Raw genomic sequence first — 97,490 nt, 5'->3', positions numbered from 1 at the left:
TATTCGCCCTACCCCCCAATTGCCGTAGGGCGAACAACGCCGCCGGCGTTATCCGCCGATACAGCGCGCGATACCGGCAAGCATTCAGCGCGCCCCGGCGAGCGAGCGGCAGAGTTTCTCGGTCGCCGCCAGCATGGCGAAGCTCGGCCGCTCGAGGTTCTTGTCTTCGATCCGGTACAGCTGTCCGCGCCGCGTCGCCGCCAGCGCCGGCCATTGCCGCCAGAGTTCGAGCTGGGCGTGACTGCCGGCGACGATGACCGCCGGATCGCGCGCCAGAACCGCCTCGACGCTGACCTGCGGCGCCGGCTGCGGCAGGTCGCCGAATAGGTTCTCGGCGCCGCAGACGCGCAGCGCATCGCTGATCACCTGGCGTCCGCCAATGGTGTACAGCGGCCGGTCCCAGACCTGGTAGAACACTTTCAGCGGCTTGTCCCGCCGGTAGCGCTCGGCCAGGCGCCGCATGCCTTCGCGGAACCTGGCCGACAACCGCTGGCCGGCCTCGGCCTCGCCCAATGCCTCGCCCAGCGCAGCCAGTTGCAGGGCCAGTTCGTCGAGGCTGTGCGGTTCGGCGATGAAGAGGGCGATGCCGAAGTCCCGCAGGCGCTGCAACTGCGCCTCGGGCACGCTGCCGGGCCAGACCAGGATCAGGTCGGGCTGCAGTTCCAGCAGGCGTTCGAGATTGACCTGGCCGTAGCGGCCGACGGAAGGCAGGTCGCCAATCGCCGCCGGACGCTCGCCGCCATCCAGCACGCCGACCAGGCGGCGCGCTGCGCCGAGTTCGAGGACGCTGTCGGTCAGCGAAGGCGCCAGGCTGACCACCCGCTGCGCCGCCCCGGCGGAAAGGCTGAGGAGCAGGCAGGCGAGCAGCCAGAACGAGCGCATCAACCGAGTTGACGCGGAATACGGTAGAGCCAGAACAGCACCAGGCTGGTGACCCCGAGCAGGATCAGCGCAACGCCGTTGAGCCCGGCGAACACACCCGGCACGCCGATCCAGGCCGGCAGGCTGGCGCCGAACAGGGCCTTGCGGCGCACCTGCGCCAGACGGGCCCAGGCGGCGGCTTCCTCCGCCGTATCCAGCGCTTTCTGGGTGGCGATGAGACCACGCTTGTAGGCACCGAACAGCGGCAGGTTGACGAACATCGACAGCAGCGCGGCGATGAACAGCGGCATCGCCAGGCCATGGGGAAGGGGTTGCAGTTCGCCGAGGAAGAACTCGACCAGGATCAGCGGCAACAGCGCCAACGCCAGTTGCAACCACCAGGCACGTCCCAGCGCGCCGCGGGCTTGCTGGCGACTCACGTGGTTTCCGCCTCGCCCTGGTGCAGGCTGCCGAGCATGTGCCCGAGCTTGCCGGCCTTGGTCGCCAGGTAGCGCCTGTTGTGCTTGTTCAGGCCCTTTTGCAGCGGCACGCGCTCCGCCACGGTGATGGCGTAGCTTTCCAGCGCCTTGACCTTGCGCGGATTGTTGGTCATCAGGCGCAGGGAGGAGACGCCCAGGTGCGCGAGCATCGGCTGGCACATGGCGTAGTCGCGCTGGTCGGCGCCAAAACCCAGTTGCAGGTTCGCCTCGACGGTGTCGGCACCGCCATCCTGCAATTCATAGGCACGGATCTTGTTCAGCAGGCCGATGCCGCGACCTTCCTGGCGCAGGTAGAGGAGCACGCCGCGGCCCTCCTCGGCGATGGCGGCAAGCGCGCCTTCCAGCTGGAAACCGCAATCGCAGCGCAGGCTGAACAGCGCGTCGCCGGTCAGGCATTCGGAATGCAGGCGACCAAGCACCGGCGCGCCATCGGCGATGTCGCCCATGCTCAGGGCTACATGTTCCTTGCCGCTCTCCTCGTCGAGGAAACCATGCATGGTGAATTCGCCGAAGGGAGTCGGCAGTTTGGAGGCGGCGACGAACACGACGGACACCGGGGAACTCCTAGGGAAACGGAAGTCCGCCATTGTACCAGCAGCGTCCGGCGCCCGGTCAGCTCGAAATGCCGCAAATACCTATCGAGATGGACGATGAATAGAACCCCGGGTTATGAGCGAGCGACATTCAATGCTTGGCCTCGATAAGCAGCATTCCCTGTTCCTCGCGCCAACGCACCCGGTTGAGGAAACTCATGCCGAGCAGGGCTTCGGTCGGATAGCCACCCTCGATCACCGCCGCCTCGACACCCAGCAACTCGATACCGCCGATCTTCACCCGGTCCAGGGTCACCCGCCAGCCGCGCGAGGTTCCGCTGGCAGTGGAGGCGACCATCGGCTTGCCGTCCACCCGGTAATCGATACCCAGGCGGCGCGCCTCGTTCTCGTTCATGGCGATGCTGGTGGCGCCGGTATCCACCAGGAACTGCATGTTCTGCCCGTTCACCGAGCCAGCCACCCAATAGTGCCCGCCCGTACCGCGGGCGATGCTGAAGCTTTGCCGCTGCGGCGCCGAATAGCCTGCCTCGTTGTATTCGCGGCTCAGTTCGTAGGTGCGCTCGACGCCGTCGATCCGCAGCACCGCCTTGCGGCTGTCGGCGCTGACCACCTGGACGCCCTGCGGGCCGGTCTGGCCGACCCTGACCAGCTTGCGCTGGCCATCGACGTTGAGTACCGCCGCGCCGGGGAACAGGCCGACCACGAACACCTGGGGCGCGGCCAGCGAGGACAACGCGAGAACGCTGGAAAACAGGGCGACGCACAGCCGCAGCATGATCACTCCTTGGGTGGCAGGATTGCCTTCAACGGCGCATAGGGCCAGTTCCAGCGGGCGAAGATCCGCTCCAGCTCGCCGCTGGCATGCAACTGCCGCATGCGCCGGTCGAACAGCGCCAGCAGCTCACGGCCCCTGGGGGAATCGGAGAAGCCAAGATACAGCGGCAACCGAGTGACGTCGGTGATGCGGTACTCAGCCGCCAGCGCTCCGGCCCCTGCGAGCATTTCCTCGAGTTCCGGACGCGAATCGATGAAATAGTCGACCCGGTGGTTGAGCAGCATCGGCAGCGCCGAGGTGCGGCGCTGCAACTCGCTGTGCGGGGTCAGGGTAGGGAAATAGCGGGCGAAGGCGTAGCCACGCATCCATGACAGGCGGAACCGGCTCAGGCCCTCCAGTGGCGGCGGCGGATTGTCTTTCAGGGAAAGCACGGCGATCGGATCGACGTCATAGGGCCAGCGAGGATAAAGCGCTTCGTCGATTTCCCCGCGGTAGGCGCCGACCCAGGCGTCGGCCTCGCCGCGCAGGACCAGGCCGACCGCCCGGGTATAGGGCTCGTTGGCGATCCGCAGGCGTACCCCGGCCGGCTCGTAGACGGCCCGCAACAGGTCCCAGGCCACCCCGCGACCGTCCTCCTGGGTGTAGCGCGTCCAGGTTTCGCTGACCACGCGGATCTCGCCCACGGCGGGGGCGGCGGAAGCGACGCCGGGCAGCAGCCACAGGCAGCAGAACAGGACGAGCAGACGCATGGGAGGCCTCAGACCAGCCAGTGTACCCATCCCCAGACTAGACCCTGCATGACCAGCCAGGCGAATACCCCGGCCAGGACGTCGTCGAGCATGATCCCGACGCCGCCGTGCACGTTGCGGTCCACCCAACTGATCGGCCAGGGCTTGAGAATATCCACGATGCGGAACACGACGAAGCCGATCAGCAGCCACCACCAGCCCTCCGGCACCAGCCAGAGGGTTATCCACATGCCGACCATCTCGTCCCAGACGATGCCTTCGTGGTCGTGCACGCGCAGGTCGTCGGCGACCTTGCCGCACAGCCAGAAGCCGAACAGCATGGTCACTCCCAGCATCAGCCAGTAGCCCCAGTCCGGCAGCATCTGCCACAGCGGGATGAACGGGATGGCCACCAGCGACCCCCAGGTGCCCGGCGCCTTGGGCAGGGTGCCGGAGCCGAAGCCGAAGGCGAGGAAATGCCAGGGATTGCGCCAGACCGACGGCGGCACCGGCTGCGCCGGCGCCTGATCAGGATGCTCAGTCACGTTGGGTTCCGAAATGTTGGTAACCGGCCGCGGCCGGTATGAGTTCCTTTCCGTCGGCGTCGAGCAGGTGCACCCCCTGTCCCGCCTCGACCCGGCCGATGACGGCCGTGGCCGGCCACGCGGCGCGAATCTCGCCAAGGTACTCAGGCGGCAGGGTGAAAACCAGCACGTAGTCGTCGCCGGCGGCCAGTTGCTGGCGCAAGGCTTCCTCGCCGGCGAGCAGGCCGCTCAACGCGGCGCTTGCCTGCAAGCGCTGGCATTCGACCAACAGGGCAACGCCGGAAGCGCGGGCGATATGCCCGCAGTCGGCGAGCAGCCCGTCGGAGATGTCCAGGGCGGCGCTGGCCTTGCCGCGCAGGGCGAGGCCCAGACCGAATTGCGGGGCCGGCGTCCAGTAGCGCGCCAGCAGCGGTTCGGCCACCTCGGCGGGCGCCGATCTTCGCTCCAGCACCAGTTCCAGCGCCGCTCCAGCCTCGCCGAGCGGGCCCCCGACGCAGAGCAGGTCGCCCGGGCGCGCACCGGCGCGGGTCAGCGCCTGGCCGGCCGGCACCCTGCCGAATACGGTCAGGGTCATGCTCAGCGGGCCGCGCGTGGTGTCGCCGCCGACCAGGGCCAGGCCGCACTGCCGGGCCATGGCGTCGAGGCCGCGGGCGAAGCCCTGCAACCACTCGGCGTCGGCCTGCGGCAAGGTCAGGGCCAGGGTGAAGGCCAGGGGCGCGGCGCCCATCGCCGCCAGGTCGCTGGCGGAGACCGCCAGGGCGCGCTGGGCAAGAAGGAAAGGGTCGCAACCGGCGGGAAAATGCACGCCTTCCACCAGGGTATCGGTGGAGACCGCCAGTTGTTCGCCGGCTGGCGGCGCCAGCAGGGCGCAGTCGTCGCCGATGCCGAGGGCCACGTCCGCCGCCGGCGCCGCGCAGGCGGCCGCGGCGAAGAAGCGGCGGATCAGCTCGAACTCACCCATGACGCCGCCGGCGCGGGATCAGCGCTTGCCGCCGCGCAGCTCGGCGGCGCGCAGGCGCGGCGCCAGCTTGTCGAGCACGCCGTTGACGAACTTGTGGCCGTCGGTGGCGCCGAAGGTCTTGGCCAGCTCGATGCCCTCGTTGATCACTACCTTGTAGGGCACGTCGATGCGGTTGCGCAGCTCGTAGGTGGACAGCCGCAGGATGGCCAGCTCGACCGGGTCGATCTCGGCCAGCGGGCGGTCCAGGCAGGGCTCGAAGGTGGAGTCCAGCTCGCTCTTCTGTCGCGGCACGCCGTGCAGGATCTCGTGGAAGTAGGCGCCGTCGACCTCGGAGAAGTCGTTGTCGGTGCGGAACTGCGCCTCGATCTCGTGCAGGGGCTGGCCGGCGATCTGCCAGGAGTACAGGGCCTGGACGGCCAGGCTGCGGGCCTTGCGGCGAGCGGCGGTCTTGCCTTTCGGCGGCTTGGCTGCCGGGTTGCCGCTGTCTTGATTGCTCACTTGGCCTCCAACTGCGCCAGCAGGCTGACCATTTCCAGGGCCGACAACGCGGCTTCGGCGCCCTTGTTGCCGGCCTTGGTGCCGGAGCGCTCGATGGCCTGCTCGATGGAGTCGACGGTGAGGACGCCGAAGGCGACCGGGATGCCGAACTGCAGGGACACCTGGGCCAGGCCCTTGGTGCACTCGCCAGCCACGTATTCGAAGTGCGGGGTGCCGCCACGGATCACCGCGCCGAGGGCGATGATGGCGTCGAAGCCGCCTTGCTGGGCGACCTTCTGGGTCACCAGCGGGATCTCGAAGGCACCCGGGGCGCGGATGATGGTGATCTCGCTTTCAGCCACGCCGTGGCGGACCAGGGCGTCGACGGCGCCGCTGACCAGGCTTTCCACGACGAAGCTGTTGAAGCGGCCGACCACCAGGGCGTAGCGGCCTTTGGGGGCAATGAAGGTACCTTCGATGGTCTTCAGGGTCATGAGCAGGTCTCATCTGTTAAAGAGCCGGGACGCCGTTGCGCCCCGAGCGAAAAGGGTCGAAAGGTCCGTCCAGCATAGCGCCCACCGCGATCTTGCACGCGGCGGGCGGGACAGGCCTTATTCGGCGGGCAGGTATTCTACAACTTCCAGGTCGAAACCGGATATCGCATTGAAGCGCATCGGCGCACTCAGCAGGCGCATCTTGCGCACGCCGAGGTCGCGCAGGATCTGCGAACCGGCACCGACGGTGCTGTAGGTGGTGGTGGCCTTGGGCGCCGGAGCCGGCGCCGAAGCGATCTCGCGGACATGGGCGAGCAGGTCGTCGCCGCCGATCTGGTGACCGAGCAGCAGCACCACGCCGCTGCCCGCCTCGGCGACCTTGGTCATCGCCGCGCGCAGGCTCCAGCGGCCCGGCTGGTTGACCTGCAGCAGGTCGCGCAGCGGGTCCATGTTGTGCACGCGGACCAGGGTCGGCTCTTCCGCGCAGACCTTGCCGAGGGTCAGCGCCAGGTGCACGTCGCCCTCCACCGAGTCGCGGTAGGTGATCAGGTTGAAGTGGCCCAGTTCGCTGTCCAGCGGCTGCTCGGCGATGCGCTCGACGGTGCGCTCGTGGATCAGCCGGTAGTGGATCAGGTCGGCGATGGTGCCGATCTTGATCCCGTGCTCGGCGGCGAACGCCTCCAGTTCGGGCCGGCGAGCCATGCTGCCGTCGTCGTTCATCACCTCGCAGATCACCCCGGACGGCTCGAACCCGGCCATCCGCGCCAGGTCGCAGGCCGCCTCGGTGTGCCCGGCGCGAGCCAGGGTACCGCCCGGCTGGGCCATCAGCGGGAAGATGTGGCCGGGGCTGACGATGTCGGCGGCCACGGCGTTCTTCGCCGCCGCAGCCTGCACGGTGCGGGCGCGGTCCGCGGCGGAGATGCCGGTGGTGACGCCCTCGGCGGCCTCGATGGAGACAGTGAACTTGGTGCCGAAGCCGGAGCCGTTGCGCTGCACCATCAGCGGCAGGCCGAGGCGCTCGCAACGCTCGCGGGTCATCGGCATGCAGACCAGGCCGCGGGCATGCTTGACCATGAAGTTGATGTCTTCGGTGCGGACGCATTCGGCGGCCATGATCAGGTCGCCTTCGTTCTCGCGGTCCTCGTCATCCATCAGGATGACCATCTTGCCTTGGCGGATGTCTTCGATCAGTTCGTCGATCGTGTTGAGTGCCATGGGCACCCCCTTATGCAATTCGTGGGTTACTTGAGAAAACCGTTCTCGGCGAGAAACGCTTCGCTGATGCCGGAGGCGCTGGGCTCGGCGGCCTTGTCGCCAAGCAGCAGGCGCTCCAGGTAACGGGCCAGCAGGTCGACCTCGAGGTTGACCCGGCGTCCGGGCTGGTACTCGGCCATGATGGTTTCGCTGAGCGTATGCGGGACGATGGTCAGCTCGAACTCCGCGCCGTTCACCGCGTTCACCGTGAGGCTGGTGCCGTCGACGGTGATCGAGCCCTTGTGCGCGATGTACCTGGCCAGTTCGCGCGGGGCACGCACGGTGAACTGGATGGCGCGGGCGTTCTCCTCGCGCTTGAGCACCTCGCCGACGCCGTCGACGTGGCCGCTCACCAGGTGTCCGCCGAGGCGGGTGGTCGGCGTCAGGGCCTTTTCCAGGTTCACCCGGCTACCCACCTTCAGGTGCTGGAAGGCGGTGCGCGCCAGGCTCTCGCGGCTGACGTCGGCCCAGAAGCCATCGCCGGGCAGTTCCACCGCGGTCAGGCAGACGCCGTTGACCGCGATGCTGTCGCCGAGCTTGACGTCGCCCAGGTCGAGCTTGCCGGTGGCGATGTAGACCCGCAGGTCGCCGCCCTTGGGCGTCATTGCGCGGACGCTGCCGATCGACTCGATTATGCCGGTGAACATGCGACCTCCCGTTTTTCCGCCGCACAGGCGCACAGCATGGCCGGCGCGACGCCGAGCGGCCTGCGTGCCATAGCGCGGGTATTCCAAGATGAAGACATATGACGAACTCCTGTTTCGTGAAAAACAGGGCTTTTTGGATCGAAGGGGATCTTGCGGGCGCACAGGGTACGCCCAGGCAGGCAATCCCGTTCTCTCTTTATCCGGACTATGACCGTCGGCCCCGGAATCGCACCGGGTCTGCTGACCTTGTCGTCCGGCGGTGGCCGGTCCGGCAAGCGCTCGCGGGCTAGGCGCCTTGCGCGCCATTACCGCCGGTGGGGACTTTCACCCCGCCCTGAGAACGTTACGGCCACCGAGATGGCCGTGTGGCGTTTTACCACAGTTGCGCCGCTTGTGCATCGTCCGCCGCGTCGCCGCGCAGCGAAGTTCAGGCGTCCCGCGGATGGGGCCGCGCGGTGACCAGCCAGTCGTCGCCCACCGCGCGGATGTCGTCGATCCGCAACTGCGCCGCATCGGCCATCCGCGCCAGCGGCCAGTCGAGCAAAGGACGGGCGCTGGAGCCGAGGAACTTCGGCGCGACGAACAGCCGGTACTCATCCACCAGCCCCAGCCGGGCGAAGGCGCCGGCCAGACGCGGGCCGGCCTCCACCAGCACTTCGTTGGCGCCGCGCGCCGCCAGTTCCAGGAGCAGCTTGTGCAAATCGACGTGGCCCTCGGCGGAGGGCAGCGCCAGCAGTTCGTGGCCGGCGTCCTGGAAGCGTTCGCGCGCCGAGGCGGCGGCGCAGGTCGCCACCAGCGCCGGACCGGCCTGGTAGAACGCCGACTCCAGCGGCACCCGCAGGCGCCCGTCGACCAGCACCCGCAACGGCTGGCGAGCCGCGGCGAGCGCGGTAAGCTCGGCGTTCAGGCCCAGTTCGTCGGGGCGTACGTTGAGCCGCGCATCGTCCGCCAGCAGCGTATCGGCGCCGGACAACACCACGCTGGAGCGAGCGCGCAAGCGCTGCACCGCCGAACGCGCGGAGGGCCCGGTGATCCACTGGCTTTCCCCGCTGGCCATGGCGGTGCGCCCGTCCAGGCTCATCGCCAGCTTGACCCGGACGAACGGCAGGCCATGTTCCATGCGCTTGATGAAACCGATGTTGAGTTCCCGCGCCTCGGCCTCGAGGACGCCGCTCTGCACCGCGATGCCGGCCTGCATCAGACGCAGCAGGCCGCGACCGGCGACCTCGGGGTTGGGATCCTGCATCGCCGCGACCACCCGCGCCACCCCGGCGCCCACCAGCGCATCGGCGCACGGCGGGGTGCGGCCGAAGTGGCTGCAGGGCTCGAGGGTCACGTAGGCGGTGGCGCCGCGTGCATTCTCGCCGGCCTGGCGCAGGGCATGGACCTCGGCGTGCGGCTCGCCGGCGCGGACGTGCCAGCCCTCGCCAACCACCTGGCCGTCCTTGACCAGCACGCAGCCGACGCGCGGATTCGGATGGGTGGAGTACAGCCCCTGGCGCGCCAGTTCCAGGGCGCGGGCCATGTACAGCGGGTCGGCGGCGTTCATTCCTTGGCCGGCTCGCGGGCGAGGCGTTCGATCTCCTCGCGGAATTCGTTGAGGTCCTGGAAGCGCCGGTAGACCGAGGCGAAACGGATGTAGGCGACTTCGTCGAGCTTCTGCAGCTCGGCCATCACCAGTTCGCCCAGCACCCGCGACTTGATCTCGCGCTCGCCGGTGGCGCGCAACTGGTGCTTGATGTGGCCGATGGCCGCTTCCAGGCGCTCGACGCTGACCGGACGCTTCTCCAGGGCGCGCTGCATGCCGGCGCGCAGCTTGTCCTCGTCGAACGGCTGGCGGCTGCCGTCCTGCTTGATCAGGCGCGGCATGACCAGCTCGGCGGTCTCGAAGGTGGTGAAGCGTTCGCCGCAGGCCAGGCACTCGCGGCGCCGGCGCACCTGATCGCCCTCGGCGACCAGTCGCGAGTCAATCACTTTGGTGTCATGGGCACCGCAGAAGGGACAATGCATGGTGCTGATACAGGCGTAGCTGAAGGAAGCCGCATGGTAGCGCATCCGCGCCCGACCGAGCACCCGCAGAATCGACCGGCGCCGGCACGCTGGGAAAGGCGAGAGGAATCGGACGTTGCGGACTACGCGAAGCGCGACAAGAATCACACTTTGCGCTATACAAGCGCCGCCCGGATTCCACCGCTATGGAGCAGCCCATGACCCTGCGCCCGATCGCCCTGCTGGCCGTCCTTCTCCTCGCCGCTTGTTCCAGCGACAAGCCGAAGCCTGCGCCAACGCCGCAAGCTTCGCGCAGCGTGACCATGGTCGAGCCGGTGCTACCGGCCCACCTGCGCGAGCTGAGCGGAACGCTGAGCAGCATCCAGGGCAGCCTGCCACGCGGCAGCGAGGTGCAGATGGCACTGCTGGTGATCGACGAGCGCGACCGCCCACAGCGGCTGCTGGCCAGCGAGACGGTGCTGGCCACCGGCGAACTCATGCCCTTCCGCCTGCCGTTCAACCCCGAATCCTTCCCGCCGGCCGGTGGCGCGCTGCGCGTCGAACTGCACGCGCGGGTGATCCAGTCCGGCCAGTTGGCCTGGCGCCTGCATCCGTTGCGGATCGCCCAGCCGACCACCCAGCCCCTCGGCGAACTGCGCCTGGTACGCGCGCCGTGACGGCACCGCAAGCCCTGACCCAGGCGCTAGGCGAGCTGCTCGGCGACGCCCGGCTCAGCGCCACCGCGCTGCCCGGCACCGACCTGCGCCTGTGGCTGATCGACGCGCAGAACATGGACCGCCAGTTCAGCCCGGAGGAGACCCGCCGCATCCTCGAGGAGCCGCCGTACTGGTGCTTCTGCTGGGCCAGCGGGCTGGTCCTGGCGCGCTGGCTGGCGGCGCGCCCGCAGTGGGTCCGCGGCAAGCGCGTGCTGGACTTCGGCAGCGGCTCCGGGGTGGCGGCGATCGCCGCGGCCCGCGCCGGCGCCGCCGAGGTGGTGGCTTGCGACCTGGATCCCCTGGCGCTGGCAGCGAGCCGGGCGAACGCCGAACTGAACGGAGTGGAGCTGAGCTATTCGGCGGACTTCTTCGCCGAGGACGATCGCTTCGACCTGATCCTGGTGGCCGACGTGCTCTACGACCGCGCCAACCTGCCGCTGCTCGACCAGTTCCTCAGCCGCGGCCGCCAGGCGCTGGTCGCCGACTCGCGGGTCCGTGACTTCCGTCATCCGCTGTACCGACGCCTGGACGTGCTCGACGCCTGTACCTGGCCGGACCTCGCCGAGCCCGCCGAATTCCGCCTGGTCAGCCTGTATCACGCCGAACGCGGGCAAGCCTGAGGCACGGGCTTGTTTGCGCGCGGCGCGCCCCCACTTATAGTGGTCACCACCTTGCGTTTCCGAGAATCGACATGAGCGATACGCCCTACATCTTCGACGTCACCGGCGCCAACTTCGAGCAGCTGGTCATCGAGAACTCGTTCCACAAGCCGGTCCTGGTGGACTTCTGGGCCGACTGGTGCGCCCCGTGCAAGGCGCTGATGCCACTGCTGGCGCAGATCGCCGAGTCCTACCAGGGCGAATTGCTGCTGGCCAAGGTCAACTGCGACGTCGAGCAGGACATCGTGATGCGCTTCGGCATCCGCAGCCTGCCGACCGTGGTCCTGTTCAAGGATGGCCAGCCGGTCGACGGTTTCGCCGGCGCCCAGCCCGAATCGCAGATCCGCGCCCTGCTCGAACCCCATGTGAAAGCACCGGCGCTGCCCGACGAAGACCCGCTGGAAGTGGCCCAGGCGCTATTCGCCGAAGGCCGCATCGGCGACGCCGAAGCGACCCTGAAAGCCCTGCTGGCGGAGAACAACGAGAACGCCGCGGCGCTGATCCTCTACGCCCGCTGCCTGGCCGAGCGCGGCGAACTGGAAGAGGCGCAGGCCATCCTCGACGCGGTGAAGAGCGACGAGCACAAGCAGGCCCTGGCCGGCGCCCGCGCGCAGCTGACCTTCCTGCGCCAGGCTGCCGACCTGCCCGACAGCGCAGAGCTGAAGAGCCGCCTGGCGGCCGATGCCGGCGACGACGAGGCAGCCTACCAGTTGGCCGTCCAGCAGCTCGCCCGGCAGCAGTACGAGGCGGCCCTGGACGGACTGCTCAAGCTGTTCCTGCGCAACCGCGGCTACCAGGACGACCTGCCGCGCAAGACCCTGGTGCAGGTCTTCGACCTGCTTGGCAACGACCACCCGCTGGTCACCGCCTACCGCCGCAAGCTGTACCAGGCGCTCTACTGAGTCGCCGAGCCCCGTCCGCGGGGCTCAGTCCTCCAGCCAGACGAACACCTGGGTGCCGTCGACCACCTCGACCTTGACCCGGGCGTCGTGCCGCAGGCGCACCAGCAGTTGCTTGGCGGCGCCGGCATTGCCGCTGAACCCCTCCAACTCCGCCAGCAACTGCGGCCCCTCGATCCGCCCGCTGCCGCGCAGCAGGTCCTGGGCGGTCTGCCATAGGCGATCCACCGGCGCTGCCGGCGCCGGCGCCCTGGCCGCCGCGACCTGCGGCTCGCCCAGCGGCGGCGGGGGCACGTGTTGCGCCAGCTGGCGCCAATCCTCGGCGTCCAGTTCCAGGGTCAGGTCCACCGGCCAGTCGCCGATGCTTCCGCGAATCCGCACCATCTCGTTTCTCCACAAGCGAATCGCGCCATGCTCCCACGTCGGCGCGTAGGGGCCAAATCGGCCAGGCTAGGCAGGCGGAAAAATTCGTTATAACGTAACAAACTCTTTTCCTTCCTTGCCGGAGTCCCGTTCATGCGCCCACTGCTGTTAGCCCTCGTCTTGCTGCCGTTCGCCGCCCAGGCCCATGACGACCACGACCATGACCACGCCCATGGCAGCCTGGGCAAGCACGAGCACGGCGTCGCCCAGTTGAACGTGGCGCTGGACGGCAAGACCCTCGAACTGGAGCTGGACAGCCCGGCGATGAACCTGGTCGGTTTCGAACACGCCGCCAGCACCGACGCGGACAAGGCCGCCGTGGCCAAGGCCCGCGCGCAGCTGGAAAAACCGCTGGAGCTGTTCGCCCTGCCAGTCACCGCCGGCTGCTCGGTGGCCAGCCAGGAACTGCGGAGTCCGCTGTTCGGCGACAAGGCGCCGGCCCACGCGCACAAGGAGAAGGCAGGCCACGAACACGAACACGAACACGGTCATGCCGATATCCACGCCCATTACCAGCTCAGTTGCGAGAAGCCCGAGCTGCTCAAGCTGCTGACCCTCGCCGAGTTCTTCAAGCGCTTCCCCGCCACCCAGAAAATTCAGGTACAACTGATCGGTCCCGACGGCCAGAAAGGCGCCGACCTGGCTCCGGCCAGCGCCGAGCTGAAGCTGTAGGATCGTTCCGGAGGCGCCGCGAGGGATTCGGCGCGGCGCCCCTCCATCCATTCTCGAGGCTCCGGCGGAGCGTTCCGCCCCTACCCCCATGAGCGCACTGATCACCCTGACCAACCTCGGCTTCGCCTGGCCCGGCCAGGCGGAGTTGCTGGACATTCCCAGCTTCCATCTCGAACGCGGCGAGAGCCTGTTCCTCAAGGGGCCTTCCGGCAGCGGCAAGACCACCCTGCTCGGCCTCCTCGGCGGCGTGCAGAAGCCCGGCCGCGGCAGCATCCGCCTGCTCGGCGAGGACCTGGAAAAGCTGTCCGCCGCGCGCCGCGACCATTTCCGCGTCGACCACACCGGCTACATCTTCCAGCAGTTCAACCTGCTGCCATTCCTCTCGGTACGCGAGAACGTCGAGCTGCCCTGTCACTTTTCCGCGTTGCGCCGTCAGCGCGCCCGCGAACGCCACGGTAGCCCGGCGCAGGCCGCCAGCCATCTGCTCGGCCAGCTCGGCCTCGGCGGCGAACTGCACGAACGCCGCGCCGACAGCCTGTCCATCGGCCAGCAGCAGCGGGTCGCCGCCGCCCGCGCGCTGATCGGCCAGCCGGAGCTGGTGATCGCCGACGAGCCGACCTCGGCGCTCGACGCCGACAGCCGCGAGGCGTTTCTCCAGTTGCTCTTCGCCGAATGCCGCGAGGCCGGCGCCAGCCTGCTGTTCGTCAGCCACGACCAGAGCCTGGCCGGGCTGTTCGACCGCAGCCTGTCCCTTTCCGATCTCAACCGCGCCGCCCGGCCGGCAGGACTCTGAGCATGTATCTCTTCCGACTGGCACTGGCCAGCCTGGCCAACCGCCGCTTCACCGCCCTGCTGACGATCTTCGCCATCGCCCTCTCCGCCTGCCTGCTGCTGGCGGTGGAGCGGGTCCGCACCGAGGCCAAGGCCAGCTTCGCCAGTACCATCTCCGGAACCGACCTGATCGTCGGCGCGCGCTCCGGCTCGGTGAACCTGCTGCTCTACTCGGTATTCCGCATCGGCAACGCGACCAACAACATCCGCTGGGACAGCTACCGGCACTTCGCCGAAAACCCGCGGGTGAAGTGGGCGATCCCGATCTCCCTCGGCGACTCGCACCGCGGCTACCGGGTAATGGGTACCGATGCCGGCTATTTCGAGCACTACCGCTACGGCCGCGGCCAGGAACTGCAACTGGCCGAGGGCCGCGCCTTCGGCCAGGACCTGTTCGACGTGGTGCTCGGCGCCGAGGTGGCCGAAGCCCTGCACTACAGGCTCGGCGAGAAGATCGTGCTGGCCCATGGGGTGAGCACGGTGAGCCTGGTCAAGCACGACGACAAGCCGTTCACCGTGGTCGGCATCCTCCAGCGCACCGGTACCCCGGTGGACCGCACCCTGCACATATCCCTCGCCGGCATGGAGGCGCTGCACGTCGACTGGCGCAACGGGGTGCCGGCGATGGGCGCCGGGCGCGTCAGTGCCGAACAGGCGCGGCACATGGACCTGCAACCACAGGCGATCACCGCGTTCCTGGTCGGCCTGAAGAGCAAGGTGGCGACCTTCGCCCTGCAACGCGAGGTCAACGACTATCCCGGCGAACCGCTGATGGCGATCCTCCCCGGTGTCGCCCTGCAGGAACTGTGGGGCCTGATGGGCACCGCCGAGAAGGCACTGTTCGTGGTCTCGCTGTTCGTCGTCCTCACCGGCCTGATCGGCATGCTCACGGCGATCCTCACCAGCCTCAACGAGCGCCGCCGGGAGATGGCCATCCTGCGCTCGGTGGGCGCGCGCCCCTGGCACATCTTCGGCCTGCTGCTGGCCGAGGCCTTCAGCCTGGCGCTGGCCGGCGTCGCCCTCGGCCTCGGCCTGCTCTACCTCGGCATCGCCGCCAGCCAGGGCTACGTCCAGGCCAACTACGGCATCTACCTGCCGCTGGCCTGGCCGAGCGACTATGAGTGGAGCCTGCTCGGGGCTATCCTGGCGGCCGCCGTGCTGATCGGCTGCGTGCCGGCCTGGCGCGCCTACCGCCAGTCCCTGGCCGATGGCCTGTCGATCCGCCTATGACCCGGAGATATTCCCCGATGCTGCGCTCCCTGACCGTCCTCCTGCTGGCTTTCGCCCTGCTCCTGGGCAGTGCCGTGGCGCGCGCCACGCCGCGCGAACTGACTTGGTCGCAACTGATCCCGGCCGGCGCCCCGCCCGCCCCGGCGCCGCTGCCGATCCACGACCTCGCCAACGCCCTCAGCGAAGCCGGTCCGGCGGCCAGCCAGCAGAGCCCCAACGCCCCGGTGGTGAAGGCACTGGACGGCATCGAGGCCAAGCTGCCGGGCTACATCGTGCCGCTGGAAATCAGCGAGGCCGGGCTGGTCACCGAGTTCCTCCTGGTCCCCTACTACGGCGCCTGCATCCACGTACCGCCGCCGCCGTCGAACCAGATCGTCTACGTGAAGACCGCCAAGGGCGTGCAGATGGACGAGTTGTATCAGCCATTCTGGGTCGAGGGCACCTTCAAGGTGGAGAACGCCAGCAGCGAGCTTGCGGCGGCCGGCTACCGCATGCAGGCGAGCAAGGTGACGCCCTACGAATACGAAGGTGGCTGAACGACATGCGACAATCCGCCGCGCCATTTACGTTGCGGCGGTCACATTTGCTCCTAGGATTGATTGAGCTGTGTCAAGGAAGGCAACTGTTAGCTGGCTGACCATTAGCAGCACCAACACTTTCTAATACAAGGAATGGAGCTCATCATGCGTAAGTCCTGGCTTACCGCTTCCCTGCTGGCCCTCACCGTCGCCTCCCCGTTCGCCGCTGCGGATATTCAAGGACACAAGGCCGGTGACTTCATCATCCGTGGCGGCTTCGCCACCGTCGATCCCGACGACAGCAGTTCCGACATCAAGCTGGACGGCGCCAAGCAGCGCGGTACCAAGGCGACTGTCGACAGCGACACCCAGCTCGGCCTGACCTTCACCTACATGTTCGCCGACAAGTGGGGCGTGGAACTGGTCGCCGCCACTCCGTTCAACCACCAGGTCGACGTCAAGGGCCTCGGCCCGGGCCTGGACGGCAAGCTGGCCGACATCAAGCAACTGCCGCCGACCCTGCTGCTCCAGTACTACCCCATGGGCGGTACCAACAGCGCCTTCCAGCCCTACGGCGGCCTGGGCGTGAACTACACCACCTTCTTCGACGAAGACCTGGCCAGCAACCGCAAGGCGCAGGGTTTCAGCAGCATGAAGCTGCAGGACTCCTGGGGCCTGGCCGGCGAACTGGGCTTCGACTACATGCTCAACGAGCACGCGCTGTTCAACATGGCCGTCTGGTACATGGACATCGACACCAAGGCCAGCATCAACGGCCCGAGCGCCCTGGGCGTGAACAAGACCAAGGTCGACGTGGACGTCGATCCGTGGGTCTACATGATCGGTTTCGGCTACAAGTTCTGAGTCGTAGACTGTCGCGGGGCTTGCGCCCCCAACGGGAAAAGGCGCCTTCGGGCGCCTTTTTTCATCCTGTGGAAACGGACCCCATGTACCTCTGGCTGAAGACCCTGCACATCACCTTCGCCCTCAGCAGCGCCGCCCTGTTCGTCTGGCGCCTGGCCTGGAACTGGTCGGGGCGCAAGGCCAGCGGCATCCGCCGCTGGGGACCGCACCTGATGGACACCCTGCTGCTGCTCAGCGCGCTCGGCCTGGTGCACCTGGCGATGCCCTGGCCGCTGCCGCTCTGGCTGCTGGCGAAGCTGGGGCTGTTGCTGGGCTACATCGTCTGCGCGGCGTTCGCCCTGCGGATGGCGCGGGGCCCCGGCAAGGGCCTGCTCAGCGTCCTCAGCCTCACCCTGCTGGGCGGGATCTTCTACCTGGCGCTGAACAAGCCCTGGTGGTGATCAGCGGCCGAGCAGGCGCGCCAGGCCCACGCCCATCGGCGTCGGCTGGTCGAAGCGGAAACGCCGCAGCAGGCGCTCGTTGTTCGCCCGCGAATGCCTGATGTCACCGGCTCGCGCGTCGGCGTGGGTCACCGGCGGCAGGCCACCGAGCACCTGGCCGATCTCTGCCAGCAACTGCTTCAGGCTGATGCTGCGATTCAGGCCGACGTTCACCGCCCCGGGTTCCACCGCCGTCGCCTCCAGCGCCTGGACCAGGAAATCGACCAGGTCGGCGACGTAGATGAAGTCGCGGGTCTGCTCGCCGTCGCCGAACACGGTGATCGGCGTCCCCTTCAGGGCGCGCTCGGTGAATATGCTGATCACCCCGGAATAGGGCGAGGACGGGTCCTGGCGTGGCCCGTAGACGTTGAAGAAGCGGAAGATCGCCGGTTCCAGCCCATGCTGGCGGCGATAGAAATCGAGGTAGTACTCGCTGGCCAGCTTGTCCGACGCGTAGGGCGTCAGCGGTGACTTCGGGGTGTCTTCGTCGATCGCCGTGCCTTCGCCGTTCTGCCCGTAGACCGCTGCGCTGGAAGCGAACACCACGCGCTTCACGCCCTGCTCGCGCATCGCTTCGCAGAGGTTCAGGGTGGCGATGAAATTGCTCTGGTGGGTGGCGACCGGGTCGTCCACCGAGGCCTGTACCGAGGCGACCGCGGCCAGGTGGGCGACCGCCGCGCAGCCCTTCAGGGCGGCCGCCAGGGTCGCCGCGTCGGCGGCGTCGCCTTCGAGCAGCTCTACCCGTTCGTCGTCCAGGGGCAGGTTGTCGCGCTTGCCGGTGGACAGGTTGTCCAGCACACGCACGCGGTAGCCGCGCGCCAGCAGCGCGTCGGTCAGGTGGGAGCCGATGAAACCGGCGCCGCCAGTGATCAGGATGGGGCGTTCAAACATGCCTGTAGTACCTGTCCAATAGAGCCGGCAAACCTGCGCGCCAGGCGCGCGGCTTGATGCCGAAGGTGTGGAGGATCTTCTTGCAGACCATCACCGCGTGCTGCGGCTCGTCGAGCGCGTCCGGGCGCGCGGCATGGGCCTCCGCCGAAGGCTCCTGGATCAGGTTGGAGCGATAGGTACGCGCCTCGTTGAGGATCACCTGTCCCAGCGCCAGGGTGGTGGTCGCTTCCAGTCCGCCGTAGTGGTAGGTGCCCCACAGCGGCGCCTGGCAGTCGAGCTGCTTGAGCACCGAGAGCACCACCCGCGCGGCGTCGTCCACCGGCGTCGGGTTGCCGCGCCGGTCGTCGGCGAGGAACAGCGGCTGCGGTTGTTCGGCGCGGCTGAGGAAACGTCCCAGCAAGCCGTTCGGGCTTTCGTCCAGCAGCCAGCCGAAGCGGATCAGCACATGTCGCGGGCAGGCCGCGCGCACGCTCTGCTCCATGCGCCAGAGCGCCTGGCCACGCAGGCCCAGCGGAAGGGTCTCGTCCTTCTCGCTGTAGGCGGTGGCGCGGGCGCCGTCGAAGACCCGGTAGCTGGACGGCTGGACCAGCAGGATCTCGTAGTGCTGGCAGAGCTCCGCGAGGCGCTCGACGGCGCGCTCCTGGGCGCCCAGGCGCTCCGCCTCGACCTGCTCGGCCTGGAACCAGTCGTGGTAGAAGGCGAGGTTGATCACCGCGTCGGGGCGCGTTTCGTCCAGCAGGGTGGTGAGGCTGGCGGCATCCCAGCCCTGCTCGGGTGGTCTGGGCGCGAGGAAACCGATGTCTTCCTCCGCCCCTAGGCGGATCAGCGCCTGTCCAAGGGCATTACCGCCGCCCAAAAGCATCAGGCGCATTCGCATGGTGTAGGGGGGCACTCGAAATCTGATAGTGAATAGCGACGCGGCGCACGCCCCAAGGCAATGACATCCTGCGCCTCGCTGGCGACATGAAAGGTGCGGGCATCGGGTGCTGCTTGTCGCGGCAGGTACCCCGGACAGCGCCGCCGTTATTTTCATGCAACCTGACACGCCGCATTCTTGCTGTGCCTCCGGTGAAGCGTCAAGCATTCACCGGGCCAGCTCCGCCTGCGGCGCGGATCGGCGGGACGAATGGCAGCGCGCGGCGGCGTCAGGCCGGTAGCGCGCCGGCCCGATAGTCCTTGGGCGAAACCTCGAACTGCTTCTTGAACGCCCGGCTGAAATGCGCCGAGTCGCTGAAACCCCACTTGAAGGCGATGGAGGTGATCGATTCGCCGCGCAGCCGTGGGTTGCCGAGGTCGGCGGCGCTGCGGCTGAGGCGCTGGCGGAGAATGTAGCGGCAGACGCTGTCGCCCTGCTCCTCGAACAACCGGTACAACTGGCGCACCGAGATGCGCAGGCGGCCGGCGAGCATGTCCGGACTCAGGCGCGGCTCCTGCAGGGATTGCTCGATCAGACGCTCCGCGTGCCGGCGCAGACTGTAGCCATAGAGCCCGGCCAGCGGTCCCTCCAATTCCTCGCCGGCGTGCTGTAGCGCCGGCCCGAGCAGGGCGATCAGCGCCTCCTGCAACGCCCCGCCCTCGTCCGCCACCGCCCACGGCTGCAGTTCTCCGGCGCACACCTGCTGCACCAGCAGGCTCAGCAGGCGACCGCTGGCGCAGTTCGGCGAGAGTTTGCCGAAGGCCCGCTGGCTGGGTGGCAGGTGCCGGCATACCTGGTCGCGGGAGAGATGGAACGAGGTGTGTTCGATGAGTCCGTGGGGAATGATCTCGCAGCCGCCCGCGGAGTCCATCAGCGCCATTTCCCCTGGCGCCAGCTCTATGCTGTCCCCACCCTGGCGCAGTTGCGCATGGCCGCTGCGCTGGACGACCAGGAAGCAGTGACGGTCGTCGTCATGATCGGCATGGGTGGCCTGGCGGGCGATGCGCCCGGCGTTGGTGCGGATCTGCGCCAGCTCCAGGCCGCCGAGGTCCTGCCGCGAGATATCGCCGATGAACAGCGTCCGGTTCAGCGCGGGCTGCGATTCGAAGCGCCCGCAGACCTGGCGCAACGCCTGGTTCCAGGCTTCGAAGCTGTTGTGTGCGGAAGACAGGGTATGCACCGGGCACCTCCTGACGGCAACGGCCATCGTTATTGTTGTATGGCGCGGCAATTACCGAGCCACGCAGCGCTGCCGACATGATTAACATGTTATCGATATACCCACAAGCTAGCGCAAATGGACCGGCGGATACGCATCCGGGAGAGCCGGCAAGGGCCGTTCAGGCGGGAGAAAGCAGGCGCTGCAATTGGGCGAAGGCGCCCAGCAGGGCCAGGCGCTGCTCGGCGACCAGAGGGATGTAGCGGCGATAGGCGGGGAAGCGGTTGACCACCTCGCACGCCCCCAGGTGTTCCAGGCTCACGGTCCAGCCCCTGTCGTCGCGGCAGAGGCGCAAGCTCCGGAAGTCCAGCGGCATGAGCTGCTCCAGCAAGGCCCGGTCGCCCCCCCTGCAAGGCCTCCCGCAACGGCTCGGGCCCGCTCCCGCGGCGCACCTTGCAAAGGATGCCGCGACGCCGCAAGCAACCGGCGTGACGCAGCTCCAGGCTGGCCGGAGGCCCCCCAGGCGCCGCCACGAACAGGCTGAACTCGGTGCTGACGATATGCATGAACAGGTGCGCCTGGACCCGCTCGCGAACCTCGAGGCTCAGCTCTTTCGTACGCAGCAACAGCCTGCCGTCCTGCGCCTCGCCGTCGCACGCAGCCAGGTTGCGCCGCACCAGGGCCAGGGTGGCTCCGGGGCGATAGGCGGCTGGCCGCCAGTCGCGCCAGTGGCGCTCATACCAGCGCGCCCAGGCGGACATACGCCTTCTCCCGCTGCTGCTGGTCCTCTTCGGCGAATTCCTTCTCCAGCACCTCTTCCACCGCCAGCGGACGGAACGGATTCACCCGCTGTACGCACAGGGTCCAGAACAGGGCGTAGGCGGCCGCCAGGCCGAGCATCAGGGCGAACGGCAGGTAGATGTCGGCGGGGTTCATACCCGGCGGCGTGATGTAGAACATCCCCAGCAGGATTCCGGCGCTGGAGAACAGCTGCGGCAACGGGAACAGCGGCGAGCGGTAGGCGCGCGGCAGGTCCGGGCGACGGATGCGCAGCAGCACCACGGAGAGGGTCACCAGCAGGTAGGCGGTGCCCCAGGCGCAGACCGCCGCCAGGACCAGGTGGATGATCCCTTCGCTGTCGCCGCCCAGCCACCAGGCGTGCAGGCAGGGAATCGCCGCTGCCACGGCGATGCACAGCAACGGTGTCTTGAAGCGCGGGTGCAGGTAGGTGAAGGCCTTCGGCAAGGCGCCATCCAGCGCCATCCCGTAGAGAATCCGCGGCAGGCCGGCCATCAGGGTGTTGATGGTGGCGGCCCCGGCGAACAGCAGGCCCACGCCCAGCCAGATGCGTCCGAACGGTCCCATCACCTGCTCGGCGAATCGCGGGATCGCCATCGGCGTCTCCAGCAGGTGCAGGCCGCCGCCGAGGTCGAGGTTTTCCACCTGCCGGCGCATCGCCGCGCCATAGAGGAACATGCAGCAGGCCACCCCGACCAACCCCAGGGCCATCGCCCGCGGCAGGGTCCGCGAAGCGTGGCGCACCTCCGGCGCCAGCGGCGTGACGAATTCGCAACCGACGAACATGAACATCGCCATGCCCACCAGCGACAGCAGGGTCGGCAGGTCGTCGCCGACCATCGAGGCCCCGAACCAGCCCTGCAACTCCACCGCGGGCAGGCGCAGCAGACCGGCCACGGCGAAGATCATCAGGGTGCTCCACATGCCGAAGGTGAGGATCACTTCGGCGCGACCGAAGGCGGTGATCCCCAGCGCATTCAGCAGGCCGAAGCAGAGCACCATGCCGACGCCCACCAGCCAGGCGCCGCCGCCCGGCTCGGTGAGGGTATTCAGCGACTCGAAGTTGACCAGCGCCATGGTGCCGCTGAGCATGGTCTCGGCGGTGCCGGCGAACACATGGACGATCAGGTAGGCCGACAGCGTGCCGGTGATCGCGAAGAAGCGCCCGAGGCCGCACGACAGGTAGTCGTAGACCGAGCCACGGGTCGGCAGCAGGCAGGCGGCCTCGGCGAAGGTGGTGGACTGCGCCAGCATCAGCAGCAGCGCCACCAGCATCGCCACGGCGAAGGTTCCGCCGCCCAGGCCGAAGCCGGTGGTGGCGGTGAGGATCACCGGGCTGGCCATGATCAACCCGACCGAACTGGCCAGGGCGGTGGGGAAACCAACCCGCCCGCGGAGCAGGTGCTGGGTGAGTCTGGAGTTGGACATCGACGTATCCTCGACGGCAGCGTTGCTGTTGTTGTTCTTGCGTCAGGCCCTGCCAGGGCGCGCCAGGCGCCCTGCGGGACGCGCCGGCGTCCCGTACGCTCCGCCGGCAGGCGAAGCGTGTCGAACAAAAGGCTGCCGCGGAGGGCAGCGAAAGAGCCGAACGAATCGGCTCACCCCGATTTCATCGATATCAGTAGGCGATGCACACCGACTTGTTCTCGGTGTACGCCTCGATCGCCGCATGGCCCATCTCGCGGCCGATGCCGGACTGCTTGAAGCCGCCGAACGGCATCGACGGGTCGAGCAGGTTGTGGGCGTTCACCCATACCGTGCCGGCCTTGATCCTGGGCACCAGGTCCATGACCTGGCGCAGGTCGTTGGACCAGATGCTCGCACCGAGCCCGTAGATGCTGTCGTTGGCCAGACGCACCGCTTCGTCGAGATCGTCGAAGGGCGTCGCCACCAGCACCGGCCCGAAGATTTCCTCGCGCACCACCTGCATCCCCGGGGTGACGTCGGCAAGGATCGTCGGCTGCACGTAGAACCCCGTCTCGCCCTGGCGCGCCCCGCCGCAGACCACGCTGGCGCCCTCAGCCACACCGCTTTCGATCATCCCCAGCACCCGCTCCTGCTGCCTGGCCGAGACCAGCGGGTTGATCTGCGTGGTCGGATCCAGGCCGGGGCCGATGCTCAGGTCGCCGGCGATGGCCGCCAGGCGCTCCAGCACCTGGTCGAAACGCTTGCGCTGCACATAGAGGCGCGAGCCAGCGGTGCAGACCTGCCCCTGGTTGAAGAAGATCGCGCCGGCGGAACCGGCGGCAGCCATGTCCAGGCTGGTGTCATCGAGGATGATCACCGGGGATTTGCCGCCGAGTTCGAGGGAAAAACGCGTCATGTTCTCCACCGCCGCATGCCCGATCAGCTTGCCCACCGGGGTCGAGCCGGTGAACGCCAGCTTGTCGATGCCCGGGTGCGCCGCCAGTGCCGCGCCGGCCTCGGCGCCCGTGCCGGTGACGATGTTCACCACTCCTGGCGGAATCCCCGCCTCCAGGCACAACTGGCCGAGGCGCAGGGCGGTCAGCGGGGTTTCGTCGGCCGGCTTGAGGACCACGGTGCAGCCGCAGGCCAGGGCCGGGACGATCTTCCAGATCGCCATCAGCAAGGGGAAATTCCACGGCACGATGGCTCCGACCACGCCCACCGGCTCCGGCACCGTGTAGGCCCGGTAGCGCGCGCCTGGGACCGCGGCGATCGACAGGTCGAGGCTGCGGCCCTCGATCTTGGTCGCCCAGCCGGTCATGTAGCGGATGAACTCCACCGAGGCGCCGACCTCCAGGGCCCGCGACAGGTTGATCGACTTGCCGTTGTTCAGGGTTTCCAACTGCGCCAGTTGCTCGCCATGCGCCTCGACCCGTTCCGCCAGTCGCAGCAGCAGGCGCTCGCGATCGGCCGGGCGCTGGCCTGCCCAGCTGCCTTCGAACGCGCGCCGCGCGGCAGCGACTGCCCGGTCGACGTCTTCGGCGCCGGCGCGGGCCACGCGAGCCAGCTCGGCGCCGGTCGCCGGGTCGTACAGCGGCATGTCGGCGCCGGAACGCGCCGGCCCGGACTCACCGTCGATCAGCAGGCCATGGGGACTGCGCAAGAAGGCGCTGACGGACGGGTCGATGGCAATACTCATGTGTGCTCCTCGGCTTGGCGACGGCGCTGCGTCGTGCATGCGCCTACTACCCGGGAATACTCTGGACCCGCCGCTCCCCCGCTCGCTTGCTCCAGCCTGCCGGGTTTCTTGCCGCTGCCTGCCAAGCCAGGCAGAGAAAGACAAGACGGCACGCCGGGGCATGGACATTCTGCCCGGCAGGCGGGACAGTGGACGTCCCGCCGCCTCGTCCCACGGGAGCCCCGCGCCATGTCTTCGACCCTGTCGCCCGACCTCGGCCTGCGCTGCATGCAGGCCTTCACCCAGGTGGTGCCGGCCAGCCTGTGCGTGTTCTATCGCATCGACGAGGACTGTCGCGCACACGACTTCCAGCTCCTGCGGATGCCGGCCGGCATGCACCGCGACTACCTGCGCCACTACCGCGACTACGATCCGCTGCAGCCGCGCCACTGCCTGGCCAGCGCTTCGCCGGTAGTGCCGCTGCGCCAGGGCATCGCCCGCCAGCCCGCGAAGGACAGCGCGCTGTACCAGGGCTTCCTGCGACGCCACGGGATCTGCGACGTGGTCGAGGTACTGGCGCATGCGCAGCAGCGTCCGGTGGCGGCCCTGTCGTTACTGCGCGACGCCCGCCTAGGGGCCTTCTCCGACCAGGAGCTGCGACAGTTGCGCGCCCTGCATGGCCTGATGGAGCTGGCGGCGCAGGCATGCGCCACGCCAGCGGCCAGCGCCGAGCGCCTGCAAGGCCTGACGCCGAGGGAACGGGAGATCGCCCTGCTGCTGCGTGACGGCGTCAGCAACAAATGCCTGGCGCAGTGCCTCGGACTCGGCCTGCCGACGGTGAAGACCCACCTGCTCAACCTGTTCCGCAAGACCGGTGCGCGCAGCCGCACCGAGCTGGTGAAGCGACTCTTCCTCTAGCCGCGCGCGGCCTGGGGGTTGCGCGCCTCCAGCCAGAAGAGGAACTGCCGCACCGCCAGCGGCTTGCCGCTCTCGTGCAGGCCGCGCAGGCGCTCGCGGTGGCGCCTGAAGGAAAAACCGGGAAATACCCAGGGCAGGTTCAACAGGTACCAGGCCAGGGCGCCGACATCGGCGAAGTGCAACACCTCCCAACCTTCGCCGCCTGCCACCGGCGGCAACTCCGCGGCCTCCAGCTGGGCCCGGGCGAAACCCAGGTTCCAGTGCGGCGCCTCCGGCGTCGGCGCCGGTTCGCCGAGCAACGCATAGAACTCGCGGTTGAAGTCGCCGGCCACCTGCTGGGTGAGGAAACAGCCGCCGGGCGCCAGCACCCGCCGGACCTCCGATGGCAGATAGGACTCGTGGCGGTTGCCGACCAGGTCGAAGGTGCCATCGGCGAACGGCAACGCCCCGCCGCCATCGCCCTCCCGGCCCTGGCGATGGTTGTCCGGCGCGCCCTCCACCTCGACCACGCGGATGCCCAAGGGCTCCAGACGACCCCGGGCAATCTCCAGGTTGGGCACCCAGCCCTCGGTAGCCACGGTGAGCGGCGGGCGATACGGCAGCCGGCTCAACCATTCGCCGCCGCCGGTGCCCATGTCCAGCAGGCTGGCGGCGGCCCGGCAGCGCTCCAGCATGCGCCCCGGGAAATCCCATGGCGGCGGTTCCAGGCGGATGCGTCCGCCATAGTCGTATTCCCAGCCGCGCATCGGTGTGCGGCCGGCTTCCACCAGCAGCGCGTCGAATTCGTCGCCCGTCGCCATTTCGCCGTTCTCCCAGAGACCGCCCGCTACCATCCCCGAGTCTCCTCGCCAAGGCAAGCCCATGGAGAATGTAAAGCTTGCTTGACAAAGAAGAGCATCCCGGCCAATGTAAAGCCCCCTTTACATGGACGGTTCAACCATGACCCACAAACGTTTCTTCCTCGAACTGCTTCTCGCGCTGGTCGCCTATGCCGCTGCCGTTCTGATCAGCGGCCAGTTGCTGGCGGGCACGGAACCGGGCGCCGGCCGGGTCTTCCTCGCCCTGCTGCCGGTGCCACCGATGGTCGCCCTGGCGCTGGTGGTGATCCGTTACCTGCGGCGCCTCGACGAAATGGCCCGGCGCATCCATCTCGAAGCCCTCGCCCTGGCCTTCGTCGGCACCGCCCTGCTCACCTTCACCTACGGTTTCCTCGAAACCACCGGCTTTCCGAAACTCTCGATGTTCTTCGTCTGGCCCCTGATGGGCGCGTTCTGGGTCATCGGCTGCGCCCTGGGACTGAGGCGCTACGCATGAGGAACCGCGTTCGCGAGTTGCGCGCGGAGCGCGGTTGGTCACAGGCGGAGCTGGCCGGAAAGCTGGAGGTATCGCGGCAGACGGTGAACGCCATCGAAACCGGCCGCTACGATCCAAGCCTGCCCTTGGCCTTCAAGCTCGCCCGGGTGTTCGGACTGGCCATAGAAGCGATCTTCGACGACCGGGAAGGCCAGCTGGACTGAGTCCGGTCCCGCTTCCGAAAATGTCCGGGGCGCCCCTGGCGACCCCGGTGGCAAGCCCCCCTTACCCTGTACCAAATGGCAGTTGCCGCATTTCCCCTCGGGGCTAGCCTTGGACCAGGCCTATCGCCAGCCTTCCCCCTGGTCCCCGCTCGATACGCTGAAAAACCACGGATAACGTCTTTTCCACCGGCAAGACAGGAGTCTCAGCCATGTCGAAAGATTCTGTTCTTGGCTTATTCAGGCAACACGCAGATACCCATCCCGAACGCCCCGCCCTCGTCGATCGCGAGCGCTCGTTCAGCTACCGCGAACTCGACCGGCTCAGCGACCGGCTGGCCGCCCACCTGGCCAGGCGCGGCGTCGCCCGGGGCGAGCTGCTGCCCCTGCTGGCCGAACGCTCGGCCGAACTGGTCATCGCCATCCTGGCGGCCGCCAAGTGCGCAGCGGCCTACGTACCGGTGGACCGTCGGCAACCCGACAGGCGCAAGCAGGAAATCCTCCGCCAGTGCCAGGCCCCCGTGGTTCTCGCCACCCAGGCCGAGGACCTGCCGGGGCAACCGGTGGAGGTCATAGCACAGGCGCTCGCGACGAGTGCGGCGGGTGCCGCGCCGAGACCGGCGCTCGACGGCAGCGAAGCGCTGTATGTGATCTTCACCTCGGGCACCACCGGCGAACCCAAGGGCGTGGTGATCGAGAGTCGCTCCCTGGCCAACCTCGTGAGCTGGCACAACCGGCGCTTCAATATGGATCAACGGAGCCGCACCACCCTGATGGCCGGCGTCGGCTTCGACGTTTCCCAATGGGAAATCTGGTCCACCCTGTGCGCAGGCGCCTGCCTCCACCTGGTGCCCGACGAGGTGCGCCCAGACCCGGCGGCGCTGCTGGCATTCTTCGCCGAGCAGCGGATCAGCCACGCCTTCGCGCCTACCGTGATGGTGCCCGCGCTGGCGGAGCAGCCCGCCCCGCCGTCGCTGGCGCTGCGCTACCTGTTCTGCGCCGGGGAAAAACTGCCGCCGGTCGCAACCGGCGGGCTGCCCTATACCGTGGTGGATTACTACGGCCCGACCGAGGCCACGGTCTTCGCCACCTGCCGCATCGTCGACGCCGAAGCACATCGGCGACCCGCCTCGATCGGCACGCCCATCGACGGCTGCGAGGCATTCATCCTCGACGCCGACGACCGGCCTTGCCATGGCGACCGACCCGGTGAACTGAACCTGGCGGGCGTCTGCCTGGCGCGCGAATACCTGCGCGACCCGGACATGACCGCCAGGCGCTTCCACTACTCGCAGGCACTGCGGCGTCGGCTCTACCGCACCGGCGACAAGGCCCGCTGGTTGGCCGATGGCAGCCTGCAGTTCCTCGGACGGCTGGACGACCAGGTGAAGATCCGCGGCCACCGCGTCGAACTCGGCGACGTCGAGGCCGCGCTGTTGCGCCAGCCGGCTATCCACGGCGCGGTGGTGCTGGCGCATGCCGACCCACGCTCCGGTAGCCAGCAATTGAGCGCCTTCGTGGTCCCCCGCCAGCAGGACGGCGATGCCAGGGCCGTGCTCGCCGCCATCAAGACCGCACTGCGCCAGGAACTGCCCGACTACATGCTGCCCAGCCGCTACCTGTCGCTGGACAGCCTGCCGACCACGGTCAACGGCAAGATCGACCGCCAGGCCCTGCGTCGACACCTGGACGAACAATGCCAGGAACGACTCGACGAGCAACGCTTCGGCACCCCCGGCGAACTGCAAGTGGCCCTGTCCTGGCAGGAAGTGCTGGGGCATACCGACTTCGGCCTGGACGACAGCTTCTTCGAGGTCGGCGGCCATTCCCTGCTGGCCGCCGCCCTGGTGCGCGAATTGAGCCGACGCTTCGGCAACCGTGCCTACATCCACGACATCTACCGCACCCCGAGCGTGCGCCAACTGGCGGCCAGCCTGGCGCGGCGCGCCGGCGAAGCGCCGCCGGCGCTGGACAGCGAACCGGCCCAGGAGCTGCAACGGGACGTGCGCCTGCCCGCCGACGTGGATTTCAGCCGCCCCATGGACACCGCCCAATTGCTGGCGCCACGGCACATCCTGCTCACCGGCGCCAGCGGGCTGATGGGCGCCCACCTGCTCGCCGAGCTGCTGGCCAGCCGCGAGGCCGACCTGCATTGTCCGGTCCGTGCGCAAAACGACGCCCACGCCCTCGAACGCCTGCGCCAGGCCGCCCGGCAGCACCGCATCGAACTCGCCGAGTCGGACTGGCGACGGGTCAGGGCCTACGCCGCCGACCTCGCCGAACCAGGCTTCGGACTACCGGCGGAAACCTATCGCGAGCTGGCCGGCAGCGTCGACCAGGTCTTCCATTCCGCCAGCGCGGTGAACTTCATCCAGCCGTACAGCTACATGAAGCGCGACAACGTCGAGGGGCTCGGCCAGGTCCTGCGCTTCTGCGCCAGCGGCCGCTGCAAGCCGCTGATGCTGCTGTCGAGCATCTCGGTGTACAGCTGGGGCCACCTGCATACCGGCAAGCGCCTGATGCGCGAGGACGACGACATCGACCAGAACCTGCCGGCGGTGGTCACCGACATGGGCTACGTGCGCAGCAAATGGGTGATGGAAAAGATCGCCGACCTCGCCGCTGAACGCGGCCTGCCGCTGATGACCTTCCGCCTCGGCTACGCCACCTGCCACAGCCGTACCGGCGCCTACGCCGACTACCAGTGGTGGAGCCGGCTGGCGCGGACCTGCCTGGAGTACCGGGCCGTGCCGCTCCTGCGCGAGCTGCGCGAGGGCCTGACCACGGTGGACTACATGGTAGAGGCGATCAGCGTCATCGCCCGCCAGCCTTCGGCGCTGGGCAAGAAATTCAACCTGGTGCCGAGCATTCCGCGCTGCCTGACCCTGGACGAGTTCTTCGGCCGTCTCGGGCGACGCGCCGGGCGTCCCCTTCGGCAGATGCCGTTCGACGACTGGGTAAGTCTCTGGGAAGACAATCGCGACGCCCCGCTCTATCCCCTGCTGAGCATGTTCCGCGACAACATGTACGCCGGCCGCAGCACCGTCGAGTTGTACCAGGACACCTATCTCTGGGACTGCACCAACGTCGAGGAACACCTGCGCGGGAGCGCCGTGCGCGAGCCGGAGTTCGACGACCGCCTGCTCGACCTGTACCTCGCCGGCCTGGGCGGCAGCGCCATGCGGTAAGGTCGAGGCCGCCGCGGCCGGTCGCCGCGGCGGTTACCGCAGCGGGACGCGCTTGGGTATCCTGTCCGCTTTATCGCCCGGAGAACCTCATGCACAACGTTCTGATCGTCGGCGCCTCGCGCGGCATCGGCCTGGGACTGGCGGATGCCTTCCTGCAACGTGGCGCACAGGTATTCGCCGTCGCCCGGCGACCGCAAGGCTCTCCCGGGCTGCAGGCACTGGCGGAGCGGGCCGGGGAGCGCTTGCAAGCGGTGACCGGCGACCTCAACCAACACGATTGCGCCGAACGCATCGGCGAGATGCTGGGCGAGCGGCGGATCGATCGCCTGATCGTCAACGCCGGCATCTACGGCCCGCAGCAACAGGATGTGGCGGAAATCGACGCCGAGCAGACCGCCCAGCTATTCCTGACCAACGCCATCGCGCCGCTGCGCCTGGCCAGGGCACTGTCCGGACGGGTTAGCCGGGGTGGCGTGGTGGCGTTCATGAGTTCGCAGATGGCCAGCCTGGCGCTGGGCCTGTCGGCCACGATGCCGCTCTACGGCGCCAGCAAGGCGGCGCTGAACAGCCTGGTACGCAGTTGGGAGGGCGAGTTCGAGGAGTTGCCGTTCAGCCTGTTGCTCCTGCATCCCGGCTGGGTGCGTACCGAAATGGGCGGCGACAGCGCGCCGCTGAGCGTCGAGGAAAGCGCCGCCGGACTGGTCGCGACGGTGGAGGATGCCGCGGGCGTGAATGCCTGTCGCTTCGTCGATTATCGGAACCAGCCGCTGCCCTGGTGAAGCGGGCCGATCCGTCAGGGCATCCGGCAATAGCCCTCCGCCGCATACCTGATGAGGTCGGCATCGCGCTTGATGCCGAGCTTCTTCATGGCACTGACCTTCTGCGTACTGATGGTCTGCACGCTGCGATGCGAGCGCTCGGCGATCTCGGTGATGGTCAGTCCGGAGCCGAACAGACGGACGATTTCCGCCTCCCGGGGCGTCAGCCGTTCGTTGTGCGAGGAAAGCACCTGGTTGACGAAGATGTCCCTGATCGACGGCGAGAAATACTGGTTTCGCGAATAGGCCGCGCTCACCGCCGCCAGCAGGTGACTGGTCGAGTCGGACTTGCTGAGGATGCAATTGATACCCTGCTTGAGAATGGCCCGGATAAGGCCCGGATTGTTCAGCATGGTAAAGACAACCAATTGCAGATGCGGATAACGTCGCCGCAGCAATGACAACAATGCCAGTCCATCGCCATATTTCCCGCCCGGCATCGTATAGTCGACGATAACGACATCGCAGTCGCCTTCGTTGAGCCGACCGATCAACTCGGTAGAATTGGAAACTTGACCGAGCATCTCCAAAGAACCGCACTGACTCAGTTCGTAGGAAATACCCAGCGAAATGGCGGGATGATCATCCGCAACCATTACGCGAATGCGATGTAGGGACATCCTTGCGTCTCCTTAAGCGGTACACGGCAGGCGAAAGCGTTACCAGGAAACCTGTGGTCTCGGTCATGCCTGCCGCAGGCAGGCGGCCGCCGCTCGGCCGGCAAGGAGGAAAGCGCGGTCCGGAATCCGCCGACGCCACTGCCCCGGTTCAAAGTGAACATGTGTATTTTCTAGTGAAACCGACGATATTTAATATAGTAAAACTACTATTTTTTCGCCTCGTAAACTAACAACAAAGACACTTGAAACAGCCCCCGAAAAACGCCTACGCAGACACTTATGAAAAATTATGAAATACGAAACGGACAAGTCAGAGCAGCAAAAAGTTTGAAAAAAGAGTTCCGCCACAACCTGAAACTATCGCCTGGAAAATAGCGTTCGTTTATTTGCGCGAAATCCTACCGAGGAAACTTGCATATCCCTCAGAAAGCCTTCGCCCATACGCAATATCGGTATTCCGCGTGCGGGAATGGCATGTGCGCACGAGACCCAGGACGAGCAGCGGAGCGATATGCAGAGCGCCTTCGGCGATCTGCAACCACTGGAGGTGAGGGGCCGAGCCTTCGCGAGGGCTGGCGCGAAAGCGGCCGACGGCGCTTCCCGAGGCGGGGCGGGAAACGCCGGGGAAAGAGCGGCGGCGCCGCTCAGGGGAAGGTAAACGTGAACTCGGCGGCGCCGTCGGCGACCCCGGCCTTCAATTCGCCCTCCGCGCCGATACGGATGTAGGCGGCACTCAGCGGGAGGTCGGCGCTGTCGCCGACACGCCGCATCGGGTAGGGCGTGCCGTCGAAACGTATCCGCTGCTGGTCCAGGCCGTTCTTCACGACGATGCCGAACCCCGCCGCGCCGCCGCTCTTCAAGCTGAGGATCGTCGGGTCCGCTTGCTGCGCCGAGACATACTTGTCGCGGAAAGCGATTTCCGGCTTGGCCAGCGCCGCACACTCGCTGAGAGAGATATCGAAGGAGCGCTCCGTGGAGGTGTCGTTGACCCGCGGGAAATTCTTCAACGCGACGCTACCCAGTTTGACGTTGATTTCCCGTCCCACCTCGACCTTGCATTTCTTCGGGATCGGCGGCGGCGGGGGACCGCCGCCGATAGCGATGGAGGCCGGGCCGATCAGCGAATAGGGCTTTCGGCAAACCCCGGTGGGGTAGTTGTCCGCAGGCACCGCCAGGACGCTGCCGATGGACGCTTCGCCCTTCAGCCTGTCCACCGCCCAGAGATTCAGGGTGGCGCTGCCGGATACGCTGGTTACCTTCAGGTCGCCGGCAGGCAACTCGCCGGGGTCGACCGTCAGGACCAGTTCCTGTAGGTAGTCGCTGGTCGTGCTTCCGGAAAAGCTCGTGACTCGCTTGTCCAGCGCATGGGGCTGGTTGTCGACCGGAATCACCCGCTTGACGCCGTCCTGGGCATCCACCGAGATCCGATAGCCGATGCCTTTGACGTCGGACGCCACCGTGCCGTAGGGCCCCGGATAGCCCACCCCGGACCAGTTCCCCCCGAGGACCAGCTCATGCGCCTCCTGGGAAGCCTGGGGCTTGTAGCTCAGGAACAGGCTCACCGGCCTGGCGAACAGCACCGTGCCTTTCGCCGTGCCGCTGGTCAGCTCGTTCACCACACGCCAGGGCATGCCCTGGCCATTGCCGAACGAGCAGTTCAGGGCGATGTCGTTCAGGGCCCAGGCCTGGCCGCCGGTCAGGCAGCAGAGACCGAGAACGAGCGCCTGCCGAGCCTGCGCGCCAGGCCGGCGGCGCAGGGAAACGCGGCCAGGAAATAACCTCATGCTCATGGAACTCTCCAAGATTGCGCCTGCGGAAGAGGGCCGCACTCCAGGCGAAAGCGGCCCCTGCCGGCCTTACCAGATGTTGCCGTAGTCGATACCGGCAGGCGGCAGGAGCGCCGCCTCGCCGATCACGTAGTTGCCGCCCAGGACCCCACGGTTCTCGCCGACCTGCGCACCGTAGATCTGGCCGTAATGGGACTGAGGCTTGAAGTCGATCTTGCCGCTGACGCCGGAGTACTCGATCGATCCCAGGTTGACACCGGCCAGCCCGCCCATGGAGACGTAGTAGTCGCCACTGACGGTTCCTTCCGACATGGACGAAACGATGCGTCCCTGGATCTGGTTCTCGCCGACCAGGCCGCCGATGCGGCTGCGCCCGCCGCCGCTGACGGTACTGCTGCTGCGCGCCGACAGGATCGAACCGGCGTTGCTGCCGACCAGGCCGCCAACCGACGCACTCGCAGCGGCGCTGACCCTGCCGCTGGCATCCACGTTGAACAGTTCGCCGCCGTTGTGGCCGACGAGCCCGCCCACCAGGCTGTTGAAGCCGCCGCTCACGTCGCCGCGCGAGATCGCATGGGCGACGGAACCGCCGAGGTTGTGTCCAATCAGCCCGCCGACGCGACTGTTGCTGCCGCCGCTGACCTTGCCCGTCGCCTCGGCGGTCTCGATGGCACCCTGGCTGTTGTTGCCGACCAGCCCGCCCAGATCCGCGCCCCCCTGGTCCATGACGCTGCCGCTGGCTTTCAGGTTTCCGAGCATGCCGTTGCCTTCTGCCTTGCCGATCAACCCTCCGGTCGCCAGGCCGCCCTTGCTGTACACCGACCCGCTCGCCTGCGAGCGGAATATCTCGCCGCCGGAACTCAGGCCGACCAGCCCGCCGGTATACCCCGCGCCGCCGGCCTCCACCTGGCCGCTGGCGCTACTATCGGAGACGTGGCCGAACATGTTGTAGCCGACCAGGCCGCCGACGTTCAGGCCGGGCCGGTAGGTCTCGACCTTCCCCTGGCTGCCGGACGCCCTGATCGTGGCCTTCGCATTCAGTCCGACCAGGCCGCCGACGCCGCCCAGGCTGTTGCGCTCGGTGGACTGTGCAGCCACATGGACGTTGCTGTGGGCGTTCTCGATGACCGCCTCCGGCCCCCAGGCGGTGGTGAAGTTCTCCCCCACCAGACCGCCGACCGCCGTGCTCGCCGCATAAGCGGTGACGCCGCCGCTGACGGATGCGTTCGTGATCTGCCCGTTGATATTGCGCCCGACCAGGCCGCCCAGTGCGTTGGAGCGCAGTCGGCTGCCGACGACCGAGACCCCGCTGGCGCTGACGTTGGCGATACGCCCGCTGTTGATCCCGACCAGGGCGCCGAGCGAAGACGGACCGGAGCCGTAGGTGTTATCGGATACCCGCAGGTTGTTCAGTTTCAGGTTGCTCAGGGTGCCCGAGGAGCGGGCGAACAGCCCGACATTCGGCCCGGTGTTGCTGATCGAGAGATTGCCGATGCTGTTGCCGAGACCGTCCAGGGTGCCGCTGAAGACGCCGGCGGGCCCGCCGATGGACTGCAGTGCCGTGCAGTAATAGCTGCCGCCCAGGATATTGCCGCCGAGCACGTACAGGCCGTCCAGGTTCTTGTTGATCGCCTGCAACTGCGCCAGGTTCTGCACCACCGTGTAGTAATAGCCGCCGGAGACGTAGGTCGCGTTGGCCCCGGCCAGGGAGACCGACGCCGTGCCGTTCACCCGGTGGCCTTCGCCGGCATCCATGGCCAGCGCGCTGCCAGCCCCGCCGAGAACGATCTTGTCATTGATATCGATAGCGCCTTCGGCCTTCAGCTCCAGCCCAGCCTTGGCGCCGCTGGAATTCAGCCTGCCATTCAGCGTCAGGTCGGCCGCGGAGCCCAGCCCCAGCCGGTTGCCCGATGCCCAGCTCACCGAGCCGTCGAGGTCCAGGTCGCCCTTGGTCGAAACCAGTTCGATATTGGTGCTCGCCAGGTTCCGCGACAGGGTGTCGGCATGAACGGTGACGCCATCCGACACCGCCGACGGGCGCACGTCGATCTTGTCGGCGGCAATCTTCCAGGTGCCGTTGAGGCCATTGCTGGCGAGCGTGTTCACCTGGGTGCCCAGGGCCACCTCCACCGCCTGCCCCCGGACCTCGACCGTGCCGCCGTGCCCTGGTCCGTTCAGCGCATTGGCGGACAAGGCGCCTCCCACCATGACCTTGCCGTCCGGGCCGCCATCGAGCACGATCCGCCCGTTCCTGCCGCGCAGCGAACGGGCCTCGATGGCACCCTGGGAGTTCACCACCGTGTTGAGCAGCGCATTGGCGGTCCTGGCCGCCATCAGGACTCGCCCCCCGTCGGCCTTGAGCAGACCGCCGTTGCTTGCCAGCGCATTGGCGACCCCGGCGTCGACGCGGATGTCGAGCAGCTTGTTGCCGTCGAAATTCAGCGTCAGGTCGCTGCCCGCGCCGAGCCCGACACCGCCCATCTGCGCCAGAACCGTCCCGCGGTTGTCGACCTGCGCGCCGAGCAGGGCGATGCTGCCGCCTTCCGCCGCGGTGATGGCGCCTCCCTGGTTGAGGACACCGTTGGTAGAGGGACCCGTGAAACGGTATCTGGAGGAGTTGCCGTTGAACTCGGCATCCGTGATGTCCAGCGTGGAAGCCACCAGGCCGCCGACGTTGACCTGGGCGCCGCGACCGAAGAGCACGCCGTTGGGGTTGACCAGGAAGACCTGGCCGTTGGCATCGATCCGGCCCTGGATATCGCTGGCCTTGGTGCCGATCACCCGATTCAGGGCGATCGAGCTACTGCTCGGCTGGTTGAAGATCACCCGCTCGCCGGCGGCAACGCTGAAGGAGTCCCAGTTGGCGATCAGCTTGTCGACCTTCTGGTTGACCGACAGGCTGTTGCCGCCCGACAGGTGTATCTCCCCGTTCGCGCTCCCGCCGACCACCGTTCCCCCGCTTGGCAGCGCATAGGCCGGAGCCAGGGCCGTGGCGCCCAGCAGGGCCAGGGCGGAGGCGATCGCCGCCTTGGCGCCGGCGGGCTTGCCGCGCCTGCGACTGCCTTCGCTGACGACGTTCCAGCAGCCCTGGGATACGTTCCAGACCAGTGCATAGCATTTGTTCATGTGCTTCCTTCCTCCAGTGAAACCCCGCGACCTATTCGCAGGGCCGTGCTACGGCAGGAGCCCAACTCCCCGGGCCCTGCCGAACTCCTACGGGTATCTCTCTGCCGGCGCGTCGCCGCGCTCGATCTGGCCGTCATCCCCCACCGCATCGAAATGGACCCGCACCGCCTCGCCGGGCACGGCCGGCAGACTCAACGGGGTAACGGCGAAAGGCGGCAAGGTGACGCTGCCGAGGGACATGGCGAGGTCGCCCTCGCCCAGCTCCAGGCGCACCAGGGAAACGTGATAGGGACTGCGGTTGTCCGCCTCCAGCAGCGCCCGCTGCCCCGGCCGTACCGCCGGACGCAGGCGCCAGACGACCTGGCGCGCGGCGGCTCGCGGATCGCCGGCCAGACCCTGCGGACGGAACAGGAGCTTCATCCGCAGGCGGTAGCTCACCAGCAGCAGGTTGCCGCTGCCGTCCTCCCGCCCCGGCACCTCCAGCAGGTTGACCCAGAACAGCGATTCCCGGTCGTCCGGCAGCGGCTCGCCGGTATGGCGAAGCTGGAGCGCCTGGGTCTCCTGCGGGTCCATGCGCAACAGCGGCGGCGACAGGATGAACGGCACCGTGACAGCGCTCGGGTCCGCCGTCTCGTCGCCGCGATCGAGCCAGGCCTGGACCAGGGCCGGGCGCGTCCCGACGTTACCGACGCGAATCGTCAGCGCGGAAACGCCCGCCGGATAGATGAAACGGGTCCCGATCACGGACAGCGAGGCGGAGGCATCGGCCACCAGCGCCACCAGCAGGACACAGGCCGTGCCGCATCGTCCCAGGCCGACGCCGGTCACAGCGTGCGCTCCCGGTCGGCGGCCGACGCCGGGCGACATGCCAGTTGCAGGACGGGAGGCGTCGTCTCGCGCGGGCCCAGCGCATAGTCGACCAGGCACTGCTGCTGCGGCTCGTTGCCCCAGCGCACCCGAACCGAGCCGCGATCCTGCTCGACCCGCAGCACCAGGCGGCTGCCCTGGCCGACGGCGCCCACCGACTGCCCGCTGTGGGCATCGAGCACTTCCGCGGCGAACGGCAGGGGCTCGCCGCTGGGCATCCGGCTATCCACCAGCAAGGGCCTTGCCACCCGCGTCGGATAGTCGAGGCGCACCACCGCTCCGGCGGTGGGCGCCACGTTGCGCGAACTGGACCTCAGTTCGATCTCGTCGGCCATGCCGTTGGGGTCGAGGTCGACGCTGTTCAACTGGTAGGGCAGCAGGTTGGGAATCACCGCATAGCCGTGGCGGTCGATCCGGCTTCCCGAGTAGCCGGCAGCCGCGCCCCTGGCGTTTGGCGCGTGGACCAGGCCGATCGTCTCGCCCAGGGTTTGTGCCGCGGTGATCCCGCCGCTGTGCGCGACCAGGCCCCCCGCGGCCTTGACCGACAACTGCCGATAGCCCGGTCCCTGCGAGAGGCTGGAGCCGAGTTCGACCTGCGGCAGTCGATAGTCGAGGCTGGCGCTCTTCGAGGTCTGCCGGCTGTCGCGGTCATGGGAGGCCGACAGCGAGTAGGAGGCCTCGCCACGCTTGCCCAGCATGCCGGAAACCCCGCTGGTGAGCTGGGTTCCGCTGTTGCTGTCGCGGGTCAGGTAGCTGCTCAGGGTCGGCGACCCGCGTCCCGCGCCGCCCAGCGGAATGGACAGGTTCAGGCTGAACAGCGTGCTGGTCTCGCCGCGCTTGTCACCGCTGGAAAAGCCTTCGTAGTGGCTGCGCAGGCGTTGCGCGGAAATGGAGTAACTGACGTCGCGCCACTGGTTGCTGTAGCCGACGGAGAAGTTGACCGCCCGCCCGCCGCCGCTCCAGTAGCGCTGCGAGGAGCCGTTCAGGTACAGGTTGCCGCCGTTGCCCAGTTGCTGGCTGATGTTGGCGTCGAGACGGTTGCGCAAGCGCGAGAACGACTCCAGCGGCTCGCCTCGCTCTACCCGGTCCTGCATGAAGGCCGCGTCGCGCAGGCCGAGATAGCCACCGGTGGAGTAACGATAGGCGAGCAGCGAAAAGTTGGTGCCGGTGTTCGGCAGGTTCTTGCTGTAGGCGAGACGGTAGCTGGAGCCGCTAAGGCGGTCGTCGCCGGGAACCTCGGTACGCGCCAGCGTCACGTCACCGGAGAATCCGCCCACCGGCGTGTTCAGCGCCGCGCCCATCAACCCGGACATGTAGCTGCCGGTGAAGGCCCCGCCCGCGTATGCGGTGACGTCGTTGCCCAGGCCGCGCTGGTAGACGCCCTGCAGCATGTTCGGCCGACGCTCCAGGCTGGGATCGTTGAGCCGCCCGGCCGTCAGGCTGTAGCGCGTGGTTCCGGGGCGCAGCAGTTGCACGGTGGTGGCGAACGGCACGATGAAACTGCGGACTTCCCCGCTGGCTTCGGTCACCCGCACTTCCAGGTCCCCGCCATAGCTGGCGGTCTGCAGTTCGTCGAGAGCGAACGCCCCGGGTGCCACCGTGGTTTCGTAGATGAGGTAGCCGCGCTGGTAGACCGATACCCGCGCATTGGTACTGGCGGTCCCACGGACCACCGGAGCGTAGTAGCGCAGCGAATCCGGCAGCATCCGGTCATCGCTGGAAAGCTGCACTCCACGGAAGGACACCGCATCGAAGAACTCGCTGCTGGTGGAGTTTTCTCCCAGCAATAACTGCGCACGCCAGGCCGGCAGGTCGGTCTGCACATAGGTTGCGCTACGCTGGTAATGGCTGCCCATGCGGCGCGACCAGGTGGCCGTGCCGTTGTGGCGCAGGCGCGCCCGCCCGAAATTGAAGCCGGCGTTCATCCCGGCATAGCCGCTGGTGGCGCTCCTGCCGTGGTTTTCCCTGACGTGGAGATTGCTGTTGTAGTTGAGCAAGGCGGCGGAAATGCCGCTGTCCCAGCTCGCCGGATCGACATAGGTCTTCGAAGAATCCAGGCTCAGGTAATAGCTGGGCACCGAGACATAGACCGACTGCTCGGCGATATCGAGCTTGACCCGGGCCCCCGGCACATAGCGCTCGAGAGGGTCGCAGTGCAAACCTTCGGGCAGAGGATCGCGAGCCGAGGAACGGTCCTGGCCACGCGCGCTCTTCTCCAGGTCGATGCCCGCCCGCTCCAGCAGGCCCCGGTCGTAGCAGAAGACCGCGCTTTCCCGCCCCGGCTGGCGGCGCAGCTCGACTTCCTCGACGCCACGCCATCGGCTGTTGAGCAGCAGGTCGAGGCGATAGCGGCCTGGCTCGATGACGTCGCCGCGCTCGAAACGCGACGTATCGATCGAGCGTCCGCCCGGCCCCAGGGCCAGCATCTGCGCGTCGAAGACGATCCGCCGCGACGGTGCGTCCAACCCGCCGGCCGGTGACGCAACGGCCACCGCGGGCGCCTGCGGCTGTTTCGCCGGTGCTCCCGCCCTGGCCTCCTTCGCTTTCGCCCCGGCTACGCCGGCGGCGCCGACGGAGGACCAGGACTGGCAGGAGGACAGGGAAGGAAACAGTGCCAGCAGACAGGCGAATCGCAGGGAACGAACGGCGATCCCTCCCTGTATCGCCATTCGCAACAGGGCGACCTGCCCACCGTAAGCGGGAGCGGACAGGCACCTATGAAGAGAAACTTTGGGCATATGTAATCCCTGCAGCGATTTTAAAATCGCCACTCATATGTCGGGCCGTAAGTAAAAAGCGGGGAAACGGAGGGGTTATTTGCCGAGTGCCCTATCGAGGGTATTGCGGCCACCGTAATCGTTGATGACTTCGTATCTGACGGAAGCGGCTTCCATGTTCTTCGGATTTCCCTGCCAGTCGAACTCCTTCGTCGAGAATGGCGCGACCATTCCCTTTCCCACGGACATGACACGGCCATCGACAATCAATTCGACGCTGGCGAACGAAACGTAGTAAGGCGTCGGATTATTTACCTGTACTACGGTCTTTTTTCCTGCTCCCCCTGACTCCAGAAACTTCCATTGAAGTTTCCCGGCAGCCGAATCGACACTCTTCAACTGGCTGGGTCGAAAGAAGAGTTTGAAGCGCGAACGAAAGGAAAACTGCAATGCATTGTTTTCGTCTTCGTCCCTGGGCGGAACTTCCAGGATATTCAGCCAGAACAGCGATTCGCGATCCGTCGGCAACGGGGCCTTCAGGTAGGCGATGCGCAATACGGCGCCGCCATTGGGGTCCACTCGCGTCACGGCCGGCGTGACACTGAAGGGAACCTGCAGTTCCTCGGGGGGAACGTCCTGCCGGCCATCGTCGATCCAGGCTTGCGCCAGCACGGGAGTGCCGGAGGTATTGCTGATCCGCAAGGTGACCTCGCGCTCGCTGGCCGGAAAGACGACGCGAGTGCCCTGTGCGATCAGCCCGGCGTGAGCCGTTCCGACGCACAGGGCGATGGCCACGGCGCTTGCCGCCACGAAAGAATGAAAACGATGCATTAGCGGCGCCATGGCCTCACCTCTTCGTCCGTCGACCGCCGCTTACTCGTACGCCAGGAGGTAGCGGATATGGGACAGGCCGGTACCCGCGATCACGGTCTTCTCGGTGGACACATAGGAGGCCTTGTACTTCAGGGTCGCCGTGTTCTTGTCGATGGTTGCCTTCTGCGGGGCGGCCTCGACCAAGCCCAGCGGGATCTTCGTGGTGTTGGCCGCCGAATTGTTGAAGATCTGGATCTGCACGCCCTTGGCTTTCGACGGCCCCATCAGCATCAGGTTGCCGCTGATACGGTCGACGTTGGTGACCGTATCGAAGGCGATGGAAACCTTCTTGTCATTGGTGCAGCCGGCACCGGAGAGGACCAGATCGAACTCCTGGAAAGTGGAGTTGGTTCCGACGGCGGTGAAATGGGTCGGCGCCACGATACCCAGGTCGACGTTGGTGACGTTGCCCGCACCCGGCGCCTGGCCGTTGATATCGCACGCGACGTCGGTGATGTTGCCCGAGAAGTTGACGATCCCATCGACCGCATGGGCCACGGGGGACATCAGCGCGAGAAGGGTGCCCGACGCAACGAGGGGCGCAAGAATTGCACGTTTGAACTTGTTCATCTGATTTCCTTTGGAGTTGTGGAACATCCTGGCTGCTCCCTGGAGAGCCGATGCAGTACGAACCGGCCAAGGTAGCCAAGCCTTTGCGCGCAACCGGGACGGCCGCCTAGAGCGCCTCCGACCATTACGCGACAGCCGAAGATTGCGCCCTGATAAACGCAGACCCAAACACTAGAAAGAAAGACAGGATTTAAAAATAATAATCATACGAAAACATATGTAGTCCATTTCCGATAACAGCCAATAGGCACATAAGAATAAATTCAGAAAATACTTATAGAAGAACAGGAACCCATTAACTAAAAAACAAAAAAGAAGAAACGAAAACTCATCTAAGACTTCATCTTCGATAACTTTCCCTTCGCCGCTCCGTACTATTTCCGTGGCATATCGACCTATCAACCATCCGGTCGATATCGGGATACTCGAAGACAGGCCAGCATGGGTTTCCCACGACGAGGAGAACCCTATGTCCGCCCACTCGCATTCCGGATGGATCACCGTCGGCGCCCTGGCCGACGGCTTCGCCCCGGACAACCACGTCCTTCCCGCCTGCGGCGATCTCGCCGGGCTCGAACGGGTCCTGCACTTCGCCAACGGCTGGGTCATCGAACATGCCTTCGACTCGCAGCGCCTGCGCTGGCGCCTGGCCGACGGCAGTGCCAGCGGCGAGTCGGACTACCGCGCCAGTTCACTGCGGGAAAACCTTTACCTGGTGGATTTCCTCAAGCAGGAAAACGGCCGGCCGGTCTCGGTCAGCCTGGTGCTGGACTTCGACAACCAGGCGTTCACCGCGGTGCTCGGCCATCTGCCCGACCGCGCGGCCTGCGAACAGGGCCTGTTCGCCCGGGCCCTGGCCGGCCGGGAACTGACCGGCGTGGAGGCCGAGTTCCTGCATGGCAGCCTCGACCGCCCGTGGCAGCCCGGCGCCTGCCCGCACGTCCCCAGCGACGAGTTGGTCGGCCTGCGCAACCGCTACGTCTACAGCGCCAGCGAGGCCTACGAACACATCTACCTCAATCCCGCCTTCTACACCTGGCAATGCCTGCGCGGCGCCGAGCGAGGGCTGGCCGATACCGACCGCTGCCACTGCTACCGACTGGCCGAACGCCTGTACCTGTTCGTCTGGCGCGAGAAGATCGTGCCGACCCTCGGCGTGCTGCTGATCGACCTGGAAGCCGGGCGCACCGACGGCAAGATCTTCGGCTACCAGGACGACGACTTCGCCACCCCGGTGAACTTCCCGGTCGGCGCCCTGGCCCAGGTGCTCAACCAGACCCGCCACGACCTGTGAGGACGCCCATGGACACCACCTTCGGCCTCGACCTGGCCCGCGTCGAAGCGCTGTTCAAGCGCGAGCTGCGACGCTTCGACGAACTGCATCCGCGCTCCGCCCAGGCCTACCGGGAAAACCGCCGCCACTGGCTGTACGGCGCACCGCTGCACTGGATGCAACAGTGGCCGGGCAACTGCCCGCTGCTGGTGAAGGAGGCCCAGGGCGCGCGCGTCACCGACATCGACGGCCAGCAGTACGTCGACTTCGCCCTCGGCGATAGCGGCGCCATGTTCGGCCACGCCCAACCGGCGGTGGCCGACGCCATCGCCCGCCAGGCGCGGCGCGGCTCGACCCTGATGCTGCCGACCGAGGACAGCCTGTGGGTCGGCGCCGAACTGGCGCGGCGCTTCGGCCTGCCCTACTGGCAGGTGACCACCTCGGCCACCGACGCCAACCGTTTCGTCCTGCGCCTGTGCCGGATGCTCAGCGGACGCGACAAGGTGGTGGTGTTCAACTGCAACTACCACGGCAGCGTCGACGAATCGCAGGTGGAATTCGACGCCGCCGGGCGCATGGTTCCGCGCGCGGGCGTTCACCCCAATGGCGTACGCCACGACGCTACCACCCGCCTGGTGGAGTTCAACGACCTCGACGCGCTGGAGGCCGCCCTCGCCCATGGCGACGTCGCCGCGGTGCTCACCGAACCCTTCATGACCAACGTCGGCATGGTCCCGCCGGCCGAAGGCTTCCACGCCGGCCTGCGCGAACTGACCCGCCGCCACGACGTGGCGCTGATCATCGACGAGACCCACACCATCTCCTGCGGTCCCGCCGGCTATAGCGGCGCGCATGGCCTCGAGCCGGACTTCTTCGTCCTCGGCAAATGCATCGCCGGCGGCATTCCCAGCGCCGTCTGGGGATGCAGCCAGGCGCAGGCGGAGCGGATCTGGGCGGTACTGCCGCACTTCCGACCGGGGCAGGCGATCAACCATTTCGGCTTTGGCGGCACCCTGGCCGGCAACGCGCTGCAACTGGCGGCGATGCGCGCGACCTTCGCCGAAGTGATGACGGAGGACGCCTATCGGCACATGTTCCAGCTCGCCGCGCAGCTCGAGGCGGGCGTCCGCGCGACGCTCGAGGAACTGCGCCTGCCCTGGCACGTGACGCGCATCGGCGCGCGCGTCGAGTACCTGTTCATGACCCACGCCCCGCGCAACGGCGGCGAGGCCCACCACGCACGCAACGGCCTGGTCGAGGCCTGCCTGCACCTCTACCTGCTCAACCGCGGCGTGCTCTTGACGCCATTCCACAACATGGCGCTGACCTGCCCGGCGACCCGCGCGGAGGACGTCGAACTGCACGACCGCCTGCTCCGCGATTGCCTGGGCGAACTGCTGGAGCGCCCATCGTGAGGCGCTTGGAGAACCGCGTCGCACTGGTCACCGGCGCCGGCCAGGGCATCGGCCGGGCCATCGCCGAATGCTTCGCCGCCGAAGGCGCCAGGGTTCTGCTGGCGACGCGTACCGCCAGCCGCGGCCAGGCCGTCCTGGAGGCGATCCGCCTGGGCGGAGGCACGGCCGAACTGCTGGCCGTCGACCTGAGCGAGCACGACGCCGCGAGACGAGCGGTGAGCGCGACCCTGGAGCGCTTCGGCCAGTTGGACATCCTCCTGCACAACGCCGCTGCCTTTCCCCAGTGCGCCCTCGCGGAACTGGACGAAGGCACCCTGGAACGGACCCTGGCGGTGAACCTGAAAAGCTGCTTCAGGCTGACCCAGGCCGCCCTTCCCGCCCTGCGCCGCAGCGTGGCCGGGCGCGTCCTGGTGACCTCCTCGGTGACCGGCCCGCGCACGGCGATCCCTGGGCTCTCGCACTATGCGGCGAGCAAGGCCGGGGTCAACGGTTTCATCCGCGCCGCCGCGCTGGAGCTGGCCGGCGACGGCATCACCGTCAACGGCGTCGAGCCCGGCCTGGTCGCGACTCCGGCGCTGGGCAGCCTCGGCGACGCCGCCGCGCTGGCCGCGCACATCCCCCTCGGGCGTGTCGGCCAGCCGCTGGACATCGCCCACGCCATGCTCTTCCTCGCCTCCGACGAGGCGAGCTACATCACCGGGCAGACCCTGGTTGTGGATGGCGGCGCGTTGCTGCCGGAAAACGGCGGGCTGGCCTGAAGCCGCTGGCGTTCGCCCTCTCCCTCCAGAGAGAGCGCCTTCCGACGTATCCGGCAAACACTTCCGCCGGCTCCGGTAGGGCGCTCGCCCTGTCCCACGGACAAGGGCCGACCATTTGCCGGGCGATTATCGAAAGCCCCTGCAAAATGGATGAATAAGAATGACTCTCAGCAGGTTAGTATCGGAAATCCCCAACCGAGAGGATTCGCTTCATGTTCCGCTCCACCTCCCATGTCCGTACCGAATCGGCGGCACGCTACGTCAATCGCCTGTGCAAGCACTGGGGCCACAAGTTCGAAGTCGAACTCACACCCGAGCGCGGCTTCATCGACTTCGGCGACTCCAACTGCGAGCTGCTCGCCCACCCCGACCATGTCCTGATGATTCTCAACAGCCCCGACGAGGACAGCCTCGCCCACATGCAGAACGTGGTCGCCGATCACCTGCAACGCATGGCCAACAGCGAAAGCCTGGAGATTGCCTGGCAGCCCGCCGAAAGCTGAACGCGCCGCCACCCGGCCGCCCTTCGCGGCCGGGCGCCGGGCGTCACGCGGGGCCATGGAAAGTGCAATTCATTCCCCGGAAAAGCCATTCAGCTCGCTCCGCCCCCGTCCCATCATCCCCTCCAGGCGCTCTCGCGCAGATAACAACAATGACTGGAGACGATGATGAAACCCGAAGATTTCCGTGCCTCTGCCACCCGTCCGTTCACCGGCGAGGAGTACCTCGCCAGCCTGCGCGACGACCGAGAGATCTACATCTACGGCGACCGCGTCAAGGACGTCACCAGCCACCCCGCCTTCCGCAACGCGGCCGCCTCCATGGCCCGGCTCTACGACGCCCTGCACGATCCGCAGAGCAAGGAAAAGCTCTGCTGGGAGACCGATACCGGCAACGGCGGCTATACCCACAAGTTCTTCCGCTACGCGCGCAGCGCCGACGAACTGCGCCAGCAGCGCGACGCCATCGCCGAGTGGTCGCGGCTGACCTACGGCTGGATGGGCCGCACCCCGGACTACAAGGCCGCCTTCGGCAGCGCCCTCGGCGCCAACCCGGGCTTCTACGGGCGTTTCGAGGACAACGCGAAAACCTGGTACAAGCGCATCCAGGAAGCCTGCCTGTACCTCAACCATGCCATCGTCAACCCGCCGATCGACCGCGACAAGCCGGTGGACCAGGTCAAGGACGTGTTCATCTCGGTGGACGAGGAAGTCGACGGCGGCATCGTCGTCAGCGGCGCCAAGGTGGTCGCCACGAATTCCGCGCTGACCCACTACAACTTCGTCGGCCAGGGTTCGGCGCAACTGCTCGGCGACAACACCGACTTCGCCCTGATGTTCATCGCGCCGATGAACACCCCCGGCATGAAGCTGATCTGCCGCCCCTCCTACGAACTGGTGGCGGGTATCGCCGGATCGCCGTTCGACTACCCGCTGTCCAGCCGTTTCGACGAGAACGACGCGATCCTGGTGATGGACAAGGTGTTCATCCCCTGGGAGAACGTACTGATCTACCGCGACTTCGAGCGCTGCAAGCAGTGGTTCCCCCAGGGTGGCTTCGGCCGGCTGTTCCCGATGCAGGGCTGCACCCGCCTGGCGGTCAAGCTCGACTTCATCACCGGCGCCCTCTACAAGGCCCTGCAATGCACCGGCTCCCTGGAGTTCCGCGGCGTGCAGGCGCAGGTCGGCGAAGTGGTGGCCTGGCGCAACCTGTTCTGGTCGCTGACCGACGCCATGTACGGCAACGCCAGCGAATGGCACGGCGGCGCCTTCCTGCCCAGCGCCGAGGCCCTGCAGGCCTACCGCGTGCTGGCGCCGCAGGCCTACCCGGAGATCAAGAAGACCATCGAGCAGGTGGTCGCCAGCGGCCTGATCTACCTGCCCTCCGGCGTTCGCGACCTGCACAATCCGCAACTCGACAAGTACCTCTCCACCTATTGCCGCGGCTCCGGCGGCATGGGCCACCGGGAGCGGATCAAGATCCTCAAGCTGCTCTGGGACGCCATCGGCAGCGAGTTCGGCGGCCGCCACGAGCTGTACGAGATCAACTACGCCGGCAGCCAGGACGAGATCCGCATGCAGGCCCTGCGCCAGGCGATCGGCAGCGGGGCGATGAAGGGCATGCTCGGCATGGTCGAGCAGTGCATGGGCGACTACGACGAGAACGGCTGGACCGTGCCGCACCTGCACAACCCGGACGACATCAACGTGCTCGATCGCATCCGCCAATGACGCCCGCGTCGCCTCCGGAGGTTATCCCCATGTCCCAGCTCGAACCCAGGCAGCAAGCCTTCCGCAACGCCATGGCGCATCTTTCGGCGGCGGTCAACGTGATCACCAGCAACGGCCCGGCCGGACGCTGCGGGATCACCGCCACCGCGGTCTGCTCGGTCACCGACAGCCCGCCGACGCTGATGCTCTGCATCAACCGCAACAGCGAGATGAACACGGTGTTCAAGGCCAACGGTCGACTCTGTGTGAACGTCCTCAGCGGCGAACACGAAGAGGTGGCCCGCCACTTCGCCGGCATGACCGAGGTCCCGATGGAACGCCGCTTCGCCCTCCACGACTGGCGCGAGGGCCTCGCCGGGTTGCCGGTGCTGCACGGCGCCCTGGCCAACCTGCAGGGACGCATCGCCGAGGTCCAGGAGATCGGCACCCACTCGGTGCTGTTGCTGGAACTGGAGGACATCCAGGTCCTCGAACAGGGCGACGGCCTGGTCTACTTCAGCCGCAGCTTCCATCGCCTGCAGCGAGCCTGCCGAGCCGCCTGACCCCTCTCTCCGGAGCCGCCCCACAGGCGGCGTCCGGCCCTCCTCAGCCCTGCACCAGGGCGAAAAGCTGGCTGCGAAAATGGATGTCCAGGCGGGCAAAGGCGCGGTTGCGGTAGGTTTTCACCGTGCTTTCCTTGAGCCCCAGCTCGGCGGCGATACCGGCATGGCTCAACCCGCGCAGCAGGTGCAGGCAGACCGCCAGCTCCTGGGGTGTCAGGTCCGTCGCCCGGTGCAACAGCGCCAGCCGCCACTCGTCGGTCGCGCTGCGTCCCCGGCGCAAGGCCAGGTGCCCCCTCAGCAGTTGCAGCAGGGCCGGCACCCACTGCTCGAAGGCGGCGATCTCGCGCTCGCTGAAATAGCCGTCCTCGCGGTGCCGGTAGAGATTGAACAGCAGCGGCCGGCCTTCCTCGTCCCAATGCAGGCTCGACAGCCGCTCGCTCAGGCCATTGTCCCGATAGATCGCCTCGCGGTAAGCATCGAACTCGATGTCCTCGGCCAGCAGGTGGCCCAGCAGCGGCACCGGGCCGCGGCGCTGGCGCTGCATGCGCAGGAACAGCGGGTCATGGCTGTGGTAGTACCGCGAATAGGCCTGCCAGCAGCGCCACACTAGTTGCGCGTCGCGATGGCGAGTGCCGGCCAGGAGCAGTTCGGGGCGCGGTGCACCGATGCGCAGCACGTTGAAATGACGGGCGGCAACCCAATGGCCAAGGGTTTCCAGCAGAGCGGCGGGGAAGCCTTCGCCACCCAAGGCGCAGGCCAGCTCGACGAAGGGGCGCAGGTCCGCCGACGGCGACCCCGGCGGGGCATTCCAGAAGCTGATCATGGTTGCGGGCACGCATCGTTGTTCTTGTTGTAATGGGTGAGGAAGGGCAGGTCCTGTCCAGGCCTCGACCGACACGTTAGCAACCGCGACGGACGCCGGTAAACCCGCTGTCCACCTCTGGGGGGACAGGCCGGCACTGGAGGAGCGCTAGCCTCGCTGCATGTCTGCCGAAGGAACCCCCGACAATGAGCGCATCGCCTTCCTCCCGCCTGCACCTGCAGGTCACCGATTTCCGCGCTGTTGCGCGCGACGTGGTGCTGGTCGAGCTGGCCGCCGTGGACGGCACCGAACTGCCGGCCTTCACCCCCGGCGCGCATCTGGAGCTTCACCTGGGCAACGGCCTGATCCGCCACTACTCCCTGCTCAACGACTGCCGCGAACGCCAGCGCTACCAACTGGCGATAGGCCTTGGCGACGACAGCCGTGGCGGCGCCCGCTTCATCCACCGCCAACTGCGCACGGGCGACCGCCTGCACGCGGCGGCACCGCGCAACCACTTCATGCTGCGCGAAGACGCCGCGCGCTACTGTTTCGTCGCTGGCGGCATCGGCATCACCCCGATTCTCTCGATGGTTCGCTGGTGCCAGGCGCAGGGCAAGGACTGGCGCCTACTGTATGCGGTCCGCGAACGCCAGCGCGCAGCCTTCCTCGCCGAACTGATGACGCTCGGTGGCGAACGGACGCGGCTGCATTGCAGCGACGAAGGCGACCCACTCGACAGTACCGCGCTGATCGCCGGCCTAGGTGCCGACGAAGAACTCTACTGCTGCGGACCCGACGGGTTGATGCAGGCCATCCGCGACGCCGGGAGCGGCTGCGCGGAACGCCTGCACTTCGAACGCTTCGACGCTCCAGTAGCGCCGGCGTCCTCGTCCGGCGGCACCGACGCCTTCCGCCTGGAGTTGCGCCGCAGCGCCCTGAGCCTGCGCGTCGAAAGCCACCAGAGCATCCTCGAAGTCCTCGAGGAACAGGGCCTGGAGCCTCCCTACGCCTGCCGCGCCGGGATATGCAGGACCTGCGAGACACGCGTCTGCGCCGGCGAGCCGGAGCACTTCGACCATGTGCTTTCCGACACCGAGCGGGCCAGCGGGGAAACCTTGCTGATCTGCGTATCACGCTGCCGCGGCAACTACCTGGAACTCGATCTCTGACCCCGAAGAACAACCACGGAGACGCCTCATGAGCCTGCCCAACGCCAATCTCATCGCCAGTTCACGCAAGGCCGCCGCGCAGATGGCCACGCGCGACACGTCGTTCATCTTCAACGAGTGGTACGTCGCCGCCTTCGCCGAGGAGGTCGGCCGCGAACTGCTCGCGCGCACTCTGCTCGGCAAGCGCGTGGTGCTCTATCGCACCCTCGCCGGCCAGGCGGTAGCCCTGGAAGACCGCTGCGCGCATCGCTCCTTCCCGCTATCGCGCAGTCGCCTGGAGGGGGACGGGATCGTCTGCGGCTATCACGGTTTCCGCTACGACAGCCAGGGCGAGTTGATCGAGACACCGTCGCAGAAAGCCTGTCCGCGCGGCGTCGGCATCCGTCACTACCCGCTTCTGGAGCGCGGCCCGCTGGTCTGGATTTGGCTCGGCGACCCGCGACTGGCCGACCCGAAGCGACTGCCGCAGCGGCCCTGGCTGGAGGATCCGGGCTGGGCCTGCTCCAAGGGCTACTTCCTACACCCGGGCAACTACGTGAGCATGCACGAGAACCTGATGGACCTGACCCATCTCACCTACCTCCACGCCAATACCATCGGCACCCCGGATTACGCCGGGGCGCCCTATGAGCTGGACCTGAAGGAAGGCCACTACCGGCTGGTACGGCACGTGCTGCCGACCACCCTGTCGCCGGTCTGGGGCCGCACCACCGGCCTCGACGGCTGTCCCACGGCGGCGCGCATCACCACCTCGGAGTTTCTCTCGCCAGGCCTGCACCAGGTCAGCGCGACCTTCTACGACACAGCCCTGCCCGCCGAGCGGCGACCGGAATTCCACATCCGCACGGCGCACATCCTCACCCCGGAGACCCACGGCAGCATGCACTACTTCATCGTCCACGGACGCGATTTCGCCCAGGACGACGAGACCGTCGGCGCTTTCATGCACGAGCAACTGTTCGCCGCCTTCGTCGAGGACGTGGAAGGCCTCGGCGCGCTGGAAAAGGTACTCGCGGAGGCCGATGAGGATAGCTACGAGATCTCCGTCGCCAGCGACGCGCCGGCGGTGGCCACCCGCACCTACCTCAAGCGCCGCGCCGATGAGGAAGCGCGCCAGCGCGCGGCGCACCGGGTGGCCTGAGCGCCGCCCTCAGCGGCGGTGCGCCGGCGGGATCGAGTAGGTGCCGACCACATGGGCGACCGGTTCCGCGTCGCCTTCGGAGAACAGCGAGACCTCGCCCATCGCCAGGGTCTTGCCGACCTTCATCAGGCGGCACTCGCCGACCACCCGGCGGTCCGCCGCGGGACGCCGCAGGAAGTTGATGGTCAGGCTGGTGGTCACCGCCAGCGGGACGATGCCGATCTCGCCCAGTACCGCCACGTACAGCGCGACATCGGCGATGGCCATCAGGGTCGGCCCGGAGACCGTGCCGCCGGGGCGCAGGTCGCTGGCGTCGACCGCCTGCCAGACCGTGGCGCTACGCTCGCCGACGGCTTCGACCACGACCCGGGTCTGGGGAAATTCGCGCTGGATGAAACGGGCGATCTGCTCTTTCTTGTCGGTCACGGAACGGGTCCTTGGCAGTAGGAGGAGGAAAGGTACGGTAGTCGGGTCTAGCGGCCACGCGCCTCGCTCGGCGTCATCCCGTAGCGCGCCTTGAAGGCCCGGGCGAAATGCGCCTGGCTGGAGAAGCCGTGGCGATAGGCGACCTCGGCGACATCCAGGCGCCGGCCCTGGGGCGAAGCGAGCAACTGGCGGGCCCGCTCCAGGCGCCGCTCCTGCAGGTAGCGCCCGGGCGAGCTGCCTTCCTGGGCGAACAGCCGCGCCAGGTGCCGGCTGGAGACGCCAGTGGCGGCGGCCACCCGCTCGCAGCTCAGGGCGGGTTCGTCGAGGTGCTGCTGGATGTACTGCTTGGCCGCCAGCAGGTAGGACGCGCCCAGGGCGCTGGCACGGTGCTCGCCGGCATGGTCGCTGATGATGCTCGCCAGCAGGTCGTAGGCTTCCTCCTGGTAGCGCTCGGCATCCTCGCCATGGGGGCTGTCGAGGAAATCCCGGGTACGCTCGCCGAGGGTCCGCACCAGCAGGCGCTGCACCGGGCTTTCCGCGCCGATCTTCAGCGGTCCCTTGAAGTCGCGCAGGCAGCGCTCGGCGAAATCGTCCTGGGGAATGTCGAAGATGAACTGCCGCATCGGTCCGGAAAAACCGAACAGGTAGGGCTTGTCGGTCCGGTAGATAACCAGCTCGCCCGGTTGCAGGAGGTTGCAGCCGTTGTCCTGGTAGAAGAACGACTGGCTGCCCTGCACCAGGGAGACGAAGATCGACTCCTTGGGCACTGCGCGGATCATCGAGCGGTCGCGCTCCACCACGTGCTCGTTGCCGCCGATGCGGGCCAGCCGCAGGCGTTCGAGGCAGAGGTTGTCCTGGGTCGCGGCGAAGCCGGCCTGGGAATACGACGAACATTTCAGGCCAACCAGGATGGAAGCGTTGTAGTCCTCCCAGAACGCCAGCCGCTGCTCCAGGGGAATGTCCTGGGTGCTGGCCCGCCGGGTTTCGAGCAAGGCATGTGCGGGCATTTTTATTCTTCTCGTCGAACGCTGCGTGGACCTCCCGGACCTCAGGCAAGGCCTCCGGGGCCAGGCGCCGGGCCGCTCCGCCGACCTGTCGCGGTCGGTCGGCGAGGCGCCTGGCACCCCGTCATTAACATCTGAATCCTTTCCTCCGTCAATCGCCCTCCAGCCGGCTCCGACGCTGGGCAGGCCAGCTTGGCGGCGCGTCGCGGGTCGCGCCAGGCCATGTCCGAAAAGCGCAAGCTTCCTGGCCGCCAGGGTCAAACCCGGAGGCCCGCCCATGGCTAGAGTCGGCTCGACGATAACAACGACAGAGGCCGCCCCATGCCCGAACTCGCCACCCGTGAATTCTGGAAAGACCTGCAACCGATTCCCGACTGCTTCAAGCCGGACGCCAAGCCCGAGGTCTACCTGCGCAACGCGCCGACCGAGGACGAGCGCCTCTACGTGCCCTTCACCGAGACCGTGAAGTCGCGTCCGCTGTGGATCTCGCCAAGCGAAAACCGCTGGTGCGACATCCTGATGGCGACGAGCGCCGGCCTGGTCAACCGCCACTACCACCCGCACGAGGTGTTCGCCTACACCATCAGCGGCAAGTGGGGCTACCTGGAGCACGACTGGACCGCCACCGCCGGCGACTTCGTCTACGAGACGCCCGGCGAGGGCCACACCCTGGTGGCCTACGAGCACGAGCAGCCGATGCGTGCATTCTTCATCGTCAAGGGACCGCTGGTCTGGCTCGACGAGAAGGGCAACGCGGACGGCATCTTCGACGTCCACGACTACATCGCGATGTGCCGTGAGCACTACGACAAGATCGGCGTCGGCGCCGCCTACATCGACTCCCTGTTCCGCTGACCCCGGGCGCGCGCCGCCCTGGCGGACGCGCGCCTCCCCGCCGGCCGGCCCGCCCGGCCTGGAGACCGACATGGCGCATAACAACAATTCCGCCAGTTACGAAAACGTCCTGCTCTGCGTGCTGTTCCTGACCTTCGGCTTCGTCTTCTTCGACCGCCTGGCGCTGTCCTTCCTGTTTCCCTTCATGGAACAGGAGCTGCAACTGAGCAACAGCCACCTGGGCATGCTCTCCTCGGTGCTGGCCCTGGCCTGGGCGGTATCCGGCGCGCTGGTCGGCGCCTGGTCCGACCGCCGCGGGCAGCGCAAGCCGCTGCTGATCGTGGCGGTGATCCTGTTCTCGCTGTGCTCGGCGCTGTCCGGGCTGGTCGGCGGCTTCCTCAGCCTGCTGCTGTTCCGCGGCATCATGGGCCTGGCCGAGGGGCCGATCCTGCCGCTCTCGCAATCGCTGATGGTCGAGGCCTCCTCGCCGCATCGCCGCGGCCTCAACATGGGTCTGCTACAGGGCTCGGCGGCCGGCCTGCTCGGCGCGGTGATCGGCCCGCCGCTGCTGGTGGCCCTGGCCGAAGCCCTCGGCTGGCGTCACGCCTTCATCGTCTCGTTGCTGCCGGGCCTGCTGATCGCCTGGTTGATCTGGCGCCATGTGCGTCCCGACCCGCCCCGCGCGCAGCGCCCGGCGCCGCGCGCAGAAGAAGCGAAAGGCAAGCGCCTGGCACTGCTGAAGAGCCGCAACATCCTGCTCTGCACCCTGATCAGTTGCGTATTCGTCACCTGGTTCATCGTGCTGATTTCCTTTACCCCGACCTTCCTGGTCAACGCCCGCGGCTTCAGCCCGGCGACCATGGGCAGGCTGATGAGCTGCCTGGGCGTCGCCTGGGTGGTCTGGGGCTTCGCCGTACCGGCGATATCCGATCGCATCGGCCGTCGACCGACCCTGGTGGCGTTCTCCCTGCTCGCCGCGTGTTGCCCGCTGGCGCTGCTCTATGCGCCGAACGCGACCAGCCTCGGCCTGCTGTTGCTGCTGACCTACACCGGGCTCGGCTGCTTCACCCTGTTCATGGCGACCATCCCGGCGGAGACCGTCTCGCGCGGCGTCATCGCCACCGCCCTCGGCCTGATCATGGGCCTCGGCGAACTGGTCGGCGGTTTCCTCGCGCCGACCGTGGCCGGCTTCGCCGCCGACCGCTTCGGCCTGTCCATCGTCATGTGGATGTCCTGCGGCGGCGCCCTGCTCGCCGCGTTCCTCTCGCTGTTCCTGCGCGAAACCGCGCCCGCCGTGCTGGCGCGCCAGCGCAGCGCGCCTACCTCCGTCCTGCAAGGAAACCAACCATGAAAGCACTGCGCTGGCACGCTGCCCGCGACCTCCGCCTGAGCGAACTGGAACGCCAGGCGCCGCGGCCCGGCGAAGTCGAACTGGAAGTCGCCTACTGCGGCATCTGCGGCAGCGACCTGCACGAATACCAGAGCGGCCCGCACTCGATTCCCCAGGCCGAGGCGCACCCGCTGTCCGGTTGCCGCGCGCCGCTGACCCTCGGCCATGAGTTCTGCGGCGTGGTCGCCGCGCTCGGCCCTGGCGTGGAGGGACTGCGCATCGGCGACCGCGTCGCGGTGGAGCCGGAATACCGCTGCGGCGAATGCCGCTACTGCCGGGAAGGCCGCTACAACCTCTGCGAGTCGATGGGCTTCATCGGCCTGATGGGCGACGGCGGCTTCGCCGAGCGCGCGCGGGTGCCGGCCTACATGCTGCACCGCCTGCCGGACGCGGTGGGCTTCCGCCAGGCCGCCGTGCTCGAACCGGCCGCCGTGGCCCTGCACGCGCTGCGCCGCAGCAGCCTGGCGCCGGGCCAGCGCTGCGCGGTGTTCGGGCTCGGCCCGATCGGCCTGCTGCTGGTGATGCTCGCCCGCCTGCGCGGAATCGAGGACATCGTCGCGATCGACGTCAGTCCCGAGCGCCTCGCCCTGGCCGGGGAGTTCGGCGCCAGCCGGGCGCTCGACGCCCGCGACGGCGACACGGCGGCGCGCCTGCGCGAGGGCGGCGCGCTCGACTGCGCCTTCGAGGCCGCCGGCAGCCAGGCCAGCCTCGACGCCGCCCTGGCCAGCCTGCGCAAGGGTGGCGAGCTGGTGCTGGTGAGCCTGATGGGCGAGGTCCGGCTGGACGCCTTCGACCTGGTCAACCGCGAACTGCGCCTGCTCGGCAGCGTCGGCTACCGCGACGCCTACCCGGAGCTGATCGCCCTGCTCGCCGACGGCCGCCTCGACCTGGCCCGCGCAGTGACCCGCAGCGTGCCCCTGGAGCAGGCCGTCGAGCACGGTTTCGAGGCCCTGCTGCGCGACAAGTCGCAGGTCAAGGTGCTGGTCAATCCCAACCCGGCCCTGGCCGACGCCTGAAGGAACGATCGCCGATGGTTTTCCAACACGATATCTACGCCGGCCAGCAGGTGCTGGTCACTGGCGGCAGCTCCGGCATCGGCGCGGCCATCGCCATGCAGTTCGCCGAACTCGGCGCCGAAGTCGTCGCCCTCGGCCTGGACGCCGACGGCGTGCACGCACCGCGTCATCCGCGGATTCGCCGGGAAGAACTGGACATCACCGACAGCCAGCGCCTGCAACGGCTGTTCGAAGCGCTGCCGCGCCTGGATGTGCTGGTGAACAACGCCGGCATCAGCCGCGACCGCGAGGAATACGACCTGGCTACCTTCGAACGGGTGCTGCGCCTCAACCTGAGCGCCGCCATGCTCGCCAGCCAACTGGCCCGGCCGCTGCTGGCGCAGCGCGGCGGCAGCATCCTCAACATCGCCTCGATGTACAGCACCTTCGGTTCCGCCGACCGCCCGGCCTACAGCGCCAGCAAGGGCGCCATCGTCCAGCTCACCCGTTCCCTGGCCTGCGAGTATGCCGCCGAGCGCATCCGGGTCAACGCCATCGCCCCCGGCTGGATCGACACGCCGCTGGGCGCCGGGCTCAAGGCCGACGTCGAGGCCACCCGCCGGATCATGCAGCGCACGCCGCTGGCGCGCTGGGGCGAGGCGCCCGAGGTGGCCAGCGCCGCGGCCTTCCTCTGCGGTCCCGGCGCCAGCTTCGTCACCGGCGCCGTGCTGGCGGTGGACGGCGGCTATCTCTGCGCCTGAGCCGCCTTCGCTCCGGATGCACCTGTCCGCTTGGGGCGGACAGCGATTCGCACGACAGAACAACAACAAGACGAGTGCCTTGCCATGAAAACCCTCCGCACCTTGCCGGCGCTGCTCTGCGCCGGTTTCCTCGGTCTCTCCGCGCAGGCCGCCGAAGACAGCCGCAGCGGCCCGCTGGCCGGGTTCGGCGAACGACTCCAGCGCCACGGCGTGAAGACCCACGCGCAGTTCTGGAGCCTGTCGCTGAAGAACCTCGACACCGGCCCGCGCCAGCACAGCTTCGGCAACAGCGGCGACCTGTTCCTCGGCGCCGACCTCGACCTCGCCACCCTCGCCGGCCTGGACGGCGCCTCGCTGCACATCGAGGAAACCCTGTTCATCCTCGACCGCGGCACCGGTCAGCCCACCGGGCCGAGCTGGCAGGGCGCGGTGGGCAGCTACTTCGGCGGCGCGCCGCTGCACAACGACATCAGCGCCAACCAGCTGAGCCTGCTCACCTGGCAGCAGCAGTGGCTGGGCGGACGCCTCGACAGCCATCTCGGACGGACCAATGCGCGGCGCTATTTCCTGATCTACAACTGCGAGACCGTGGTCACCTGCAACGACCCGATCATCGACGCCTCCACCGGCATCCTGCCGCCGCCCTACGGCGCCTGGGGCGGCTACCTGAAGTACCGGGCGACCCCGACCCTGTACCTGCACGCCGGGGCCTTCGAGTCCAACCCGGTGGATTACCTGAAGAAGCGCCATGGCCTCGATTTCGGCACCGACGACGCCAGCGGCACCAGCCTGCTGCTGGGGATCGGCGAAAAGCGCGAGGAAAGCCTCGATCCCTACCGCTCGCACTATGAACTCAACGCCTACCTGAACACCGCCAACCAGGTCGACCCGCTCACCGGCGCCAGCGACCACGGCAGCGCCGGCGGCTTCTTCAAGTTCCAGCAGCTGTTCTGGCGCGCCGACGGCGGCCGCCTCGATTCGCCGAGGGCGCTGGGGCTGTTCGGCTCGCTGTCGGTATCGGCCGACGACAAGCAGCCGTTCCGTCATTTCGCCGAGCTGGGCCTGACCTACCATGCGCCCTTCGACCGCACGCGGGACAAGCTCAACCTCAAGGCCAGCTACCTGCGCCTGAACGATCACCAGCTGGAGTTCCAGCGCCAGGCGCGGATCGCCGCTGGCGGCGATGCGAAACTCGGCCAGCGCGACGTGTACGCCCTGGAAACCAATGCGCACATCGCACTGACCCCGCACATCGCGCTGGAGCCGTCGGTGCAGTACATCTTCAACCCGGACAACTACTACAACCCCGGCGCTCGCGAACTGAGCGGAGACGGTTTCGTCGTCGGCCTGCAACTGATGGTCGACATGGGCTCGCTGCTGGGGCTTTAGCGCGCCGCCTGGCAGCCTCGGTCAACCCCGCCGGCAGGCTGGGACAAGCGGCCGGGCGCGCTTCCCCGTCCAATGGAGTAGCGTCGCGCCCATGGGCGCGGGGCGAAAAAGAACGCCGGGCGAGGCCCGGCAGCACACCCAGAAAGGTGCCGACATGACTTCCACTGCCCGCCGTTCGTTCGACTACATCGTGGTCGGCGCCGGCTCCGCCGGTTGCGTCCTGGCCAACCGTCTTTCCGCCGATCCCGCCGTCTCGGTCTGCCTGGTCGAGGCCGGCCCCAGCGACCGCACGCCGCTCCCCGCCGCCTACATCCGCACGCCGGCCGGGATCATCCGCCTGATCGCCAACCCGAAGTGGAACTGGATGCATCGCTTCGCCGCCCAGCCCGGCACCGCCAACCAGCCGATCGCCTGCCCGCGCGGCAAGGTCTGGGGCGGCTCCAGCGCGATCAACGGGATGATCTACATCCGCGGCGACCGCCACGACTACGACCGCTGGGCATCCCTCGGCAACCGTGGCTGGAGCTACGACGAGCTGCTGCCCTACTTTCGCCGCTCGGAACATTTCGAGCCGGGCGAATCGCCCTGGCACGGGCGCGGCGGCGAATTGAACGTCGCCGCGCAGCGCAGCCCGGGCCCGATCAACCAGGTGTTCTTCCAGGCCGCCGAGGAAATGGGCTGGCTATACAACGCCGACTTCAACGGCGAGCGCCAGGAAGGCATCGGCCCGTTCCACGTCACCCAGGTCAACGGCGAACGCTGTAGCGCGGCGCGCGCCTTCCTGCACCCGGCCCTGGCGCGGCCCAACCTCACCGTGCTCAGCTCGGCGCTGACCCTGCGCGTGCTGCTGGAAGGTACCCGCGCCACCGGCGTGGAGATCAGCCAGGCTGGCGAGGTCGTGCAATTGCAGGCACGCCGCGAAGTGATCCTCAGCGCCGGCTCGATCAACTCGCCGCAGCTCCTGTTGCTCTCCGGCATCGGCCCGGCGGCGGAACTGGCGCGCCACGGCATCGTCCAGCGCCATGAGTTGCCTGGGGTCGGCGAGAACCTGCAGGACCACCAGGACATCGTGCTGATGTACCGCACCGAGGCCAAGCTCGGCTACGGCCTGGGCTTCTCGCCGAAGGGCTGGCTGCCGCTGCTGCGCTCGCCCTGGCAGTACCTGTTCGGCCGGCGCGGGGCGCTGACCTCGAACACCGTCGAGTCCGGTGGCTTCCTCCGCCTCGACCCGCAGGCAGAGACCCCGGAGCTGGGTCTGATCGTCGCCCCCGCGCTGAAGAACCAGCCGCAGCGCCTGGTCCCCTTCGGCCACGGGGTCAGCCTGCACGTCGCGGTGATGCACCCGCAGAGCCGCGGGCGGGTCCGCCTGAACTCGCCGGACCCGCACGACCGGCCGCTGATCGAAGCCAACTTCCTCAGCCACCCTGCCGACCTCGATACCCTGGTCCGGGGTTTCCAACTGGTCCGCAAACTGGCCGCCAGCCGCAGCTTCGCCCGTCACCTCAAGGGCGAGCTGGTACCGGGCCCGCAGGTTTCCAGCCGCGGCCAGATCGAGGCCTGGATCCGCGCCAACCTGGGCACCGTGTTCCATCCGGTGGGCACCTGCAAGATGGGCCACGACCAGCTCGCGGTGGTCGACGACCAGTTGCGCGTGCACGGCCTGCAAGGCCTGCGGGTGGCCGATGCGTCGATCATGCCGACGCTGATCACCGGCAATACCAACGCCCCGGCGATCATGATCGGCGAGAAGGCCGCCGACCTGATCCTCGGCAAGCCGGCGCCCCATGCACCGCCCGCGCGACAACCGGCCGTGCAGGCTCTGGCCGGCGCCTGACTAGCCGCCCTGGCTGCAGGCGCTGGCGTACTTGCGGTAGGCCAGCGAATGCAGCTTGCCGGCGGAGTCTAGGTAGTCCATCCGTGCATCGACGATCTCGCAGGTGGTCGACGCCTGTTCCTGGGTCGCCACCACCTTGTGCACATCCAGCGGCATGCCGTAGCGGTAGCTTTCGGTCGGTACCGGTGCGGCGGCCTGGGCGGCGAACGCGGGAAGCGCAAGCGCGGCGAGCAGGGTGGTGGCGAGCAGGGTGCGAGTCATGGGGGATCTCCTGGCGGCAGGACCGCGTCGGTGGAAGGCGACATGCCTTCGTCGAGGCCTATTCCAGGCCGCGGAGTTGTCCCGGATGTGTCGCTGGAATGCCCGATTCGTCAGCCGCTGTATCGCCGCTGCCGGCCGATACATGGCCGTACATTCGCCGCCCCGCTCCCGCCGGACGAATCGCGCCCGGCGCTATCCGTCGTCTCCCCCGTTCGCGACAGCGACAACCGGGCTTTTTTGCACGCCCCGGTATTCGCCCCGGCTCGGGATACAGTGCAATACAAACCCCGGCAGGCAAGCGCCGCGGGCGCGGATACACTGCTTGCAAGCACACCAACCGCCACGGGAGCCAGGCAATGGAGCATGTCGATCACATCCTGATCGTCGACGATGACCGCGAGATTCGCGAGCTGGTAGGCAACTACCTGAAGAAGAACGGCCTGCGCACCACCATCGTCGCCGATGGCCGGCAGATGCGCGCGTTCCTCGAAGCCAACACGGTGGACCTGATCGTCCTCGACATCATGATGCCCGGCGACGACGGCCTGCTGCTCTGCCGCGAGCTGCGCGTCGGCAAGCACAAGGCCACGCCGGTGCTGATGCTCACCGCGCGCAACGACGAGACCGACCGCATCATCGGCCTGGAGATGGGCGCCGACGACTACCTGACCAAGCCCTTCTCCGCCCGCGAACTGCTTGCCCGGATCAACGCCGTGCTGCGGCGTACGCGGATGCTGCCGCCGAACCTCACCGTGAGCGAGAGCAGCCGGCTGATCGGCTTCGGCCAGTGGCAACTGGACACCAGCGCCCGCCACCTGCTCGACGACGCCGGCACCGTGGTCGCCCTCAGCGGCGCCGAGTACCGCCTGCTGCGGGTGTTCCTCGATCATCCGCAACGGGTGCTCAGCCGCGACCAGTTGCTCAACCTGACCCAGGGCCGCGAGGCGGACATCTTCGACCGTTCCATCGACCTGCTGGTCAGCCGCCTGCGCCAACGCCTCGGCGACGACGCCCGCGAACCGGAGTACATCAAGACCGTGCGCAGCGAGGGCTATGTGTTCTCGCTGCCGGTGCGACTGGTCGAGGCCCATCCATGAAGCTCGCCGTGCCGCGCCCGCGCAGCCTCGCCGCGCGCCTGGCGCTGATCCTCTTCGCCGGGCTGGTGCTGGCCTACGGGCTGTCCTTCGCCTCGCAGTTCTACGAGCGCTACCAGACCGCGAAGCACATGATGCTCGACAGCCTCGAACAGGACGTGGCGATCTCGGTAGCCATGCTCGACCGCCTGACGCCCGCCGAGCGCGAGGCCTGGCTGCCGCGCCTGGAACGACGCACCTACCGCTATCGCCTCGACGCCGGCGAGCCCGGCCAGCCGCTGGCGCTGGCCGACGCGCCGGTTGCCGCGCACTCCATCGAACGCGCCCTCGACGGTCAATACCCGCTGACCCTGCGCACGGTGGCCGACAGCCGTCCGCACTTCCAGGTCCTCCTGCGCCTGCGCGACGGCAGCCCGCTGACCATCGACGTCACGCCGGCCCCGGTGCCGCTGTCCGGCTGGCTGCCGCTGGTACTGCTGGTGCAGTTGCTCCTGCTGCTGCTCTGCACCGGCCTCGCGGTGCGCACCGCCATCGGCCCGCTGACCCGGCTGGTGAAGGCCGTGGAACATCTCGATCCGAATCGTCCGGCACAGCCTCTCGCGGAAACCGGCCCACGCGAAGTGGCGCATGCGGCGGCGGCCTTCAATGCCATGCAGGCGCGCATCGCCGACTACCTCAAGGAGCGCATGCAGTTGCTCGCGGCGATTTCCCACGACCTGCAGACGCCGATCACGCGGATGAAGCTGCGCGTCGAGTTCATGGACGCCTCCAGCGACAGGGACAAGCTGTGGAACGATCTCGAAGAGATGCAGCACCTGGTCCGCGAAGGCGTGGCCTATGCCCGCAGCATGCACGGCAGCACCGAAACCAGTTGCCGGGTGGACCTCGACGCCTTCCTCGACAGCCTGGTCTTCGACTACCAGGACAGCGGCAAGCAGGTACAACTCGACGGCCGTACCGGCGCGGTGATCGACACCCGTCCGCACGCCCTGCGCCGGGTGCTGGTGAACCTGGTCGACAATGCGCTGAAGTTCGCCGGCGCCGCGCGCCTGGAAGTGGAACGCCGTACCGATGGCGGCACGCGAATCCAGGTGCTGGACAATGGCCCGGGGATTCCCGCCGAGGAACTCGACGAGGTGCTCAAGCCCTTCTACCGGGTGGAAAACTCGCGCAATCGCGACACCGGTGGCACCGGCCTCGGCCTGGCCATCGCGCAGCAGCTGAGCCTGGCCCTCGGCGGCCGCCTGACCCTGGCCAACCGCGCCGGCGGCGGGCTTTGCGCGCGCATCGAGCTGGACCCCTGAGGCGCCCGTACAGAGCGATACATAACCGCCCTCGGCGGACACACTGCGGATAAACCCGCTTGCAACACTCCTGGCCACGGGAAGCGGCGGCACATCGCCGAGCCGCTCCCGGCAACCAGGAGCCCCACCATGACCGTCCCAACCTCTCAATCCGCCTGGCACGGCTGGCGACTGTTCGCCGTCCTCGCCGTCGCCGTGCTGTGCATGACCGCCCTCGTCCTGGCTCTCCAGGCGCAACCGGTGGAGGGCCTGCGCAGCGCCATCCGCGCCACCGCGCGCAGTTCCTTCGCGCTGTTCCTCGCCGCTTTCCTCGCGTCCTCGCTGGCGACCCTGGTGCCCGGCCCGGGGACCCGCGCGCTGCTCCGTGAAAGGCGCTACCTGGGCCTGGCCTTCGCCTTCTCCCACGCAGTACACGCCTTGCTGATCCTGGCCTACTGGAAGCTGTTCCCCGAGACATTCTGGAGCGGCCGCTCGGTCGCGGCGAACATCCCCGGCTCGATCGGCTACCTGTTCATCCTGCTGCTCACCCTCACCTCCTTCCGCACCCCGGCCCGACTGCTCGGCCCACGCGCCTGGAAAGCCCTGCACTCGACCGGCACCTGGGTGCTGGCGGGCATCTTCTGCCTGTCGTTCTTCAAACGCATCCCCATGGGCGGCTGGTACGTACTGGCGTTCGCCACGATCTTCTCCGCCATCGTCCTCAAGCTCACCGCCAAGCTCGCCGTGCGCTTACGTCGTCGCGACGTACAGCCGGCCTGACCTATCCACCGCCCTCAACGAGACATCGATCATGCAAGCATCCGACCTGCGCGCCTGGCGCCGACCCTTCGCCCTGCTCGACCGCTGCGGCGGCTGGAGCGCCGACCTGTCCCTGCGACTGTTCCTGGCCTGGGAGTTCTTCGAGTCCGGTTGGGAAAAGTGGAACGGCGAGAACTGGTTCGGCGATATCCAGTCGGCTTTCCCCTTTCCCTTCGACCGCCTGCCCGCCGCCTTCAACTGGGAACTGTCGCTGTGGGCCGAACTGCTCGGCGCGCTGTTCCTCCTGCTCGGCCTCGGTACCCGCCTGACCGCCCTGGTGCTGATCGTCGTCACCCTGGTGGCGACCGCCGCCGTACACTGGCCGGCGGAGTGGTCGAGCCTGGCGGAACTGGCCCGCGGCTACTCGATCACCGACCACGGCTTCGGCAATTTCAAGCTCCCGGCGATCTACCTGGCGGCGCTGCTGCCGCTGCTGTTGGCGGGGGCGGGGAAGCTGAGCCTGGACCACTGGCTCGGGCGGCGCCTGGGCCTGTCCCGCTAGGATTCGGCCAGCCACGGAAAAACCCCGGAACGCGATCGCCTCCGGGGTTTTTCACAGCAAGCCAGAACCATCCCACCCACCGCGTAGGGCGAATAGCGCCAACGGCGCTATCCGCCGATGCATCGACTCCACAAGGGCTGCGTCGTCATCCGCCCGCCCAATCGCGTTCCAGGGTTCCGAGCACGACACCCTGGGTCCGCAACGCTGCCAGCAACTCCAGCCCCGCCGCGTCGAGCGCTCCGGGCGCACTCCGCGCTTCGAGCGCCAGCGCCGCCAGGTGCTCGCGCCCGCTCAGGCGCCGGCTCGCCAGCGACTCCAGCAGGCGGTAGGCCAGCGGAGTCAGGCGCGCGGTATGCACGCGATGCGAGGAATCGCGGTGCATCAACAGCAGGGTCGGTTCCGCAGGCGCTTCGGCGAGCGCGACGTCCTCTTCGAGCCGATGCACCGGCCAGCGATAGCCCAGCGGCAGCGCCAGGCTCGACAGCAGCGGCACCCCGTCGAGCAGGTCGCCTTCACGCCGATACGGCGGATCGTCGGGCTCGGCCAGGTAGAGGCGCGTTTCGCTCCATTCGAAGTGGGCCAACTCGGATTGCCACGCCGGCCGATACTCGCCCCGCTGCCGCAGGTAGTCGACGAAGACCCCGGCGATACGGGTGAACAGGGGGGTATGGCTTCTCTCCTCGCGATAGAACTCGCGCACCAGGCCATGCCACTGCTGCTCGCCAAGCAGCCCGCGCAAGCGCGGGAAGCCGCTGGCAAGGAGGCCTTCGATGGCGTTGTAGAACAGCTCGCGGTAGACCCGCAGGCGACGTTCTTCGATGTCCGGCGGCGGCGCATTGCCAAGCGGGTCGCGCAGGTGCCGGGCGAGGCTGAACTGCTGTTGGCGCAGGCGCTCATCCATGACGGCGTCCCTCGTCGCGTTGCCATTGGCGGATCTGCTCCACTTCCAGCAGCAGTTCGCCCAGCGGCGGATAGTTGAAGTCCCGCTCGAGCAGGGTCGGGCGCACGCCGAAGCGACGATAGGCGGCTCCAAGCAAGGCCCAGACGCCGGGCTTCACGGCGGCACCATGGGTGTCGATCTTCAGGTCCGGCGCCTCGTCGTAGTGCCCCGCCACATGGTAGGCGGCGACCCGCCCGGGCGGCAGCCGGGCGAGGAAGTCGAGGGCGTCGTAGCCGTGGTTGCAGGCGTTGACGAACAGGTTGTTGACGTCCAGCAACAGGTCGCAGTCGGCCTCGTCGAGTACCGCGTTGACGAACTCGATCTCGCTCATCTCCCGGTACGGCGCTGCATAGTAGGAAATGTTCTCCACCGCGATGCGCCGCTCCAGGCGTTCCTGCGCCTCGCGGATGCGCGCCGCGACGTGACGCACCGCGGCCTCGGTGAACGGCAGCGGCAACAGATCATAGAGATGGCCATCGTCGGAACAGTAACTGAGGTGCTCGCTGTACAACGCGACCCGGTGGCGGACGAGGAAGCGTCGGGTCTGCTCGATGAAGGCGGCATCCAGCGGTGTGGAGCCGCCGAGGGACAGCGAGAGACCGTGGCAGGTCAGTGGAAAGCGCTCCACCAGGCGCTCCAGGTCGGCACCGAAGGCACCGCCGACGCCGATCCAGTTGTCCGGCGCGCATTCGAGGAAGTCCACCGCGCCGGGCGCCATCGCCAGCAGTTGCGGAAGCAGGCCGCGCCTCAGGCCGAGGCCGGCGGCGTTGTCGATCAGGGTCATGGGATAGCTCCGGAAACGGCGACGCCCCCGCTTTCCCAGGGGAAAGAGAGGGCGCCGCCAGGGTGTGGAAAGGCTCAGTGCCGGCCTTGCTCCAGCTTGCTGAACAGCCCGGCGGGCATCGGCTTGCCGTTGGCCTCGTAGGTCTTGCGCAGGTGTTCGTAGGCCTCGGCTTCGGAAATGAAGCCGTCATGGTCGCTATCGATGCTGTCGAACTCACCGGCACGGTCCTTGGCCACCGCGAGGAACTCGGCGCGCGAGACCTTGCCATCGTGATCGGTGTCGGTTCGGGCAAAGGAGGCGTCGCCGCACTTGCCCTCCCCGCACTTGCCCTCGGCGCCGGCCTTGGCCGGGGTCTTCGCGGAGCCGCCGCTACCACACTTGCCTTCTCCGCACTTGCCTTCGCCGGCGCTCGCCGCCGCCACTTGCAACCCCAGGCCCAGCGGCTCGACGGCGAACGCCGAACCGCCGAGCAGCATTCCCCCCACCAGTACGGCACCGAGCAGGCTGGCGGAAGTCTTTTGACGCGAATCGAAAACGGACATGCTTCTTCTCCACAGTAAACGCGGCCGGGCCGCAGGCGCGGCGCTGGTGGGCGCCGGTACGAACCGGGCGGCGGGACCTTCTGGGGTCGTCCCGGGCGCCGCGGTTCGGATGTGGCCATTTCGCCTGGGAGATGTATCGGGGGTGTATCGCCCGACACGTGGATTTGTACGCCGGAGGTATCGAAACCGCGCATGGGTACAAAGCGATACGCAATCGAGCGCGGGCATGCCGACGAAGTGCCGGGCATCTCTCACTCCCGCCGGCCCATCTCGGCTACCGTTAGGAGACAGCCACCTGGCCCAGTCTCGAGGTCGAGCCCATCGTGCTGAAACGCATTCCGGTAACCCAGCTTCGCCTCGGTATGTTCGTCCAGAGCCTTTGCGGCTCGTGGCTGGACCACCCGTTCTGGAAAAGAGGTGGCTTCCTGCTCGACAGCCAGGCCGACCTGCAGCGCCTGCGCGAAAGCGCCGTGAAGGAGGTCTGGATCGATGCCAGCAAGGGCCTCGACCTCCCGGAGGAAGCGGCGGTCTCGGCCGCTGCGGTCCTGCCGGTCACCATGCCGGCCGGCCCTTCGCCGGCGCGGGTCGCCCTGGAGGAGGAAATCCGCCACGCCGCCCTGCTCTGCAGCCGTGCCAAGGCCGCCGTGGTCAGCATGTTCCGCGACGCGCGCATGGGCCAGGCCATCGATACCGCGCATGCATCGGACCTGGTGGACGAAATCTCCGCCTCGGTGCTGCGCCATCCCAACGCGCTGCTCAGCCTGGTACGGCTGAAGACCTCGGATGAATACACCTACATGCATTCGGTGGCGGTCTGTGCGCTGATGATCGCCCTCGCCCGCCAGCTCGAACTGCCCGACCCGCTGGTACGCGAGGCGGGGCTGGCCGGACTGCTGCACGACATCGGCAAGATGGCGGTGCCCGATCCGATCCTGAACAAGCCCGGCAAGCTCACCGACCAGGAGTTCGGCCTGGTTCGCCGGCATCCGCAGAACGGCGCGCGGATGCTGCTCGATTGCCGCCAGGTCAGCGCCCTGGTGGTGGATGTCTGCCTGCACCACCACGAGCGCATCGACGGCACCGGCTACCCCTTCGGCCTGGCGCAGGAGCAGATCAGCCTGCTGGCGCGAATGGGCGCGGTGTGCGACGTCTACGACGCGATCACCTCCGACCGTCCCTACAAGAAGGGCTGGAACGCCGCCGAGGCGATCCGACGCATGGCCGAATGGAACGGGCACTTCGACCCGCAGGTGTTCCGCGCCTTCGTCAAGGCGGTGGGCATCTACCCGGTCGGCGCGCTGGTCAGGCTGGAAAGCGGGCGCCTCGGCGTGGTCCTCGAACAACACGGCCGCTCGCTGCTGACGCCACGGGTCAAGGTATTCTTCTCGGCCCGCTCGAAGGTGCCGATCCCGCAGCAGGTGGTAGACCTGGGTAGGGCCGGACAGACCGACCGAATCGTCGGCTTCGAGCCGGCGGAAACCTGGAACTTCCGCAATCTCGACGAGATGTGGACGGGACTGGCCAAGTCCACGGGCTCTTATTTCGACGCGGGAACCGGAAATCCGTAGACGCCTTCCGCCGGCAAGCCGAGCACCGCTCCCGTAGGGCGCATAACGCGAAGCGTTATCCGCCGTTTCGCCGCAACCGGCACCTGCTCCCGGTTGCTTTAAGCGCACCGTCGTCAATACTTCTAACAACCACCGGTACCCGAGAGGAGGCCCTATGGAACCGCTTATGGACACTATCAAGAGGCGCAGCGCACAGGGCTGTGGCCCCTCTATAGCCCTGCTTGAGCTATTGGCCGCTGAAGCCCGTCTGGTAATCACCAGGGATAATCCAGGCCGCTTGTGCGAACTGGCGGTCGTGGCGGAAACAGGCCGGAGAGGTATGCCTGAGAATGAAGTTGTAGCCGCTCGCCGAGCATATGCGGCCAGCTTGGGGGTGACGCTGTCCGGCCCGACCAAAGACTCAGACAAACCGGCCCATATCAGTCACGCCGTTGACCACTCCAATCACAATCCGAACGCCAGAAACCGTATCAATCTCGGAAACGCCAGAGCGTTCAGGCAGAACGGACGCTTCTACATCTTTATACCCGAACCGATATAACGCTACGCCTCGCTCTCCAAGACGGCCTGGCCCAGCAACCACTCCCTGAACGCCAGCATCGCGCTGGTCTCCCCCCGCGACTGCAAGCGCGTCAGCCAGTAGCTGCCGGTACTCACTTCGGTGGCGAACGGACGCCGGATGCTCTCGCTGGCCAGTTGCCGGGCAAACATCGCCGCCGGCGCCAGGGCCACGCCGACACCCTGGCGGGCCGCCTCGAGCATGGCCAGCGAGGTGTCGAAGACGATGCTCCGGGTCAGTGGCGCGTGCGCCGGCAGTCCGGCCGCCTGGAACCACAGCGGCCACTCGTCGGCGCGGTAGGAGCGCAGCAGGGTGTGCTGCAGCAGGTCGGCGGGACTGTGCAACTGGGCGGCGACCTCCGGGCAGCAGAGCACCGTCAGCGGCGCCTCGAACAACGCCAGCGCCTCGGTGCCGTGCCAGGCGCCGCCGCCGAAGCGGATCGCGTAGTCGAGCCCCTCGGCGGCGATGTCGACGCGGTTGTTGTGGGTGGACAGGCGCAGATCGATGAAGGGATGGCGCGCCTGGAAGTCCTCCAGCCGCGGCAGCAGCCAACCGACCGTGAAGGTTCCGACCGCGCCGACGGTGAGCACGTCCCGGTAGTGGCCACCCTCGAAACGTTCCAGCAGGCCGGCGATGCGGTCGAAGGAGTCACACAGCACCGGCAGCAGGCTCTCGCCCTCGTGGGTCAGCATGAGGCCGCGCGGCAGACGCTTGAACAGGGCCACGCCGAGACGCTCCTCGAGGCTCTTCACCTGGTGGCTGACCGCCGCCTGGGTCACGCACAGCTCGATGGCCGCGCGGGTGAAGCTCAGGTGCCGGGCCGAAGCTTCGAAGGCGCGCAGGGCGTTCAGCGGCAAATGGGGTCGAACCAATCTCTGCTCCAAATTTTTCTAATGGCTGCCGCGAGTATTCGTCGTTTGCCGCAAATCCTGCGCAAGCCTAGATTTTCCCCGCCCGCCGATCAAGGAGCGCTCCCGGGGCGGTTTCTCATGCAGCCAACGACAAAGGACGCCAATCCTCATGCGCGATACCAGATTCCCCTGCCTGTGCGGCATCGCCGCTTCCACACTGCTGTTCGCCACCACCCCGGCCATTGCCGGCGAGGCCCCGGCGGATCGCCTGAAGGCACTGGTCGACGCCGCCGTACAACCGGTGATGAAGGCCAATGACATTCCGGGCCTGGCCGTAGCCATCAGCCTGAAAGGAGAACCGCATTACTTCAGCTATGGGCTGGCCTCGAAAGAGGACGGCCGCCAGGTGACGCCGGAGACCCTGTTCGAGATCGGCTCGGTGAGCAAGACCTTCACCGCCACCCTCGCCGGCTATGCCCTGACCCAGGACAAGATGCGCCTCGACGACCGCGCCAGCCAGCACTGGCCGGCACTGCAGGGCAGCCGCTTCGACGGCATCAGCCTGCTCGACCTCGCGACCTATACCGCCGGCGGCTTGCCGCTGCAGTTCCCCGACTCGGTGCAGAAGGACCAGGCACAGATCCGCGACTACTACCGCCAGTGGCAGCCGACCTACGCGCCGGGCAGCCAGCGCCTCTATTCCAACCCGAGCATCGGCCTGTTCGGCTATCTCGCCGCGCGCAGCCTGGGCCAGCCGTTCGAACGGCTCATGGAGCAGCAAGTGTTCCCGGCACTGGGCCTCGAACAGACCCACCTCGACGTGCCCGAGGCGGCGCTGGCGCAGTACGCCCAGGGCTACGGCAAGGACGACCGCCCGCTACGGGTCGGTCCCGGCCCGCTGGATGCCGAAGGCTACGGGGTGAAGACCAGCGCGGCCGACCTGCTGCGCTTCGTCGATGCCAACCTGCATCCGGAGCGCCTGGACAGGCCCTGGGCGCAGGCGCTCGATGCCACCCATCGCGGTTACTACAAGGTCGGCGACATGACCCAGGGCCTGGGCTGGGAAGCCTACGACTGGCCGATCTCCCTGAAGCGCCTGCAGGCCGGCAACTCGACGCCGATGGCGCTGCAACCGCACAGGATCGCCAGGCTGCCCGCGCCACAGGCGCTGGAGGGCCAGCGCCTGCTGAACAAGACCGGTTCCACCAACGGCTTCGGCGCCTACGTGGCGTTCGTCCCGGGCCGCGACCTGGGACTGGTGATCCTGGCCAACCGCAACTATCCCAATGCCGAGCGGGTGAAGATCGCCTACGCCATCCTCAGCGGCCTGGAGCAGCAGGGCAAGGTGCCGCTGAAGCGCTGAAGCGCGCTCGCGAGGGCGACGGAGCGTAGCGGCGCGGGACGCCGGTCCTGGCTATGATGGTGCCATGAGCGCTTCCCCGCCCCTCCGCCAGCCCTGCCCGCCCGGCGCCTGCGTCTGCGAACGCGAGCGCCTGGAGGCGCCCGGCGCGGACCGTCGCATCCTCCTCCTGACCCGCCAGGAAGAGCAGCGCCTGGCCGCCCGCCTGGAAGCCCTGCGCAGCCTGGAAGACCTGGAACACCTGCTGCGGCGCATGGAGGAACAACTGGGCATCCGCCTGCGGATCGCCCCGGCCTTCGGCGAGGTGCGCAGCATGCGCGGCATCCGCATGCGCTTCGAGGAGCAGCCGGGGCTCTGCCGCAAGACCCGCCAGGCGATTCCCGCCGCCATCCGCCGCGGCCTGGAGAAGCGCCCGGAAGTCGCCTACGCCCTGCTCAACGCCCACGACCTGCTGCGCGACGCCTGAAGGCACTGAACGACAGGAAAAGGATGTCGCTCAAGACCTGGGCGGGCTTCAGGAGTATCGGCGGATAACGCCCATGGCGTTATCCGCCCTACAGGCCGCAGCGGATGCAGGCGAGCCCCGGGTCCGCCTGAATCCTTGGCGGGACTGGCCACCGCGCCGGGGTTCAGCTCGCCGACTCCGCCTGCACGTCGCCGAACATCGCCTGCAGGCGGAGCAGGCAGGCATCGCACAGGGTGCGCAGTTCGTCGAGGCGGATGCCGGCGAGGATTTCCATGCCGCGCAGCGGATCGGCGCGGCGCAGGGCCTGCTCCAGCTCGCTGGCACGGCCGGCCAGGGCGCTGGCGCCAACGGTGGAAGCGCTGCCCTTGATGGTATGCAGGGTCGCGGCGCTGCCCTGGACATCGCCCTCGCCGAGCTGGCGTTCGAGCTGGGCGAAGAGGTCCTGCATATCCGGAACGAAGCGCCGCAGCACCTGGACGATCAGCTCCAGGCTGCCGCCGAAACGCCCGACGATATCGCCCCGCGCCTCGACCAGTTCGCCCTCGTCCGCTGTCGTTGCCGGCGCCCCCCTGTCGCCGCTCCTGCCGAGATGACCGAGCAGGCAAAGCACCAGGCGCTCCTTGTCGATCGGCTTCGCCACATGGTCGTTCATGCCCGCCGCCAGGCAGGCTTCGCGGTCGGCCAGCGAGGCGTTGGCGGTCATGGCCAGGATCGGCAGCCCGGCGAAGCGCCCGTCGGCGCGGATTCGCCGGGTCGCCTCGAGACCATCGATATCCGGCATCTGCATGTCCATCAGCACCGCGTCGAACGGCACGCTCGCCTCCAGCACCTGCTGAACGCCCGCCAGCCCACCGTCGGCGAGGGCCACCCGGGCGCCCTCGCTGCTCAACAGCTCGGCGGCGACCTGGCGGTTCAGCGCGTTGTCCTCCACTACCAGCAGACGCACGCCCCGCAACCGCTGGGTGCGCTCCACCGGGCGCGGCGGCGGGTTGGCCGGGGCGCCCTGTTCACCGTGCAGGGCATGCAGCACCGAGTCGGCCAGTTGCTTGGGCGTGACCGGCTTGGTGAGAAAATCGACGAAGGGCGGCGCGCTGTGGTCGCGCGCATCGGCCAGCACCTCGCGGCCATAGGCGGTGATCATGATCACCATGGGCGGCGGCAGGTCGCCCTGCAACTGGCGGATCAGTTGCGCCGCGCTGAGGCCGTCGAGATCGGGCATGCGCCAATCCATCAGCACCACGTCGTAGCGACGGCCCTCGGCCATCGCCGCCTGGACCCGTGCCACCGCCTCGCTGCCGCTGCCGACGCAGTCGGCGCGCCAGCCGAGGGCGCCGACCGTGCGTTCGAGCAGCTCGCCGGCCACCAGGTTGTCGTCCGCCACCAGCAGCCGCAGCGGTTCGCCGGCCCCGGGGCAGGCCGCACGCAGCGGTTGGTCGTGGGCGACGTCGAGGTCCAGGTCGAACCAGAACCGGCTACCGCTGCCCGGCGCGCTCTCGACCCGCAATTCACCGCCCATCAGGTCGACCAGGCGTTTGCAGATGAACAGGCCGAGGCCGGTGCCGCCGAAGCGTCGCGAGGTGGACGCCTCGGCCTGGGTGAAACCTTCGAAGATGCGCTGCTGCTGTTCCGCGCTGATGCCGATGCCGGTGTCCGCCACCAGCACCCGCAGGCGCACCAGGTGGGCGTCGTGCGCCAGCCGCCGCAAGCTCACCAGGACGTGCCCGCGGGCGGTGAACTTCAGTGCGTTGCCGGCCAGGTTGATGAGGATCTGCTGCAGGCGCAGGCGGTCGCCGACCACCGCGCTGGGCAGCTCGGGATCGATGTCGAAGATCACCTCGACGTCCTTGTCGCCCTGGTTGCCGGAGAGCACCACGGCCAGGTCCTGCATCAGCGGCTCCAGCTCGAAGGGGAGCATTTCCAGGACCAGCTTGCCGGCCTCGATCTTCGAGTAGTCGAGGATGTCGTTGAGCAGGCCGAGCAACGAGGTGGCCGCCGAGCTGGCCTTGTCCAGGTAGTCGCGCTGGCGTTCGTTGAGATCGGTCTGCCGGGCCAGTTGCAGCATGCCCAGCACAGCATTCATCGGCGTGCGGATCTCGTGGCTCATGTTCGCCAGGAACGACGACTTCGCCGCGCTGGCGGCGTCCGCCTGCTCCTTGGCCTCGCGCAGGCGCGCCTGCAGTTGCTGGTCGCTGGTGATATCGATATTGATCCCGGTGACCTGCAGCGGGTTGCCGTCGGCGTCGCGCTCGACCTGCGCGCCGGCCTGGATGAAGCGGATGCCGCCGTCGGGCAGCACCACGCGGAAGATCACATCGTAGTTGCCGCGCCCCTCCACCGCCGCGCGCAGGCTGGCCTCGGTGCGCTCGAGGTCTTCCGGATGCAGGCGGCTGCGCCAATGCTCGTAGACCAGGCCGCCGTCGCGCAACGCCAGCGGCTGGCCATACAGCTCGCACATGCGCTCGTTCCACTGCAGGCTGTCGTCGGCCAGGTTCCAGCGCCAGATGCCCAGGCGCGCCACGTCGGCGGCCATTTGCAACTGGTCGCGCGCCGCGGCCATCTCGCGCTCGGCGTTGCGCCATTCGGTGACATCGACGGCGATGCCCAGGTAACCGTTGATCGCCCCAGCCTCGTCGCGCAGGATGGTAACCGAAAGCGTCACGCTGAGCGGCGAGCCGTCCTTGCGCAGATAGGTCCATTCGCGGGTCTCGGCGCCCTCCTGTTCGGCCCGCGCCACCAGCACGCGGAAACCCTCCTCGCCCAGCTCCTGGCCGCGGGCGAGCAACTCCCGCTCGCTGTGCAGCAGGGTCGGCGAGGCCTTGCCGACCACCTCGTCGGCGCGGTAGCCGAGCATCCGCTCGGCACCGAGATTGAAGCCGCTGATGATGCCGTCGCGGTCGAGGGTGATGATCGACACCTCGGACGCCGCCTGCAGCACGCTGCCGAGCAGTACGTTCAACCGACGCAGTTCGGCGGTACGCTCGGCGATCTGGTGCTCCAGGCCGGTATTGAGTTCGCGGATGCGGGCCTCGGCGGCCTTCTTCGCGGAGATGTCGCGTACGGTCTTCGAGGCGCCGACCACGCCGCCGTCCGGACCGAGGATCGGCGAGACGGTCACCGCCACATCGAGCAGGTGGCCGTCCTGGTGCCGGCGCACGGTATCGAAGCTGACCACCTGTTCTTTACGGGCGATGCGGGCGAGGATGTCGAGTTCCTCGTTCTCCTTGGATGGCGGCACCAGCAGGTCCACCACCCGCCGCCCGACCGCCTGCTCCTCGCGGTAGCCGAACAACGCCTCGGCCCCGCGATTCCAGTCGCTGATGACGCCGTCGAGGCCGACGCCGATGATGCCGTCCGCCGAATTGCCGACGATCGCCGCCAGCCGCGCCTGGGTCGCCGCCTCCCGACGCCGGCGCAGGCGGCCGAGGGCGCTGGCGTTGACCAGCGCCGCCAGCAACAGGCTGACCAGGCTGCCGGCCAGGAACAGGATGCGCGGCGAAGGCTGGTGCAGGCGCTGGACGAACAGCGGCAGTGCGCTGAACGCCATCTGCCAGTGCCGCCCGTAGATCTCCCGCCGCAGCATGTGGCCGAACAGGCGTTGAGCCGGCGCCGCGGCGCCGTTGACGAAGAAGGGTACGGCAGCGCCGTCGCCGGTGACGTCGCTGAGTTCGAGGTGGATCGCCGCATTGTCGATGGGCAACCCGGCCAGCACCTCGCCGGTCAGCAGCGGCGCATAGCTCCAGCCGAAGCCTTCGAGTTCGCGCTGGGGCCCCGGCGGTGGAGTGATGCCGCTGCGGTAGATCGGCATCAGGATGAGGAACGATTGCTGGCGCAAGCCGCTGGCCTGGACCAGGGTGATCGGCCCCGTCAGGCGCACCTGCCCGGTCTCCAGGGCGGCGCGGGCGGCCTCCCGGCGATTGGCTTCCGAGGCGATGTCCAGGCCCAACGCCTGGCCGTTGCGCGCCACCGGCTCGATGTACTGGATGACGTAGCGCTCGCCATCGTGCGGAGTCAGTTGCTGGATGCGGAACTCCGGCTGGCCGTCGGCCCGCGCCTGGCGCAGGAACCCGGCCTCGTCGGCGGCCGCCACCCGGCGTATGAAGCCGAAGCCGCGGGCGCCGGGAAACTCGCGGTCGATGTCGCGGGTCAGGCTGTAGCGGCGGAACAGTTCGCGGTCGATGTGCGCCTCGCCCGCCGTCAGCAAGGCACCGCGCACCCCACGCAAGCCATACTGGTAGAGTTCCACGCGGCGGGTCACCGCCTCGGCCAGCAGTTCCGCCTCGCGTTCCAGCGCCATCCGCGCCTGTTGCTCGTTGACCAGCGCCAGCCCCCAGGCGCCCAGCCCGGACAGCAGCAGTCCGAGCGCCAGTGTCGCGCCCGCCCAGCGGCTCAGCCTGAACTTGCTCTGTTGTACGTTCACCCGATATTCCGTCCCTGCGCCGGCCCGGCGCGGGGCAATCCCGCACTCCCTGCGCCTTTTCGTCACAGAAGACTAGATCAAGCGGGCGGATTCCTCCGCCGAATCATCCGGGCCAGTGAATGAGCACTCACAACGACGTGCTTTTCAGCGCCTCCGCGTAGCGCAGTGCGGCGAACAGGGCGAGCAGCAGGCCGGCCAGCGCCAGCGCGGCGCCGACGTTGCCGATCGAGGCCAGGCCCATGCGTTCGCTGACCACGCTGCCGAGCAGCGCGCCGGCGCCGATGCCGACGTTGTACAGGCCGGAGAACAGCGCCATGGCCACGTCGGTGGCGTCCGAGGCGAGGCGCAGGACGCGGGACTGCTGGGCCAGGCCGAAGCACATGATCGACATGCCCCAGAGCAGGCTGAGCGCCATCAGCCAGGTCGGCTGCGCGGACAGCGGCAACAGCAGCGCCAGGCTGCTGCCCAAGGCGAGGATCGCGGCCAGCAGGAAGCCTCGCGGGAAAGCCTCGCTGTAGCGGCTGAAGAGGATCGAACCGAAGATCCCGGCGCCGCCGAACAACAGCAACAGCAGGGTGGTCGCCTCGCCGCTCATCTGCGCCACCTGCTTGGCGAAGGGCTCGATGTAGCTGTAGGCGGTGAACTGGGCGCTGATCACCACCACGGTCAGCACGTACAGGCAAACCAGCGCCGGGCGTCGGAACAGCATCGGCAGGCTGCGCAGGGAACCGGAGTTCTGGCTTGGCAGCAGCGGCAGGGAGCGCGCCAGGTAGAGCAAGGTCAGCACCGAGAGTCCGGCGATGGCCATGAAGGTGGTACGCCAGCCCAGGGCCTCGCCGACCACCCGCCCCAGCGGGATGCCCAGGACCATCGCCAGGGTGGTGCCGGTGGCCAGCAGCCCTAGCGCCTTGGCCTGCTGTCCCGGCGGCGCCACGCGCACCGCCAGCGAAGCGGTGATGGCCCAGAACACCGCGTGGGCGAAGGCAATGCCGATCCGGCTGAGCATCAGCACCTGGAAGCTCCAGGCCAGCCCGGACAGCACGTGGCTGGCGATGAACAGCAGGAATACCCCGACCAGCAGCTTGCGCCGCTCGATATTGCGGGTCAGCAGCATCATCGGCAACGAGGCCAGCGACACCACCCAGGCATAGATGGTCAACATCAGGCCGACCTGCGAGGTGGGCATCTCGAAGCTGTGGCCGATGTCGCTGAGCAGGCCGACCGGGACAAACTCCGTGGTGTTGAAGATGAAGGCGGCCAGGGCCAGGGCGATCACGCTCAGCCAGCTGCCGCTGCGGGTTTCGGAGGTGCTGTCCATGGGGCGTTCGGTTCCGGAGCAGGGGGCGGACGGGCAGGTCCCGCGACCCTCGCCACGCACGACGGAAAACGCCCCGGACGCAAGGGTCCGGGGCGGCGATGTGCGTTGGATGGTCGTTATAGGTATTGGAGGGAACTGCCGAATCCCGCGATTCTACGCCGGGACGCCGTGCGCTGCACGCCCGCCCGGCGCTCCGGCGACCGTCCCGGAGCGATGGGACGGCTCCGGCAGCATCAGGCAGGCCATCGTCTCGCCCCAGGGCGCGAGGCCCTGTTCGACGAAGCCGGCGTCCCGATAAAGCTGGCGAGCCACGTCGTTGTCGACGGCGTAGGCGACCATCAGGCGATCGCTGCGCCGCCTCGTCCGGCGCACGCTGGCGATGATCCGTTGCAGGGCGGCGCGGCCATGCCCCTTGCCCTGGTAGCGGCGGTCGATCATCAGGCGGTAGAGCCAGTAGTGGCCGTCGTCGGCGTCGGGGCCGTAGAGGGCGAAGCCGACCATGCGCCCGCCGTGGTGGATGCCGACCGCGCGGAACCCCGGCAGGAAGCGGCTCTGGGCCAGCGAATAGAGGTTGGAAGCGACGAAGTGCGCCTGGTGGCGGGCGACCTTCAGGTCAATGCAGGTTTCCCAGTCGTCGCGGGTGATGGTTCTGAGTTCGATCATGGATGACAGGCTCTTGGAAAAAGGAGGAAAGAAAGTCGCTAGGTACGCTGCTGGACTGTTCATACGACATGCTTCGTTCCTCCCTTCGACTGGCCGAGCATCCGGCGGAAACGCAACGATATCAGGAGAAGAGTCGATTATCCCAGCCGATGCCGGATCTTTTCGTCCACGGCTAGTGGCAGGATTTCCCCGGTGCCAGGCCGGCGACAGATAAATTCGAGATTTTCCTTGTCAGATCAGTCAGGTTCTCGCTATTACATTTAACCAAGACCCTGGAGCCAAGCCCCAGCGCACGGTTGCCTCGTCGCCCCACTCCGACGGCTGATCGCCCTCTCCCCCGGCACGCAACCTGCCCGGCTCTCCCTTATCCGGATGCGGCGGTTCTTCTACGCCGCCGCGTCCCCTGCATGGAATCGCACATGTCTCATCGCCCTGTGATCAACGCCTCGGTCAGTCCGAAAGGCACGCTGGAAACCCTCTCCCAACGCGAAGTGCAACAACTGAGCGAAACCGCCAACGGCAAGACCTACCAACTGTTCCGCCAGTGCGCCCTGGCGATCCTCAATACCGGCGCCCACAGCGACAACGCCAAGACCATCCTCGACGCCTACAAGGACTTCGAGGTGCGTATCCACCAGCAGGACCGCGGCGTGCGCCTGGAGCTGATCAACGCGCCGGCCGACGCCTTCGTCGATGGCGAGATGATCGCCAGTACTCGCGAGATGCTGTTCAGCGCCCTGCGCGACATCGTCTATACCCAGAGCGGGCTGGACAGCCAGCACGTCGACCTGGACAGTTCCCAGGGCCTCACCGACTACGTCTTCCAGCTGCTGCGCAACGCCCGTACGCTGCGCCCCGGCGTCGAGCCGAAGATCGTCGTCTGCTGGGGCGGTCATTCGATCAGCAGCGAGGAATACAAGTACACCAAGAAGGTCGGCCATGAGCTCGGCCTGCGCAGCCTGGACGTCTGCACCGGCTGCGGACCGGGGGTGATGAAGGGACCGATGAAGGGCGCCACCATCAGCCACGCCAAGCAGCGCATCGTCGGCGGTCGCTACCTGGGCCTGACCGAACCGGGAATCATCGCCGCCGAGGCGCCGAACCCGATCGTCAACGAACTGGTGATACTCCCGGACATCGAGAAGCGCCTGGAAGCCTTCGTCCGCGTCGGCCACGGGGTCATCATCTTCCCCGGCGGCGCCGGGACCGCGGAAGAGTTCCTCTACCTGCTGGGCATCCTCATGCACCCGGACAACCAGGACCTGCCCTTCCCGGTCATCCTCACCGGTCCCCGCAGCGCCGAAGCCTACCTGCAGCAGCTCCATGAATTCGTCGGGGCGACCCTCGGCCATGCGGCGCAGCGCCACTACCGGATCGTCATCGACGACCCGGCCGAGGTGGCCAAGCAGATGGCCCAGGGCCTGAAGGAAGTGAAGCAGTTCCGCCGCGAGCGCAACGACGCCTTCCACTTCAACTGGATGCTGAAGATCGATGAAAGCTTCCAGCGCCCGTTCGAGCCGACCCACGAGAACATGGCCAGCCTCCAGCTCAGCCGCAGCCTGCCGCCCCACGAACTGGCGGCCAACCTGCGCCGCGCGTTTTCCGGGATCGTCGCCGGCAACGTCAAGGACAACGGCATCCGCATGATCGAGCAATACGGGCCCTACGAGATCCACGGCGACCCGGCGGTGATGCTGCCGCTGGACCGCCTGCTGCAGGCCTTCGTCAAGCAGCACCGGATGAAGCTGCCCGGCGGCGCGGCCTACGTCCCCTGCTACCGGGTGGTGCAGACCGAGGCGGCCTGAGCGCGCCCGCTCCGGCATCCCTGCGCCGCGCGCGGGGATGCCCATTTATTCCGAGCCGGGCGTACGGCTTCCTGCTACTCTTTTCCGTTCATGCCTCGAATCGCTGGCCCTGACCTCATGTCCCCATCTCCATCGCCAGCCCTCGCCGCACTCCGCGACGCCACCCGTGACCTGCACGCAGAACTGGACCGCCGTTCGCCGTTGGGCGACGACGATCTCGACGACCGCGCCTACCTCGACCATGCCGGACGCATCCTTGGCTGGCTCGAACCCCTGGAGCGCGCGCTGCGCGACAACCGCAGCGGCTGGCCGGCGGCGCTGCGGGCCGAAGCGCGGCTGGTCAAGAGCGCCTGGCTGGAAAGCGACCTGCTGGCCGGCGGCATGAGCCGCGCGCAGGTGGAGGCGCTACCGCGCTGCGCCGACCTGCCGAATGCGACACGGGCCGCGGAGGTCTTCGGGGTGGCCTACGTGATGGAAGGCGCGACGCTGGGCGGCGCGTATCTCTACAAACGACTAGCTCCACGCCTGCCCGGTCTGCCGCTACAGTGGTTGCAGGGCTACGGCCAGGCAACCGGGGTGCGCTGGCAGGAGTTTCTCGAACAGCTCGCCCGGCAGATCGACAGCCCCGAAGCCATCGGCCTTGCGCAGGATGCGGCACAGGCTACATTCCTTTCGTTTCGTCGATGGGTTCTCGACGAAGCCTGACTGCCTGGAGACCAGGCTGGACGATAGATGACGAGCATCACCCCGGTTACCCTGGCGAACTGCGAGGACGAACCCATCCACGTGCCTGGCGCGATCCAGCCGCACGGGGCGCTGGTCACCCTGCGCGCGGACGGCATGGTCCTCGCGGCAAGCGAGAACATCCAGGCGCTACTGGGTTTCGTCGCCTCGCCGGGTTCCTACCTGACGCAGGAGCAGGTGGGGCCGGAGGTCCTGCGCATGCTCGAAGAGGGACTGACCGGCAACGGCCCATGGTCGAACAGCGTCGAGACGCGGATCGGCGAACACCTGTTCGACGTGATCGGCCACAGCTACAAGGAAGTGTTCTACCTGGAGTTCGAGATCCGCACCGCGGACACGCTGTCGATCACCTCCTTCACCCTCAACGCCCAGCGCATCATCGCCCAGGTCCAGTTGCACAACGACACCGCCAGCCTGCTCAGCAACGTCACCGACGAACTGCGCCGGATGACCGGCTACGACCGGGTGATGGCCTACCGTTTCCGTCATGACGACTCCGGCGAGGTGGTCGCCGAGAGCCGTCGCGAAGACCTCGAAAGCTACCTGGGGCAACGCTACCCGGCCTCGGACATCCCGGCCCAGGCGCGTCGCCTGTACATCCAGAACCCGATCAGGCTGATCGCCGACGTGGCCTATACGCCGATGCGCGTGTTTCCCGCGCTGAACCCGGAGACCAACGAATCGTTCGATCTCAGCTACAGCGTGCTGCGCAGCGTTTCGCCGATCCACTGCGAATACCTGACCAACATGGGCGTGCGCGCCTCGATGAGCATCTCCATCGTGGTCGGCGGCAAGCTCTGGGGACTGTTTTCCTGCCATCACATGTCGCCCAAGCTGATTCCCTACCCGGTGCGCATGTCGTTCCAGATCTTCTCCCAGGTCTGCAGCGCCATCGTCGAGCGCCTGGAGCAGGGGCGTATCGCCGAACTGCTGCGCGTGTCCACCGAGCGCAGGCTGGCCCTGGCTCGCCGCGCGCGGGACGCCGACGACCTGTTCGGCGCACTGGCCCACCCGGACGATGGCATCGCCGCACTGATTCCCTGCGACGGCGCCCTGGTCATGCTCGGCGGCCGCACCCTGAGCATCCGCGGCGACTTCGAGCGCCAGGCCGGGAATGTCCTGCAACGCCTGCAGCGCGACCCGGAACGGGACATCTACCACACCGACAACTGGCCGCAGCCCAGCGTGGACTCTCCGGACGGCGGCGACTGCTGCGGTGTGCTGGCGATCCGTTTCCACCGCCAGGAATCGGGCTGGATCTTCTGGTTCCGCCACGAGGAAGTGCACCGCATCCGCTGGGGCGGCAAGCCGGAAAAGCTGTTGACCATCGGCCCGTCCGGCCCGCGGCTGACCCCACGCGGCTCGTTCGAGGCCTGGGAGGAGGTGGTCCGCGGCCACTCCACGCCCTGGAGCGAAACCGACCTGGCGATCGCCGAAAAGCTGCGCCTGGACCTGATGGAACTGTGCCTCAACCATGCGGCCGAGGTCGACCGCATGCGCCAGCGCCTGATCGCGGTGCTCGGCCACGACCTGCGCAACCCGTTGCAGTCGATCTCCATGGCGGCGGCCCTGCTGTCCTCCAGCGACACCCGCACCACCGAACTGCGCCAACACATTTCCGCGTCCAGCAGCCGCATGGAACGGCTGGTCAGCCAGATCCTCGACATGAGCCGCCTGCAATCGGGCATCGGCCTCACCGTGAACCCGGTCGACACCGACGTCTCGCAACTGGTGCGGCAGATCGTCTGCGAAACCGACGTCGCCTATCCCGGCCTGGTGATCGAGATCGCCATCGACCCGCAGGTTCGTGCCGTGGTCGACCCGGACCGCTACGCCCAGGTCGCCGCCAACCTGCTGAGCAACGCCCGTCATCACGGCCTGCCCGGCCGGCCGGTGCTGGTCACCCTGACCCGCCAGGGCGACGAGGTGTGCCTGAGCGTGCTCAACGAAACCAGCGGCCTCTCCGAAGCGCAACTGGCCAACCTGTTCGAACCGTTCAAGCGCGAGTCGGCGGACAACCAGCGCAACCGCAACGGCCTCGGTATCGGCCTGTACATCTCCCAGGCCATCGCCCAGGCCCACCAGGGGCGTATCGACGTGGACTGCCGCGACGACGTCATCACCTTCTGCCTGCGCCTGCCGGTGCGCCAGGCGGAGACCGGCTCCTCGTCCTGACGACGAGGACCGTGCACAATGCAACGCTTGCAGGTATCTTCGGCAGCCATCGCCGTCTGACAGGATCGCCCCGTTCCATGCCCCGCCTCCGCCTCCGGACCGTCCTCGCCTGCCTCGCCGTGTTCTGCGCGACTCCCGCACTGGCCAGGGTCGAAGTGCATTCGCTGCAACACAAGAGCATGGGGCGGGTGCTGACGGTCCGCGTCTCGGAGGAGATCGCGCCGGGCGACTACGAGACGCTGCTCAAGGGTTTGCGCAACAATCCGGGAACCTACTCGCGCAAGCTGCTCCTGCTGAACAGCATCGGCGGCAGCGTGCCGGAGGCGATCCGCATGGGCCGCCTGCTGCGCGAATCCGGCTTCGACGCGCTGGTGCCGTCGAGCAGCGTCTGCCAGGGCACCTGCGTCTACCTGCTGGCGGCCGGCAAGCGCAAGACCGTACGCGGCTACGTCGGCCTGCACCGTCCCTACTACGCCCACGGCGACTCGCTGCACTCGCGCTCGGCCAACGGCATGCGCTACGACTCCGCCGCCTACTTCCGCGAAATGGATATCCCCAGCACCTTGGTACAGGCCATGCAAAGCACCGATCCCAAACGGATGCGCGTGCTTTCGGCGAAGGAACTGGCGCAGTACCGGCTGAACTGAACCGGCGACTCCGCGGAACGAGCGAGGGCGCGCGGTGGCGTTGGCGATAGTGGCCGATGCCGTTGTACCTCGTTTTCGTGCAACGGCAGGCCGAATCCAGTCCGGATCCGAACCGGCCCTACTCTAGAAGAACTCGTCCAATAGCCTGAAGTACGCCAGCCGTTCGCCGTCGATATCGCCGCCGTATTCGACGAGGAAGGCCTCGGCCCAGGCCGCGCCGAGTTCGGCCTCGATGTCACGCGCGGCCAGGGCCAGGTCCTGGTGCCGGTCGGCGACGCCGAGCCGGCCGCAATCGATGAAGCCGCTGAAGCGCCGCCCCTCCGCCAGCAGATTTGGCAGGCAGGCGTCGCCATGGGCGACCACCAGGTCTTCGACCGCCGGACGCCGGTCGAGCAGCAGGCGGTACAGCTCCGTGGCGCTGCGACCGCGATGGTCGTCGTCGAAGTCCGCCTCGTCCACCAGCCCGGCCTCGACCCGCTGGCGCACGGTGTCCAGGCGCCGTTCCAGGCGATGGTCGAAGGGACAGGCGGCCGGATCGAGATCGTGCAGCCGGCGCAGGGCGGCGGCCACCAGGCGCACCAGGCGCCCGGGCTCCAGCTCGCCGCGCTGCGCCAGCGCGGACAGCGTGTCCCCCGGCACGGCGCTCATCAGCAGCCATTGCCGGCCGTCGCTCTGGGTTTCGTTCAGCACCTGCGGGCAATCGATGCCGGCACCGTGCAGCCAGCGCAGGCGGGCGATTTCGGCGGGCAGCTCGGCATGTGCGGACAGCACTTCCTGCTTGACGAACAGGGTCGGCCGCCGCGCAGCCTCCAGGCGGTGGACAGTGGCCGCGGAACATCCTTCGCCCTGCCCTCGCCAGCGGTAGCCGGCAAGGTAGTCGGCCCAGGTAGCGGGAGCCTGCGGCGGCATGGAGGTGGCTGCATCATGCATGGAGAAACGCTTCCTGTTCGAGTGGGAGCGCGAGTATACCCGCCCACCCGCTCAGCGACGGGACTCCCCGTCGGCCTGTCGCTGGCGGTAAGCGCTGGGGGTGAGCCCCGCGTAACGCACGAAGAAACGACTGAAGTAGGCCGGGTCCTTGAAGCCGAGCTGGTAGCAGATCTCGTTCACCGAGCCGCCGGTGAACAGCAGCAGGCGCTTGGACTCCTGCATAAGCCGTTCGTACACCAGGCGCTTCGACGGCAGGTCGGCGATGCGCCGGCAGACGTCGTTGAGGCGCGCCTCGGTGACGCCGATCCGGCTGGCGTAGAGCGACAGCGGCCAGTGCTCGGCATAGCGCTCCTCGATCAGCGCGTTGAAGCGCTGGAAGATCTGCAGGTCTTCGTGGCGCATCGGCCGCGCAGCCACCGAATTGGCCGAGAGACGCAGCAGGCTGATCATGACCAGCCGGGTCAGCGCCAGCAGCGCCTGCTGGCGGCCGGAGCGGCTGGCCATCGACTCGCTGCGCAACTGCTCGAAGAGCAGCGCCAGGCGCGCCGCCTCCTCGGCCGCGCCGCCCTCCAGGTTGCCCAGCGCCACGCAGGCCGGCGCCACCTGCGGGCCGGGCGCCAGGCCCGGCTCGGCCTCGGTGAGGCTCCACACCAGTTGCTGGCGCACGGTCAGCACATGGCCATCGGCGTCCGCCTCGGTGACGAAGGCGTGCGGCACGGTCGGCGGGGTGAGGAAGAACATCGGCCCCGACTCCAGGTACTGGCGCTCGTCGAGATAGACCCGCACCGCGCCGTTCTTCACGTAGTGCACCTGGAAGAAACGGTCGTGCCGGTGCGCCGGCATGTTGCGACCGAAGAATCCGGCCAGGTTGCCCAGCGCATCGTAGTGCACCTCGGCGTCGGCATAGCGCTGGTCGTAGACCTGCCCGATGTTGATGTTGGGGATCGGCTGGCGCTCTGGCATGGCGATCTTCTCTTTGTTGTTCTTCCCGGCTGCGCACGCAAGCCGTCGCGGGCATCCGTATACCGCAGACGGCGCCTCTTGCCACCTCCCCGGGACGAATGGCGCAGCAACCGGGGTTGACGATCATTAACATGTTAAATATAACGTTAACACATTAACGAGTTTTCGCCAGGACGGCCCCCTCGCCGTTCGCTTATCGCGCCAGGAGACACCACCACAATGAGCCGCGCACTGAATGACGTCGCCGCCGGCACCCTGTTCGGCGTCGCGCTGAACTACAAGGGCCTGCTCGACAGCCGCCTGCCGGAGTTCCAGCAGCCGCCCTACCAGAAGCCTCCAGTGAAGCCGGTGTTGTTCATCAAGACACCGAATACCCGCAACGAGCACGACGCCCCGGTGCTCTTCCCGCGCGGCGTCGAGCGCCTGCAACCGGGCCCGGCGCTGGGCGTGGTGATCGCTCGCGACGCCAGCCGGATGAAGGAGGAAGAGGCCATGGCGCATGTCGCCGGCTACGTGATCGTCAACGAGTTCAGCCTGCCGGAAGACAGCTACTACCGCCCGGCGGTGAAAGCCAAGTGCCGCGACGGCTTCTGCCCGTTCGGTCCGCAACTGGTGCCGACGCAGGAGATCGCCGATCCCCATGCGCTGGAGCTGAAGCTGTACGTCAACGGCGAACTGCGCCAACGCAACAACACCGCCAACCTGGTGCGCGACATCCCGCGGCTGATCGCCGAGATCAGCGAGTTCATGACCCTGCACGCCGGCGACGTGCTGATCACCGGCACCCCGGAAGGGCGCGTCGACGTGCATCCCGGCGACCGCGTCGAGGTCGAGATCGACGGCCTCGGCCGCCTCGCCAACAGCATCGTCGCGGAATGAGGAACCGACCATGAAACACGCACGCATCCGCTACCAGGGCCGGGTTCACCAGGTCACCGTGGAAGACGCCAACGCCGTCCGCCTGGCCGACGGCACCCTGCTCGCCGAGGACCGGGTGGAGTGGCTGCCGCCGGCCACCGGGAGCATGTTCGCCCTCGGCCTGAACTACGCCGACCATGCCGCCGAACTGTCGTTCAAGGCGCCCAGCGAACCGCTGGCGTTCATCAAGTCGCCGGGCACCTACACCGGCCACCGCCAGGTCAGCTGGCGTCCGGACAACGTCGACTACATGCACTACGAGTGCGAACTGGTGGCGGTGATCGGCAAGCCGGCGCGCAACGTCCGCCGCGAGGACGCCCTCGGCTACCTGGCCGGCTACACGGTGTGCAACGACTACGCGATCCGCGACTACCTGGAGAACTACTACCGGCCCAACCTGCGGGTGAAGAACCGCGACGCCACCACCCCGGTGGGGCCGTGGATCGTCGACGCGGCCGAGGTTCCCGAGCCGAACCGGCTGGTCCTGCGCACCTGGGTCAACGGCGAGCTGCGCCAGGAAGGCAGCACCGCGGACATGATCTTCGACATCCCCTACCTGATCGAATACTTCTCCAGCTTCATGACCCTGCAGCCGGGCGACATGATCGCCACCGGCACCCCGGAAGGCCTGTCCGACGTGGTCCCCGGCGACGAAGTGGTGGTGGAGGTGGAAGGCGTCGGTCGCCTGGTCAACCGAATCGTCAGCGAGGCCGAATTCTTCCGCGCCCGCGCACAGGAGCACGCAGAATGATCAAACACTGGATCAATGGCCGCGAGGTCGAAAGCAAGGACGTCTTCGAGAACTACAACCCGGCCACCGGCGAGCTGATCGGCGAGGTTGCCAGCGGCGGCGCGGCGGAAATCGACGCGGCGGTGGCGGCGGCCCGGGAAGCCTTCCCGAAATGGGCCAATACCCCGGCCAAGGAGCGCGCGCGCCTGATGCGCCGGCTCGGCGAGCTGATCGACCGGAACGTGCCGCACCTGGCGGAACTTGAGACCCTCGACCCCGGCCTGCCGATCCACCAGACGAAGAACGTGCTGATCCCGCGCGCCTCGCACAACTTCGAGTTCTTCGCCGAGGTCTGCACGCGGATGAACGGGCACAGCTATCCGGTCGACGACCAGATGCTCAACTACACCCTGTACCAGCCGGTGGGCGTCTGTGGCCTGGTCTCGCCGTGGAACGTACCGTTCATGACCGCCACCTGGAAGACCGCGCCGTGCCTGGCGCTGGGCAACACGGCGGTGCTGAAGATGTCCGAGCTGTCGCCGCTGACCGCCAACGAGCTGGGCCGCCTGGTGCACGAGGCGGGCATTCCGCCGGGGGTGTTCAACGTGGTCCAGGGCTACGGCGCCAGCGCCGGCGACGCGCTGGTCCGCCACCGCGACGTGCGCGCGGTGTCCTTCACCGGCGGCACCGCCACCGGGCGACGGATCATGGAGGCGGCCGGGATCAAGAAATACTCGATGGAACTGGGCGGCAAGTCGCCGGTGCTGGTCTTCGAAGACGCCGACCTCGAGCGGGCGCTGGACGCCGCGCTGTTCACCATCTTCTCGCTGAACGGCGAGCGCTGCACCGCCGGCAGTCGCATCTTCGTCCAGGAAAGCGTCTACCCGCAGTTCGTCGCCGAGTTCGCCGCGCGCGCCAGGCGCCTGATCGTCGGCGATCCGCAGGACCCGAAGACCCAGGTCGGCTCGATGATCACCCAGGCCCACTACGACAAGGTCACCGGCTACATCCGCATCGGCCTCGAGGAAGGCGCCACCCTGGTGGCCGGCGGCCTGGAGCGTCCGGCCGGCCTGCCGGCGCACCTGAGCAAGGGGCAGTTCATCCAGCCCACGGTGTTCGCCGACGTGGACAACCGCATGCGCATCGCCCAGGAGGAGATCTTCGGCCCGGTGGTCTGCCTGATCCCGTTCAAGGACGAAGCCGAGGCGCTGCGCCTGGCCAACGACGTGGAATACGGCCTGGCCTCCTACATCTGGACCCAGGACATCGGCAAGGCCCATCGCCTGGCACGCGGCATCGAGGCCGGGATGGTCTTCATCAACAGCCAGAACGTGCGTGACCTGCGCCAGCCGTTCGGCGGGGTGAAGGCCTCGGGCACCGGACGCGAAGGCGGGGAATACAGCTTCGAGGTATTCGCCGAGATCAAGAACGTGTGTATATCCATGGGCAGCCATCACATCCCCCGCTGGGGCGTGTAGGGCGCGCTCGTGCAGAGCGGCCGCCCGAGGCCGCCAGCAGCGCCGGCGTGCAGACACAATCAGAAGAATCCGGGCGAGCCGCCAGCGGCCGCGCCCGCTGCCAGGCCCAACGGGCCACCAGGAGAATCGTCATGGGCAAAGTCGCTCTGGCTGCCAAGATCACCCACGTACCCTCGCTGTACCTATCCGAGCTGCCCGGCCCGCGCCACGGCTGCCGCCAGCCGGCGATCGACGGGCACCGCGAGATCGGCCGGCGCTGCCGCGAACTGGGGGTCGACACCATCGTGGTGTTCGACACCCATTGGCTGGTCAACGCCGGCTACCACATCAACTGCGCGCCGCACTTCGAGGGGCTCTACACCAGCAACGAGCTGCCGCACTTCATCGCCAACATGGAGTACGGCTTCCCCGGCAACCCGGAGCTGGGCCGCATCCTCGCCGAAGGCTGCAACGCGCTCGGCGTGGAGACCCTGGCCCACGACGCCACTACCCTCGGCCCGGAGTACGGCACCCTGGTACCGATGCGCTACATGAACCAGGACCGCCACTTCAAGGTGGTCTCGGTCTCCGCCCTGTGCACCGTGCATTACCTGAACGACAGCGCGCGCCTGGGCTGGGCCATGCGCAAGGCGGTGGAAGAGCACTACGACGGCACGGTGGCGTTCCTCGCCAGCGGCTCACTGTCCCACCGCTTCGCCCAGAACGGCCAGGCGCCGGACTTCTCCGACCGCATCTGGAGCCCGTTCCTCGAGGTCCTCGACCATGAAGTCGTGCAGATGTGGCAGGAAGGCCGCTGGGCGGAATTCTGCGGGATGCTCCCAGAGTACGCCTCCAAGGGCCATGGCGAAGGCTTCATGCACGACACCGCGATGCTCCTCGGCGCCCTCGGCTGGTCGGCCTACGACGGCAAGGCGGAGGTGGTGACGCCCTACTTCGGCTCCTCCGGCACCGGGCAGATCAACGCGGTATTCCCGGTCACCGCCCAGGACGGCTCGGCGATTCCCGCCGCCCAAGCCGGCAACCCGGCCGGCGCCAGTTGCGCCAGCCGCCTCTGAGGACGCCACCATGCCGCACTTCATCGCCGAATACACCGACAACATCGAAGCCGAAGCCGACCTGCCCGGCCTGTTCGAGAAGGTCCATGCCTGCCTTGGCGCCAGCGGCGTTTTCCCGCTCGGCGGCATCCGCAGCCGCGGCGTGCGCCTGGACACCTGGCGCATGGCCGACGGCAAGCACGACTACGCCTTCGTCCACATGACCCTGAAAGTCGGCGCCGGTCGCGACCTGGAGACTCGCCGGCAAGTCGCCGAGGCACTTTTCGAGGTGATCACCGCGCACTTCGCCGAGCTCCAGGCGCGACGCCTGCTGGCGCTGTCCTTCGAACTCACCGAACTGGACGCGGAGCTGAACTACAAGCGCAACAACGTGCATGAATTCCTGAACAACCCGGCGGACTGACCGGCCCGCCATAACGCTGCACTCACCCAGCTCGCCTCCCGGCCACCGACAGGTCGCCGGGACGTCCGGGCGCTCACAAAAAGTACAAGATCATGAGCACAGCCAGCACCCTGAACAGCACCACCCTGCCTCTCAGCGACAGCACCCACGACCGCGTCACCTGGCGGCTGATGCCGCTGCTGCTGGTGTGCTACGTCTTCGCCCATCTGGACCGCATCAACATCGGTTTCGCCAAGTTGCAGATGAGCGCCGACCTGCACTTCAGCGACACCGTCTACGGTCTCGGCGCCGGGCTGTTCTTCATCGCCTATGCGCTGTTCGGCCTGCCCAGCAACCTGATGCTGGAACGGATCGGCCCGCGCCGCTGGATCGCCTGCCTGATGCTGGTCTGGGGCTGTCTCTCCACCGCCATGCTGCTGGTGGAGACCGCGCGCGGCTTCTACCTGCTGCGCTTTCTCCTGGGGGTCGCCGAGGCCGGCTTCTTCCCCGGTATCCTGGTCTACCTGAACCGTTGGTTCCCGGCGCGCCGACGCGGGCAGATCACCGCTCTGTTCGCCATCGCCGTGCCCATGGCCGGGGTGATCGGCGGACCGCTTTCGGGCTGGATCCTAGAAGGCTTCCATGACGCCCTCGGACTGCGCGGCTGGCAGTGGATGTTCCTGATCGAAGGCCTGCCGGTTGTGTTGCTCGGCGTGGTGGTCTGGTGCTCGCTGCCGGAAAGCTTCGAACGGGTGACGTGGCTCAGCGACGAACAGAAGCACCTGCTGCGCGAGGAACTGGCCGGCGAGGAGCAGCGCAAGACCATCACCTCCTTCTCCGGCATCTTCAGCAATCCGCAGGTGTGGCTGCTGGTGGCGATCTATTTCGCGGTGATGCTGGCGGTGAACACCATCGCGTTCTGGATGCCGAGCCTGATCCATGGCGCCGGCATCGCCCAGGACAGCCGCATCGGCATGCTCAGCGCGGTGCCCTATCTCGCCGGCTGCGCCTTCATGATCTTCATCGGCCGTTCCTCCGACCGCCTGCGCGAGCGCCGCTGGCACCTGGGCATTCCGTTGCTGATGGCCGCCGCCGGGCTCAGCCTGGCGGCCCTGGCACCGACCAGCGCCTGGCTGGTGATGGGCGGCCTGGTGATCGCCGGGATGGGCGCCAGCGCCGCCCTGCCGATGTTCTGGCAACTGCCGCCGGCCTTCCTTTCCAGCGCCACCCTGGCCGCCGGAATCGCCCTGATCAGTTCCTTCGGCAGCATCGCCGCCTTCCTCGCGCCCTACCTGATCGGCTGGATGCGCGACACCACCCAGAGCGCCAGCCTGGCCCTGTACCTGCTGGCCATCCTCATCGCCCTCGGCGCCGGCCTGGTCCTGCGGACCCCCGCCGCCGTGGTCAACCCACGCTGAACCGAGAGACCCCGACCATGCTCGATCCCCGTCTGATCCAGGAAGCCGCCAACCGCCTCGACGCCGCCGAACGCTCGCGCCAGCAGGTAAGGCAGTTCTCCCTCGACTACCCGGACATCGCCATCGAGGACGCCTACGCCATCCAGCGCGCCTGGGTCGAGCGCAAGATCGCCGACGGGCGCGTGCTCAAGGGCCACAAGATCGGCCTGACCTCGCGCGCCATGCAGGTCTCGTCGAACATCAGCGAGCCGGACTACGGCGCCTTGCTCGACGACATGTTCTTCGAGGAGGGCAGCGACATCCCCTTCCAGCGCTTCATCGTGCCGCGGGTCGAGGTGGAGCTGGCGTTCATCCTCGGCAAGCCGCTGAAGGGACCGGGCTGCACCCTGTTCGACGTGCTCGAGGCCACCGAGTGGGTGATCCCGGCGCTGGAGATCATCGATGCGCGCATCCAGCAGGTCGACCCGCAAACGAAAGTCACGCGCAAGGTCTTCGACACCATCTCCGACAACGCCGCCAACGCCGGCGTGGTGATGGGCGGCCGGGCCGTACGGCCAGGCGATATCGACCTGCGGCGGGTACCGGCGATCCTCTACCGCAATGGCGTGATCGAGGAGTCTGGCGTCTCCGCCGCGGTGCTCAACCACCCGGCCAAGGGCGTCGCCTGGCTGGCCAACAAGCTGGCGCCCTACGGCGTCTGCCTGGAGGCCGGCCAGGTGATCCTCGGCGGCTCCTTCACCCGCCCGGTGGCGGCCGCGCCGGGGGACACCTTCCACGTCGACTACGACCTGCTCGGCAGCATCTCCTGCCGTTTCGTCTGAGGAGGCATTTCCATGGACCTGCCCGTCAATCGCTTCAAGCAACGCCTGCGCAGCGGCGAGGCGCAGATCGGCCTGTGGCTCGGCCTGGCCGATCCCTACTGCGCGGAGCTGGCCGCCAACGCCGGCTTCGACTGGCTGCTGCTGGACGGCGAGCACGCGCCCAACGACCTGCGCAGCCTGCTCGGCCAGTTGCAGGCGCTGGCGCCCTACCCCGGCCAGCCGGTGATCCGCCCGGTGCAGGGCGACACTGCGCTGATCAAGCAATTGCTCGACATCGGCGCGCAGACCCTGCTGGTACCGATGGTCGACAGCGCCGCCCAGGCCGAAGGGCTGGTGCGCGCCGTGCGCTATCCGCCGGCGGGCGTACGCGGGGTCGGCAGTGCGCTGGCCCGGGCCTCGCGCTGGAACAGCGTGGCGGAGTACCTGAACCACGCCGACGAGCAGATGTGCCTGCTGGTCCAGGTGGAAAACCTGGAGGGCCTGGCCAACCTCGACGCGATCGCCGCCGTCGAGGGCGTCGACGGCGTGTTCATCGGTCCGGCCGACCTCAGCGCAGCCATGGGCCATCGCGGCAATCCAGGCCATCCCGAGGTGCAGGCGGCCATAGAGGACGCCATCCACCGCATCCGCACGGCCGGCAAGGCCGCCGGCATCCTCTCCGCCGACGAGACACTGGCGCGGCGCTACCTGGAGCTGGGCTGCGCGTTCGTCGCGGTGGGCGTGGACACCAGCCTGCTGATGCGTTCGCTGCGCGAGCTGGCGGGGCGCTTCAAGGGCGGCGCGCCGGCGCCGTCCGCCAGTTCCTCGGTCTACGGCTGAGGGGTGCGCCCCGCTCCCGCTGCGGGAGAGGGGCCAGGTCGGCGTTGCGGCAGGTATCGGCGTCGGTCCGGGGGCGTATGCCTAGCGTCGGCGGAACAACGGTCGCGGCTCGATCGCCGAGCGGCCGTAGAGCACGCTCAAACCCGCCAGCCCCTTGAGCGCATCCTCGACGTTCTTGTCCTCGCGCACCGCGAAGGCATCGAAGCCGCACTGGCGCATATGGCTGAGCTGGTCGCGCAACACGTCGCCCACTGCGCGCAACTCGCCGCTCCAGCCCAGGCGCACGCGCAGCAGGTAGGCCAGGCTGTAGCCACGACCGTCGCGGAAGCTGGGGAAGTCGACGGCGATCAGCGGCAGCTCGGCGAAGTGCGGCAGCAAGGCCTCCACCTCATCGTCCGGCGCCAGCCAGGGCGCGGCGGCTCCGGCCTCGCCGCGGCGCTCCAGCCAGGCCGCCAGAGGCAGCAGCAACGGCCCCGGCGGCAGCGCGTCGGGCAACTCGCGCAGGAGTTGCCAGGGATCGTCGCGGCAGACCTCGGCGACGCCATCGCGCAAACGGATCAGGTTGTTCATGCCGGTTCCTCCATCCTGGCGTAGACCCGGGCCTTGAACGGCTCCAGGCCGACCCGGTTGAAGGTGTCGATGAAACGTTCCGGGCCGACCCGCAGGTCGGTGAAGGTTTCGACGATCCGTTCGATCACCGCCGGCACCTCGGCAGCGCTGAACGATGGCCCGATCACCTTGCCCAGCGCGCTGTCCTTGCCCTGGGCGCCGCCGAGGGTGACCTGGTACCACTCGCTGCCGTTCTTGTCGACGCCGAGGATGCCGATGTTGCCGATGTGGTGGTGGCCGCAGGCGTTCATGCAGCCGGAGATGTTCAGGCTAAGCTCGCCGATGTCGTGCAGGTGGTCGAGGTCCTCGAAGCGCTGCTGGATACCCTGGGCGATGGGGATCGACTTGGCGTTGGCCAGCGCGCAGTAGTCGCCGCCGGGACAGGCGATGATGTCGCTGAGCAGGCCCTGGTTAGGCGTGCCGAGGCCGGCTGCGCAGGCCTCGCGCCACAGCGCGTGGAGGTTCTCCAGGCGCACGTCGGGGAGCACCAGGTTCTGTTCGTGGGCCACACGGATCTCGCCGAAACCGTAGCGCTCGGCCCAGTCGGCGACGCGTTCCATCTGCTCCGCGGTGACGTCGCCCGGCGGCGCGCTGGCGCCGGGCTTGGTCGACAGCACCACCGAGGCGTAGCCCGGCACCTTGTGCGCCTGGACGTTGCGCGAGGCCCAGCGGGCGAAGGTCGGATCGGCCGCACGGGCGCTGCCGTAGGCCAGCTCGCCGTCGGCCGGCGGCAGGTAGCGCGGCAATACGAAGCGCTCGGCGACCCGCTGGCACTCCTCGGCAGTCAGTTGCGCCGGGCCGTCGCGCAGGTGCTGCCACTCTTCCTCCACCTCGCGGGCGAAAGCCTCGATGCCCAGCGCCTTGACCAGGATCTTGATCCGCGCCTTGTACTTGTTGTCGCGCCGGCCGTAGCGGTTGTAGACCCGCAGGATCGCCTCGACGTAGGACAACAGGTGCTGCCAGGGCAGGTCGTCGCGGATCACCTGGCCGAGCATCGGCGTGCGTCCCAGGCCGCCGCCGACCAGGACCCGCAGGCGCAACTCGCCGGCGTCGGGGTGGCGGTAAAGGTACAGGCCGATGTCGTGCATCTGCACCGCGGCGCGGTCTTCCACCGCCGAACTGAGGGCGATCTTGAACTTGCGCGGGAGGAACAGGAACTCCGGGTTCACCGTCGACCACTGGCGCAGGATCTCGGCCAGCGGCCGGGGGTCGGTCCATTCGTCCGCGGCGACCCCGGCGAAGGCTTCGGTGGTGATGTTGCGCACGCAGTTGCCGGAGGTCTGGATCGCATGCATCTGCGCGCCGGCGAGGTGTTCGAGGATATCGCCGACCTGCTCCAGTTCGATCCAGTTGAACTGGATGTTCTGCCGCGTGGTGAAGTGCCCGTAGCCGCGGTCGTAGTGCCGGGCGACGTGCGCCAAGGCGCGCAGTTGCGGCGACGAGAGGGTGCCGTAGGGAATCGCCACGCGCAGCATGTAGGCGTGCTTCTGCAGGTACAGGCCGTTCTGCAGGCGCAGCGGGAGGAACTCCTCCTCGCTCAGTTCGCCGTCGAGGCGGCGGGCGATCTGGTCGCGGAACTGCGCCACCCGCTCGCTCACCAGCGCCTGGTCGTATTCGTCGTACTGGTACATCGCAAAGCCCTCATCGACAGGGTTTCTCCACCGATGACGGGCAGGGTGCGTGGCGAAGAAACCGGGGACCGGCTGCGCCCCTGTTTCTGGCGACAGGATGGGCCGGTGTTCACTGGCACCCACTATCGCCCGCGTACAGACAGCGAAACAGCGGCAGATTCCGCCGAAAAAAACACATCAGATGGCCGACGGCGGCGAATTCGTGCCGCCTGCGACCGGTTGCCACGGGGCGCATATCTGTACTGCCCGAGGTCGCTCGGCATCCCGCGGCAATGCTGGGCCGCTGCTTTCCGGAGGCATCTGATACGGTTTTTCCCGCTCGATCTGCCGCTGTTTCGCCCATCAGCCGGTTCCTATAGTCGCAACCGCCTCTCCAGCCTGATGGGCCTACGAAAAATGAGCGAAAGAATTCCCGCGATCCAGGTCGAGCCCGCCGCACCGGCCGCTCCGTCGAAACAGCCGCCCGCGCCCGGCAAGCTGCCGTCGGCGGTGAACGGCCCGATCTACACCCGCAGCTTCACCGGTCTGTTCCGCAACTTCCGCCGCCTCGGCGGCGGCCTGCTGTTCCTGCTGTTCTTCGGCACCCTGTGGCTGAACTGGAACGGCCGCCAGGCGGTGCTCTGGGACCTACCCGAACGCAAGTTCTACATTTTCGGCGCGACCTTCTGGCCGCAGGACTTCATCCTGCTCTCGGCGCTGCTGATCATCGCCGCCTTCGGCCTGTTCTTCATCACCGTGTTCGCCGGTCGCGTCTGGTGCGGCTATACCTGCCCGCAGAGCGTGTGGACCTGGGTGTTCATGTGGTGCGAGAAGGTCACCGAGGGCGACCGCAATGCGCGGATCAAGCTCGACCAGGGTCCGGCGAGCGCCGCCAAGCTCTTGCGCAAAACGGCCAAGCACGCGCTGTGGCTGGGTGTGAGCCTGGTCACGGCGATCACCTTCATCGGCTACTTCACTCCGGTGCGGCCGCTGGTGGCCGACCTGTTCAGCTTCCAGCTGGACCTGGAAAGCCTGTTCTGGGTGCTGTTCTTCACCGCCGCCACCTATGTCAACGCCGGCTGGCTGCGCGAGCAGGTGTGCATCCACATGTGCCCCTACTCGCGCTTCCAGAGCGTGATGTTCGACAAGGACACCCTGATCGTGTCCTACGACGCCGCCCGCGGCGAGTCCCGCGGCGCCCGCAAGAAAGGCAGCGATCCGCGCGCCCAAGGGCTCGGCGACTGCATCGACTGCCAGCAGTGCGTGCAGGTCTGCCCCACCGGCATCGACATCCGCGACGGCCTGCAGATCGCCTGCATCGGCTGCGCCGCCTGCGTCGACGCCTGCGACTCGATCATGGACAAGATGGGCTATGAACGCGGCCTGGTGCGCTACACCTCGGAACGCGCCCTGGAAGGTGGCCAGACCCGCTTCCTGCGTCCACGCCTGGTCGGCTACGCGGCGGTGATGCTGGCGATGATCGGCGCCTTCGTCGTCGCGCTGGATGCCCGCCCGCTGGCCTCGCTGGACGTGACCCGCGACCGTGGGCTGTTCCGCGAGAACGCCGCCGGGCAGATCGAGAACATCTACACCCTCAAGGTCATCAACAAGACCCAGCAGCCGCAGCGCTATCGCCTGCAACTCGACGACGCGCCGGAGTTCCGCCTGCAGGGCGAGCACACCCTGAGCCTGAAGCCCGGCGAGATCCTCGACTTCCCGGTGTCGGTGGCCTCTACCGCCGAACGCGCCAGGGCCGGCTCGCAACCGCTGGCGTTCAGCCTGCGCGGCATCGACGACCCGAGCCTGGCGGTCGGCAGCACCAGCACCTTCGTTTCGCCGGCGCGCTGAGGAGGCCGCGATGAGGCATGACAACACGGTCCCGGCGCGCATAGAGTGGGCGCCAGCGGCCGTGCCCACGGCCAGCCAGGACAGCGGCCAGGACAAGATGAAGCGCTACGAGAAATTCGCCGACGAGATTGCCGAGCTGATCCGCACCGGCGTCCTCGCCCCCGGGCAGAAGGTGCCCTCGGTACGGCACGCCAGCCGTACCTACGGGGTCAGCGCTTCCACCGTGTTCCAGGCCTACTACCTGCTGGAAAGCCGTGGGCTGATCATGGCCCGCGCACGCTCCGGCTACTTCGTCTGCCAGCACGTGCAGCGGCCGCTGCCGGAACCGGAGATCAGCCCGCGCCAAGCCGACGCCACCGAGGTCGACGTCAGCGAGCTGGTGTTCTCCGTACTCAGTTCGATCAAGGACCCGGACACCGTGCCCTTCGGCTCGGCGTTCCCCAGCCCGCAACTGTTTCCCCTGCCGCGCCTGGCGCGCTCGATGGCCCACGCGGTGCGCGACATGGACCCGCAGTCGGTGGTCGCCGACATGACGCCGGGCAACCATGGCCTGCGCCGGCAGATCGCCCTGCGCTACATGGTCGGCGGCCTGCTGCTGCCGGTGGAAGAACTGGTCATCAGCAACGGCGCGCTGGAGGCACTCAACCTCTGCCTGCAGGTGGTCACCCGTCCCGGCGACCTGGTGGCCATCGAGGCGCCGGCGTTCTACGCCACCCTGCAGGTGCTGGAACGGTTGAAGCTGAAGGCGGTGGAAATCCCCGTGCATCCGCGTGAAGGCATCGACCTGGAAGTGCTCGCCGACAGCCTGGAGCGCCTGCCGATCAAGGCCTGCTGGTTCATGAGCAACTTCCAGAACCCGATGGGCGCGAGCATGGACGACGAGAAGAAACGCGCCCTCGCCGAGCTGCTGGCGCGCCACCAGGTGCCGATGATCGAGGATGACGTCTACGCCGAGCTGTACTTCGGCCAGCAGGCGCCGAAACCGGTCAAGGCCTACGACCAGGAAGGCCTGGTGATGCACTGCAGTTCCTTCTCCAAGAGCCTGGCGCCGGGCTACCGGGTCGGCTGGGTGGCCGGCGGACGCTACGCCGAGCAGATCGAGCGACTGAAGCTGATGACCAGCCTGTCGGCGTCGATCCCGGCCCAGGCGGCCATCGCCGACTATCTCCAGCACGGCGGCTACGACCGCCACCTGCGCAAGCTGCGCTACGCCCTGGAGACCCAGCAGAACGCCATGCTCGCGGCGGTGGCGCGTTACTTCCCCGAGCAGACCCGGGTCAGCCGTCCCAGCGGCGGCTACTTCCTCTGGCTGGAGTTGCCCGAGGCGGTCGACTCGCTGCGCCTGTTCCAACTGGCCCTGGCCCAGGGCATCAGCCTCGCCCCGGGGCCGATCTTCTCCGCCACCCGCCGCTTCGCCCATTGCGCCCGGCTCAACTACGGGCACCCGTGGAGCGCGCGGCAGGAGAAGGCGATGGAGACACTCGGGCGGATCGCCCAGTCGCTGGCGGGATGACGCCCCGCAGACGGAAAGCCACCCCGGCGTAGGGCGGATAACCGCGCGCGGTCATCCGCCATGATCGGCTCGCGTCCCCCATCCCGGTATGCGCCGCCGCCCTGCACGAACGCCTTCCCCCGCCCCATCTGATACCCAAATTCCATATCGACCTGAAGCTGTTTTACCCCCGCCCCAGCCCTTAGATTGCAGGCTCCGGCCGGCGCCCCGTCTCCCCCCTCGACGGCGGTCGCCGGCTGTTCATTTCTTTCGGGACTGTACAGATGAACAAAGCAACGACGGAACCTGCCTACAACTACAAGGTGGTTCGCCAGTTCGCCATCATGACCGTGGTATGGGGCGTGATCGGCATGGGGTTGGGCGTACTGATCGCCTCGCAACTGGTCTGGCCCCAGATGAACTTCGACCTGCCCTGGACCAGCTTCGGCCGCCTGCGGCCGCTGCATACCAACCTGGTGATCTTCGCCTTCGGCGGCTGCGCGCTGTTCGCCACCAGCTACTACACGGTGCAGCGTACCTGCCAGGTGCGACTGTTCTCCGACACCCTGGCCGCCTTCACCTTCTGGGGCTGGCAGGCGGTGGCGGTGATCCTGCTGGTCAGCCTGCCGCTGGGCAACACCACCACCAAGGAATACGCCGAGATCGAGTTCACCGGCGCGATCTGGCTGGCGATCGTCTGGGTCGCCTACGCGGTGGTGTTCTTCGGCA

At 67.8% G+C, this 97,490-nt stretch carries 92 protein-coding genes, 1 pseudogene and 1 riboswitch; of the genes and pseudogenes, 50 read left to right on the top strand and 43 right to left on the bottom strand.

The window, feature by feature from the left end; genetic code table 11:
* Positions 1-84: 84 nt before the first annotated feature.
* The 13 genes from HMPREF2716_RS10525 to nrdR form a co-directional block, all read right to left on the bottom strand.
* Positions 85-882, bottom strand: a complete 798-nt coding sequence (locus HMPREF2716_RS10525; protein ID WP_003102817.1) for a cobalamin-binding protein — start codon at positions 880-882, stop codon at positions 85-87.
* The gene (locus HMPREF2716_RS10520; protein WP_003118238.1) at positions 882-1,301 is read right to left on the bottom strand and encodes a hypothetical protein; all 420 of its coding nucleotides are present in this window, start codon (positions 1,299-1,301) and stop codon (positions 882-884) included. Before HMPREF2716_RS10520 ends, HMPREF2716_RS10525 begins: the two co-directional genes overlap by 1 nt.
* Complete coding sequence (ribA, locus tag HMPREF2716_RS10515; protein WP_003110510.1) at positions 1,298-1,915, bottom strand: GTP cyclohydrolase II; 618 nt, start codon at positions 1,913-1,915, stop codon at positions 1,298-1,300. Before ribA ends, HMPREF2716_RS10520 begins: the two co-directional genes overlap by 4 nt.
* Positions 1,916-2,045: 130 nt before the next feature.
* Entirely contained in the window at positions 2,046-2,690 is a 645-nt protein-coding gene (locus HMPREF2716_RS10510) for a TIGR02281 family clan AA aspartic protease (protein ID WP_003093301.1), read from the bottom strand.
* 2 nt (positions 2,691-2,692) lie between these two features.
* Positions 2,693-3,439: a substrate-binding periplasmic protein gene (locus tag HMPREF2716_RS10505; RefSeq protein ID WP_003119126.1), complete on the bottom strand. Its 747-nt coding sequence runs from the start codon at positions 3,437-3,439 to the stop codon at positions 2,693-2,695.
* An 8-nt stretch (positions 3,440-3,447) separates the two neighbouring features.
* Entirely contained in the window at positions 3,448-3,963 is a 516-nt protein-coding gene (locus HMPREF2716_RS10500; protein WP_003093304.1) for a phosphatidylglycerophosphatase A family protein, read from the bottom strand.
* On the bottom strand, positions 3,956-4,924 hold the full coding sequence (thiL, locus tag HMPREF2716_RS10495; RefSeq protein ID WP_003454180.1) for a thiamine-phosphate kinase: 969 nt from the start codon (positions 4,922-4,924) through the stop codon (positions 3,956-3,958). The genes HMPREF2716_RS10500 and thiL overlap by 8 nt, the downstream gene beginning before the upstream one ends.
* 18 nt (positions 4,925-4,942) lie before the next feature.
* Complete coding sequence (nusB, locus tag HMPREF2716_RS10490; protein WP_003093308.1) at positions 4,943-5,422, bottom strand: transcription antitermination factor NusB; 480 nt, start codon at positions 5,420-5,422, stop codon at positions 4,943-4,945.
* Positions 5,419-5,895, bottom strand: coding sequence for a 6,7-dimethyl-8-ribityllumazine synthase (ribE, locus tag HMPREF2716_RS10485; RefSeq protein ID WP_003093311.1), 477 nt, complete (start codon positions 5,893-5,895; stop codon positions 5,419-5,421). Before ribE ends, nusB begins: the two co-directional genes overlap by 4 nt.
* A gap of 117 nt (positions 5,896-6,012) precedes the next feature.
* Positions 6,013-7,110 (bottom strand): bifunctional 3,4-dihydroxy-2-butanone-4-phosphate synthase/GTP cyclohydrolase II, encoded by a 1,098-nt coding sequence (ribBA, locus tag HMPREF2716_RS10480; RefSeq protein ID WP_003093313.1) that lies wholly within the window; start codon positions 7,108-7,110, stop codon positions 6,013-6,015.
* Between the two features lie 26 nt (positions 7,111-7,136).
* Entirely contained in the window at positions 7,137-7,796 is a 660-nt protein-coding gene (locus HMPREF2716_RS10475) for a riboflavin synthase (RefSeq protein ID WP_003093316.1), read from the bottom strand.
* A gap of 183 nt (positions 7,797-7,979) precedes the next feature.
* Positions 7,980-8,142: riboswitch (FMN riboswitch) on the bottom strand.
* Between the two features lie 81 nt (positions 8,143-8,223).
* A complete protein-coding gene (gene ribD, locus HMPREF2716_RS10470) occupies positions 8,224-9,345 on the bottom strand; it encodes a bifunctional diaminohydroxyphosphoribosylaminopyrimidine deaminase/5-amino-6-(5-phosphoribosylamino)uracil reductase RibD (RefSeq protein ID WP_003107179.1) in 1,122 nt (373 codons plus the stop codon).
* Complete coding sequence (gene nrdR / locus HMPREF2716_RS10465; RefSeq protein ID WP_003107181.1) at positions 9,342-9,806, bottom strand: transcriptional regulator NrdR; 465 nt, start codon at positions 9,804-9,806, stop codon at positions 9,342-9,344. Before nrdR ends, ribD begins: the two co-directional genes overlap by 4 nt.
* Before the next feature lie 185 nt (positions 9,807-9,991).
* Here nrdR and HMPREF2716_RS10460 point away from each other — a divergent pair, with 185 nt between their 5' ends.
* The 3 genes from HMPREF2716_RS10460 (at position 9,992) to trxA (ending at position 12,062) form a co-directional block, all read left to right on the top strand.
* On the top strand, positions 9,992-10,462 hold the full coding sequence (locus HMPREF2716_RS10460) for a YbaY family lipoprotein (RefSeq protein WP_070621886.1): 471 nt from the start codon (positions 9,992-9,994) through the stop codon (positions 10,460-10,462).
* Complete coding sequence (locus HMPREF2716_RS10455) at positions 10,459-11,121, top strand: class I SAM-dependent methyltransferase (RefSeq protein ID WP_023105815.1); 663 nt, start codon at positions 10,459-10,461, stop codon at positions 11,119-11,121. Before HMPREF2716_RS10460 ends, HMPREF2716_RS10455 begins: the two co-directional genes overlap by 4 nt.
* A 71-nt stretch (positions 11,122-11,192) precedes the next feature.
* Positions 11,193-12,062: a thioredoxin gene (trxA, locus tag HMPREF2716_RS10450; protein WP_003105274.1), complete on the top strand. Its 870-nt coding sequence runs from the start codon at positions 11,193-11,195 to the stop codon at positions 12,060-12,062.
* A 24-nt stretch (positions 12,063-12,086) separates the two neighbouring features.
* Here trxA and HMPREF2716_RS10445 read toward each other — a convergent pair whose 3' ends face one another.
* Positions 12,087-12,443, bottom strand: coding sequence for a hypothetical protein (locus HMPREF2716_RS10445; RefSeq protein ID WP_003105273.1), 357 nt, complete (start codon positions 12,441-12,443; stop codon positions 12,087-12,089).
* Between the two features lie 132 nt (positions 12,444-12,575).
* Between HMPREF2716_RS10445 and HMPREF2716_RS10440 the strand changes: the two genes are divergently transcribed.
* From HMPREF2716_RS10440 to HMPREF2716_RS10415, 6 genes are all read left to right on the top strand, one after another.
* Positions 12,576-13,154, top strand: coding sequence for a DUF2796 domain-containing protein (locus HMPREF2716_RS10440; RefSeq protein ID WP_003118231.1), 579 nt, complete (start codon positions 12,576-12,578; stop codon positions 13,152-13,154).
* 88 nt (positions 13,155-13,242) lie between these two features.
* The gene (locus tag HMPREF2716_RS10435; protein WP_003093325.1) at positions 13,243-13,947 is read left to right on the top strand and encodes an ABC transporter ATP-binding protein; all 705 of its coding nucleotides are present in this window, start codon (positions 13,243-13,245) and stop codon (positions 13,945-13,947) included.
* A gap of 2 nt (positions 13,948-13,949) precedes the next feature.
* Positions 13,950-15,215, top strand: a complete 1,266-nt coding sequence (locus HMPREF2716_RS10430) for an ABC transporter permease (RefSeq protein WP_003118230.1) — start codon at positions 13,950-13,952, stop codon at positions 15,213-15,215.
* Positions 15,216-15,232: 17 nt separating this feature from the next.
* Positions 15,233-15,751 (top strand): DUF3299 domain-containing protein, encoded by a 519-nt coding sequence (locus HMPREF2716_RS10425; RefSeq protein WP_070621885.1) that lies wholly within the window; start codon positions 15,233-15,235, stop codon positions 15,749-15,751.
* 147 nt (positions 15,752-15,898) lie between these two features.
* Positions 15,899-16,597, top strand: coding sequence for an outer membrane protein OprG (oprG, locus tag HMPREF2716_RS10420; protein WP_003093337.1), 699 nt, complete (start codon positions 15,899-15,901; stop codon positions 16,595-16,597).
* Between the two features lie 83 nt (positions 16,598-16,680).
* The gene (locus HMPREF2716_RS10415) at positions 16,681-17,037 is read left to right on the top strand and encodes a SirB2 family protein (protein ID WP_023128588.1); all 357 of its coding nucleotides are present in this window, start codon (positions 16,681-16,683) and stop codon (positions 17,035-17,037) included.
* Here the strand turns inward: HMPREF2716_RS10415 and HMPREF2716_RS10410 are convergent, their stop codons facing one another.
* The 6 genes and pseudogenes from HMPREF2716_RS10410 to HMPREF2716_RS10385 all read right to left on the bottom strand — a co-directional run bounded on the left by HMPREF2716_RS10410 (position 17,038) and on the right by HMPREF2716_RS10385 (position 23,946).
* Positions 17,038-17,967, bottom strand: a complete 930-nt coding sequence (locus HMPREF2716_RS10410; protein ID WP_003093339.1) for an NAD-dependent epimerase/dehydratase family protein — start codon at positions 17,965-17,967, stop codon at positions 17,038-17,040.
* Complete coding sequence (locus tag HMPREF2716_RS10405; protein ID WP_003113045.1) at positions 17,960-18,844, bottom strand: dTDP-4-dehydrorhamnose reductase; 885 nt, start codon at positions 18,842-18,844, stop codon at positions 17,960-17,962. The genes HMPREF2716_RS10410 and HMPREF2716_RS10405 overlap by 8 nt, the downstream gene beginning before the upstream one ends.
* A 268-nt stretch (positions 18,845-19,112) precedes the next feature.
* Positions 19,113-20,063, bottom strand: a complete 951-nt coding sequence (gene feaR, locus HMPREF2716_RS10400) for a transcriptional regulator FeaR (RefSeq protein ID WP_009877048.1) — start codon at positions 20,061-20,063, stop codon at positions 19,113-19,115.
* A gap of 160 nt (positions 20,064-20,223) precedes the next feature.
* A pseudogene (locus HMPREF2716_RS10395) lies at positions 20,224-20,803 on the bottom strand (DUF3156 family protein).
* Positions 20,778-22,268 (bottom strand): APC family permease, encoded by a 1,491-nt coding sequence (locus HMPREF2716_RS10390; RefSeq protein ID WP_043490378.1) that lies wholly within the window; start codon positions 22,266-22,268, stop codon positions 20,778-20,780. Before HMPREF2716_RS10390 ends, HMPREF2716_RS10395 begins: the two are co-directional and overlap by 26 nt.
* Before the next feature lie 190 nt (positions 22,269-22,458).
* A complete protein-coding gene (locus HMPREF2716_RS10385) occupies positions 22,459-23,946 on the bottom strand; it encodes an aldehyde dehydrogenase family protein (protein ID WP_003121951.1) in 1,488 nt (495 codons plus the stop codon).
* A gap of 228 nt (positions 23,947-24,174) precedes the next feature.
* Between HMPREF2716_RS10385 and HMPREF2716_RS10380 the strand changes: the two genes are divergently transcribed.
* A complete protein-coding gene (locus HMPREF2716_RS10380) occupies positions 24,175-24,843 on the top strand; it encodes a helix-turn-helix transcriptional regulator (RefSeq protein WP_003105255.1) in 669 nt (222 codons plus the stop codon).
* On the opposite strand, the gene HMPREF2716_RS10375 is transcribed toward HMPREF2716_RS10380, so the two are convergent.
* Positions 24,840-25,676 carry a class I SAM-dependent methyltransferase gene (locus HMPREF2716_RS10375; protein WP_043493526.1) on the bottom strand — a complete coding sequence of 279 codons (837 nt, stop codon included), beginning with the start codon at positions 25,674-25,676 and terminating at the stop codon, positions 24,840-24,842. The two genes, HMPREF2716_RS10380 and HMPREF2716_RS10375, sit on opposite strands and share 4 nt — an antisense overlap.
* A gap of 106 nt (positions 25,677-25,782) precedes the next feature.
* On the opposite strand from HMPREF2716_RS10375, the gene HMPREF2716_RS10370 reads away from it, so the two are divergent.
* From HMPREF2716_RS10370 to HMPREF2716_RS10355, 4 genes are all read left to right on the top strand, one after another.
* Entirely contained in the window at positions 25,783-26,157 is a 375-nt protein-coding gene (locus HMPREF2716_RS10370) for a hypothetical protein (protein ID WP_003454200.1), read from the top strand.
* Entirely contained in the window at positions 26,154-26,360 is a 207-nt protein-coding gene (locus HMPREF2716_RS10365; RefSeq protein WP_003093358.1) for a helix-turn-helix transcriptional regulator, read from the top strand. Before HMPREF2716_RS10370 ends, HMPREF2716_RS10365 begins: the two co-directional genes overlap by 4 nt.
* Before the next feature lie 209 nt (positions 26,361-26,569).
* The gene (locus HMPREF2716_RS10360) at positions 26,570-29,545 is read left to right on the top strand and encodes a non-ribosomal peptide synthetase (protein WP_070621884.1); all 2,976 of its coding nucleotides are present in this window, start codon (positions 26,570-26,572) and stop codon (positions 29,543-29,545) included.
* An 89-nt stretch (positions 29,546-29,634) separates the two neighbouring features.
* Positions 29,635-30,324 carry an SDR family oxidoreductase gene (locus tag HMPREF2716_RS10355; RefSeq protein ID WP_003142989.1) on the top strand — a complete coding sequence of 230 codons (690 nt, stop codon included), beginning with the start codon at positions 29,635-29,637 and terminating at the stop codon, positions 30,322-30,324.
* A 14-nt stretch (positions 30,325-30,338) separates the two neighbouring features.
* Here HMPREF2716_RS10355 and HMPREF2716_RS10350 read toward each other — a convergent pair whose 3' ends face one another.
* From HMPREF2716_RS10350 to HMPREF2716_RS10320, 7 genes are all read right to left on the bottom strand, one after another.
* Positions 30,339-30,983 carry a response regulator gene (locus HMPREF2716_RS10350; protein WP_003118222.1) on the bottom strand — a complete coding sequence of 215 codons (645 nt, stop codon included), beginning with the start codon at positions 30,981-30,983 and terminating at the stop codon, positions 30,339-30,341.
* A gap of 644 nt (positions 30,984-31,627) precedes the next feature.
* Entirely contained in the window at positions 31,628-32,773 is a 1,146-nt protein-coding gene (locus HMPREF2716_RS10345) for a fimbrial protein (protein WP_023085931.1), read from the bottom strand.
* A 66-nt stretch (positions 32,774-32,839) separates the two neighbouring features.
* The gene (locus HMPREF2716_RS10340) at positions 32,840-35,896 is read right to left on the bottom strand and encodes a two-partner secretion domain-containing protein (RefSeq protein WP_003093368.1); all 3,057 of its coding nucleotides are present in this window, start codon (positions 35,894-35,896) and stop codon (positions 32,840-32,842) included.
* An 87-nt stretch (positions 35,897-35,983) separates the two neighbouring features.
* A complete protein-coding gene (locus tag HMPREF2716_RS10335) occupies positions 35,984-36,724 on the bottom strand; it encodes a fimbrial biogenesis chaperone (protein ID WP_019726748.1) in 741 nt (246 codons plus the stop codon).
* Positions 36,721-39,255, bottom strand: a complete 2,535-nt coding sequence (cupB3, locus tag HMPREF2716_RS10330) for a fimbrial biogenesis outer membrane usher protein CupB3 (protein WP_003119109.1) — start codon at positions 39,253-39,255, stop codon at positions 36,721-36,723. Before cupB3 ends, HMPREF2716_RS10335 begins: the two co-directional genes overlap by 4 nt.
* A 321-nt stretch (positions 39,256-39,576) precedes the next feature.
* Positions 39,577-40,323 carry a molecular chaperone CupB2 gene (cupB2, locus tag HMPREF2716_RS10325; protein WP_003159311.1) on the bottom strand — a complete coding sequence of 249 codons (747 nt, stop codon included), beginning with the start codon at positions 40,321-40,323 and terminating at the stop codon, positions 39,577-39,579.
* Between the two features lie 30 nt (positions 40,324-40,353).
* A complete protein-coding gene (locus HMPREF2716_RS10320) occupies positions 40,354-40,923 on the bottom strand; it encodes a fimbrial protein (protein WP_003111034.1) in 570 nt (189 codons plus the stop codon).
* Between the two features lie 469 nt (positions 40,924-41,392).
* On the opposite strand from HMPREF2716_RS10320, the gene HMPREF2716_RS10315 reads away from it, so the two are divergent.
* The 6 genes from HMPREF2716_RS10315 to hpaC all read left to right on the top strand — a co-directional run bounded on the left by HMPREF2716_RS10315 (position 41,393) and on the right by hpaC (position 47,142).
* A complete protein-coding gene (locus HMPREF2716_RS10315) occupies positions 41,393-42,217 on the top strand; it encodes a molybdenum cofactor biosynthesis F family protein (protein WP_003113031.1) in 825 nt (274 codons plus the stop codon).
* A gap of 8 nt (positions 42,218-42,225) precedes the next feature.
* The gene (locus HMPREF2716_RS10310; RefSeq protein WP_003093384.1) at positions 42,226-43,611 is read left to right on the top strand and encodes an aspartate aminotransferase family protein; all 1,386 of its coding nucleotides are present in this window, start codon (positions 42,226-42,228) and stop codon (positions 43,609-43,611) included.
* Positions 43,608-44,369, top strand: coding sequence for an SDR family oxidoreductase (locus tag HMPREF2716_RS10305; protein WP_003104535.1), 762 nt, complete (start codon positions 43,608-43,610; stop codon positions 44,367-44,369). Before HMPREF2716_RS10310 ends, HMPREF2716_RS10305 begins: the two co-directional genes overlap by 4 nt.
* Before the next feature lie 212 nt (positions 44,370-44,581).
* Entirely contained in the window at positions 44,582-44,872 is a 291-nt protein-coding gene (locus HMPREF2716_RS10300) for a DUF2218 domain-containing protein (protein ID WP_003093387.1), read from the top strand.
* A gap of 165 nt (positions 44,873-45,037) precedes the next feature.
* Positions 45,038-46,600: a 4-hydroxyphenylacetate 3-monooxygenase, oxygenase component gene (hpaB, locus tag HMPREF2716_RS10295; RefSeq protein ID WP_003104533.1), complete on the top strand. Its 1,563-nt coding sequence runs from the start codon at positions 45,038-45,040 to the stop codon at positions 46,598-46,600.
* Positions 46,601-46,629: 29 nt separating this feature from the next.
* Complete coding sequence (hpaC, locus tag HMPREF2716_RS10290) at positions 46,630-47,142, top strand: 4-hydroxyphenylacetate 3-monooxygenase, reductase component (protein WP_003093392.1); 513 nt, start codon at positions 46,630-46,632, stop codon at positions 47,140-47,142.
* A gap of 43 nt (positions 47,143-47,185) precedes the next feature.
* Here the strand turns inward: hpaC and HMPREF2716_RS10285 are convergent, their stop codons facing one another.
* A complete protein-coding gene (locus tag HMPREF2716_RS10285) occupies positions 47,186-47,965 on the bottom strand; it encodes a helix-turn-helix transcriptional regulator (RefSeq protein WP_003111029.1) in 780 nt (259 codons plus the stop codon).
* Between the two features lie 185 nt (positions 47,966-48,150).
* Between HMPREF2716_RS10285 and HMPREF2716_RS10280 the strand changes: the two genes are divergently transcribed.
* Entirely contained in the window at positions 48,151-49,116 is a 966-nt protein-coding gene (locus HMPREF2716_RS10280) for a PDR/VanB family oxidoreductase (RefSeq protein ID WP_003093396.1), read from the top strand.
* A 28-nt stretch (positions 49,117-49,144) separates the two neighbouring features.
* Complete coding sequence (locus HMPREF2716_RS10275; protein WP_003119104.1) at positions 49,145-50,257, top strand: Rieske 2Fe-2S domain-containing protein; 1,113 nt, start codon at positions 49,145-49,147, stop codon at positions 50,255-50,257.
* Positions 50,258-50,266: 9 nt separating this feature from the next.
* Here the strand turns inward: HMPREF2716_RS10275 and HMPREF2716_RS10270 are convergent, their stop codons facing one another.
* Positions 50,267-50,683, bottom strand: coding sequence for a PaaI family thioesterase (locus HMPREF2716_RS10270; protein WP_003454227.1), 417 nt, complete (start codon positions 50,681-50,683; stop codon positions 50,267-50,269).
* A 47-nt stretch (positions 50,684-50,730) separates the two neighbouring features.
* Complete coding sequence (locus tag HMPREF2716_RS10265; RefSeq protein WP_003093398.1) at positions 50,731-51,690, bottom strand: helix-turn-helix domain-containing protein; 960 nt, start codon at positions 51,688-51,690, stop codon at positions 50,731-50,733.
* 318 nt (positions 51,691-52,008) lie between these two features.
* Here HMPREF2716_RS10265 and HMPREF2716_RS10260 point away from each other — a divergent pair, with 318 nt between their 5' ends.
* The 6 genes from HMPREF2716_RS10260 (at position 52,009) to HMPREF2716_RS10235 (ending at position 58,890) form a co-directional block, all read left to right on the top strand.
* Positions 52,009-52,542, top strand: coding sequence for a 2,4'-dihydroxyacetophenone dioxygenase family protein (locus tag HMPREF2716_RS10260; protein ID WP_003113028.1), 534 nt, complete (start codon positions 52,009-52,011; stop codon positions 52,540-52,542).
* A 70-nt stretch (positions 52,543-52,612) separates the two neighbouring features.
* Positions 52,613-53,872: an MFS transporter gene (locus HMPREF2716_RS10255; protein WP_003113027.1), complete on the top strand. Its 1,260-nt coding sequence runs from the start codon at positions 52,613-52,615 to the stop codon at positions 53,870-53,872.
* Entirely contained in the window at positions 53,869-54,927 is a 1,059-nt protein-coding gene (locus HMPREF2716_RS10250; RefSeq protein ID WP_003118211.1) for a 2,3-butanediol dehydrogenase, read from the top strand. The genes HMPREF2716_RS10255 and HMPREF2716_RS10250 overlap by 4 nt, the downstream gene beginning before the upstream one ends.
* A 14-nt stretch (positions 54,928-54,941) precedes the next feature.
* The gene (locus HMPREF2716_RS10245) at positions 54,942-55,667 is read left to right on the top strand and encodes an SDR family NAD(P)-dependent oxidoreductase (protein WP_003093405.1); all 726 of its coding nucleotides are present in this window, start codon (positions 54,942-54,944) and stop codon (positions 55,665-55,667) included.
* Between the two features lie 84 nt (positions 55,668-55,751).
* Complete coding sequence (locus HMPREF2716_RS10240; protein WP_023130929.1) at positions 55,752-57,056, top strand: carbohydrate porin; 1,305 nt, start codon at positions 55,752-55,754, stop codon at positions 57,054-57,056.
* A 154-nt stretch (positions 57,057-57,210) separates the two neighbouring features.
* Positions 57,211-58,890 (top strand): GMC family oxidoreductase, encoded by a 1,680-nt coding sequence (locus tag HMPREF2716_RS10235; RefSeq protein ID WP_043491657.1) that lies wholly within the window; start codon positions 57,211-57,213, stop codon positions 58,888-58,890.
* Here the strand turns inward: HMPREF2716_RS10235 and HMPREF2716_RS10230 are convergent, their stop codons facing one another.
* A complete protein-coding gene (locus HMPREF2716_RS10230; protein WP_003113024.1) occupies positions 58,891-59,151 on the bottom strand; it encodes a DUF2790 domain-containing protein in 261 nt (86 codons plus the stop codon).
* Positions 59,152-59,507: 356 nt separating this feature from the next.
* On the opposite strand from HMPREF2716_RS10230, the gene bfmR reads away from it, so the two are divergent.
* From bfmR to HMPREF2716_RS10210, 4 genes are all read left to right on the top strand, one after another.
* Positions 59,508-60,248 (top strand): two-component system response regulator BfmR, encoded by a 741-nt coding sequence (gene bfmR / locus HMPREF2716_RS10225; protein WP_003113023.1) that lies wholly within the window; start codon positions 59,508-59,510, stop codon positions 60,246-60,248.
* Complete coding sequence (locus HMPREF2716_RS10220) at positions 60,245-61,549, top strand: sensor histidine kinase (protein WP_003113022.1); 1,305 nt, start codon at positions 60,245-60,247, stop codon at positions 61,547-61,549. Before bfmR ends, HMPREF2716_RS10220 begins: the two co-directional genes overlap by 4 nt.
* Before the next feature lie 129 nt (positions 61,550-61,678).
* Positions 61,679-62,308 carry a ferric reductase-like transmembrane domain-containing protein gene (locus HMPREF2716_RS10215; protein ID WP_003113021.1) on the top strand — a complete coding sequence of 210 codons (630 nt, stop codon included), beginning with the start codon at positions 61,679-61,681 and terminating at the stop codon, positions 62,306-62,308.
* Between the two features lie 31 nt (positions 62,309-62,339).
* Entirely contained in the window at positions 62,340-62,849 is a 510-nt protein-coding gene (locus HMPREF2716_RS10210) for an HvfX family Cu-binding RiPP maturation protein (RefSeq protein ID WP_003113020.1), read from the top strand.
* A 145-nt stretch (positions 62,850-62,994) separates the two neighbouring features.
* Here HMPREF2716_RS10210 and HMPREF2716_RS10205 read toward each other — a convergent pair whose 3' ends face one another.
* The 3 genes from HMPREF2716_RS10205 to HMPREF2716_RS10195 all read right to left on the bottom strand — a co-directional run bounded on the left by HMPREF2716_RS10205 (position 62,995) and on the right by HMPREF2716_RS10195 (position 65,115).
* On the bottom strand, positions 62,995-63,750 hold the full coding sequence (locus HMPREF2716_RS10205; RefSeq protein ID WP_070621883.1) for an HvfC family RiPP maturation protein: 756 nt from the start codon (positions 63,748-63,750) through the stop codon (positions 62,995-62,997).
* Positions 63,743-64,573, bottom strand: a complete 831-nt coding sequence (locus HMPREF2716_RS10200) for an HvfB family MNIO-type RiPP peptide maturase (RefSeq protein WP_003118206.1) — start codon at positions 64,571-64,573, stop codon at positions 63,743-63,745. Before HMPREF2716_RS10200 ends, HMPREF2716_RS10205 begins: the two co-directional genes overlap by 8 nt.
* Positions 64,574-64,647: 74 nt before the next feature.
* Positions 64,648-65,115 (bottom strand): HvfA family oxazolone/thioamide-modified RiPP metallophore, encoded by a 468-nt coding sequence (locus tag HMPREF2716_RS10195; protein ID WP_043494044.1) that lies wholly within the window; start codon positions 65,113-65,115, stop codon positions 64,648-64,650.
* A 323-nt stretch (positions 65,116-65,438) separates the two neighbouring features.
* On the opposite strand from HMPREF2716_RS10195, the gene HMPREF2716_RS10190 reads away from it, so the two are divergent.
* The gene (locus HMPREF2716_RS10190; RefSeq protein WP_003119097.1) at positions 65,439-66,683 is read left to right on the top strand and encodes a cyclic di-GMP phosphodiesterase; all 1,245 of its coding nucleotides are present in this window, start codon (positions 65,439-65,441) and stop codon (positions 66,681-66,683) included.
* Positions 66,684-67,226: 543 nt separating this feature from the next.
* Here HMPREF2716_RS10190 and ampR read toward each other — a convergent pair.
* Complete coding sequence (gene ampR, locus HMPREF2716_RS10185) at positions 67,227-68,114, bottom strand: LysR family transcriptional regulator AmpR (protein WP_022580964.1); 888 nt, start codon at positions 68,112-68,114, stop codon at positions 67,227-67,229.
* 148 nt (positions 68,115-68,262) lie between these two features.
* Between ampR and HMPREF2716_RS10180 the strand changes: the two genes are divergently transcribed.
* Together HMPREF2716_RS10180 and HMPREF2716_RS10175 are read left to right on the top strand one after the other, a co-directional pair.
* Positions 68,263-69,456 (top strand): class C beta-lactamase PDC-6, encoded by a 1,194-nt coding sequence (locus tag HMPREF2716_RS10180; protein ID WP_023130930.1) that lies wholly within the window; start codon positions 68,263-68,265, stop codon positions 69,454-69,456.
* Between the two features lie 64 nt (positions 69,457-69,520).
* Positions 69,521-69,919: a hypothetical protein gene (locus HMPREF2716_RS10175; RefSeq protein ID WP_003093424.1), complete on the top strand. Its 399-nt coding sequence runs from the start codon at positions 69,521-69,523 to the stop codon at positions 69,917-69,919.
* Positions 69,920-70,082: 163 nt separating this feature from the next.
* Here the strand turns inward: HMPREF2716_RS10175 and HMPREF2716_RS10170 are convergent, their stop codons facing one another.
* The 3 genes from HMPREF2716_RS10170 to HMPREF2716_RS10160 form a co-directional block, all read right to left on the bottom strand.
* Positions 70,083-74,336 (bottom strand): PAS domain-containing hybrid sensor histidine kinase/response regulator, encoded by a 4,254-nt coding sequence (locus HMPREF2716_RS10170; protein WP_070621882.1) that lies wholly within the window; start codon positions 74,334-74,336, stop codon positions 70,083-70,085.
* A 127-nt stretch (positions 74,337-74,463) separates the two neighbouring features.
* Entirely contained in the window at positions 74,464-75,654 is a 1,191-nt protein-coding gene (locus tag HMPREF2716_RS10165; RefSeq protein WP_003093428.1) for a sugar transporter, read from the bottom strand.
* A 153-nt stretch (positions 75,655-75,807) separates the two neighbouring features.
* Positions 75,808-76,317 carry a GNAT family N-acetyltransferase gene (locus tag HMPREF2716_RS10160; protein WP_003118200.1) on the bottom strand — a complete coding sequence of 170 codons (510 nt, stop codon included), beginning with the start codon at positions 76,315-76,317 and terminating at the stop codon, positions 75,808-75,810.
* A 419-nt stretch (positions 76,318-76,736) separates the two neighbouring features.
* On the opposite strand from HMPREF2716_RS10160, the gene ppnN reads away from it, so the two are divergent.
* The 4 genes from ppnN to HMPREF2716_RS10140 all read left to right on the top strand — a co-directional run bounded on the left by ppnN (position 76,737) and on the right by HMPREF2716_RS10140 (position 81,688).
* A complete protein-coding gene (ppnN, locus tag HMPREF2716_RS10155; protein ID WP_003121931.1) occupies positions 76,737-78,122 on the top strand; it encodes a nucleotide 5'-monophosphate nucleosidase PpnN in 1,386 nt (461 codons plus the stop codon).
* A gap of 117 nt (positions 78,123-78,239) precedes the next feature.
* Entirely contained in the window at positions 78,240-78,827 is a 588-nt protein-coding gene (locus HMPREF2716_RS10150) for a biliverdin-producing heme oxygenase (protein WP_003121930.1), read from the top strand.
* A 27-nt stretch (positions 78,828-78,854) separates the two neighbouring features.
* Complete coding sequence (gene bphP / locus HMPREF2716_RS10145; protein ID WP_003118199.1) at positions 78,855-81,041, top strand: bacteriophytochrome BphP; 2,187 nt, start codon at positions 78,855-78,857, stop codon at positions 81,039-81,041.
* Positions 81,042-81,118: 77 nt separating this feature from the next.
* The gene (locus tag HMPREF2716_RS10140) at positions 81,119-81,688 is read left to right on the top strand and encodes a COG3904 family protein (protein WP_003093439.1); all 570 of its coding nucleotides are present in this window, start codon (positions 81,119-81,121) and stop codon (positions 81,686-81,688) included.
* 123 nt (positions 81,689-81,811) lie between these two features.
* On the opposite strand, the gene HMPREF2716_RS10135 is transcribed toward HMPREF2716_RS10140, so the two are convergent.
* Together HMPREF2716_RS10135 and hpaA are read right to left on the bottom strand one after the other, a co-directional pair.
* Positions 81,812-82,618 carry an APH(3')-II family aminoglycoside O-phosphotransferase gene (locus HMPREF2716_RS10135; protein ID WP_023518031.1) on the bottom strand — a complete coding sequence of 269 codons (807 nt, stop codon included), beginning with the start codon at positions 82,616-82,618 and terminating at the stop codon, positions 81,812-81,814.
* Positions 82,619-82,669: 51 nt separating this feature from the next.
* Positions 82,670-83,581: a 4-hydroxyphenylacetate catabolism regulatory protein HpaA gene (gene hpaA / locus HMPREF2716_RS10130; RefSeq protein WP_003113010.1), complete on the bottom strand. Its 912-nt coding sequence runs from the start codon at positions 83,579-83,581 to the stop codon at positions 82,670-82,672.
* 219 nt (positions 83,582-83,800) lie between these two features.
* On the opposite strand from hpaA, the gene HMPREF2716_RS10125 reads away from it, so the two are divergent.
* From HMPREF2716_RS10125 to hpaI, 8 genes are all read left to right on the top strand, one after another.
* A complete protein-coding gene (locus HMPREF2716_RS10125; RefSeq protein ID WP_033938023.1) occupies positions 83,801-84,460 on the top strand; it encodes a fumarylacetoacetate hydrolase family protein in 660 nt (219 codons plus the stop codon).
* Positions 84,461-84,470: 10 nt separating this feature from the next.
* On the top strand, positions 84,471-85,250 hold the full coding sequence (locus HMPREF2716_RS10120; RefSeq protein WP_003101268.1) for a fumarylacetoacetate hydrolase family protein: 780 nt from the start codon (positions 84,471-84,473) through the stop codon (positions 85,248-85,250).
* On the top strand, positions 85,247-86,707 hold the full coding sequence (gene hpaE, locus HMPREF2716_RS10115; RefSeq protein WP_070621881.1) for a 5-carboxymethyl-2-hydroxymuconate semialdehyde dehydrogenase: 1,461 nt from the start codon (positions 85,247-85,249) through the stop codon (positions 86,705-86,707). Before HMPREF2716_RS10120 ends, hpaE begins: the two co-directional genes overlap by 4 nt.
* Before the next feature lie 131 nt (positions 86,708-86,838).
* A complete protein-coding gene (gene hpaD, locus HMPREF2716_RS10110; RefSeq protein ID WP_003093449.1) occupies positions 86,839-87,762 on the top strand; it encodes a 3,4-dihydroxyphenylacetate 2,3-dioxygenase in 924 nt (307 codons plus the stop codon).
* A 10-nt stretch (positions 87,763-87,772) separates the two neighbouring features.
* Positions 87,773-88,165 (top strand): 5-carboxymethyl-2-hydroxymuconate Delta-isomerase, encoded by a 393-nt coding sequence (locus tag HMPREF2716_RS10105; RefSeq protein WP_003093450.1) that lies wholly within the window; start codon positions 87,773-87,775, stop codon positions 88,163-88,165.
* Between the two features lie 92 nt (positions 88,166-88,257).
* On the top strand, positions 88,258-89,562 hold the full coding sequence (locus HMPREF2716_RS10100; protein WP_003101263.1) for an MFS transporter: 1,305 nt from the start codon (positions 88,258-88,260) through the stop codon (positions 89,560-89,562).
* 17 nt (positions 89,563-89,579) lie between these two features.
* Positions 89,580-90,383 carry a 2-oxo-hept-4-ene-1,7-dioate hydratase gene (hpaH, locus tag HMPREF2716_RS10095; protein WP_003101261.1) on the top strand — a complete coding sequence of 268 codons (804 nt, stop codon included), beginning with the start codon at positions 89,580-89,582 and terminating at the stop codon, positions 90,381-90,383.
* 12 nt (positions 90,384-90,395) lie between these two features.
* Positions 90,396-91,202 (top strand): 4-hydroxy-2-oxoheptanedioate aldolase, encoded by an 807-nt coding sequence (gene hpaI, locus HMPREF2716_RS10090; protein WP_003113007.1) that lies wholly within the window; start codon positions 90,396-90,398, stop codon positions 91,200-91,202.
* An 81-nt stretch (positions 91,203-91,283) separates the two neighbouring features.
* Here the strand turns inward: hpaI and HMPREF2716_RS10085 are convergent, their stop codons facing one another.
* Together HMPREF2716_RS10085 and HMPREF2716_RS10080 are read right to left on the bottom strand one after the other, a co-directional pair.
* Positions 91,284-91,772 (bottom strand): DUF934 domain-containing protein, encoded by a 489-nt coding sequence (locus tag HMPREF2716_RS10085; RefSeq protein WP_003093457.1) that lies wholly within the window; start codon positions 91,770-91,772, stop codon positions 91,284-91,286.
* Positions 91,769-93,442, bottom strand: coding sequence for a nitrite/sulfite reductase (locus HMPREF2716_RS10080; RefSeq protein WP_024928767.1), 1,674 nt, complete (start codon positions 93,440-93,442; stop codon positions 91,769-91,771). The genes HMPREF2716_RS10085 and HMPREF2716_RS10080 overlap by 4 nt, the downstream gene beginning before the upstream one ends.
* Positions 93,443-93,547: 105 nt before the next feature.
* Between HMPREF2716_RS10080 and ccoG the strand changes: the two genes are divergently transcribed.
* The 3 genes from ccoG to HMPREF2716_RS10065 all read left to right on the top strand — a co-directional run.
* Positions 93,548-95,269, top strand: coding sequence for a cytochrome c oxidase accessory protein CcoG (ccoG, locus tag HMPREF2716_RS10075; RefSeq protein ID WP_073650828.1), 1,722 nt, complete (start codon positions 93,548-93,550; stop codon positions 95,267-95,269).
* A 97-nt stretch (positions 95,270-95,366) separates the two neighbouring features.
* Positions 95,367-96,782, top strand: coding sequence for a GntR family transcriptional regulator MpaR (mapR, locus tag HMPREF2716_RS10070; RefSeq protein ID WP_003101248.1), 1,416 nt, complete (start codon positions 95,367-95,369; stop codon positions 96,780-96,782).
* Positions 96,783-97,045: 263 nt separating this feature from the next.
* Positions 97,046-97,490, top strand: a 445-nt coding sequence (locus HMPREF2716_RS10065; protein ID WP_049263012.1) for a cbb3-type cytochrome c oxidase subunit I, incomplete at its 3' end; no start/stop codon positions are given.

It is taken from the genome of Pseudomonas sp. HMSC076A11 (assembly GCF_001810205.1).
GTDB classification, from domain to species: Bacteria; Pseudomonadota; Gammaproteobacteria; order Pseudomonadales; family Pseudomonadaceae; genus Pseudomonas; species Pseudomonas aeruginosa.
This window is presented reverse-complemented; position numbering and strand designations above follow the sequence as displayed.

Bases quoted from the DNA above. Each gene is read 5' to 3' on its own strand.
- HMPREF2716_RS10525 (WP_003102817.1), bottom strand. From the start codon at position 882: ATGCGCTCGTTCTGGCTGCTCGCCTGCCTGCTCCTCAGCCTTTCCGCC.
- HMPREF2716_RS10510 (WP_003093301.1), bottom strand. From the start codon at position 2,690: ATGCTGCGGCTGTGCGTCGCCCTGTTTTCCAGCGTTCTCGCGTTGTCC.
- HMPREF2716_RS10505 (WP_003119126.1), bottom strand. From the start codon at position 3,439: ATGCGTCTGCTCGTCCTGTTCTGCTGCCTGTGGCTGCTGCCCGGCGTC.
- thiL (WP_003454180.1), bottom strand. From the start codon at position 4,924: ATGGGTGAGTTCGAGCTGATCCGCCGCTTCTTCGCCGCGGCCGCCTGC.
- ribE (WP_003093311.1), bottom strand. From the start codon at position 5,895: ATGACCCTGAAGACCATCGAAGGTACCTTCATTGCCCCCAAAGGCCGC.
- ribBA (WP_003093313.1), bottom strand. From the start codon at position 7,110: ATGGCACTCAACACGATCGACGAACTGATCGAAGACATCCGCCAAGGC.
- HMPREF2716_RS10475 (WP_003093316.1), bottom strand. From the start codon at position 7,796: ATGTTCACCGGCATAATCGAGTCGATCGGCAGCGTCCGCGCAATGACG.
- ribD (WP_003107179.1), bottom strand. From the start codon at position 9,345: ATGAACGCCGCCGACCCGCTGTACATGGCCCGCGCCCTGGAACTGGCG.
- nrdR (WP_003107181.1), bottom strand. From the start codon at position 9,806: ATGCATTGTCCCTTCTGCGGTGCCCATGACACCAAAGTGATTGACTCG.
- HMPREF2716_RS10460 (WP_070621886.1), top strand. From the start codon at position 9,992: ATGGAGCAGCCCATGACCCTGCGCCCGATCGCCCTGCTGGCCGTCCTT.
- trxA (WP_003105274.1), top strand. From the start codon at position 11,193: ATGAGCGATACGCCCTACATCTTCGACGTCACCGGCGCCAACTTCGAG.
- HMPREF2716_RS10445 (WP_003105273.1), bottom strand. From the start codon at position 12,443: ATGGTGCGGATTCGCGGAAGCATCGGCGACTGGCCGGTGGACCTGACC.
- HMPREF2716_RS10440 (WP_003118231.1), top strand. From the start codon at position 12,576: ATGCGCCCACTGCTGTTAGCCCTCGTCTTGCTGCCGTTCGCCGCCCAG.
- HMPREF2716_RS10435 (WP_003093325.1), top strand. From the start codon at position 13,243: ATGAGCGCACTGATCACCCTGACCAACCTCGGCTTCGCCTGGCCCGGC.
- HMPREF2716_RS10430 (WP_003118230.1), top strand. From the start codon at position 13,950: ATGTATCTCTTCCGACTGGCACTGGCCAGCCTGGCCAACCGCCGCTTC.
- HMPREF2716_RS10425 (WP_070621885.1), top strand. From the start codon at position 15,233: ATGCTGCGCTCCCTGACCGTCCTCCTGCTGGCTTTCGCCCTGCTCCTG.
- oprG (WP_003093337.1), top strand. From the start codon at position 15,899: ATGCGTAAGTCCTGGCTTACCGCTTCCCTGCTGGCCCTCACCGTCGCC.
- HMPREF2716_RS10415 (WP_023128588.1), top strand. From the start codon at position 16,681: ATGTACCTCTGGCTGAAGACCCTGCACATCACCTTCGCCCTCAGCAGC.
- HMPREF2716_RS10410 (WP_003093339.1), bottom strand. From the start codon at position 17,967: ATGTTTGAACGCCCCATCCTGATCACTGGCGGCGCCGGTTTCATCGGC.
- HMPREF2716_RS10405 (WP_003113045.1), bottom strand. From the start codon at position 18,844: ATGCGAATGCGCCTGATGCTTTTGGGCGGCGGTAATGCCCTTGGACAG.
- HMPREF2716_RS10390 (WP_043490378.1), bottom strand. From the start codon at position 22,268: ATGTCCAACTCCAGACTCACCCAGCACCTGCTCCGCGGGCGGGTTGGT.
- HMPREF2716_RS10385 (WP_003121951.1), bottom strand. From the start codon at position 23,946: ATGAGTATTGCCATCGACCCGTCCGTCAGCGCCTTCTTGCGCAGTCCC.
- HMPREF2716_RS10380 (WP_003105255.1), top strand. From the start codon at position 24,175: ATGTCTTCGACCCTGTCGCCCGACCTCGGCCTGCGCTGCATGCAGGCC.
- HMPREF2716_RS10375 (WP_043493526.1), bottom strand. From the start codon at position 25,676: ATGGTAGCGGGCGGTCTCTGGGAGAACGGCGAAATGGCGACGGGCGAC.
- HMPREF2716_RS10370 (WP_003454200.1), top strand. From the start codon at position 25,783: ATGACCCACAAACGTTTCTTCCTCGAACTGCTTCTCGCGCTGGTCGCC.
- HMPREF2716_RS10365 (WP_003093358.1), top strand. From the start codon at position 26,154: ATGAGGAACCGCGTTCGCGAGTTGCGCGCGGAGCGCGGTTGGTCACAG.
- HMPREF2716_RS10360 (WP_070621884.1), top strand. From the start codon at position 26,570: ATGTCGAAAGATTCTGTTCTTGGCTTATTCAGGCAACACGCAGATACC.
- HMPREF2716_RS10355 (WP_003142989.1), top strand. From the start codon at position 29,635: ATGCACAACGTTCTGATCGTCGGCGCCTCGCGCGGCATCGGCCTGGGA.
- HMPREF2716_RS10350 (WP_003118222.1), bottom strand. From the start codon at position 30,983: ATGTCCCTACATCGCATTCGCGTAATGGTTGCGGATGATCATCCCGCC.
- HMPREF2716_RS10345 (WP_023085931.1), bottom strand. From the start codon at position 32,773: ATGAGCATGAGGTTATTTCCTGGCCGCGTTTCCCTGCGCCGCCGGCCT.
- HMPREF2716_RS10340 (WP_003093368.1), bottom strand. From the start codon at position 35,896: ATGAACAAATGCTATGCACTGGTCTGGAACGTATCCCAGGGCTGCTGG.
- cupB2 (WP_003159311.1), bottom strand. From the start codon at position 40,323: ATGGCGCCGCTAATGCATCGTTTTCATTCTTTCGTGGCGGCAAGCGCC.
- HMPREF2716_RS10320 (WP_003111034.1), bottom strand. From the start codon at position 40,923: ATGAACAAGTTCAAACGTGCAATTCTTGCGCCCCTCGTTGCGTCGGGC.
- HMPREF2716_RS10315 (WP_003113031.1), top strand. From the start codon at position 41,393: ATGTCCGCCCACTCGCATTCCGGATGGATCACCGTCGGCGCCCTGGCC.
- HMPREF2716_RS10310 (WP_003093384.1), top strand. From the start codon at position 42,226: ATGGACACCACCTTCGGCCTCGACCTGGCCCGCGTCGAAGCGCTGTTC.
- HMPREF2716_RS10300 (WP_003093387.1), top strand. From the start codon at position 44,582: ATGTTCCGCTCCACCTCCCATGTCCGTACCGAATCGGCGGCACGCTAC.
- hpaB (WP_003104533.1), top strand. From the start codon at position 45,038: ATGAAACCCGAAGATTTCCGTGCCTCTGCCACCCGTCCGTTCACCGGC.
- hpaC (WP_003093392.1), top strand. From the start codon at position 46,630: ATGTCCCAGCTCGAACCCAGGCAGCAAGCCTTCCGCAACGCCATGGCG.
- HMPREF2716_RS10285 (WP_003111029.1), bottom strand. From the start codon at position 47,965: ATGATCAGCTTCTGGAATGCCCCGCCGGGGTCGCCGTCGGCGGACCTG.
- HMPREF2716_RS10280 (WP_003093396.1), top strand. From the start codon at position 48,151: ATGAGCGCATCGCCTTCCTCCCGCCTGCACCTGCAGGTCACCGATTTC.
- HMPREF2716_RS10275 (WP_003119104.1), top strand. From the start codon at position 49,145: ATGAGCCTGCCCAACGCCAATCTCATCGCCAGTTCACGCAAGGCCGCC.
- HMPREF2716_RS10265 (WP_003093398.1), bottom strand. From the start codon at position 51,690: ATGCCCGCACATGCCTTGCTCGAAACCCGGCGGGCCAGCACCCAGGAC.
- HMPREF2716_RS10260 (WP_003113028.1), top strand. From the start codon at position 52,009: ATGCCCGAACTCGCCACCCGTGAATTCTGGAAAGACCTGCAACCGATT.
- HMPREF2716_RS10255 (WP_003113027.1), top strand. From the start codon at position 52,613: ATGGCGCATAACAACAATTCCGCCAGTTACGAAAACGTCCTGCTCTGC.
- HMPREF2716_RS10250 (WP_003118211.1), top strand. From the start codon at position 53,869: ATGAAAGCACTGCGCTGGCACGCTGCCCGCGACCTCCGCCTGAGCGAA.
- HMPREF2716_RS10245 (WP_003093405.1), top strand. From the start codon at position 54,942: ATGGTTTTCCAACACGATATCTACGCCGGCCAGCAGGTGCTGGTCACT.
- HMPREF2716_RS10240 (WP_023130929.1), top strand. From the start codon at position 55,752: ATGAAAACCCTCCGCACCTTGCCGGCGCTGCTCTGCGCCGGTTTCCTC.
- HMPREF2716_RS10235 (WP_043491657.1), top strand. From the start codon at position 57,211: ATGACTTCCACTGCCCGCCGTTCGTTCGACTACATCGTGGTCGGCGCC.
- HMPREF2716_RS10230 (WP_003113024.1), bottom strand. From the start codon at position 59,151: ATGACTCGCACCCTGCTCGCCACCACCCTGCTCGCCGCGCTTGCGCTT.
- bfmR (WP_003113023.1), top strand. From the start codon at position 59,508: ATGGAGCATGTCGATCACATCCTGATCGTCGACGATGACCGCGAGATT.
- HMPREF2716_RS10220 (WP_003113022.1), top strand. From the start codon at position 60,245: ATGAAGCTCGCCGTGCCGCGCCCGCGCAGCCTCGCCGCGCGCCTGGCG.
- HMPREF2716_RS10215 (WP_003113021.1), top strand. From the start codon at position 61,679: ATGACCGTCCCAACCTCTCAATCCGCCTGGCACGGCTGGCGACTGTTC.
- HMPREF2716_RS10210 (WP_003113020.1), top strand. From the start codon at position 62,340: ATGCAAGCATCCGACCTGCGCGCCTGGCGCCGACCCTTCGCCCTGCTC.
- HMPREF2716_RS10205 (WP_070621883.1), bottom strand. From the start codon at position 63,750: ATGGATGAGCGCCTGCGCCAACAGCAGTTCAGCCTCGCCCGGCACCTG.
- HMPREF2716_RS10200 (WP_003118206.1), bottom strand. From the start codon at position 64,573: ATGACCCTGATCGACAACGCCGCCGGCCTCGGCCTGAGGCGCGGCCTG.
- HMPREF2716_RS10195 (WP_043494044.1), bottom strand. From the start codon at position 65,115: ATGTCCGTTTTCGATTCGCGTCAAAAGACTTCCGCCAGCCTGCTCGGT.
- HMPREF2716_RS10180 (WP_023130930.1), top strand. From the start codon at position 68,263: ATGCGCGATACCAGATTCCCCTGCCTGTGCGGCATCGCCGCTTCCACA.
- HMPREF2716_RS10175 (WP_003093424.1), top strand. From the start codon at position 69,521: ATGAGCGCTTCCCCGCCCCTCCGCCAGCCCTGCCCGCCCGGCGCCTGC.
- HMPREF2716_RS10165 (WP_003093428.1), bottom strand. From the start codon at position 75,654: ATGGACAGCACCTCCGAAACCCGCAGCGGCAGCTGGCTGAGCGTGATC.
- HMPREF2716_RS10160 (WP_003118200.1), bottom strand. From the start codon at position 76,317: ATGATCGAACTCAGAACCATCACCCGCGACGACTGGGAAACCTGCATT.
- ppnN (WP_003121931.1), top strand. From the start codon at position 76,737: ATGTCTCATCGCCCTGTGATCAACGCCTCGGTCAGTCCGAAAGGCACG.
- HMPREF2716_RS10150 (WP_003121930.1), top strand. From the start codon at position 78,240: ATGTCCCCATCTCCATCGCCAGCCCTCGCCGCACTCCGCGACGCCACC.
- bphP (WP_003118199.1), top strand. From the start codon at position 78,855: ATGACGAGCATCACCCCGGTTACCCTGGCGAACTGCGAGGACGAACCC.
- HMPREF2716_RS10140 (WP_003093439.1), top strand. From the start codon at position 81,119: ATGCCCCGCCTCCGCCTCCGGACCGTCCTCGCCTGCCTCGCCGTGTTC.
- HMPREF2716_RS10135 (WP_023518031.1), bottom strand. From the start codon at position 82,618: ATGCATGATGCAGCCACCTCCATGCCGCCGCAGGCTCCCGCTACCTGG.
- hpaA (WP_003113010.1), bottom strand. From the start codon at position 83,581: ATGCCAGAGCGCCAGCCGATCCCCAACATCAACATCGGGCAGGTCTAC.
- HMPREF2716_RS10125 (WP_033938023.1), top strand. From the start codon at position 83,801: ATGAGCCGCGCACTGAATGACGTCGCCGCCGGCACCCTGTTCGGCGTC.
- HMPREF2716_RS10120 (WP_003101268.1), top strand. From the start codon at position 84,471: ATGAAACACGCACGCATCCGCTACCAGGGCCGGGTTCACCAGGTCACC.
- hpaE (WP_070621881.1), top strand. From the start codon at position 85,247: ATGATCAAACACTGGATCAATGGCCGCGAGGTCGAAAGCAAGGACGTC.
- hpaD (WP_003093449.1), top strand. From the start codon at position 86,839: ATGGGCAAAGTCGCTCTGGCTGCCAAGATCACCCACGTACCCTCGCTG.
- HMPREF2716_RS10105 (WP_003093450.1), top strand. From the start codon at position 87,773: ATGCCGCACTTCATCGCCGAATACACCGACAACATCGAAGCCGAAGCC.
- HMPREF2716_RS10100 (WP_003101263.1), top strand. From the start codon at position 88,258: ATGAGCACAGCCAGCACCCTGAACAGCACCACCCTGCCTCTCAGCGAC.
- hpaH (WP_003101261.1), top strand. From the start codon at position 89,580: ATGCTCGATCCCCGTCTGATCCAGGAAGCCGCCAACCGCCTCGACGCC.
- hpaI (WP_003113007.1), top strand. From the start codon at position 90,396: ATGGACCTGCCCGTCAATCGCTTCAAGCAACGCCTGCGCAGCGGCGAG.
- HMPREF2716_RS10085 (WP_003093457.1), bottom strand. From the start codon at position 91,772: ATGAACAACCTGATCCGTTTGCGCGATGGCGTCGCCGAGGTCTGCCGC.
- HMPREF2716_RS10080 (WP_024928767.1), bottom strand. From the start codon at position 93,442: ATGTACCAGTACGACGAATACGACCAGGCGCTGGTGAGCGAGCGGGTG.
- mapR (WP_003101248.1), top strand. From the start codon at position 95,367: ATGAAGCGCTACGAGAAATTCGCCGACGAGATTGCCGAGCTGATCCGC.